Here is a 114650-nt window from a genome sequence, read left to right as displayed (position 1 = left end):
CGCCTCGTCGGGGGCTTCGTCGCCCGCGACGCGCGTCGTCCCGGTCGCGTCCACGGCGTCACTGTAGTGACCGCGGCCACCGGAACCGCCCCTCCGCATCACCCCCGGCCCGCCACCCCGGTAGGGGATGGGCGCGGCGGCCCGGGACGGCAATCTCGACGACACGGACCGGCCGCGCCGTGGGTGCACAACGCCCGCCAGCGGCCACCGGTCGCCCGTCGGGCCCCGGTCCGGGTCCGGCATCACCTGTTCTTGTTCGTCTCAGTCTCTGTTCGACTCGGCTGCGGGGAGAAACGCACACATGCTCGCCGACCGTACGACGCTCGCCCGGTTCCTCAACGACGAGCGTCGCCGCCACCCCGACGCGGTGGGCGACCTCAACTCGCTGATCCTCGACGTCGCGATCGCCTGCAAGGCCATCGCGGGCCGCGTCGCCTACGGCGCGCTCGAGGGCGTGCTCGGTGCCCAGGGCACCGTCAACGTGCAGGGTGAGACCCAGCAGAAGCTCGACGTCATGTCCAACGACATCTTCATCCGCGCCACCGAGTGGGGCGGACAGGTCGCGGGCATGGCGTCGGAGGAGCTCGACGACCCCTACGAGATCCCCGCCGAGTTCCCGCGGGGCAAGTACCTGCTGGTCTTCGACCCGCTGGACGGTTCGTCGAACATCGACGTGAACGTGTCCGTCGGCAGCATCTTCTCGGTGCTGCGCTCGCCGGACAGCGCGGGCGGCAACCCCACCGCCGACGACTTCCTGCAGCCCGGCACCACCCAGGTCGCCGCCGGCTACGCCATCTACGGGCCGTCGACGATCCTGGTCCTCACGGTCGGCCGTGGCACGCACGCCTTCACCCTCGACCCGCGCCTGGGCGAGTTCATCCTCACCCGTGAGAACATCCGCATCCCGGACACGGCGTCGGAGTTCGCGATCAACGCGTCCAACCGCCGCTTCTGGGAGCCCGCGGTGCGCCGCTACGTCGACGAGTGCCTCGCCGGCAAGTCGGGCCCCCGCGGCAAGGACTTCAACATGCGCTGGGTGGCGTCGCTGGTCGCCGAGACCCACCGCATCCTCAGCCGCGGCGGCGTGTTCCTCTATCCGCGCGACACCAAGGACCCGGCCAAGCCGGGCCGGCTGCGCCTGCTCTACGAGGCCAACCCCGTCGCGTTCATCATCGAGCAGGCCGGTGGCGCCGCGAACACGGGCCACGAGCGCATCCTCGACGTCCAGCCCACCGAGCTGCACCAGCGCATCGCGCTGATCTTCGGTGCGGTCGAGGAGGTCGAGAGGATCTCGAAGTACCACGTCGAGAACGTCGACACCGGGGTGGACACGCCCTTCTACGGCACCCGCGGCCTGTTCCGCACCACGACCTGACCGCGTCAGCGAACGGAGACACGATGTCGAGCAAGCACCCCATCATCGCGGTCACCGGTGCGTCGGGCGCCGGGACGACCTCGGTCATGCGCGCCTTCCAGCAGATCTTCCGCCGGGAGCACATCAACGCGGCCGCGGTCGAGGGCGACAGCTTCCACCGCTTCGACCGCGCCGAGATGAAGGTCGCGATGACCGAGGCGCACGCCCGCGGCGACCACAGCTTCAGCCACTTCGGCCCCGAGTCGAACCTCTTCGAGGAGCTCGAGGAGCTGTTCCGCACCTACGCCGAGACAGGCAGCGGCAAGGTCCGCCGTTACCTCCACGACGACGAGGAGGCCGCGCCCTACAACCAGTCGCCCGGCACCTTCACGCCGTGGGCCGACCTGCCCGCCGACTCCGACCTGCTGTTCTACGAGGGCCTGCACGGCGCGGTCGTCACCGAGAAGGTCGACGTCGCGCAGCACCCCGACCTGCTCATCGGTGTCGTCCCGGTGATCAACCTCGAGTGGATCCAGAAGCTGCAGCGCGACAAGACGCAGCGGGGCTACTCCACCGAGGCCGTCACCGACACGATCCTGCGCCGCATGCCGGACTACGTGAACCACATCTGCCCGCAGTTCTCGCGCACGCACGTGAACTTCCAGCGGGTCCCGATGGTCGACACGTCCAACCCGTTCATCGCGCGCGCGATCCCGACGGCCGACGAGTCGATGCTGATCATCCGCTTCGCGGACCCGAAGGGCATCGACTTCTCCTACCTGCTGTCGATGCTGCACGACTCGTTCATGTCCCGGGCCAACACGATCGTCTGCCCCGGCGGCAAGTTCGACCTCGCGATGCAGCTGATCTTCACGCCGATGATCTGGCGCCTCATGGAACGTCGCCGACAGGGCGCCAACGCCTGACCGCCTCTCCGTTCCGCGGACGGCCCCGCCCGGCACTCCCGGGCGGGGCCGTCCTGCGTCCGGGGATCTCCGGGCGCAGCCTCACCGTCGTCCGCGCGCCCGAACCCGACCGTCGGGGTTGCGCGCGACGTCGCTGCCGACGGCCGTCGGTCGCACGCGTCGTCCGGATCTGCTGCGCCCTCGTCATTGTTGACCATCTCCGTGCGCGGATATGCTCACCGCCGGTTCCGGGACGACGCGCCGCACCCCCTCGGCAGCGCGCCGGCACCACGCAGTTCCTCTCGGCATGGGCACGTCGCGCGCCTCCGCACGCCGTGCTGCCTCTGTCGGTGACCTCCTGCGACGCGTGCCGCCCAAGCGGCCTCGCCGCCTCAGGTCGTGCCAGTACACCGCCGTATGGGCAGTTCGAGAGAGGTGTGTCCGTCATGCGCTCTGTTCGAGGACGCCACGTTCCAGGACACCGCCGGCGATCACGGATGGCCGCCGCGGTCGCCGCGCTCGCGGCTGTCGTGCTCGTCGCGACGGGGTGCGGGTCGAACGGCGGCGCCACGTCCGCCGCGACCAACCCCGACAAGCTGGACTCGTCCAAGCCGTTCGGCGGCAACCCCGCCGACGAGGGCACTCCGAAGTCCGGCGGCACGCTGATCGTCGGCATGTACACCGAGGCCCGCTCGTTCGACCCGGTCGTCGGGTCCAACCTGATGGCCTCGGCGGTGTACGACTCGCTTCTCAAGATGGACGACAAGGGCGTCGCAAAGCCCTACCTCGCGCAGTCGATGGACACCCCCGACGGCGGCACCACCTGGGTCATGAAGCTGCGGCCCGGCGTCACGTTCCAGGACGGCACCCCGTTCAACGCCGACGCCGTGCTCTTCAACGTCAAGCGGCAGATGGACACCCCGACCGCGCTCGGCAAGCTCTACACCGAGCCGATCGCCTCGATGACCGCGACCGACGACCTCACGATCACCTTCGCGCTGAAGCGCCCGACCGCGACGTTCCCGACGTCGTTCGCCCTGCCCTTCTCCTCCGGCAACCTCGGCACCATCGCCTCGCCGACCGCCGTGCAGAAGGAAGGCGCGGACTACGGCCGCAACCCCGTCGGTGCAGGGCCCTTCTCCTTCGTCCAGTGGATTCCGAACAACAAGATCGTCGTCAAGAAGTTCGACAACTACTGGGACAAGGGAAAGCCCTATCTCGACGGCATCGAGTTCCGGCCGATCTCCGACACCGACGCACGCTACGCCTCCGTCGCGAACGGTGACATCGACCTCGACATCGGCGGTTTCTTCTCCGAGCTGCGCCGGGCGTCGCTGGACAAGAACCTGAACACGTACTACGGCCCCGGCGGCGACGGCCAGTACCTCTACTACAACCTCACCAAGAAGCCGTTCGACGACAAGTCCGTGCGCCGGGCCCTGATCATGGCCATCGACCCGAAGGCATTGAACGCGACGCAGTACAACAACGTCGGGCAGCTGGCGACGACACCGTTCGCCGAGGGCGACCAGTACTTCAGCCAGGCCGCCGCCGACGCCTATCCGAAGTTCGACCAGGCCGGCGCCAAGAAGCTGATCGACGCCTACAAGGCGGGCGGCGGGAACCCGGACTTCACCTACAACACCGGCAACTCCCCCGACGACCACCAGATGGGCCAGTTCCTGCAGGCCCAGTGGGCGGCCATCGGCGTGAACGTCGAACTGCAGTTCGACGACATCTCCACGTTCATCGGCCCGATCATCCAGGGCACCCAGTTCGGCACGGCGACCTGGATCAGCGGGCCGTACGAGAACCCGTTCCCGTTCATGACCAACCAGTTCCACACGGGCGGCATCAACAACTACGGGAAGTACTCGAACCCGGAGGTCGATGCCGCGCTCGACCAGGCCGCCGCGACGACCGACCCCGCCGCGCAGATCGCCGCGTACAAGAAGGCGCAGGAGCTGGTCGCCGCCGACCTGCCGGTGATCTGGCTGTCGCGGGCCGCCAAGGCCGCGATCGCGCGCCCGAACGTCAAGGGCGTCTCGCGGTACCTGTCCAGCGAGCTGTTCTTCGCCGGCACCTGGAAGTCCTGACCCCCTGCCCCTGTGAGCGGCGCGGCCGCGTCCCGGCCGAGCAGGGGCCCTGCACGTCCGGGCGCTCCGTTCTGCAGGAACGGCACTTTCCCGCAACTGGGCTGCGGGAAAGTGCCGTTCCTGCATCCCCGGGGCAGGTTCCCGGGGACCGCCCTCAGAGCGGGCGGGCCGCGCGTTCGACGATCCGGCGGAACCAGCGGTGGGCCGGGTCCGAGGTGAGCCGCTCGTGCCACCACAGCCGCTCGACGAAGGGTTCCAGTGGCGCGGGCGGATCGAGCACCCGCAGGCCGAGCCGGTCCTGCAGCGTCCGGGCCAGCGTCTCCTGCATGAGCGCGACGTGCCCGGAGGAGGCGACGAGGAACGGGACGGCGGTGTAGCTGTCGACGCGCACCGCGACCGAAGGCCGGATGCCCAGGGCGGCGAGCTGCCCGCTGACGGGCACGACCGACGGGAACTCGGTGTCGCGGTGGTAGGGCACGACCCAGTCGGCGTCGCGCAGCTCGTCGACGGTCAGCGTGTCGCCGAAGGGGGCGTCGCCGCCCACGACGCACACCCAGCGGTCGCGGAACAGCAGCGCCGACCGGATCTCGGGCAGCCGGAACCGGGCCGTCGCGGAGGAGACGACGGCGTCGACGGCCCGGATGGTGCGGTCGATTCCGGCTGCGAGGGCCTCGCGGACCAGGACGATGTTGAGCCGGACATGGGGTGCGTGCGCGCGGGTCTCGGCGGCGAGCCGCTCCCCCATGACGGCGATGGCGTAGTCGGACATGACGACCGTGAACTCGTGGTGCGAGGTGGCGGGGTCGAAGTCGGCGCCGGTGGACAGCAGCCGGTCGATGCCCTCGCAGACCGTCTCGACCTGGTCGACGAGCTGGTGGGCGAGCGCCGACAGCTCGTAGCCCGCGCCCTTGCGGACGAGCAGCTCGTCGTCGAAGTGGCGGCGCAGGCGGGCGAGCGCGGCACTGGCGGCGGGCTGGGAGACGCCGACGCGGGCGGCCGCGCGGGTGACGTTGCGTTCGCGCAGCAGCTCGCGCAGCACCACGAGCAGGTTGAGATCGAGACGGGCGAGCCTCGTCGACGAGGACGTCACGTCCCCATCTCATCACGGCCGGAAAGACAGGACAGCCTACCTTAATTCGCTGTGATGGTATTCACCACGCTGATGGCGCGATAGACGAATTCGTTGTTTCCGCCGTGTGAAATGCCTGCGTTAACGTCGAGGACGCGATCCGGCGGAATCCCGCCGACATCACGAATTCGCCCCGGGAACGGCACGACCGCGCCCGGGACACAGCCGTGCCGGAATGACAGGCGTGCCCGGACGCACGCCACGAGGAGGGCCGACGATGCTGTCGCACACGGACAACGAGACCCTGTGCCGGGTCGGGCCGGGGACTCCGATGGGCGACGTGCTGCGCCGCTACTGGACCCCCGCCCTGCTCAGCGAGGAACTGCCCGAGCCCGACGGCACCCCGCTGCGGGTGACGCTGCTCGGCGAGAAGCTCGTCGCGTTCCGCGACACCACCGGCAAGGTCGGCCTGATCCAGGAGAACTGCCCGCACCGCGGCGCCTCCCTGTTCTTCGGGCGCAACGAGGAGTGCGGGCTGCGCTGCCCGTACCACGGCTGGAAGTTCGACACCGAGGGCAACTGCGTCGACATGCCGAGCGAGCCGGCGGAGAGCTCGTTCAAGGACCGGGTCAAGGCCAAGTCGTACCCGGTGCACGAGTCGGGCGGGATCGCCTGGACCTACATGGGTCCCGCCGACACGATGACGCCCTTCCGCGACTTCGGCACCGAGACGCTGCCGGCCGAGAAGACGCTGGCCTCCAAGCTCTACGCCGACTGCAACTGGATCCAGACGATGGAGGGCAACCTCGACACCGCCCACATCTCCTGGCTGCACGGCTTCTTCGCCGCGGGCGAGTTCGAGGACGACGGCACCGACAAGCCCGGCTACCCGTCGAACAAGGCGACGTGGCGGTTCTGGACCCACGACCAGGCGCCGCGCATCGAGGTGGAGAACACCTGGTACGGCTACCGCTACGCCGGCCTGCGGACCACTCCCAACGGGCACACGAACGTCCGCATCACCGAGTACATCGCCCCGTACTCGACGATCATCGCCGCGATCCCCTACAACACCCGCCACCTCATGGTCGTCCCCATCGACGACCACAGCTGCTGGCGCTACAACTTCGACGCCCAGGTCGACGCCAACCCGCAGGGCCACGGCGGTGCCCCGCTGCACAGCGTCAGCCCGTTCGAGACGCCGTTCACCCGCAGGGTCGGTGGCATCACCCCGCGCGAGTACACCGCCGACAACGGCTACAAGCTCGACCGCGACGTCCAGCGCACCGAGACCTTCAGCGGCGTCGCCGACTTCGTCAGCCAGGACCTGATGGTCACCGAGTCGATGGGCCCGATCTACGACCGCAGCACCGAGCAGCTCGGCCAGCTCGACAAGGCCGTCATCCGGATGCGACGCATCCTGCTCGGCGCGGCGAAGGCGTTGCAGACCGACGGCACCGCACCGCCCGCGCTGGCCGGCGACGGCCGCGACTTCACCGCGATCCGAGCCGCCGACAAGGTGCTCGAGGAGGGCGAGGACTGGCGCTACCTGGGCACCGACGACGACCCTGCCGTGCGCGAGGCCCTCGACTCGGTCGGGCGCCATCTCCCGATCGCCGGCGACTGACGCCGTCGTGGGGATCAGCCGGCTCAACCACGCCGTCCTCTATGTCCGTGACGTCGACCGCAGCGTGGCGTTCTACCGGGACCTGCTCGGTTTCCGGGTCGTGATGGACCGGCCCGGCCGGGCGGCGTTCATGCAGGCCCCGGACTCGACGAACGACCACGACGTCGGCCTGTTCGCGATCGGCGACGGCGCGCACGACTCGTCGGCGGGCACCACCACGGTGGGGCTGTACCACCTGGGCTGGGAGCTGCGGACACTGCGCGAGCTCGGGGAGCTCGCGGAGGTGCTCGGAGGTGCGGGCGCGCTCGTCGGCGCCACCGACCACGGCACCACGAAGAGCATCTACGCGCGCGACCCTGACGGCATCGAGTTCGAGGTGGCCTGGCTCGTCCCCGCCGACCGGCTCGACGACGCCACCTACGAGGCGCGCACGCGTCGTGGGGTGCCGCTGGACCTGCCGGCGGAGATCGCGCGCTACGGCGCGGACACGCGCGGCGGTGTCGGTGTGTCGGCACCGGCGCCGGCGGGGACGACGCAGGCCTGACGTGCGGGGCCGCCCCCGCGGCCCCGCACGCGGAACTCCGGGTGATCACTGCCGGACTCGACGAGGAGTGGGTGGGCGAATGCAGGTGCGTGCAGGCGGACGGTGGCGACAGGCACGCTGGGCCGGGGTGGTGGCCGCGGCCGTCACGATGCTGCTGGTCGTGACGGGCTGCGGGTCGGCGGGAGGGTCCTCGGGCGCGCAGACCGGGCCGATCACGGCGGTCGACCCCTACGGCGGTGACCTCGCCAAGGAGGGCACGCCCAAGAAGGGCGGCACGTTGATCCTCGGCGCCGACCGCGAGTCCGTCACCTTCGACCCGACGGTGCAGAACACCAACATGGCGCAGAACGCCGTCTTCGACTCGCTGCTCAAGCTCTCCGCCGACGGCAAGGTGGAGCCGTTCATCGCGACGGGCATGGCGACGTCGGACAACGGCACGACGTGGACGATGACCCTCACCCCGAACGTGAGGTTCTCCGACGGCACGGCCTACGACGCGAACGCCGTCATCGTCAACACCCAGCGCCACATCGACAAGGCGACCTCGCCCGCCCACACCTACGCTGCGATGATCGCCTCGATGCAGGCCGTGGACCCGCTGACCGTGAGGTTCACGCTGAAGTCGCCGCTCGCGTCGTTCCCGATCGTGTTCGCCCAGAGCGGCTTCAACGGCACCCTCGGCATGATCATCTCGCCGGCGGCGCTGCAGCAGTGGGGCAAGGACATCGGCACCCACCCCGTCGGCGCCGGCCCGTTCACCCTCACCAGCTGGGTCCGCGACTCGAAGATGACGTTGGCGCGCAACCCGGACTACTGGCAGCAGGGCATGCCCTACCTCGACGGGCTGGAGTTCCGCCCGCTGCCCGACACCGAGACCCGCACGTCGTCGACGCAGAACGGCGACATCGACCTGGCCTTCGCCGCCTACAACCAGGAGCTCGTCCGCGGCCTGAACAACTCGAACCTGCAGGTCTACTACGGCCCCGGCAACTCCGGTGAGTACCTGTTCTTCAACTTCACCAAGGCGCCGTTCGACGACCGCTCCATGCGCGAGGCGATCATCCGCGCACTGGACATGAACGCCCTGTCGGCCAGCCAGTACAACAACCGGCTGACGACGGCCACCAGCCTCTTCGACCGGTCCAGCCCGTACCACGACCAGGCTGCCTCCGACCTGTGGCCGACGTTCGACCAGGCCAAGGCCAAGGAGCTCGTCGCCGCCTACCGGGCCAAGGGCGGGAACCCCGACTTCACGTTCAAGACCACGACGAGCCGCCAGCCGTTCGCCGAGTTCGTGCAGGCGCAGATGGCGGCCATCGGGATCAAGGTCGACGTCAAGACCTACGACCTCGCGCAGTACTCGTCGGCCGTCGTGCAGAGCGGGGACTTCCAGCTGAGCACGACCGTCGCGCCGCTGGACAACCCGTTCCCGGGGGCGCAGCGGCTCGTCGGCACCGGCGGCAGCGGGAACTTCGGGAAGTACTCGAACCCCGACGTCGACAAGTGGCTGGCCGACGCGGCGGTCACCAGCGACGACGCCCAGCGCACGAAGGACTACCAGCAGGTCGAGGACCAGGTGAACAAGGACCTGGCCGTCGTCTGGATCAGCCGGGCCTACCTGGCCACGATCACGAAGAAGGACGTCAAGGGCATCGACCGCTACCTGTCCAGGGACATGTTCTACGGGACGACCTGGCTCGACCGCTGACCCACTGAGAAGACCCGGCACCGGGCGGGGCGCGGCCTCACGGCTGCCCGGGCGCTCACCGACAGGTCGTGAGTGGCAATCGTCAGAAGTTGCCGCGGCGGGCCTGTTCGCGCTCGATGGCCTCGAACAGCGCCTTGAAGTTACCCTTCCCGAAGCCCAGCGAGCCGTGTCGCTCGATGAACTCGAAGAACACCGTCGGGCGGTCGCCGATGGGGGCGGTGAAGATCTGCAACAGGTAGCCGTCCTCGTCGCGGTCCACCAGGATGCCGCGGGCGGCGAGCTCGTCGATCTCGACGCGGACGTCGCCGATCCGGGCCCGCAGCGCCGGATCGGAGTAGTAGGACGGCGGGGTCGGCAGGAACTCGATGCCCCGGGCGCGCAGGGCGTCGACCGTTGCGAGGATGTCGTCGGTGGCCAGGGCGAGGTGCTGGACACCGGGGCCTGCGTGGAAGTCGAGGTACTCGTCGATCTGCGAGCGCTTGCGCCCCTGCGCGGGCTCGTTGAGCGGGAACTTCACCCGCCGGTTCCCGCTGGCGACGACCTTGCTCATCAGCGCCGAGTAGTCCGTGGCGATGTCGGCACCGACGAACTCGGCCATGTTCGTGAACCCCATGACCCGGGTGTAGAACGCGACCCACTCGTCCATCCGCCCGAGCTCGACGTTGCCGACGACGTGGTCGAGCGCCCGGAACGCGGGCGAGCCGAGCGCCGGGGCGTGCTGTGCGACGTATCCGGGCAGGTAGGCGCCGGTGTAGCGGGACCGGTCGACGAGGGTGTGGCGGGTGTCGCCGTAGGTCGCGATCGCGGCGGTGCGGACGGTGCCGTGCTCGTCGGTGACGTCGCGCGGCTCGTCGAGGACCGTCGCGCCGGCGGACCGGGCGTGGGCGACGGCGCGGTCGACGTTGGGGACCTCGAGGGCGACGTCGGAGACGCCGTCGCCGTGGCGGCGGTGCCGGTCGTGCAGGGGGCTGCCCGGGTCGACGCCGCCGGTGACGACGAACCGCACCTCCCCGGCCTGCAGCACGTAGGCGTGATGGTCGGGGTTGCCGGTCTCGGGCCCGGAGTAGGCGACGAGCTCCATGCCCAGTACGAGGCGGTACAGCAGCGCGGTCTGCGCGGCGTTGCCGACGACCCAGACGACCGCGTCCCATCCGGTGACGGGGAACGGGTCGGAGCCGGTGTCGTGGTCGACGAGCCCCAGCAGGCGGTGCAGCTGTCCGGGATCGAGGTCGTGGTCGATGCTCATGGCGTCTCCCCTGTCCGCTGTGTACGGAGAGGACAGCGCGGCTGCGTCCTCTACGCAAGCGAGGCCGGCCTGGCTGACTCTGCTGTACAGATCGGGGAGTCGGGACGCCGGGCAGCTGTACAGTCCGCCTACATGACCGACCTCGACGCACTCGACGTCGACCTGCTCGCCGCGCTGCGCGAGCACCCGCGGGCGGGGGCGCTGGAGCTGTCGCGGTTGCTGCAGGTCGCACGGGGAACGGTGCAGGCGCGGATCGACCGGCTCGAGCGCGAGGGCGTGATCACCGGGTACGGCCCGGACGTCGACCTCGTCGCGGCCGGCTTCGGTGTGCACGCGTTCGTGACGCTGGAGATCACCCAGGGCGCCCTCGACGACGTCGCCGCCGAGCTCACCGCGCACCCGGCGGTGCTGGAGGCCTACGCGACGACGGGTTCGTCGGACGTGCTGTGCCGGCTGGCGGCGTCGTCGCACGAGGACCTGCAGCGCACCCTGCTGGAGCTCAACCGGTCCGGGGTGGTGGCGCGGTCGACGAGTGTCGTCGTGCTCTCGGAGGTGGTGGCGCCGCGGACGTTGCCCTTGCTGCGCAGCCGGCCCCGCGACACCCCGCGACGGGCGCCGGCCTACCGCGACGGCGGCTGACTCCCGGCCGGGCCGAACGCGGTCAGGAAGCGGTCGCGGAAGGCGTCCATCCCCCACACCGGCGCCTGCGCCCCCGGCCGCAACCCGGGGTCCCAGCCCCAGCCCGCGATACGGTCGAGGACGGCCGGGTCCTTCGCGACGACCGTGACCGGCACGTCGCGGTTCGGGTCGTTGCCGGTGGCGACGGGTGCGGGCTGGTGGTCGCCGAGGAACACCATGACGAGGTCGTCGTCGCCGTAGTTCTGCAGGTAGGAGATCAGCGTGGCGAGCGAGTAGCGGATCGACGCGAGGTAGTCGGCGCGCACGACGGCGGGGTCGGTGGTGAGGATGGCCTGCGGCGGCAGGCTCGGCCCGGACATCGTGGCGTAGACGGAGCCGTCGCCGACCCGGTCCCACGGCAGGAGGGTGGGCAGCGGCGTCCACGGCGCGTGGCTGGAGACCAGCGTGATCCCGGCCATCAGCGGCGCGTGGCCCGGTGCGCGCAGGCGCTGCTGGAAGGTCGCGAGCGTGTACTGGTCGGGCATCGTCGCGAAGCTGAAGGCGGGGCCCTCGTAGCCGAGGAGCTGGGCGTCGAGGACCTGGTCGTAGCCGTAGAAGTCGGCGTCGGGGAAGCCGGACGTGGTGCCGGGCTGCACCGCGGCGGTGTCCCAGCCGGCGCGGCGGAAGGCGGCGGCGAGGGTGAGCCGGCCGGTGGCGTCGAGGTCGTCGAAGCGGGTCTGGTCGTCGATCCGGACCCCGCTCTCGAGCGTCGAGTGGGCGAGCCAGCTGCCGCCACCGAACGTCGGTGAGGTCAGCCAGGCGCTGCGGGCGGGGAGACCCGCACCGTCGAGCCGGGCAGCCACGGAGGGGTCGGTGAGGGCGGACCGCCCGTAGCTCTCGACGTAGGTCAGCACGACGTCCTTGCCACGCAACGCGGTCAGCAGGTCGGCGGGCGGCGTGGTGCGGAACTCGTCGCGCGCGGCGGCCGCCTCGAACTCGCGGCGGTCGGCGACGGCGGCCCCGATCTGGCCGACGTGGGCGGCCGCGAGGGTCGCCGCGTCCCGGGACGCGACGGGCAGCCCGGCCGTCTGGGCGCCCAGCCCGGCGAGGACGGTCCACGCCACGGTGAGCACGGCGACGACCCGCCTGGACGGCGCCGGACGGCTCGTGACGAGGTGCGCCGTGCGCAGCACCGCCGCCGTCACGCCCGCGACGACGAGCAGCCCCAGCACGACCGCGCCGACGACCGCCCCGACAGCCGCGGCGCCGCCCGACGACGAGCGCACGAAGTCGACGCCGCCCTTCACCAGGCCCGCGTCGGTGAGCGGGTCGAAGGGCCGGTCGAGGACGGCGGAGAAGCCGAGGTCGAACAACCGGAGCACGGTGAGCAGGCCGAGCAGCACGCCGAACGCGACGGCGGCGATCCGCCGCGCCCCGCCGCGCAGGACGAGCAGCACCGCGACCGCGACGAGCCCCTCCAGCGGGATGCGGGCGAACGCCGCCGGGGTGAGGTCGGTGAACGCGGCGGGCGCGACGAGCGCCGCGACCACGAGCACGACCGCGACGACGCTCCCGACCGTCCTCATCGGACCGCGCGGCCCCGACGGGACAGCAGGACCACGGCACCGGGGACCGTGGACGCGAACGTCAGCAGGCCGTAGACGATCGACGCGGACGCGCCGTCGGCAGCCGGGAGGCCCGCGGCGCAGAAGCCCAGTGCCGCGGCGGCCTCGCGCGGGCCGAAGCCACCGATGCCGATGGGCAGGCCCGTCGCGAACAGGGCCGCGAGGATCACGGGCAGCAGCTGCACGACGGGCGCGTCCGACCCGATGGCGCGGGCGGCGACGACGAACAGGGTCGCGTTCCCGGCGAGCGCGACGGCCGACAGCCCGAACACCCCCGGCCAGACGCGGGCGGCGAGCAGGCCGGTGCGGGCGTCGACGAGCAGCGTCGCGACGGCCGCGCGCAGCCGCGGCACGCACACCGCCACGACGACCCCGGCGGCCACGACCATCGCGGCTGCGGCGAGCGCCACCGGACCCGGCAGCAGCACCGAGAAGGCATCGGGCCTGCTCAGCAGCACCGTCAGACCGACGGCGACGAGCACCACCTGGCCCGCGAACCGTTCGAGGACGACGGCCCGTGCCGACCGGGCGAGCGCGCCGACCGCACGACCGTGCCCGACGGCCCGCCCGACGTCGCCGAGCACACCGGTGGGCAGCACGGTGTTGAGGAACGTCGACTGGTAGGAGTCGGCGAGCGCGGGCCGGAACCGCAGCGGCAGCCCGAGCCCGCCCGCGACGAGCCGCCAGCGCGCGGCGTTGCAGGCCGTCGTGAGCAGTCCGACGGCGAGCGCGACGAGCACGACGGGCGGGTCGATCCCCCGCAGGCCGTCGAGGAGCGGGCCCCCACCGAGCTGCCATGCCACGACCGCCAGCACCACGACCCCGCCGACCGCACTGCCGTGACGACGCAGCAGCACGAGCGTGCGGGGATGCTCGTGGGCGGGCGCGACGAGGGTGTCGGTCATCGGACCAGCGCCGGCGCGGGGGTGAGCGCATCGAGGACCGCGGCGACCCGGGCGGCGGTGACGTCCCAGCCCGGGACGAGGAAACGCCCGGCCATCGCGTTGCGGCGCAACGCCTGCCGCAGCCCGGGGTCGTCGAGCCAGCGGCGCAGTCCGCGGGCCAGCGCCCCGGCGCTCCCCGGCTCGACGAGCAGGCCGCCCTCGCCGAGAGCTTCGCCGACACCACCGGCGTCGGTGGCGAGGACCGGGATCGCGCGGGCCGCGGCCTCCCGCACGACCATCCCGAACGCCTCGGTCCGCGACGGCAGCACGAGCAGGTCGGCGCGGTCGAACGCGGTGTGCAGCGCGCGACCTGCGAGCGGGCCGTCGAAGCTGACCCGGCCGGCGAGCCCGTGCACGCGGGCGCGGTCCCGGACCCGGTGGGCGAATGCGGGAGCGCGGTCGAGCGGGCCGCCGACGCGGCACGTCCATTCCCGGTCGGCCACCGCCGCCAACGCCTCGACCAGCACGTCCTGCCCCTTCGTCGGGGTGACCGCGCCCAGGCAGAGCAGGCTGTGGCCGTCGCCGGACCCCGCGGCGAGCGGCGCCGGGTCGGCACCTGGCTCGGCGACGTGCACCCGCGCGGCCGGGACGCCGTGCTCCTCGACGACGCGGCGGGCGGTCCACAGGCTCGTCGTGACGACGGCGGCCGCGGCGTGCAGCACCCGGCGTTCGGCGGCGGCGAGGCCCGGCGCGGCGCCCGCTTCGTCACCGAGCGGGAGGTGGACGAGCACGACCAGCCGCAGCCGCGCCGCGTGCGGCACCACGACCTCCGGCACCCCGCAGGCCACCAGCCCGTCGAGCAGCACGACAGTGCCGGCCGGGATCGCGGCGAGCGCTTGTGCGAGAGCCGTCCGGGCCGCGGGCTCCGGGCGCGGCCAGGTGCCGCCGACCTCGATCTCGCACACCGGCCGGTTCGCCGCCAGCGTCGTGCAGAGCCGCCGGTCGTAGACGTTGCCGCCGGATGGCCGGGCAGGGTCGTCGATGCCGGCGGGCATGACGACGACGGTCACGCTCTTCACAGCGCCCGCTCGTAGGACGCCGACGCCACGTGCGACTCGTTGAGCGTCACCGCGATCCCCGTCAGGCCGCGCGCGCCCTCCCCGAGAGCGCCGGCGTGCACGCGGTCGGCCAGCCGGTCGGCGACCACCCTGGCCAGGAACTCCGTCGACGTGTTCACACCCGCGAACGCGGGCTCGTCGTCGAGGTTGCGGTAGTTGAGCTCGCCGAGCACCTCGTGCAGCTGGGCGGTGGCGAGCCCGATGTCGACGACGATGCCGTCGGCGTCGAGGTCGGGGCGGCGGAACGCGGCGTCGACGACGTAGGTCGCCCCGTGCAGGGCCTGCGCCGGGCCGAACACCTCGCCGCGGAAGCTGTGGGCGACCATGAAGTGGTCGCGGACGGTGATGGTGAACAACGTCAGCTCCTTCCCCCGTACCCGACACGGTGCAGGAGCCCGGGTGGTTCACCGGTGAGGACCCGCGGGAGTGTGACGGGAAGCTCGTCGAACGTTCCCGTACTGGTCACGAGGGCGTCGAACCGGTCGTCGGCGAGCAGCCGGAACGCGACGGCCAGCCGCCCCGCGAACCCCTTCCGGGCCCGGCGCGGCGACACGGTGCCGACCTGGCTGCTGCGGATCGTCAGCCGCCGCGGATGGAAGCCCTCGCCCAGCGGCAGGGTGACGGGCCGGTCGCCGTACCAGCTGAGGTCGACGACCTCGCCCTCGTCGGCGAGCAGCTCCAGCGACCGCGACAGCCCCTCGCTCGTCGCGCTGGTGTGCAGGACGAGGTCGCAGTCGCCGTCGGCGTCATCGGGGGTGGCGAAGCCGACACCCAGCGCGTCGGCGACGGCCGACCGGGACCGCAGCGGGTCGACCAGCTGCACCCGCGCACCGGGCAGGCCCGCCAGCACCGCCGCGACCACGCACCCGACCATCCCACCGCCGACGACCGCGATCCGGTCCCCCACCAGCGGCGCGGCATCCCAGAGCGCGTTGACCGCGGTCTCGACCGTCCCGGCCAGCACCGCCCGTTCCGGCGGCACGTCCGGCGGGACGACCGTCACCGCCGACGCGGGGACGACGTAGCGCGTCTGGTGCGGGTAGAGGCAGAAGACGGTGCGCCCCAGGAGGTCCGCAGGTCCGTCCTCGACCACGCCGACGTTGAGGTAGCCGTACTTGACCGGCCCGGGGAAGTCGCCCTCCTGGAACGGCGCCCGCATCGTCTCCCGCTGGCCCGGCGGCACCCCGCCGCGGAACACCAGTGCCTCGGTCCCGCGGCTGACACCGGAGTACGAGGTGCGGACCAGCACCTCGCCCGGCCCCGGTGCCGCCGGCGGGACGTCCCGGATCTCCGGCTCCCCCGGGGCGCGCAGCCAGAGCGCTCGTGCGGCGGGCGCGTGGTCGGGCATGGCCCCAGTCCACCAGGAGCGGGTGAACGCCGCGCAGCAGGCCGGTCACGAACTCCCCGCAACCTCACGGCGGGGCTGAACCGGCGGGCGGGTTCGTCCGTCGGGGAACATGACCGCAACGGACAGGGAGCCATGATCGCGACGACGGTGCTCGGCGGGGAGCTCGCGCTGCTCGGTGTGCTCGCCGCGACGACAGGCCTCGGCCCCGCTGGGTGGGCGGTCGGCGTGGCGCATGCCGTCGTGCTCACGGTGCTGCTCGCGCGCCGCACCGTCGAGGTCGGGCCCCGGCCTGCCGACCGGGTCACGGCGATCCGTGCGGTGCTGGGCGGTGGGGTGACGGCACTGGTCGCCGACGGCGTCGCCGGGAACCTGGCGCCCGTCGCCCTGCTGGTGGCGCCGGCGTCGGTGGCCCTGGCCCTCGACGCCGTCGACGGGCGGGTCGCCCGGCGGACCGGGACGGCGTCGGTGTTCGGGGCCCGGTTCGACATGGAGACCGACGCGTGGCTGATCGCCGTGCTGTCGGTGCACGTCGCGACCCTGTCCGGGGCGTGGGTGCTCGCGATCGGCGCGATGCGCTACGCGTTCGTCGGGGTCACCGCCCTGGTCCCGTGGATGCGTGGCACCGTCCCGCCCACGGTGGGCGCCAAGGTCGTCGCCGCGGCCCAGGGGGTCGTGCTCGTCGTCGCGTCGTCGACGCTGCTCCCCGGCGCGGTCGCGACCGGACTCGTCGCCGCCGCGCTCGCGGCCCTGGCATGGTCGTTCGGGCGCGACGTCAGGCACCTGGACAGGGCACGTACCGCAGCAGCACCACATCGCCGATGGGGCGGGTCTCCACCAGCCGCATCCGGTTCCCCGGGCCCTGGGGGAACGCGGCGGCGTTGACGAACCGCGGCGCGCCCGGCTGCCCGACGAGGAAGGGCGCGAACACGACGTGCAGCTCGTCGACCAGGCCCGACGCCAGGAACAGGGTGTGCACCTGGGACCCGCCCTCGACCATCAGCCGGCGGACGCCGCGGCGGCGCAGGTCGGCGAGCAGGGTCGCGACGTCGAGCGGGTCCCCCGCGCCGACGACGGTCGCGCCCGCCCGGAGCCGGTCGCGCACCTCCGCGGCCGCGGACGTCGGCGCGTAGACGATCCGCTCCCCCTCCCCGGCGGTGAGGAACCTCGACTCGGGGGCGATCTTGCCGGTGCCGGTCAACGTCACCTTCACCGGCGACGGCGGCCTGCCGAGCGCGACCCGCGCGGCGCGGCGGGCGCCGGAACGGACGAGCAGCCGCGGGTCGTCGCACCGGATCGTGTTGGCGCCCACAAGGATCGCGTCGACCGAGGCGCGGACCTCGTCGACCCGGTCGAGGTCGGCCTCGTTGGACAGGATCAGCCGCTCGCGGCCGACGTCGTCGATGCAGCCGTCGAGGGACACCGCCACCGACAGCAGCACGTGCGGACGTCCCGTCATCGGCTCAGGAGAGCACAGGAACCGGTCGAAACCCACCTCTCCCCGACGCGCCGCGGGCCCGTCCGGTTCACCGGAGCTGCGGGCGGGGCCGGTCAGAGCCAGCGCGGCAGCGCGGGTGTCCCGTCGAGTGCGGACCGCCCGGTGAGCCACCCCGCGATCGCCGCGGCGGGGGCGTCGATCGTCGGGGCGGCGCCGGCCGCGGGGCCCAGCGTCCAGGTGCCGGAGCGGTCCGTGGGTGCGAGCACCGCTGACGGGCAGCCGTCCTTGCCCGAGAGGACCCCGGCGACGTCGGCGATCAGCAGGTCGACGACGCCGGCGGGGATGTCGTCGACGGACGCGCCCGCGTCGAGGTCGACCGCGTGCAGCCAGACCTCCCGGTTGCGCATCCAGGGAACCTCGGCGGCCGGGATGTCGCGCCCCTGCGCGCTGCGGACCTGCGCCGTCCACGCCCCGGCGGCACCGACCGCGCCGAGTGCCACGTCGAGCGCCGTGGCCGTCGCCGTCACGTCGGCGCGCAGTCGCGCGGGCGGGTGGCCGGCGGAGGCCTCGATGTCGTCGTTGCGCTGGTCGGGACCGGAGTACATCGGGGTCTCGACGCCCGTCCGCGCCCACGTCGCGAGCCGGGTGAGGGCCTCGGCGTTGCGCGCCATGTGCCCGACGAGGTGGGCACGGGTCCAGCCCGGGAGCGCGCACGGCTCGGCCAGGGCGGCATCGGGGACGGCGGCGAGGAGGGCACCGAAGCGGGCCTCTCCGTCGCGCATCCACCTCAGCGTGGCGGCGACGTCGTGGCGGTCGGTCATGCGGGGCTCCCAGTCGTTCGGCGCACGTTGCCCGCCCATCGCATCACGGATCCCGTCAACGGTCATCGTCGTCGTGGGCGCGCCGCCCCGATCCGTGCCACATCGTTGACGGCCGCCACGCAGAGCCAGCACGATGACGCGGCCGCCACGCCGGCGGTCGGATCGTTCGACGCCCACGGAGGCAACGATGTCGGAGACGTTCGTGCTGATCACCGGGGCCTGGCACGGTGGCTGGGCCTGGCGACCGGTGGCCGAGCACCTGCGCTCCGCCGGCCACCGCGTGTTCACCCCGACCCTGCCGGGCCTCCACGACGGCGACGACCCGACCGCGTACCAGCTCTCCGACGTCGCGGACGCGATCGTCGCACTGGTCGAGGAGCAGGACCTGAACGACGTCACGCTCGTCGCGCACAGCTGGGGTGGCTACCCGATGACGGCTGCGGCGCCGCGGCTGGCTGGGCGGCTGCGCAAGGTCGTGTACTGGAGCGCGTTCGTCCCGGCCGCCGGCCGCACCCTCTACGACGAGGTGCCGCCCGCCTACCAGGAGCTGTTCGACGGCCTGTCCGGCGCGTCGGGGAACAACTCCGTCGCGATGCCGCTGGAGGTGTGGCAGTCCGCCTTCATGAACGACGCATCGGAGGACGTGCAGCGCACCGTCCACGCACTGATGGTCCCGCACCCGATGCAGTACTTCACGACGACCGTCGAACCCCTCGACGCCGCCGCGCTGGGGGTGCCGGTGTCCTATGTGCTCAGCGTCGGCGACATCGCACTGCCGCCGGGCGAGTACGGCTGGGACCGGTTCGCCGAGCGCCTCGGCGTCACCCCGATCGAGGCGCCGGGCAGCCACGAGGCGTGCTTCACCGAGCCGGCCGGGCTCGCGGCGGCACTGCTCGAGGCATGATCGTCAGAGCCCGACCCCGACCATGAGCAGCCCGTGACCGCGTTCGGTGTTCGTGCACACCTCGGCGGACCCGTGCCGGGCGGGCTCACCGGACCGGCGGCCGCGCTCGGCCCGCGGCCGACGAGTGCGGCGTCGACCTCCGGCTCCCGCCGCTGTGGACGCGGGAGCCGGTGGTCGGGCCCGGTGGATGACCGCGCGGGTCACTCCTCCGGGGTGGACGCCCCGCTGTCCTCGCGCCACTGGTCGACGAGGGTTCGCTTGAAACGGTTGTTCGCCGGGACCTCGATACCGTTCGCCTCCGCCCAGTCGCGCAGCCGGGCGCGCTCCTCGACGGTCAGCCCCGTGCTCGTGTGGACGGCGCGGCGGCCGCCGTAGCCCGGGACCGACGCCTCGATGGTCCCCGCCTCGAGGTAGGGACCGAGCAGGTCGAGCAGCTTGCGGTACTCGGGTCCCGCGAGATCGATGCGGACGTGCATCTGGTCGATGTTGAGCTCGTGGGTCTCCACTTCGTCCTCGGTACCGCTGATGTCGCAGTATCGGATCTCCCGGATGCCCATGGATCAGCCGGTTCCCTTCGCGCTGCGGACGCGGGTCGACCTCGGCTTGGCGGCCGCCTTCGCAGCGGGCTTGGCAGCGGTCTTCGCAGCAGCGGGCTTCGCAGCAGCGGGCTTCGCGGTGGCGGGCTTCGCGGTGGCGGGCTCGGCAACGGGCTTCGCCGCGGCCTTCTCCGCCGCCGCCTTGTCGGCCGCCGCCTTCTCGGCCGCGGCCTCGGCCGCCGCCTTGGTGGCCGCCTTGCGCAGCGCGGTGACCGACTGTCCGGCCAGCGCCTTCGAGGCCACCGAGTCGCCGATCTGGCGCGGCGTCATGTGCCCACGGCCGCTCGGCGCGAGGTACACCTCGCCGTCGTTGCCGGTGCGGTACTCGAGGTTCGATGCAACCCGGCGGAACCGGGTGCGGCTGCCCGCGCGGACGCCTTCCCACTTCTCGACCTTGACCGCCAGGAGGCAGCAGGTGCAGACCAGCCGGCGCAGGAGCATTCCCTCGCGGTCCACACCGTGGAAGTGGATCCCCGCCTGCCTGATCGTCGGGAACAGGTGGCGCCCGCGCTCGCGGCACGCCAGCACCTCGTCCGAGACCCCGTCGACGTAGAGGTCGACGTCCTCGTCGGACGCGCGGACCCGTCCGGTTTCCTGCTGTGCCTCACCCTGGATCGACAGGGCGGTGGACGATCCGGTCGCGTCGTCGGCCACTGGTGTCCTCCTCCGATGTGTGTGCCGGGAATGGTCCTGGCGACCACCCCTCCGTGTCGCACAGCAGATCACACCACGACCCGCCGCATCCGCCCACCCGACGCATCTCACGTCCGGACCACCGGTTGAGCCCGAGATCGGATCGGCGCGGACCGGACGATCCGGGACCGGCTGGGCGCGACCGACCCGAACCATGCCATCCCGACGAGCGACACACCGAGCCGCAACGCCGGGGAGGACGACGCGCGTCGTCCCCGGCCCGGACGGTACTGCCCCGGGCCGGAGACGACGGCGGGACTCAGCTGGTGGCAGCCGTGCAGCGGACGTCGGCCGCCGGCAGCGTCAGGTTCACCAGGTAGAGGCCCACGATCCCGTCGACGCACGCGTTGCCCTGCAGCGCGACGGTGTGCTGGGTGCCCTCGAACGTCAGCAGCCGGGCGTCCAGCGCCTTCGCCAGGGTGACGCCCGCCTGGTAGGGCGTGGACGGGTCACCGGTGGTGGAGACGACGAGCGTCCGCGGCAAGCCGTCGACCTCCGGCAGGTGCGGGGTCGTCGGCGCCACCGGCAGGTAGGAGCACGTGCTGTGGACGGCGGTCACCTCGATGCCGGAGTCCTGGAACGGCGCCACCTCGTTGGCCCGGCGCGCGGTCTCGGCGTTGGCCTGCGGGTCGTCGGTGCTGCCCCCGTCGGCGCAGTTGACCACCATGAGCGCCTCCTGGGAGTTGCCGTAGGCGCCGGCCGTGGTGCGCGCGAAGTAGGCGTCGGCCAGTCCCATCAGGGTCGTTCCGTCGCCGGCCTTCAGCTCGGTGAGCCCGGTCGAGAGCACCGGCCACGACGCCGGGTTGTAGAGCGCGGCGATGACCGCGGTGACGGCGTCGCTGAAGGACAGGGTCCGGCTGCTGTCACGCACCGGCGCCGGGTGTTCCATCAGCGGCCGGGCCAGCGCCTGGAACGCGGCCGTCGCGGCGGCCGGGTCGTTGCCGAGCGGGCAGCCGGCCTTGGTCGCGCAGTCCGCGGCGTAGGCCTCGAACGCCTTCTGGAAGCCCTCCATCTGGGCCACGGCACTGTCCGCCGACGACTGGGTCGGGTCGATCGCGCCGTCGAGGACCATCGCGCGGACGTTGCGCGGGAACAGTTCCGCGTAGGTCGAGCCGATCCGGGTGCCGTAGGAGTAGCCGAGGAAGGTCAGCTTCTGCTCGCCGAGGGCGGCGCGCAGCACGTCCATGTCGCGGGCGACGTCGCGGGTGCCGGAGTGGGCGATGACGTCGGCACCGCCGGAACGTTCGACGCACTGCGCGGCGACGCGCCGGTTCTCCTCCTCGATGTGGGCCACGCCTGCCGGTGAGGTGTCGATGTCGGAGTCGGCGCGCTGCTCGTCGATCTCGCGGTCGCTGACGCAGTCGATCGCCGGCGTGCTCGCGCCGACGCCGCGCGGGTCGAACCCGACGACGTCGAACGGTCCGTCGGCCTGCGCGGCACCGAACTGGGCGGCCAGCGAGATCCCCGACCCGCCGGGCCCGCCCGGGTTCACGACGAGTGAGCCGACCTTCTCGGCGGCGGTGGTGCGGTGACGCAGTACCGCGATCTCCGCGACGCGACCGTCGGGCGCCGAGTAGTCGAGCGGAACGGTCATGGTCGCGCAGTCGAGGCCGGGCGCCGCGAACGCGGTGCGCTGGGCGTCGTCACCGGCGAACGGCGTGCACGGCCCCCAGTCGAACTGCTGGGTGTAGTAGCGGTCGAGGCCCGTCGGGCCGGTGCCGGACGTCGCGGCCATGGCGACCCCGGCCACCGGGACCGTGCACGACGCGAGCACGACACTCGCCGCAGCTGCCAGTACGGCCAGAGCCGTCCGGCGTGGTGACACCTTCATGCTGGTCATTCCTCCCCCGTCGGCCGCTTCGGCGACGGCTCCCGCCGGTGGGCGGGCCGGCGAGCGGCGCACCGTACCGAGGATGGGCAGGACGTCGGCCCCGCACGAGGGAGGACGCACCCGGACCGGCGGGGTCAACCCGACCGGTCGGGGTAGGGCTCACCCCGCGGTGGCCTGCGCGAGCGGCCCGTCGACGGCATCGCCGTCGTGGTGCTGCTGTGGCGGCCGGTTCGCGCCACGTGAGCGCGCCGGGCGGTGCGCGCCTAGGGTTGTGACCGGCGCGCACCACCCGTCCCCGCCGCCGTCCCGCCACCGGAGGTCATCAGATGTCGACGACCTCCGACGACGTGGTCGAGGCCCTGCGCCGCACCGGCGTCCCCACCGCCGCCGACGCCGGCACCCGCGCCTGGTACTCCTCCGACGCCTCGCTCTACCGGATCCCGCCGCTCGCGGCCGTCCACCCACGCGACGACGCCGACGTCGAGGCCGTCCTCGCCGTATGTCGCGCCTCCGCCACCCCGCTGACCGCGCGCGGCGCGGGGACGTCCGTGGCGGGCAACGCGATAGGGCCCGGCGTCGTCGTCGACTTCTCCCGGCACATGAACCGCGTCCTGGCCCTCGACGCCGACGCCCGCACCGCGACCGTCCAGCCCGGCACCGTGCACGCCACCCTGCAACGGGCCGCGACCGCCGCCGGGCTGCGGTTCGGGCCCGATCCGTCGACGCACACCCGCTGCACGATCGGCGGGATGATCGGCAACAACGCCTGCGGCGCGCGCAGCCTCGCCTACGGCCGCACCTCGGACAACGTCGTCGGTCTCGACGCGCTCACCGCCGACGGCACCCGGTTCCGCACCGGGCCCGGCGCCTCGGGCACCGACGCGCTCACTGCCCGCCTGCACGCCGTCATGGCCGACCATCTCGCAGTGGCGCGCACCGAGTTCGGCCGGTTCGGACGCCAGGTCTCGGGTTACGCCGTCCAGCACCTCCTCCCGGAGCGGTTCGACCTCACCCAGGCCCTCGTCGGCTCCGAGGGCACACTCGCCGTCGTCACCGGGGCGACGGTGCGGCTCGTCGCCGACCGGGCGCACCGGGTACTCGTCGTCCTCGGGTTCGACGACATCGTCGCCGCCGGCACCGCCGGGCCGGCCGTCGTCGCCCACGGGCCGAGCTCGTGCGAGGGCCTGGACTCGCGGATCGTCGCCGTCGTCCGCGAACATCAAGGCCCACAACGGGTTCCCGACCTACCGCGGGGCGGGGCGTGGCTGTTCGTCGAGTTCGCGGGCGACGACCGCGCCGAGGTCCTCGACCGGGCCGCCGCGCTCGGCGCCGCCGGCCTCGGCCTCGACGCGCGGGTCGTCGAGGACACGACCGTCGCCGCCCGGCTGTGGCGCATCCGCGAGGACGGCGCGGGCCTGGCCGGCGTCGCGCCGTCGGGTCGGCCCGGCTGGGCCGGGTGGGAGGACGCCGCCGTCCCGCCCGCGTCGCTCGGCGCCTATCTGGGCAGGTTCGACGAGCTGGTCGCGTCGCATGGTCTGACCTGCGCTCCGTACGGCCACTTCGGCGAGGGTTGCGTGCACGTACGGCTCGACTTCCCGTTCGACCGTCCCGGCGGGACCGACCGGTTCCGGGCGTTCCTCTCCGACGCCGCTGAGCTCGTCGCCGCCCACGGCGGGACCCTGTCGGGCGAGCACGGCGACGGTCGCGCCCGCAGCGCGCTGCTGCCCGCGATGTACACGGCCTCGGCGCTGACGCTGTTTGCGCAGGTCAAGGCGGCGTTCGACCCCGAAGGGCTGCTCAACCCCGGCGTCCTCGTCGACCCCGACCCCGTCGACGCCGCCGTCCGCGTCGCCGGGACCTTCCCCGTCGCCCGGCCCGGCGGCTTCGCCCTGCCGCACGACAACGGCGACCTCGCCTCCGCCGTGCACCGCTGCACGGGCGTCGGGAAGTGCCGCGCCGACAACGCCCCGACCGGCGGCGTCATGTGCCCGTCCTACCTGGCCACCCGCGACGAGCGCGACTCCACCCGCGGCCGCGCCCGGGTCCTGCAGGAACTCGTCCGGGGCGAGCGGACCGACTGGCGCGCGCCGGAGGTGCACGACGCGCTCGACCTGTGCCTGTCCTGCAAGGGCTGCACGTCCGAGTGCCCGACCGGCATCGACATGCCGACCTACAAGGCCGAGGTCCTCCACCACGCCTACCGCCGGCGGCTGCGCCCGCTCACGCACTACACGCTCGGCCGGCTGCCCCGCTGGGCCCGGCTCGCGGGCCGGGTCGCGGGGCCGGCCAACCGGCTCGCGGGCACCGGACTCGCCGCGCGCCTCGCCGGCGTGGACCCGCGCCGGTCGGTGCCCCCGTTCGCGTCGACACCGTTCCGCCGCAGGTCACGGCCCGCCCCGACCGGTGGCGCACCTGCAGTGCTCTTCGTCGACAGCTTCACCGACGCCTTCGCCCCCGCAGTCGCCGAGTCCGCCGTCGCGGTGCTCGCCCGCGCCGGGGTCGAGGCCCGGCCCACCGGCGCCGGCGTCTGCTGCGGCCTCACCTGGATCACCACGGGCCAGCTCGACGCCGCCCGCCGCATCCTCGGCCGCACCGTCACCACGCTGCGCCGCGCCGTCGACGACGGCCTCCCGATCATCGGCCTCGAACCGTCCTGTACCGCCGTCCTGCGCCGCGACGCCGTCGACCTCCTCGACACCGACGACGCCCACACCGTCGCCGCGCACACCGTCACCCTCGCCGAGTTCCTCGCCGGCCGTCCGGACTGGGCCCCACCCGACCTGAGCGGCACCGAGATCGTCGCGCAGCCCCACTGCCACCACCGGGCGATCATGGGCTGGTCGGCCGACCAGGCGCTGCTGGAACGGGCCGGCGCGACCGTGCACACCGTCGCCGGGTGCTGCGGGCTGGCCGGGGACTTCGGGATGACGCCCGGGCACTACGACGTCTCCGTCGCCGTCGCGGAGCAGAACCTCCTGCCCGCCGTCGACGAGCACCCCGGCGCGGTCGTCCTGGCCGACGGCTTCTCCTGCCGCACCCAGCTCGACGACCTCCGCGGCCGCTCGTCGCTGCACCTGGCCCAGCTCCTCGACCGCCCGTGAGTGGCGTCGTCGGCGTTGACGGCCATCGGGCGGGTCCGGCTGCCGTCGGTGACGTCCCACGGATGGACGGTGTCGACGACCGCGGTCCGCCCGGTCAGCTCCCGGTCGGTCACCGGCCCGTCACCCGCGTGACGGCCGCGAGGATGTCGTCCACCCCGGGCACCCGGGCCTCGATCAGGTCCTGCGGCGTCGGGACGTTGACGAAGTCGGCGCACAGCCGGACCGGAGCGGCGCGGAGCCGGTCGAAGCACTCCTCGGCAGCCAGCGCGCACACCTCGGCGGCGAGGCTGAACGGCGCCGACGCCTCCTGGACGACGACGAGCCTGCCGGTACGCGACACCGACTCCACGATCGCGGTCCGGTCGAGCGGCGCGATCGTCCGCGGGTCGATCACCTCGACGGAGACGCCGCCGGCAGCGGCCCGCTCGGCGGCCTCGAGCGATCGGTCGACCATCCGGCCGGTGGCGACGACCGTGACGTCGTCACCGCTGCGGCGCGTCTCGGCGACGCCGAGCGGGACGAGGAAGTCCTCGTCGACGGGGGTGTCGCGGCGCGCGGTGAGCAGGCCGAACGTCTCGATCACGAGCGTGGGGTCGTCGCTGCGGATCGCGCTCTTGAGCAGCCCCTTGGCGTCGCGCGCGTTCGACGGCATCACGACGGTCAGCCCGGGGACCGCGGCGAACCAGGCCTCGAAGCTCTGGCAGTGCTGCGCCCCGTAGGAGCCGCCGGAGCCGCTCATCGTGCGGATCGTCAGCGGCAGCGAACGGCCGGTGAAGTACCGGTACTTCGCAGCCTGGTTGACGATCTGGTCCATCGCCAGCATGCAGAAGTCGAAGAACATCAGCTCGACGACCGGCCGCAGCCCGACCGCGGCCGCGCCGATCCCGAGCCCGGCGATGGTGGACTCGCTGATCGGGGTGTCGCGCACCCTGTTCGGCCCGAACGTCGCACGCAGGTTGCGGGTCACGCCGTAGGGCCCGCCCGGTCCGCCCACGTCCTCGCCGACGAGCACGACCCGCTCGTCCCGATCCATCTCCTGGTGCAGCGCCTGGTTGACGCCCTGCCAGTACTTCAGGGAGCGGACACCGTCCACCGTGGTCGTCATCCGAGCTCCTCGGGGTCTGCGGTCGGGGCGGCGAGGGCGCGGTCGACGGCGGTGGCGAGCAGCTCCTCGATCTCGTCGTCGACCGCGGCGGCCTCGGTCCCGGTGAGGGCGGCGCGAGCACGGGCGACGGCGTCGCGGTCACGCCAGGCCTGCGCCTCGGCCTCGTCGCGGTACGTCGCGGGGTCGCCGACGTAGTGGCCGGACAACCGGTAGGTCATGACCTCGACGAGCGTCGGCCCGTCGCCCGCCCGGGCCCGCGCCACCGCGTCGTGGGTCGCGTCGGCGACGGCGTGCACGTCGCTCCCGTCGACCCGCACCCCGGGGAAGCCGTAGGCCTCGGCGCGCTGCCACACCTCCCCAGCGACGTGCGTGGACGAGGGGGTGAGCTCGGCGAACCGGTTGTTCTCGCACACGAACACGATGGGCAGCGCCCACAGCGCCGCGATGTTGAGGGCCTCGCCGAAATTGCCGGTGGCGGTGGCGCCCTCGCCGAAGAAGCAGACGGCGACGTCGTCGCGGCCCTGCACCTGCAGCCCGAACGCGGCGCCCGTGGCGATCGGCAGCCCGCCCCCGACGATGCCGTTGGTGCCCAGCAGACCGACGTCCGGATCGGCGATGTGCATCGACCCGTTGCGACCGCCCGAGTAACCGGTCCGCCGGCCCAGCAGCTCGGCCATCATGCGGTCGACGTCGGCACCCTTGGCGAGGCAGTGGTGGTGCCCGCGGTGGGTCGAGGTGATGACGTCGGTGCGGCGCAGCGCGGCGCAGACCCCGACGGCGGTGGCCTCCTGGCCGAGCGCGAGGTGCAGCGGGCCGGGGACGCGCCCCTCCCGGTACTGCTCGGCCACGACCTCCTCGAAGCGCCGGCACAGCAGGAGCTGCCGGTAGAGGTCCGCGGGCGGTGGGGTCCGGTCGTCGTCGGGCATCGTCGCTCTCTCGCTGCGGTCCTCGGTGGGCGGACAAGGGCTGCGGACCGGGGTCGTGGACGGCGGTCCTCGCACCGTCGCGCGAGCCCGACCGACCAGTCGGTCGGAAGTACGCTAGCGTGAACCGACTTCCGACGGCAACGGCGACAGGAGCCAGCCCGTGACCGCCGCGCAGGCCCCCGACCCGGCCGGTGTCCCGCTCGTCGAACGCACCGTGCCGCGGATGCTCGCGCGGTCCGCGGCGCTCGACCCGGACCGACCGTTCGTCGTCACCCGGGAACGGACCTGGTCCCACACCGACGCGCACCGGATCGTCGCCACCCTCGCCGCCGCGTTCACCGACCGCGGCATCGGGCAGGGCTCGCGCGTCGCCGTCATGATGCCGACGTCGCCGCGGCACGTCTGGCTCCTGCTGGCCCTCGCCCATCTCCGGGCCGTGCCGGTCGCGCTGAACCCCGACGCCTCGGGCGAGGTGCTGCGCTACTTCGTCGCCGACTCCGAGTGCGTCCTCGGCGTGGTCGACCAGGAGCGCGCGGCCGCCTTCGCCACCGCCGCGGGGCCCGACGGCCCACCCGCGATCGTGCTGCCCCCGGGCGCCGACGACCTCGGCGAACTCGGCTCCGCCGGACCCGGGCCGCTCGACCCCGGCGCGGCGTCGTTCTCCGACACGTTCGTCGTGCTCTACACCTCCGGCAGCACCGGGATGCCCAAGGCCACCGCCGTGACGCACGCCCAGGTGATCACCTGCGGCGCCGTCTTCACCGACCGCCTCGGCCTCGGCCCCGCCGACCGTCTCTACACGTGCCTGCCGCTCTTCCACATCAACGCGACGGCCTACTCGCTGTCCGGGGCGCTGGTCAGCGGGGCGTCGCTCGCCCTCGGCCCGCACTTCTCCGCGACGACGTTCTGGGACGACGTCGCCGACCTCGGCGCCACCGAGGTCAACGCGATGGGCAGCATGGTCCGCATCCTGCAGTCCCGGCCGCCGCGGCCCGCCGAGCGCGCGCACCGCGTGCGCACCATGTTCGTCGCGCCGCTGCCGCCCGACGCCGTCGAGCTCTCCGAGCGGTTCGGCCTCGACTTCGCCACCTGCTACGCCCAGACCGAGTGGCTCCCGTCGTCGATGACCCGGCCCGGCGAGGGCTACGGCCGCCCCGGCGCCACCGGCCCCGTCCTCCCCTGGACGGAGGTGCGGATCGTCGGCGACGACGACCGGCCCCTGCCCGCCGGGCAGACCGGCGAGATCATCCTGCGTCCCCGCGACCCCTACACCACGTTCCAGGGCTACCTCGGCAAGCCGCAGGAGACCGTCGACGCCTGGCGCAACCTGTGGTTCCACACCGGCGACCTCGGTGACATCGGCCCCGACGGCTGGCTCCACTACCGGGGCCGGCGCAAGGACGTCATCCGCCGCCGCGGCGAGAACATCCCTGCGACGGTCGTCGAGGACCTGCTGGCCGGTCACCCCGACATCGCCGAGGTCGCCGCCGTGTCGGTCCCGGCGCACATCTCCGAGGAGGAGATCTTCGCCTTCGTGGTGCCCGGAGCCGGTGCCGCGCTGACGACCGCCGACGTCGAGGCCCACGCCCACGCCGTCCTCCCCCGCTACATGGTCCCGTCGTACCTGGCGCTGGTCCCCGACCTGCCCCGCACCGCGACGAACAAGATCGCGAAGGTCGAGCTCACCGAGCGTGCCCGCGCCGCCGTCGAGGGCACCGGCGACCCCGCCGACGCCCCCACCCGCACCTCCGCAGCCGACCGCGTCGTCGTGCCGGCGGCGGAGTGACCGGCCACGCTCCGCGCCGGGCCGACGCCCCGGGCGACTAGCGTCGACACATGACCGAGGCGAGCGATGTCTGGCCCGAACCCGTCGACGGCGCGCCGCTCACCGCACGTGCCGCCGCCGAGCTCGCGTTCGCGGCCGCGGCGCGTGAGGTCTCCGACGTCGCCCGCTCGCTGCTCCCGACCGGGTCCGTCCGCACCTCCTACGCCGGCACGCTCGTGGCCGACGCCCGTCGGCTCCACGCGCTCGCCGGCCGCGCGCTCGCCGCGGCGGTCGTCGTCGAACGTGCCGACGGGACCCCTTGGCCGGACGTCGCCGAGGCGACCGGCGAGGACCCCGACGGGGTCCGGGCCCACTGGGAGCCCCTCGTGGTGCGGTGGGACGCCGCGATGGAGCAGGCCGCCGTCCCCCACGCCCCGGACGACCCCGACGACCCACCCGCACCCGTCGAGGCGGCGGTCGCCGAGCTCGACGGCTGGGTCGTCCGCCACCGGGAGGACGACGACCCCGGGTCCGGCGACCACCCGGTCTCCGACGCCCTCGGACGGATGGACCCGCACCACGAGCTCCTGCACCTCGCGGCGGTCCGCCGACGGCTCGCCGCCCTGCACGACGGGTCGTCCCCGCCCGCGCAGCTCCTTCGCCTCGTCGAACGCGAGGCGCTGCTCGAGGAGCATCTCTCGACCGTGACGGACGCGGCCGACCGGGCCGACCACGAGCAGTCGGCGACGAGGGCCCGCACCGTCGCCGCCCACCTGCGCACCCGCACCGAGGACTGATCCGCCGCACCCGGAGGCCCGGCCGGCGTACCGCCTGCTCCCGGACGACGGTCAGCGGCGCGGGCGAGCATCGACCGCGACGTCCTCGCGTGCGTGTGGTGGCGGTAGGCCCTCACAGGGGCAACGGCCGGTTCTCCACGACACTCTTCATGACGAGGGTGGAGGCGAGACGCAGCACTCCGGGCAGGGCCGAGAGCTGCTCGTCGTAGAGCTCCTGAAATGCGGGGAGGTCGCGCGCCACCACGCGCATCACGTAGTCGGGGTCACCGAAGAGCCGCTGCGCCTGGATGACGTTGGGGACCTCCACGACGGCGTCCTCGAACCCCCGGACCGTGTCCCGGTCGGAGCCACGCAGGGTCACGAAGACGACGGCGTCGAAGCCCAGCCCCAGCGACGGCGCGTCGAGCTGGGCCCGGTACCCACTGATCGCCCCGGACGCCTCCAGGGCGCGCAGCCGGCGATGGCAGGGCGAGACGCTGAGCCGGACCCGCTCGGCCAGCTCGGTGACCGTCAGCCGTCCGTCGTTCTGCAGCTCGGCAAGAATCTTTCGGTCCACGGCGTCCACGCGACAGATTCTTCCCCAGAACAGGGCTGCACCGGGCAGGATTCGGGAACACCTTCCGTGGCTTCCGCCCTAACGTTCCTCGCGAGCATCACGACCTGGCGAGGAGGAGAGATGGCCGTCGGCACCGTCGTCGCGTTCTGGGCGGTCTCGTTGCTGTTCGTGCTGGTCCCCGGGGCGGACTGGGCATACGTGATCGCCGCGGGCCTGCGGCACCGCAGCGTCTTCCCGGCGATCGGCGGCCTGCTGGCCGGGCACGTGCTGGCCACCTGCGCGGTCGCCGCGGGCGTCGCCGCGCTGCTCTCCCGGACCCCGGCCGTCATGGCTGCCATGACCGTCGCGGGTGCGGTCTACCTCGTCTGGCTGGGCGCGGTCACGCTCGTGCACTCATCGGCCGCGCAGCTCGCGACCCCCGAGGGTGAGCCGGTGCCGGGGTCGTGGCTGCGCCAGGCGGGAACGGGTCTGAGTGTCAGTGGCCTGAACCCGAAGGTCCTGCTGCTCGTCCTCGCCCTGCTCCCCCAGTTCACCGACCCGGCCGGGTCCTGGCCCGTCGGCGCGCAGATCCTGTTCCTCGGCGTCGTCCACGTCGCCAACTGCGCGCTGGTCTACACGGGCGTCGGGACCGGGGCGCGGGCCGTCCTGCGCGCCCGCCCCGCCGCAGCGCGGATCGTCACCCGGGTCTCGGGCGTGGTGATGGCCGGGCTCGGCGTGGTGCTGGTCGTGGAGCAGGTCCTGCAGCGCGTCTGAGCCCGCACACCGCGGTCGGCGCGGCGAGCACCGCGGCGCAGTACCCCTTCACCGAACGCGCCGCGCAGGCCGCCGCCCGCGCGACATCGCCGAGCCGGCCGACGTCGTGTCGCCCTGCCGGCCCATCCCCGGCTGCGCCGCCAGCAGGTTCGTCGGGGACACACCCGGACGGGCCAGGTTGCTGCTGATGCCCAGCCGGCCGCCGTGCTGCGGGCGTCGAGGAGGTCCGGCAGGATGGGCACTGTGAGTGATGACATCGGAGCTGGTGAGTCCACGCAAGCGTGACCAGGAGCCGGCGCAGCGGTCGCCGCACCATCGCCGCCGCGGCGGCGATGGTGGCCGAGGCCAAGGCCCGGGGCTGGCGCTGACCGGCCCGGACAGGCTGTTGTAACTGTTCACTAAGAACGTGTTGGAAACCGCGCTGCACGAGGAGATGACCGAGCACCTCGGGCGCGTCAAGAACCAGGCCGATCCGGGCCGGGAATCGTCGAATGTGCGGAACGGCACCCGGGCGGAGACGGTGATCCCGGACGCCGTCGGTGAGGTCTCGGTCGAGGTGCCGCGGGACCGGGAGAGCACGTTCGAACCGCAGATCGTGCGCCAGCGGCAGCGGCGCCTGTCGGGCGTGGACGAGATCGTGCTGTCGTTGTATGCGAAGGGGATGACCGCCGGGGAGATCTAGGCGCATTTCGCCGACATTTGCGGGGCGTCGGTGTCGAAGGAGACGATCTCGCGGATCACCGACCAGGTGGTGCGCGAGATGACCGACTGGGCCGCGCTCAAGTGTCTGTACCGGGAGCCGAGACCTACTGATCAACAACGCCGGAAACACCGACCACGGTATGGACCCCGGTCGCGATGCCGGCCAACCGGGACCCCATCGAGGGACGGGAGGCCATCTGCGGGTTCCTGTCGGCGCTGCGCGAGGAGCACGGCCTGCGCTTCGAGCTGGGCCTGATCGAGACCGTCGCGGGTACGGACAGCGCCCACCTCATCGGCACGTACGTCGCGACGGCGGGGGACGGGACGCGTGCGGAGGGTGTCACCCACGAGGCCTGGACGCTCCAGGCGGACGGAACATGGTGGTGCAGCGTCGACATGTGGCACGACCGAGCCTGAGACGGCCGACGGCGTCCCCCGGCCTCCGGGAGGGCCCGGGGAGGTCGCGGGACACCGACCGACGGCCCGTCGTTGCCCACACCGCCCACTGAGCGGAGACTGCTGCCATGCGCTCGCGGACAGTGGTGATCTTCCTGTTCGACGGGGCGCAGCCACTCGACTTCGTCGGCCCGTACGACGCGTTCACCGGCGTCGCCCGCTACCACCCGTCCACGGAGGGACCGCCCTACCTCGTGCACACCGCGTCGGTCGGCGGGCACCCGGTCCGGCTCGCGGGCGGGCTCACGGTCACCCCTGATCTGGACATCGACGACGTCAGCCGGCCGGACATCCTCCTCGTCCCCGGCGGACCGGGCGCCGAGGTCCCGAACCCCGCGGTCGCCTCGCGGCTGCGCACACTGGGCCCGGACGCGGAGTGTCTGGCGTCGGTCTGCACCGGCTCGCTCCTCCTCGCCGAGGCCGGCCTGCTGGACGGTCGACGGGCCACCACCCACTGGTCGTTCTGTGGCCGGTTCGCGCGGGACTACCCCAAGGTCCAGGTGCAGCGTTATCCGATCTTCGTCGAGGACGACGGGATCTTCACCTCCGCCGGGGTTACCGCGGGGATCGACCTGGCGCTCGCGCTGATCGAGCGGGACTACGGCCGTGAGCTGGCGCTGCGCGTCGCCCGGCTCCTCGTGGTCTTCGTCCGCCGCCCGGGCCACCAGGCACAGGTCAGCACCCAGCTGGCGGTCCAGTCGACCCGCCAGACCCGGCTGGGCGACATCCGGGCGTGGATCGCCGACCACCTCGACGAGGACCTGTCCGTCCCCGCGCTCGCCGAGCGGGCCAAGATGTCCCCGCGGCATTTCGCCCGGCAGTTCCACACCGAGACCGGCACCTCACCGGGCAAGTACGTGGAGCAGGCCAGGGTGGAGACCGCCCAGCGGATGCTGACCGACACCGTCGACAACGTCGACCGGATCGCCCGCCTCTGCGGCTGGGGCACCTCCGAGGCGATGCGCCGGGCGTTCCTCCGCGTCCTGGACGAGTCGCCGGGCAGCTACCGCGCCCGGCACGCCGCTTCGACGCAGCCCTCGCTCAGGTCCCCGGCCTGACGACGAGGTACTACGTCAGTGCCGCGCGGGCGCTCTCGACCACCGACGCAGGGGCCACCTCGATCGAACCGGCCTGGTACGGCGGCTCGGGGGCGTACTCGATGATGAGCTGGACCATCTGCGCGGTCTCGTCGCCGGCGATCCTGCCCGCAAGGGTGAGGGACATGTCGATTCCTGCCGAGACCCCGGCGCCGCTGACGTAGTGGCCGTCGAACACGACGCGTTCGTGCGCAGGGATCGCGCCGAACCGCTCCAGCTCGTCCATCGCCGACCAGTGGGTCGTCGCCCTCCGGCCCTCGAGCAGTCCGGCCGCCGCCAGGATGGGCGCGCCCGTGCACACGGACGTGGTCCAGGTACTGGTGCGGTCGACGGCCCGCAGCCACTCGTGCAGCTTCCCGTCACCCAGCTGGCCGGCGAACCCCGGACCACCGCCGATCAGGACGATGTCCGGGTTCGTCACCTCGTCCAACGTGGCTCCGGGGCTGACCGAGAGGCTGTGCTGGTCGTTGCGCACGAGGCCGGGGTTCTCCGCCACGAACACGACCTCGGCACCGGGCAGGCGACCCAGGACCTCGTACGGTCCGATGACGTCCAGCGCGGTGAAGTCGGGGTAGAGAACGATGGCGATCTGCACAGGGTGGCTCCCTCGAGGCGATGGGTCCGAGCTCCACCAGGCTGGCATTCCGCGCCTCTGACCCCCAATGACAAGGTTCGCACCTTTTCGGCCACCGGCCCGCGCAACCTACGTCGTGTCCGAGATGGACAGAGGTACGGGACGGACCCGACCACGCACGACGCGGCTGCACGGCCGAACAGGCAGGGCCTCCACGAGGAGGCTGTGATGGTGGCGGTGCCGGCGGCCTGGACGAGCGAGTTCCGACCGAGAACGGTGGCGACCCCCATATCGGGACACTGCGCGGGACTTGCCCCCGTCGCAGCGAGGGCCCCATCCTGAGCGAGTGAGCGAGAAGCCTTTCTCCCTGGACCTCGACGACTCCGGACTGGCCCATGCCCTGCCGCGGCCACCTCATGGCTACGACGCGATCCAGGATGTGCCGTATCGACCGGTCGGTTTCCGCGACGACGAGCTGCCCTCGGCGTTGGAACGTTCCGCCCGTTGGCTTCGCGACGTGCAGAACTGGCTCGGCGAACCGGTGGATGTCATCGGAGTCCACCTCGACTACGACGACAGCCCCGACGGCATCTACTACGAAGTGAAACTGCTGTGCAACGACGAGGATCTCGCCGGGGTACCGCTCGCGTTACGCGCTCGACAAGGCAAGGAGCAACCGGGCACCGGAAACGGAACTCCGTCTGCCGCCGGCTGATCGGCCTCTGCCCACCAGCGACCGTTCGACGGCAGGTCCGCCGTCGCCGGCAAGACTTGACTCATCAGGCGCGGAGAGGGACTATCTCCGCCTCGAACAGCGGCTACGCGAACGCCACAGGGACGGCGGCAGATCGGGACAGTTGGGAGGGTGACCGTCAGAGAAGCCTCCAATCATCTGAATCGCTAACGTCAGACTCTGAAGGAGCGGGGCCCAGCCCGAGTGGCTGGGCCCCGCACTGTATCCGGGGAAACTGCTCGCCGACGCGCCTACGAGCTGATGGACCTCGCTGGCGTGCGCCGGGTCAGGCTCACGGCACAGCTGCCTGACGTTCCTGTCGACCACCGCGTGCCCGACGTCATTGTGTGCGCGTGGGCCGGCTGCGCTGATCCGTGCTTCACGAAGCGGACCCACGCCCATCCCTCCGCCGGCGACCGCGATGCAGCTCGCGACGCCTCGCGGAGCTCCCGGGATGAGCAAGCCGAGCGGAGTGACCACGTGAGCTGATCCACCGCCGCCGCTGCCGGCCACGACAGCTGAACGGCGTGTGGAGAATGTGAGGCGGTCCGCCCCGAACATGAAACAGGGCCCCGACTCAGACAACTGAATCAAGGCCCTGACCTTGGGGTTTCCACCCTCATCGTGGGTGGAGCTGAGGGGATTCGAACCCCTGACCCCTTGACTGCCAGTCAAGTGCGCTACCAGCTGCGCCACAGCCCCTTGCGATGTGGAAACCGTACATGGCCTCGAATACGCCTCTGCAACCGGGTCACCCCTCGCCTACCGTTCCCCAGGTGCAGCCCGCCGACATCACCAGGATCGCGCACGTCACCGACCCCCGGGTGTCGCCCGACGGCAGGCTCGTCGCCTTCGTCGTCACGCACGTCGATCTCGACGCCAACGTCTACCGCAGCGCGGTGTGGGTCGCGGCGTCCGACGGGTCCTCCCCGCCGCGGCCGTTCTCGTCGGGTGAGCACGGTGACGGGCAGCCGGCGTGGTCGCCGGACGGGCGGTGGCTGGCGTTCACGAGCAGGCGTGGCGACGACAAACGCTCGACCCTGCACGTGGCCCCGGTGCACAGCGGCGGTGAGGTGCGGACGTTGTGCACCCGGTCCGAGGCGGTCGAGGAGCCGGCGTGGTCGCCGGACGGGTCACGCATCGCGTTCGCGTCGCGGGAGCCGACGTCGCGCCACGACGAGCCGGACGAGCGGGCGCGCCCGCCGCGGCGGATCGAGCGGCTGTTCACCCGGCTCGACGGCGAGGGCTGGACGGTGGACCGGCCGCGCAGCGTGTTCGTCGTCGCGGTGGACGGGTCCGGGCCGCCACGGCTGGTGGCGGGCGGGCCGTTCGAGCACGGCGGGCCCGCGTGGTCGCCCGACGGCGCGACGATCGCGGTGACCACTGCCCGGTACGACGACTGGGACCTCTCCCCGATCCTGACCGACGTCGTCCTCGTCGACCCGGACGGTGTCGAGGAGCCGCGCGCGTTGACCCGGCGGACGTTCGCGCACCAGCTTCCGTCGTGGTCTCCGGACGGGACGCGGATCGCGGCGCTGGCCGACGACAGCCGGGTGGTGCACTCGCACAGCCAGGTCGTGGTGATCGACGTGGCAACGGGCGAGGAGACGGTCCTGACCGCGGGGCTGGACCGCCAGTGCGTGCCGATGCCCGGGGCGCGGGCGCCGCTCTGGGACGAGGACGGGCTGTTGTTCTCGTGCGAGGACCACGGCAGCGTGCACGTGCGCCGGGTGCCGGTGGCGGGTGGGCCGAGCGCGCCGGTCGTCGACGGGCCGCGCTGGGTCACGGGCTACGACGCGGCGGGCGGCACGCTGGCGTTCACGGCGACGACGGCGACGTCGTTGCCCGATCTGTTCGTGCTCGACCCCGACGGCACGCAGCGGCGCCTGACGGCGGCCGGGGACACCTTCCACGCCGCGGTGCCGCCGCGGGCGCCGCAACGGTTCACGGTGGCCTCGCCGGCGGGCGACGGCGAGGTCGACGCGTGGCTCCTGCGGCCCGCGGAGCCGGCGGGCGAGCGGGCGCCGGTGCTGCTGTCGATCCACGGCGGCCCGATGACGCAGTACGGGGAGACGTGGTTCGACGAGTTCCAGATGTGGACGGGCGCGGGGTACGCGGTCGTGTACTGCAACCCGCACGGGTCGACCGGGGGCACGCAGGCGTGGGCGCGCGCGATCCGAGCTCCGGAGGCGGAGATCGACCCGGGCACGGGCTGGGGCGGGATCGATGCCGACGACGTCCTCGCGGTGCTGGACGCAGCGCTGGCCGCGAACCCGGACCTCGACCCGGACCGGGTGGGGGTGCTGGGCGGCTCGTACGGCGGCTACCTGACGAGCTGGCTGATCGGGCACACCGACAGGTTCGTCGCGGCCTGCAGCGAGCGCGCGGTGAACAACCTGGAGTCGCTGGAGTGGGCGTCGGATGTGGCGGGGTTCTTCCGCTTCGAGATCGGCGTGGACCACGTGCGGCGCCCCGACGTCTACCGCCGGATGTCGCCGATCACCTATGTGCAGGACATGCGGACGCCGGTGCTGATCCTGCACTCCGAGGACGACCTGCGATGCCCGATCGACCAGGCCGACCAGCTGTTCGTGGCGCTGCGGATGCTGGGCCGGCCGGTGGAGTACCACCGCTTCGAGAAGGAGAGCCACGGGCTGAGCCGCACCGGCTCGCCGCGGCACCGGGTCCAGCGCGCGGAGATCATCCTCGACTGGTTCGCCCGGCACCTGGGCGGTCGCGCTCCGGATCCCCTCACCTGAGCGAGTCGCCGCTCACAGGGCTACTTGCCGGCGATGGCGTTCTCGAGCCACTTGCTGTCGTTGAGGTCGATCTTGGCGTCGTTGACGAGGATCGTCGGGGTGCCGAACCGGCCGTTGGTCTGAAGCGCGGTGTTGCCGATGGCGGCCTTGGTGGCCTCGGTGATGGCGGCGGCGTTGCTGTTTCCGGTGACGCACGTCGACCAGTCGGCGTTCTTGGCCCCGAGGTCGACACCCTTCTGGACGAGCTGCGCCGCAGTGAGCCCGGCACTCTTCTCCGCGGGCTGGTCGGCGTAGAGCGCCTTGTGGTACGCGGGCCAGATGCCGGCGGGCACCGCGCAGAGGGCGGCGTTGGCGGCGAGCGTCGAGTAGCCGGCCGGGGTGGTGAGGGGGTCGAGGATCGCGGTCGAGTGGTAGTTGACCTTGATCTTGCCGTCGTTGAGGGCGGTGGTGACGTCGTCGCTGTAGCGGGACTCGAACCGCTCGCAGACGGGACAGAGGTAGTCCTCGTACACGTCGACGGTCACGGGGGCGTCGGCCTTGCCCGCGGTGACGACGGTGCCGCTGGCGGCCACTGCGTAGTTCGGCGTCGTCGACTGCCGGTTGTGGATCACGAAGTAGCCGATGACGCCGGCGACGACGACCACCGCGGCGACGACGATCAGCGCGATCCGGGTGCCGCCGGACGGTCCGCTCTGCTTCGGGGTGATCCCGGCCGCGGCGAGCCGGTGGTTGGCCGCCTGCTTCCGGTTCTTCTCGCTGCGCGAGGCTCCGCCCACGTCAGTTCCTCTCCCCCGACCGAACCGGCCGGCTCTCCAGGCGCCCGTCGAGCGCGAACAGGGTGTGTGGGCGGACGATCAGCCATCCGGCGAGCAGCAGGAACCCGACGTCGCGCAGGACCTCCGTACCGTAGGCCGTCGCGTCGGGCGCGACCTGCCCGCCGCCGCCGAAGCAGCCGCAGTCGATCGACAGTCCGCGTGCCCAGGCCTGCACGACGCCCGCGATGAAGACGACGAGCACGACCGCCGCGAGCGCCGCGGCCGCGCGCGTGCCGAGCCCGATCAGCAGCAGGACCCCGAGGGCCAGCTCCAGGAAGGGCAGCACGGTGGCGACGACCGAGACGACGCCGGTGGGCAGCACGTCGTAGGCGCGGACGGCGATGTAGGTCTGGTCGGGGTCGACGGCCTTGATGGTGCCGGACACGAGCCACACCGCGGCGAGGCCCAGCCGCGCGAGGGTCCCGATGACGTCGAGAATGCGCCCTCGCTCCACCCGATCAGAGTATCGGCGGTTCCTGAGAGACCGTTCAGGGGACCGGGTCCCGATCGGGTCGGAACGTCTCGCGCGCGCCTTCCTGTTCGAGCACGGCGTCGACGTCGTCGGCGCATGGAGGCGACGGCGCGGGCGGTGCGGTGACGGAGCCGGCATCGAGGTCGGCGAGTGCGCCATCGCCCAGTCGTCGCCGAGCATGGCGTCCTCGTAGGGGCCGAACGCGGTGAGTGCCTTCCGGGCCCCGGCGTGGTGACGGCGAACAGCCGTGGGCCGTCGTTGCCGACCGTAGGACACCCGGCGGTGTCGAGGTCGGCACGGACCTTGCTCGTCGATGTCGTCCCCGGTGGGCGTCCACGACCCCGGACGTCGAGCGTGCGGGCGCCATTCGGTGACCATTCGGTGGCGGCTCGCGGTTGTCGTGGTCGTGGTTCCAGCGCCCGCCCACAGCCTGGTCGCCGTCCATGAGGACGTCGGAGCGCGTGCGTCGCGACCGGTGGAAGTCCTCCCAGCCGGAACGTCTCGCGGTCACCCGCCCAGTCGGCGAAGTCCGTGCGGGACAGGGCGAAGACGGACGCCGGGAGGATGTCGGCGACGAGGCAGGTGCAGCTTCTGCCGGCGGTAGCGGTGCCGGCCCAGCGCGCGACGACTCGACGAGGACCACCTCGCGGTCGCGGTGCTCGGCCGTCGGGTGCACGTGCCGGCCGAGCTGGTCGGCGACGAAGGTGTGCCTCGCACGACCTGAGGACAGGCTCACTCGGGTCCAACATGGACGGACGATCCGGGGTACCGTACGGCCATGTCCGTGCCTGCCGACGAGGCCGCCGCACACGACCGCGACCACCACCACGCCGACGTGTCCGGGGGCTGGCTGCGCGCCGCGGTGTTCGGCGCGATGGACGGGCTCGTCACCAACATCGCGCTGGTCGCGGGCGTCGGCGGCGGCGGGGTCGACCGCGAGGGCATCATCCTCACCGGCATGGCCGGGCTCGTCGCGGGCGCGTTCTCGATGGCGCTCGGTGAGTTCGCGTCGGTCAGCGCGCAGAACGACGCGGTGCAGGCCGAGGTCGCCATCGAACGCGAGGAGCTGCAGCGCCATCCGAACGCCGAGCGCGCGGAGCTCGTCACCCGCTACCGCGAGATGGGCCTGTCGGAGGCGACCGCCGAGGCCGTCGCGACGGAGCTGCACGCCGACCCCGAGCTCGAGCTGAAGCTGCACGTCACCCAGGAGGTCGGAATCGACCCCGACGAGTCGCCGTCGCCGTGGGTGGCGGCCGGGTCGTCGTTCCTGTGCTTCGCCGTCGGCGGGGTGATCCCGCTGCTGTCGTTCCTGTTCGGGTCGTCGTCGCTGAGGCTGGGACTGGCGGTCGGCGCGGTGGGACTGTTCGTGGCGGGCGCGCTGACCTCGCGGTTCACCGCCCGCTCCTGGTGGGGCGCCGGGCTGCGGCAGCTCATGTTCGGGGCGATCGCGGCGGGCGCGACCTACCTCGTCGGCTCCCTGATCGGTGTCGCGACGAGCTGAGCCACCCTCCGGCCGCCGGCCCGGGGCCGCGCGCACCCCTCACGGTCGCGATCCGGACCGCCGACGACCGTGAGGTTGCGCCGGGCGGGTCGAGCTACCTGTTCTTCCGGGGTGTGGACGGGGCGGCGGGCACGACGACCGGGGCGAGCTCGGGCGACGTCGCCAGCGACGTCGGGCCGGCCTCGGCGGCCACGCAGTCCGGGATCGAGTCGTCGGCGGCGACCCCGCCTCCCGCCGGGAGGGTCTCGGGTGCCCGCACCCAGAACAGCAGCGCGAGCGCCGAGATCACCCCGGTGACGCCGAAGGCCCAGCCGAAGCCAGCGTGCTCGGCCACGAAGCCTGCGACCAGCGGGCCGGCGATGGCGCCGAGGTCGCCCGCCATCTGGAACCCGGCCAGAACGGTGCCGCCACGCGCCTTCGCGCCGATGACGTCGGCGACCGCGGCGGTCATCGCCGGGTTGACCAGCCCGCTGCCGACGCCGCAGATCAGCGACAGCGCCAGGAACACCGGCAGCGACTCGACGAGGCCCAGCACCCCCGTCGCAACGGCCGCGACGGCGAGCCCGGCGATCACCGGCGGCTTGCGGCCCGAGCGGTCCGACCAGCGGCCCGAGATCATCAGCGTGGCGGCGTTGCCGACGGCGAACACCCCCAGCGCGTAGCCGGACCAGGCGTCGGCCTCGCGCAGCACCATGACGACGAACAGCGGCACCATCGCGACGCGGACGCCGAAGACGACCCAGCCGTTGGCGAAGCTCGCCGCCAGCGCGGCACGGTAGGTGGGGTGCTCGAACGCGGTGCGGAACGTCGCGGGGGACGCGGCGGTGGGGTCCGCCGACACGGGAAGGCCGGTGCGCCCGCGCAGCATGACGCCGGTGAGCACGAGCGCGACGACGACCGCACCCGCGTAGGCGAGGAACGGCACCCGGAGACCGAACCCGATGAGCAGCCCGCCGAGCAGCGGACCGGCGACGTTGCCGAGCAGGAAGCCGGTGGCCCAGCTCCCCGAGGCCCGGCCGCGCGCCTCGGGCGGGGCGAGCCGCACGAGCAGCGAGACCGCCGAGACGGTGAACATCGTCGAGCCGATGCCGCCGAACGCGCGGAAGAACAGCAGCTGCCAGTAGGTGGTCGCGAAGGCGCACAGGGCGCTCGACGTGGCCGAGATCCCGAGGCCCACGACGTAGACGCGCAGCTCGCCGAACCGGCTGACGAGCCGTCCGCTGACGGGCGCGAACCCGAGCCGGAACACGGCGAACAGGCTGATGACCAGCGACGCCGCGGTGACGCCGACGTCGAAGCTCCGCGCGAACGTCGGCAGCGCGGGCGCGACCACCCCGAACCCGACCGCGATCACGAAGGCGGCGCCCACCAGGACCCAGATCTCCCGGGGCAGCGCCACCGCCGCCGAGCCCTTGTTGCCGGACCTGCCCCGCATGCGCACCTGATCCCTCTCGTCCACTTCGTGAGCAAGGCTAATCGACGCCCGACCCGCGTGACACCGAGGTGTGTCCGGAAACGACACCGGGGCCGCCCCGCTCGGTGAGCGGTGCGGCCCCGGTGTTCAGGGGTGTGGAGGTGCCGGGAATCGAACCCGGGTCCTCCGTTGCTTCTCGAGGGCTTCTCCGTGCGCAGTCCGCTATGCCTCTACTCGGACCCTCCGGTCACGCGAACAAGCCGGAGTGACGATCCCAGTCGCTGTTTGGTGTCCCGTGCGAGCCCGCGACCGGCTCGCACGGTGATCCCTCTGAATGATGCCGGGATCCGGGGCGAGGGAGCCCCCGGTCCGACAGCGACGCTCCTCGCTCAGGCGGCGAGGGCGTACGCGCGCTGACTCTTGTCGGCGCTTGATTTTTTGCGACGGGTGGTTTGCGAGATCATCGTCGCCTTCCTCGGCACGCTTCACCTCGATCTACAGCCGAAGTCGAAACCGTTCACCCCCTGGCTGCCCGCCCCGTTCCGGGCGGACACAACATCCTAACGCGCCGGCGCCGTCGGATCATCCCGGTTTCGCCGGACGGCCCGACGGCGCGTCGCGTCAGCGCAGCACGTCGTCGAACTCCGGGGTGATGGTCGAGGCAGGGACGAGCTGCCAGCCCTCCAGTGCCTTGCGGATCTGCTCGGCCGCGTCGATGTTGAGCGGGCCCGACGTCCACAGCGCGTAGGGCAGGTTCAGGAACCGGCCCTGCTGGACGGCGGGCAGGTCACGGACGCCGTCGCGGTTGCGCAGGGTCGCGATCTTCTGCTGGATCGTCTCCGGCGGGTAGTCGACGAACACGAACGCCGCGGGGTTGCTCGCCGCGACCCGCTCCCAGGAGACCTCGGTCCAGGTGTCCTCGACGTCGGTGAGCGCGTTGCGGGCGCCGGCGGCGGTGATGATGCCCTCGGGCGCGCCGAAGCGGCCGCTGGAGAAGACGGCGTCGGTACCGCTGTCGAAGAGGAAGACCGTCGGCGGGGTGGCGGCCTGCGGCGCGGAGCGCAGGGCGGCGAGCCGGGCCCCGATGTCGGCGTTCACGGTGGCGGCCTGCTCGGTCCGGCCGGTGATGGCGCCGAGGTTGGCGAGGTCGTCGCGCAGCGCCGTCCACGGGTCGACGATGCCGCGCGCCTTCTGTCCCTGCTCCTGCCGGCAGCTCTCGGTGAGCACGTAGGGCGCGATCCCCTTCTCGCGCAGCCCGGCGGGGGTGACGTTCTTCGCCTCGCTGTAGCCGTAGTTCCAGCCGGCGACCATGACGTCGGGGCTCTGGGCGAGCACGGTCTCCAGCGACGGGTACTCCGGCGCGACCTGCTTGAGCCCGTCGACGGGACCGGTGCCGTAGTGGCGGCGCAGGGTGTCGGCGTCGCGCTGCATGCTCGACACCGCGGTGACGCTGCCCTGGGCGCCCAGGGCCAGCATCATCGAGATCAGGTTGCCGTCGTTGACGAACACCTTGTTCGCGGGTACTGGGAACTGCGCCGGGGTGCCGCAGTTGGTGACGGTGACGGTCGTCGACGACGGCGCGGCGGGTGCCGGCGTCGAACATCCTGCGAGGAGCGCAGCCGCGGCGAGCGCGGCCGGAAGCAGGTGGCGGGGGCGGGGGCGGGGGCGGATCACGGAACCTCCGGGTGTCGGTCGAACAGCAGGTGGGTCTCGCCCGTCACGGGGTGGCGCACAGGGGTGGCGGCCACGCCGAACACGGCACCCAGCACGTCGGGGTCGGGTGCGGCACTGCGCGCGCTTCCGTCGTGGACGAGGACGAGCCGGTCGCAGAAGCGGACGGCCAGATCGAGGTCGTGCAGGGCCATCACGACGGTGCGGCCCAGCCCGCGCACCAGTTCGAGGAGGTCGAGCCGGTGCCGGACGTCGAGGTGGTTGGTGGGTTCGTCGAGGATCAGCAGTTCGGTGTCCTGGACGAGCCCGCGCGCGAGCAGGGCGCGGCGACGTTCGCCGCCGGAGAGCTGGTCGAGCGGGCGGTCGGCCGCGCCGGCCATGTCGACGGCGGCGAGCGCGGCCGCGACGGCGCGGTGCCCGGTCCTGCCCCCGCCCGCCCAGGGCGGACGCCGCGGCAGCAGGCCCAGTGCCACCAGCTCGCCGACCCGCAGTTCGGCGGGCAGGTCCTCCTCCTGGGCGACGAGGGCGATGCGCCGGGCCCGCGCGCGGCGCGACAGCGAGCCGAGCGGGACGCCGTCGAGCTCGACCACCCCGGCCGCGGCGGGCCGGATGCCGGCGAGGACCCGCAGCAACGTCGACTTCCCGGAGCCGTTGGGGCCCACGACGCCGACGGTCTCGCCCTCGGCGACGTGGATGTCGACGTCGCGCAGCACGGTGTGCTGCCCGATCGCGCAGGTCACGCCGGTGACCCGCAACAGGGGCGCGTCCGTCACGACGCCGCGCCGAAGCTGTAACGGCGCCTGCCCATCAGCACGAGGAACACGGGCGCCCCGACGATCCCGGTGACGACCGACAGAGGCACCTCGGTCGGTCGCACGGCGATCCGGGCGACGACGTCGACCGCGAGCAGGAACAGTCCCCCGGACAGGGCCGCTGCGGGCAGCACGAGCCGGTGCCGGGCGCCGACGAGCAGGCGTGCGACGTGCGGCAGCACCAGCCCCACGAACGCGACCGCCCCGGCGACCGCGACGAGGACCCCGACCAGCAGGGCGAGCAGGGTGAACAGACCGGCCCGGACGGCGGGGACCGACACCCCCAGTGCGGCCGCCGTGTCCGGCCCGACCGCCATGGCGTCGAGCCATCCGCTCGCCGCCCAGAGCAGCACGAACGACGCGGCGACGACGGCCGCCGGCAGCCACAGCCGGTCCCACTCCCCGCCCGCGAGGCTCCCCAGCAGCCAGAACAGCACCGACTGGGCGGCGGCGGGGTCGCCGCTGCGGAAGACGAGGTAGCTCGCGATCGCCGAGAGCGCCGACCCGAGGACGGTCCCGCTGAGGATCAGCCGCAGTGGCGTCAGCCCGCCCTGGGACAGGGTCACGACGGCGACGAGCACCCCGGCGGCCAGCGCCCCGATGAACGCCCCGACCGACAGCGACCACACTCCGAACGCGGCCAGCGCACCGGTGGTGATGACCGCGGTCGCACCCACGCTCGCACCCGAGGTGACCCCGAGCAGGTAGGGGTCGGCGAGCGGGTTGCGGACCAGCGTCTGCACCGCGACGCCCGCGATCGCGAGACCGGCGCCGACGACGATCGCGAGCAGCGACCGCGGCAGCCGCAGGTCGAGCACGATGGTGCGGGTGGCGAGGTCACCGCCGCCGCGGAGCGCGTCGACGACGCGACCGACGGGGAGGGCCTCGGCGCCGAAGGCCATCGCGACGGGGAGCGCCACGGCGAGGAGCACCAGCAGGAAGGCGCACACGACGACCGGGCGCCACGGTTGCCCGGACATCTGTACATCTCATCAGACGGGCTCCGGTTTCCGGAAGACGGACCTATCGGACGCCGAGCAGCCGGGCCGGCGCGTCGTGCAGCACCGACCGCAGGAAGCCCGCACCGAGCCGGTCGTCCGCGGCCGCCCAGCCGGCGATCGCGGCGATCTGCTCGTGGTAGGCGTACGGGATGTTCGGGAAGTCCGTGCCCAGCACCACCCGGTCGGCCACCCCGGCCAGCCGCGCGGCCCAGTCGGCGGGCAGCGGCGCGATGGCCTCGGCGAACCCGGTACCGACGACCGTCGTGTCGATCATGACGCCCGGGTGGCGGTCGACGAGCGCGAGCGCATCGGCGAAGTCCGGCATCCCCGCGTGGGCGAGCACGACCCGCAGCCGCGGATGTGCGGCGAGGACCTCGCCGAACACGTCGAGACCCGTGTGCGCGCCGGGGACCGGACCGTGCCCGCAGTGCACCATCGCCGGAATCCCGGCCTCCGCGAGCAGCCCCCATGCGGGCGCGAGCAGCGGGTCGCGCGGGTCGTACGCGCCGACCTGCACGTGCGCCTTCACCAGCCGCGCACCCGCGTCGACGGCCTTGCCGAGGTACTCGGCGACGTCGGGTTCGGGGTACATCGTCGCCGTCGGGACGGCGCCGGGCGTGCGGGCGGCGAAGTCGAGCACCCAGTCGGTCAGCCAGGCGGCCATGTCCGGCTTGTGCGGGTACACCAGCGGCGCGAACCGCAGCACACCGATGCCGCGCAGGATCGCGAGCCGCTCGTCCTCGGGCACCTGGTAGTGGATCGGCCACGGCCGCCCGTAGTACTCCTCGCCCTTGGCGAAATGCGCCCACACCTTGGCCATGACCCGGTCGGGCATGAAGTGCGTGTGCGTGTCGACGAGCCCGGGCAGGCCGAGATCGGCCACGAACCGGGCGACGCCCTCGTCGTCGGCAGGGGGCTGTGGCACGGTCACCGCAGCTCCCGGGCGCGCCCCTTCGCCGCGCGGCCGAACGCCCGCTGCACCTCGCGGTCGGCGTCACGCTTGGCCAGGTCCTGCCGCTTGTCGTAGGACTTCTTGCCCTTGGCCAGCGCGACCTCGCACTTGACCTTGCCCTCGCTGAAGTACAGGGCCAGGGGCACGAGCGTCAGACCGCCCTCGCGCGTCTTGCCGATGAGCCCCTCGATCTCGCGACGGTGCAGCAGCAGCTTGCGGGTGCGGCGCGGCTCGTGATTCGTCCAGCTGCCGTGCGTGTACTCGGGGATGTGCAGGCCTCGCAGCCACACCTCGCCGTCGTCGATCGTGGCGAAGGCGTCGGACAGCGAGGCACGACCCAGCCGCAGGCTCTTCACCTCGGTGCCCATCAGCGCGACACCCGCCTCGTAGGTGTCGAGGATGGCGTAGTCGTGTCGCGCCTTGCGGTTCTGCGCGATCACCTTGCGGCCTTTCTCCTTCACCTGTCCAGAGTACGCGGACGGGGAAGTGATTTCAGACCGCGCATCAGACCTTCACGTACAGCCGGAGCGTCACGTAGCCCGTGACGCCCGCGATCGCCGCGCCGATCGGCACCAGCCAGATCGACGTCTCCAGCACGTCGTAGATCGTGACCGGCGGGATGACACCGTTCTGCGCGATCCCGGCCAGCAGGTCGTCGATGAACGCGAACTTGGCGACGACGAGACCCACCCCCGCGAGCACCGCGCCGGCGACACCGGTGATAACGGCCTCGATGAGGAACGGCAGCTGCGTGTACCACCGCGTCGCCCCGACCAGGCGCATGACGCCGACCTCGACGCGGCGCGTGTACGCCGACACCTGCACGGTGTTGGAGATCAGCAGCAGCGCCGCGATCGCCTGCACCAGCGCCAGCGCGAACGTCACGTTCCGTACACCGCCGAGGAAGTCGAACAGCTTGCCGACGACGTCGCGCTGGTCGATCACCGTCCGCACGCCGACCTGGCCGACCATGGCCTGCCGGACGGCCTCGGCGCCGTTGTCCTGGTCGGCGAGCTTGACCCGAAGGGTGGCGGGCAGCGACTGCGGGCGGGCGACGTCGGCGATCGACTGGCCCGCGAACAGCTCCTGGAAGCGCTGGTAGGCCTCCTGCTGACTCTCGTAGGTGACCGACTCGACGAGCGGCGAGTTCTGCAGCGTCTCGCGGATCCCCGAGCAGATGGGCCGGCTGCAGTCGGTGTCGGCCGACGACACGTCCTGTGTGAGCGCGACCTGCACCTCGAGCCGGTCGGCGTAGATCGCCTCCGTCGAGTCGATCGTGCGCACCGCCAGCAACCCGGTGCCGACGAGGGCGAGCGAGATCGCCGTCGTCAGGACCATGGCGATGGTCATCGTGACGTTGCGGCGCAGGCCGGTGGTGACCTCCCGGCGGACGAAGTCTGACCTCATGCCGCCTCCGCGGGAAGGAGTACGTCGACAGTCCTCACTGTGAGCGACCCACCCCGTACACGCCGTGCGACTCGTCCCGCACGACCTGCCCGAGGTCGAGCTCGACGACGCGGCGGCGCATCGAGTCGACGATCGAGTGGTCGTGGGTGGCCATGACGACCGTCGTCCCCGTGCGGTTGATCCGCTCCAGCAGCAGCATGATGTCCTGGCTGGTGTCGGGGTCGAGGTTGCCGGTGGGCTCGTCGGCCAGCAGCACGAGCGGGCGGTTCACGAAGGCCCTGGCGATCGCGACGCGCTGCTGCTCGCCGCCGGAGAGCTCGTGCGGCATGCGGTCGGCCTTGCCCTCCAGCCCGACGAGCTCGAGCACCTCGGGGACGACCCGCGCGATCGTGGCCTGCGGCTTGCCGATCACCTCGAGGGCGAACGCGACGTTGCCGCCGACGGTCTTGTTGGGCAGCAGCCGGAAGTCCTGGAAGACGACCCCGATCCGCTGCCGCAGCCGCGGCACCCGCCTGCGCGGGAGCTTCGCGACGTCGAGGTCGGCGACGGTGATGGTGCCGCGGGTGGGCACGTCCTCGCGCAGCAGCAGCCTCAGGAACGTCGACTTCCCGGAGCCCGAGGGCCCGATGAGGAAGACGAACTCGCCCTTCTCGACCGACACCGAGACCCGGTCGAGCGCGGGTCGCGTCGACGTCTTGTACATCTTGGTGACGCGTTCCAGGCGGATCACGGCTGGGACGGTACCGGTCGCGACGCCCGCAACCGGTGTTCGACCCGCCCCCTCGGCGCGGCGTGCCGACCGCTCGCGGATCGCTCCCGGGCCGTCACGGACGGTGAGGACCGGTGCCGGCGATCGGCCGGTGTCAGTTCTCGTCGGTCTGCTGCTGGCGGCGCCAGCGGATGCCGGCCTCGATGAAGCCGTCGAGGTCGCCGTCGAGCACCGCACCCGGGGTGCCGACCTCGTAGTCGGTCCGCAGGTCCTTGACCATCTGGTACGGGTGCAGGACGTAGGAGCGCATCTGGTTGCCCCACGACGAGCCGGTGTCCTTCAGCGAGTCCATGAGGGCCCGCTCCTCCTGGCGCTTGCGCTCCAGCAGCTTGGCCTGCAGGACGACCATCGCGGTGGCCTTGTTCTGGATCTGGCTGCGCTCGTTCTGGCACGACACGACGATCCCGGTGGGGATGTGGGTCAGCCGGACCGCGGAGTCGGTCGTGTTGACGCCCTGGCCACCCGGCCCGGACGAGCGGTAGACGTCGACGCGCAGTTCCTTCTCGTCGATGTCGATGTGGTCGGTGGACTCGACGACCGGGGTGACCTCGACGCCCGCGAACGACGTCTGGCGGCGGCCCTGGTTGTCGAACGGCGAGATGCGTACCAGCCGGTGCGTGCCCTGCTCCACCGACAGCGTCCCGTACGCGTAGGGGGCGTGGACCTGGAAGGTCGCGGACTTGATGCCCGCCTCCTCCGCGTAGGAGGTGTCGTAGACGTCGACGCCGTAGCCGTGGCGCTCGGCCCAGCGCAGGTACATGCGCATGAGCATCTCGGCGAAGTCGGCCGCGTCTACCCCGCCCGCCTCGGAGCGGATCGTCACGAGTGCCTCGCGCTCGTCGTACTCGCCCGCGAGCAGGGTCCGGACCTCGAGGGACTCGATGTCGCCGCGCAGCGACGCACGCTCGCTGTCGGCGTCGGCGATGGCCGACTCGTCGCTCTCGTCCTCGGCGAGCTCGTAGAGCACCGGGAGGTCCTCGAGGCGCCGGCGCAGGTCCTCGACGCGGCGCAGGTCGCCGCCCGCGTGGGCGAGGCGGCTGGTGACCTTCTGCGCGGCCTCGGTGTCGTTCCACAGGTCGGGCTGGCCCGCCTGCTCCTCGAGGTCGGCGATCTCGACGCGCAGCGCGGGCAGGTCGACGACCGCCTCGATGTTGTCGAGGATGCCGGACAGGTCCTTGAGGTCGGCTGCGACGTCGGGGTTCACAACCGACCAGCCTACGCAACGCCGCTACTCGACCGGGATGGCGTCCAGGAGCTTCACCATGGCGCGGGTGTGGGCGACGGCGAAGTCGGCGACGGCCTTGTCGTACGGGTCCGTCTCCGAACGTGCGGCCGAGCGGGCACCGTCGAGGCGCACCGCGTAGGCGACCCGGGCGGTGCGCACCAGGTCGGCGCGCTGCCGGACGGTGAGCGAACGCGAGTGCAGCAGCCGCAGCACCAGCGGGCTGCGCAGCGAGTCCGCGCCGCCGCCCGCCATGAGCCACGTCTTGAAGGCGCGGCGGCCGGGCTGCGTGATCACGTACTGCTGCGAGGCACGGGGTCCCTGCTTGCCGAGCTTGAGCAGCCCGGCGTCGGTGAGGGCGGGCAGCTCGCGGTAGACCTGGCTGCGCGTCACGGAGAAGAAGGCGCCGAAGCGGTCGGCCGCCGCGGCGACGAGCTGACCGCCGGTCATCGGGCCGCTGTGGAGCAGTCCGAGCAGCGCGGCGGCGGTCGCGTTCACGGCAGGGGACCCGGGCATGGCCCTTACGGTGCCACGACCGGGCGGGGTCCGCATCCACAGCGGACGGACACCGCCCGGTCGACCCGGGACAGCGGCCGTCAGCCGATCGTCAGCGTGGCGATCCGCTCACGCTGTGCGTCCGCGTCTCCGTACTGCCCGGCGAGCCGCTTGGCCCGCTTGTAGAACAGGTGCGCCTCGTGCTCCCAGGTGTACCCGATACCGCCGTGGTACTGGATCATCGCCGCGGTCGCGGCCGCTGCGGCGTCGGATGCCTTGGCCTTCGCGACGGCCACGGCGAGGTCTGCGTCCTCGGCCCCGGTGCCGGCCGCGTGCGCGGCGTACAGGACCGCGTGCTCGGCCATCGTGACGCCGACGTGCAGATCGGCCAGGGCGTGCTTGATCGCCTGGAACGACCCGACGGGCACGCCGAACTGCTCGCGCTCGCGGTCGTAGGCGACGGTCCGGGTGATCGCCTCGCGGGCCACACCGGCCAGATCGGACGCGACGAGGACGGTCGCGCGGGCGGTGAGATCGGCGATCGCCGCGGCGTCGGCACCGGGGAGGGGCTCCCCCGCACCGTCGACGGTGACGGTCGCGAGCCGCGTCGTCCCGTCGTAGGAGCCGGCGGCCTGCGCGGTGAACCCGCCCCGCTCGACGAGGGCCAGGCCGTCACCGGAGCGGACCACGACGACGTCGGCGATCCCGGCGTACTCGACGGCCGCCCCCGGCGCCCGCAGGGAGAGGGCCCCCACGGCCTCGCCGGCCGCGAGCCGTGGCAGCCACGCCGCCTGCTGCTCCGCGGAGCCCGCGAGGCGGATCGCCTCGGCGGCGAGCACGGTGCCGCGCCACGGCCCGGGTGCGACGCCCGCGCCGAGCGCACGAGCGATGACCTGCGCCTCGACGAGCCCCAGGCCGAGACCGTCGTGCTCCTCGGGGACGGTGACGGCGAGCCAGCCCTGCTCCCCCGCCGCCTTCCACAAGGCCACCGGATGGCCGTCGCCCGCCGTGTCCTCGACGACGCCGCGCACGGCGTCGAGGTCGAAGCGCTCGGCGAGGTAGGTCGTGACCGCGGTGCCGAACTCGCGCTGGTCGTCGGTGAGTGCGAAGAACACGGCGCGCCCCTATCTCGGCAGGCCGAGCACGCGCTCGGCGGTGATCGTGCGCTGGACCTGTGAGGACCCGCCCCAGATCGTGACCGACCGGGACCACATCGCCTGGGCGTGCAGCGGACGGAGATCGAGATCGCCCAGCGAGTCCAGCGTGGCGTCCTCGCCCAGGATGTCGTCGTAGACCTCCCAGAGGTCCTGGAACGTCTCCGACCACTGAAGCTTGGTCATCGATGCCTCGAACCCGAGGTCACGACCCTGCTCGACCTGGGTGAGGACGTGCATCGCGTGCAGCCGCAGGCACTCCAGCTCGGTGAGCACGCGCGCGAGCCGGCCGCGGACCACCGGGTCGGTGTCGCGGCCCAGCTTCCTGGCGACCTCGACGATCTCGTCGTACTGGCGTCGGAACTCGGTGTACTGCCCGATGCCCGACGCGCCGCGCTCGAACGAGAGCAGCAGCATCGCGGTGCGCCAGCCGTCGCCGATCTCGCCGAGGACCTCGGTGGCAGGGACGCGGGCGTCGTCGAAGAACACCTCGCCGAACTCGCTGGCACCGCTCATCTGCTTGAGCGGGCGGGCGTCGACGCCGTCCTGGTGCATGTCGATGAGCAGCATCGAGATGCCGCGGTGGCGCTGCGACCCGGCCTCGGTGCGGACCATCGTGAAGACCTTGTCGCCGTGCACGGCGTTGGTGGTCCACACCTTCTGGCCGTTGACGACGAAGTCGTCGCCGTCGCGGACGCCCTTGGTGGCCAGGGCCGCGAGGTCGGATCCGGCACCGGGCTCGGAGAAGCCCTGGCACCAGATGACCTCGTTGCGCAGCATCGGACCGATGATGTCCTTCTTCTGCGCGTCGGTGCCGATGGCCATCACCGTGGGCGCGAGGAACGCCAGGCCCAGCGGGTTGACGGTGCGCGGCGCGTGGGCCGCGACGGTCTCGACGTCGTAGATCGCCTTCATCCCGGGCGTGCCGCCGCGGCCGCCGTACTCGGTGGACCACTCGATGCCCGCGAACCCGGCGAGGGCCTTGTCGCGCTCCCAGTCGCGGCGCAGCCGGAAGCTCTCGTCGTCGCCGAGGGCCTCCCAGAAGCCGGGACGGGTCCACTCGTCGGGGATGTTCGCGGCGAGCCAGGACTTCAGCTCGCGGCGGAAGTCCTCCTCCGCTGCGGTGTACGTCAGGTCCATGCGGCCTCCTCGCGCGCCGGTCCGGTCGGTCGCCAGCCTTCCATACCCGCCGGTAACTTGCGCCGCGGGCGCTGCGCACGATGGACCCGGAGCGTGGCGATCGAGGAGCACGCCGCACCGTGGGGGCCGGCCGACCTCGTGAGCGGCGACAGTCGCTCCGGCGACCATCGCCGCTCACAGGGTCATGCGGTGAGCCTCTCCTGGAGGCGGGCGATCTCGTCGTCACCGAGGCCGTTGGCGCGCAACCAGCCCGCGGCGCCGGAGTGGTCGCGGTCGAGGGTGGCGAGCACCTGGGCCATGGCCTCGGCGCGGGGCAGGTGCGGGGTCAGGTCGGCGGGCATCTCGCTGCCCTCCGCCGCGGTCCAGCGCCGGAACATGTCCTCGACCTTCGTCGCCGACAACGCGTAGTCGTCGACGACCGCGTCGCGCTCCACGCCGACCGTGTCGAGCACCAGCGCGACGAGGACGCCGGTGCGGTCCTTGCCGGCCGCGCAGTGCACGAGTGCGGGCCCGGCCTGCGGGGCGGCGAGCCTGCGCACCGCTTCGACGACGTTGGCGGGCCGGTCGGCGAGGTAGCCGAGGTAGTTGCGCGCCAGCGGGTCGGCGTCCTCGTCGGTCTCCGGAAGGGCCCGGCCCTCCTCCGGGATGAAGCTCAGCGCGACCGTCTCGACGCCCGCCTCCGCGACCTGCGTCGGCCCGTCCCGGTCGATCTCGCGCGCGGTGCGCAGGTCGAGCACGAGCGAGAGCCCGAACGTCTCGACGAGGTGCTGCACGTCGGCGCGGGTGACGTAGTGCAGGGAAGCGCTGCGCAGGAGCACACCGGGGCGGGTCCTCCCGCCCCCCGCGATCGGCAGGCCGCCGACGTCGCGGACGTTGTCGAGTCCTTCGAGCTGCAGCCAGCGATCGACGACGGTCACCCCGGCACCGTATCCCGGCTCACCCGACGAGCTTGCCGACGGCGCTTCTCGTCACGGCGAGCGGATCGGGAAGTCCTGGTGAACCGCCCTCCGGCGTCAGCCAGGTGAAGGTCATGACGACCTCGTCGCTGTGCACGGTGATCAGCAGGACGTCGAAGCCCTCGCCACCGACGCGCCAGCCCGTGGCCTGTGCACCGCCGACCTCGATACGCAGGTCCTCACCCGGGGTGACGACGACGGGCTTGCCCCCGACACTGCCCTGCCCGCAGTCGAGCCCGGCGACGGAGTGGTCGTAGGCCGCCTGCGCCGTCGCCTTGTCCGGGTAGACCGACACGGCTTCCTGGACGCGGGCGGACCCGCCCTCGAACGCGACGCCGACGCGGACCGCGTCGGGGAAGCGGGCGACGACACCCTGGCCGCCACAGACCGAGGGGGCGGCCGGGTCGGGCTTCGGTTCGGCGATCGAGACGAAACCCGGTCCGACCTCGGCGTCTGTGAGCAGGAAGGGCCGCAGCCCGTCGGCGGCGGCCACGAGGTTCTTCTCGCCCGGCCGGCCGGTGGACGCGGGGGGCGCCTCCTTCTCGGCCTCGGCGGCCGGTGGGCCGCCGGGGGTCGCGATCACGGGGCGGGCGACGGGCGCGGCCGTCCCCGAGGTGGTCTGCGCGCAGCCCGCGACCGCGACCAGCGCCACGGCCGCCGCTGCCAGCGCGGCGAGCGTTCTCATGACTGCGAGTGTTCGCCGCGGGGGCCCTGCCGGTCATGGGTGCCAGTACCCCAGTGCAGGCCCCTGCCGGTACGCGCCGGCCGTGCGCCCTGCCCGTGCGCCTGTCCGTGAGCCTTGCGGTCAGCCCTCGAACGGAGCCGGGTTGAGCACGCGCCGGTGCAACTTCGCGACGATCGGCCCGTCGACCTCGCTGGCGGCCCGCGCCTCGACCCACTCCGGGTCGGCCAGGAACGCCGACCACTTCGCGTCCATGTCGGCCAGCGAGTCGAACTTCATCACGTAGACGAGCTCGTTGTTGGTGTTGTCGCCGACGGTGGTCAGCGACAGGAATACGCACTCCATGCCGTGCTTGGCGAACTGGGCCTTCGTGACGTCGTTGAACCGCTTCACCAGCGTGGGCATCCGGCCCGGGACGGTCGTGTACTCGCGGATCTCGTAGATCATCGGCACTCCTCGTGGGCGGCGTCGTCGCGTTCCGGGGCTGATCGTATGGACGTCACGGCGACCGGGCCCGCGACGCAGATCACACTCGTCCCCGCGCGGCGCCGGTGGCTCAGCCGTTCTCGCACGGCGCCGATGGCTCAGCCGACCGGCGGGCGGCGCAGCGCGGGTGGCAGCAGCCGGGCGCCGTCGCCCTGGGCACCGATCCGGTCGTCGGGGTTCCACAGCCGGCAGCGGGCCAGCGACAGGCAGCCGCAGCCGATGCAGGAGTCGAGCCCGTCGCGCAGCGCGACCAGTGCCTCGATCTGCTCGTCGAGACGGCCGCGCCACGACCGTGACAGCCGTGTCCAGTCGGACTTGGTGGGGGTGCGGCCCGCCGGCAGCCGGTCGAGCGCCTCGCGCACCTCGTCGAGACCGATGCCGATCGCGCGCGCGGCACGGATGAACGCGAGCTTGCGCAGCACCCCGCGCTCGTAGCGGCGCTGTCCGCCCGACGTCCGCGTCGCCGTCACCAGACCCTCGCGCTCGTAGTAGCGCAGCGCGGAGTGCGGGAACCCGCTGCGGTCGACGACCTCGCCGATCGTGAGCAGGTCGTGGGTGTCCATCGACGCTCCCTTGACCTCAAGCTGACTTCAGCTCTCACCCTAGCGGCATGACAACGACAGCGCTCGTCACCGGAGCCGCCCGCGGCTTCGGCCTCGCCCTCACCGCAGGCCTCGTCGCCCGCGGCGCCACCGTGATCGTCGACGGTCGCGACGCGACCACCCTCACCTCCGCGACGACCGGCCTGCCCGGGCCGGGCCGGGTCGTCGCCGTCCCCGGCGACCTCACCGACGCCACCCACCGCGGCGCCCTCCGGGCCGCCGTCCACCGCGCCGGCGCGCTCGACCTGCTCGTGCACAACGCCGGCGCGCTCGGCCCCAGCCCGCTGCCCCGGCTGGCCGACCTCCCGCCACACGCCTTCGCGAACCTCTGGGAGACCAACGTCGCCGCGCCGCTCGCCCTGACCCGGCTGCTGCTGCCGTTCCTGCGCACGTCGCCCGACGCCGCGGTCGTCACGCTCAGCTCCGACGCCGCCGTCGAGGCCTACGAGGGCTGGGGCGGCTACGGGGCGACGAAGGCCGCGCTCGACCAGCTCGCCGCCGTCCTCGGCGTCGAGGAGCCCGGGCTGCGGGTCTACGCGTTCGACCCCGGCGACATGCGCACCGACATGCATCAGCGCGCGTTCCCCGGCGAGGACGTCTCCGACCGTCCGCACCCGTCGACCGTCGTCCCTGCGCTGCTGGCCCTGCTCGACAGTCGCCCGTCCAGCGGCCGCCACCGGGCCGCCGACCTCCTGGAGGCCGTGTGATGACCGCGCCCCTCTCGTTCGTCCTGCCCGACCGGCTGTCGGCCACCGAGCCGCCGGAGGCGCGCGGTGTGCCCCGCGACGGGGTGCGGCTGCTCGTCGCCCGCCCCGGCGTACCCGTCCGGCACCGCCGGTTCCGCGACCTGCCGTCGGCCCTGGCGCCGGGCGACGTGCTCGTCGTCAACACCTCTACGACCGCACCCGCCGCCGTCGACGGCACCCGCGCCGACGGCCGGCCCGTCACCGTCCACGTCAGCGGGCCGGTACCCGACGACCCCGGTCGCTGGGTCGTCGAGCTGCGCACCCCGGATCGCGAGCGGGTGCACGACGGCAGCCCCGGCGAGGTGCTGACGCTGCCGTGCGGCGCGGCCGCCGTGCTCGTGGCCGCGTACCCGGACCCGAGGGCTGCGACGAGCAGGCTGTGGTGTGCGACGATCGGCGCGGGCGGGTCGCTACCGGCCTGGCTCGAACGCATCGGCCGCCCGATCACCTACTCCCACCTGCGGACGGCCCCGTCGATCGCCGACTTCCGCACAGTGGTCTCGCGGCCGGACAGGGACTTCGCCGGCACCGGGTTCCCCAGCGCCGAGATGCCCAGCGCCGGCCGCCCACTCACCCGCGACGTGCTGCGCAGGCTTGCCGCGCGGGGCGTCGGGGTGGCCGAGGTCGTCCTGCACACGGGCGTCTCGTCGCTCGAGGCCGGCGAGACACCGCTGCCCGAGCGCTACCGCGTCCCGGCCCGCACCGCCGACGCCGTCAACGCGGCGCGCGCCGCGCGCAGGCGGGTCGTCGCGGTCGGGACGACCGTCACCCGCGCTCTGGAGACGGTCGCCGCCGAGGACGGGTCGGTCCGCGCGGGCAGCGGCTGGACCGACCTGGTCCTGGGCCCGGGGCGGCCGGCGCGAACCGTCGACGGGCTGGTGACGGGCTGGCACGAGCCGCAGGCCTCGCACCTGCTGCTGCTGGAGGCCGTCGCCGGGCGGGACACGGTCGCCGCGGCCTACGAGGCCGCGCTCGCGGAGGGATACCTGTGGCACGAGTTCGGCGACAGCTGCCTGCTGCTCGCGTGATCGGCGGCGGCGCCGCCCGGGTGATCGGCGGTGGGGCCGTCCAGGTGATCGGCGGTGGGACGGCCCCGGGCCTCCGGCCACACTGGACCGGTGGCGGCGAACGGCGCGACGGGTGATCATCGACGACGCGACGGTTGCAGCGGAAACGACCGCCGGCCGCGCTCGGTGACCGTTCGTCGCGGATCATGGGCGACCGACCGTCGTGCGGCGGTCCGGGCGAGCGGCAGGTGACGAGCGCCGACAGGCAGCCCTGTGCCTTGTCTCCTCTCGCTCACCTTCCGTAATGTCCCCGGAGCAGTCACGATCCGATCACGAGCGGACACCGAGCCGGACTCCCCACCGGCTCCCCGGGCCCCCGAACCGGACGTCCGTCCCGATGACCGGCTGATCGCGGAAGGACACGACTTGCCCAGCCACCGCTCCCCAGGCGGCAGGCAGGTGCCAGTGGTCCCGGCCCCGAACCGGACCTCCACGCGGCACCAGACTGCCCGGCGGCCACTCGTCACAGAGTCGGCCAGGCGCACTGCCGCGCACACGACCGCTGCCCTCGGCGCGGCCGTCGGCGTCATCAGCACAGGCGCCTTCGCTCTCGTCATGCCCACGACGACCGGCGCACTGCAGCCCAGCGCCGACGCGGCCGAGATCCCGACGTCGCTGGCCTCGAACTCGATGACGCTCCCGGTCGACACGGCACCGGTCCGCAGCTCGTCGAACATCGGCACGCTGTCCCCGGTCGCGTTCGTGATCAACACCGACGACACCGGGGTCGGCACCCCCGCCGACCCCGACATCGCCGCGCTCGACAAGGGTGGCAAGCTCGCCGACCAGCTCGCCGAACTGCACGCGCAGGCGGCTCGCGACGCGGCGGAGAACGCCCGGATCGACGAGATCGTCGCCAAGGGCGGGCTCGACGGCTGGATCGCCGAGGCGCTGCGGATCATGGAGCTGCCGCAGTCGTACGCCCCGGGCGTCAAGAAGATCATCATGGCGGAGTCGGGCGGCAACCCGCGCGCGATCAACAACTGGGACGCCAACGCGGCCCGGGGGACGCCCTCCGAAGGCCTCATGCAGACGATCCCGTCGACCTTCCGCAAGTTCGTGCACCCGAGCGTGGCCAACCGGTCGATCACCGACCCGGTCGCCAACATCACCGCGGGTGTCCGCTACATGATCGCCACGTACGGCGTCGACACGCTGACGTCCGGCGGCCGCAGCAACCACCTCGGCCAGTACATCGGTTATTGATCGCCCCTGCCCGCTGATCATGGGCGCACGCTGCCGGCTCGGGTGACGCAACCTCTCCGTCACACCTCCGAGACGCGCAGTGATCCCCCGGATGCGAGAATCGGCGGCGATGACCGCCATGCCCGCCCCGCCCGTCGGCACGACGGACGTCCGGAGCGAGCGACGCTACCGGCCGGAGCTGCAGGGCCTGCGCGCCTTGGCCGTCGGCCTCGTCGTCGTCTACCACGTGTGGTTCGACCGGATCTCCGGCGGCGTCGACGTCTTCTTCCTCGTCTCCGGGTTCCTGATCACCGGCCAGCTGTACCGGTCCGCGCAGCGCGGCAGCGTGCCGATCACCCGCAACTGGGGTCGCCAGATCGCCCGGCTGGTCCCCGCCGTGGCCGTCGTCCTTGTCGCGACGGTCGTCGCCGGCCTGGCGATCCTGCCCGAGGCCCGCTGGGTCCAGACGGTCCGCGAGGTCGTCGCCTCGGCCTTCTTCCTGGAGAACTGGCGGCTCGCGGCCGACTCCGTCGACTACTCGGCGCAGCACAACACGGCCAGCGTCGTGCAGCACTTCTGGTCGCTGTCGATCCAGGTGCAGTTCTACGTCGTGTGGCCGCTGCTGATCGCCGGGGTCGTGCTCGTCGCCGGCCGCGACCGGCTCGACCGGACGCTGACCCGCGTCCTCGCCGCCCTGTTCGGCGTGTCGCTGGCCTACTCCGTCGTCCTCACCACGCTCGACCAGCCGCTCGCCTACTTCCACTCGCTGACCCGCGTGTGGGAGTTCGCGCTCGGCGGCCTGCTCGCGCTGTGGATCGACCGCGTCGACCTGCCCGCGCGGGTCCGGGTGCTGCTGGGCTGGCTCGGCGTGCTCGGACTGGTGGCGTGCGGGGCGGTGCTGCAGGTCGGCAGCGTATTCCCCGGCTACGCCGCCCTGTGGCCGACGGGCGCGGCCGCCCTCGTGCTGCTGGCCGGGGCCACCGGGAGCCCCCGCGGCGCCGACCGGCTGCTGTCGACGGCACCGCTGCGCTACCTCGGCAACATCAGCTACTCGCTCTACCTGTGGCACTGGCCGGTGCTGCTGTTCTTCCTCGCCCTGACCGGCGAGCCGTCGGCGGGGCTGGAGGGCGGCACATTCGTCATCGTGCTGTCGCTTCTGCTCGCGATGATCACCTACCACGTGGTCGAGGAACCGATGCGCCTGCGGCACGAGAGCCGCCGCGCGCAGTACCGCCTCGGCGCGGTCGCGGTGGTCCTCGTCCTGCTCGCCACCGGGGCATGGCAGGGCGTCGCGATGGTGCGGGCGGACCACGGCGCCGTGATCGGCGACGCCACGCATCCGGGCGCGATGGCCCTGGTCCCGGGTTACACCGCGGTCGCGGCGTCCGACGAGCCCGTCGAACCGTTGCCGCCCATGGTCTCCCTCGGTGAGGACTGGGGCCGCACCGACAGCCCGTGGACGTGCGGAGCCGATCCTCTCCACCCGCCGCTGGAGTCGTGCACGCTCCCCGCCGACGGCCCCCCGCAGCGACGCGTCGTCGTGGTCGGCGACTCGCACTCCCAGCAGTACCTCGGTGCGCTGCAGCCGATCGCGCGGCAGAACCGCTGGGAGATCACGACGTTCCTCAAGGGCGCGTGCCCGTTCTCGACGGCCTCGGAGACCGACCCGGGCTCCGCCGAGTGCCTGGCCTGGAACACCGCCCTGGTCCCGGCAGTCGTCGAGCTGCACCCCGACGTCGTCTTCACCATGGGCAGCCGGGAGGTCCGCACCGGGCTCACCGAGGCCACCCCGCCCGGCTACGTCGAGGCGTGGAGCCGGCTCGCCGGCGCCGGCATCCCCGTCCTCGCGGTGCGCGACAACCCACGCTTCGACTTCCGCCCGGCCGACTGCGTCGCGGAGAACGGCCGCGGCGCCCCGCAGTGCGGTGCCGAGCGCAACGCCTGGTACCCGGAGGTCCCGAGCTGGGCCGGAGCCCCCGGGGTGCCCGCCGACGTACGGTTCCTCGACTTCAGCGACCTCATGTGCGCGCCGGACGGGCAGTGCCCCGCCGAGATCGGCAACGTGTGGGTCTACATGGACGACAACCACCTGAGCGCGACGTTCACGGCGTCGATGGCACCCGTCGTGGAGCAGCGGATCGTCGCCGCGATGGGCTGGTAACCCGTCAGCTCTCCTCGACGACCGGCCGGGCCCGCTCGTCGCCGACCGCGACGACGTCGCCCGCCCGCAGCTGCGCGCCGCGCCGGGTCTCCAAGCGGCCGTTGACCTGCACCTCCTCGGCCTCCACCAGCTCCCGGGCGTGCACACCGTCCTCGGCGAGGCCCGCGAGCTTGAGGAACTGGCCGAGCCGGATCGGCTCCTCGCGGATGGGGACGGCACGGATCGGGGACCTGCTGGACATGAGGTCCATCCTTCCCTGCCTGCCCGGGCCCGTCGGCGTCGGTACGAGCAACCGCCCAGGCCGACCTCGTGGGTGCCGGAGGCGGGCCGTTCCGCCGCAGCGGCGCAGGTTGTCACTGCTCCGCGGCTGGCCGGGTGTCAGGCGACATAGGGCAGCGTGAGCGGGCCCTCCGGGAGCACGCAGACACGGGCCCCGGGGCCCGCGGCGGCGAGCGCCTCGTCGACCGCCTCCCCCACGTCCGGGCAGGGCAGCAGGTGTGCGGAGCGGAGGTCGTCGGCATCGAGGAACCCGGTGTGGACGGCCACCTGTGCGCGGTCGAGCACCCGGGCGAGCACCTGCACCTGCCACTGGTCGGGCACCGTCCTCTCCCGCGCGGCGATGGAGTCCAGCAGCGCCCGCGGCGAGTCGGCCGAGGCCAGCACCTCGCGGAACGAGCCGTGGTCGGGGAACCCGTCGCGGCACTCCGCCGCGCAGACGATCCGCCCGCCCGGCCGCACGACCGTCGCAGCCGCGGACATGCCCTTCACCGCCTGGTAGAGGTTCTGGTCGAGCGGGTGCCCGGCGTTGGTGGTGACGACGACGTCGAACAGCCCGTCGACGGGCACCATCGCGACCCGGCGGGCCTCCTCGCGGGCGACGGCGTGCATCGCGAGCACCTCACCGCCGAACGCGGCGACGACGCGCTGGTCGCGGTCGAGGATGACGTCGCAGGCGAAGTCGACGCCGGTGGCCGCGGCGATGGCACGCACGTCGTCGTGGACCGGGTTGCCCTCGCAGATCCCCCAGATCGCCTTCGGGTCCCCGATGCGGCGTGCGTCGTGCAGGGTCAGGACGGTCTCCAGCGCCGCGAGCCCGGGCGCGACGAGCTTCGGACCACCGCTGAACCCGGCGAAGAAGTGCGGCTCGACGAACCCCGTCGTGATCCGGACGTCGGCCTCCACCCAGTCCCGCGCCAGCCACACGGGCACGTCGGCGCCGTGGCGGCCTCGCCACACCAGGGTGGAGTCGTCGCGGGCGTCGTGGTTGAGGACGCGGTAGGTCCCGAGGATCTCCTCGCCCAGCATGGCGCGGAGCTCGTCGTCGGTGTTGCCGCGGTGGGTGCCGGTGGCGATCATGATCGTGACGTCGTCGGGCCGCAGGACGCCTTCGAGCTCGGCGAAGATCTCGGTGAGCATCAGCTCCCGCGGCTGCGGACGGGTGCCGTCGCAGATCGAGATGGCGACACTCTGCCCCGGCCGCACGACCTCCCGCAGCGGCGGCCCCGCCACCGGTGCGCGCAGCGCGTCGCGGACGAGACGCTCCGGGGGCGTCGTCACGGTGAGGTGCCGGGGTTCGACGACGGTCGTGCGCGCCGCGGGCAGGTCCACCTCCAGACCGTCGTGTCCGTACGCGAGCCGAACCCGCCGCTGCATCACCGTTGCTCCCCCTTCGGCACCGTCCGTCGACGACAGGCTGCCTCATTCGTTCCGACACGGCGTCGATGCCGCCGTTCGTCGCCAGCAGGATTCCGCCGATCGGACCTGGCGGCCGACCCTCGCGGAATGGATAACGTAGCGACGCGAACCGTCGACATCCCAGGCGGAACCGGGCGTTCCGGTTCCGCGCCGCTCCCCCGGCAGCCCACCCGACGACGGGCAGGTCAGCCCGTCGCAGGATCCGTACGTCCGCCGTGCGAGGTGCCGGACACCCCGCCGCCCAGGAGGAACACCTCTGTGACCGGACCGATCCCCACGACCGAGAACGTGCCCCCGTTTCCGACCGCCATGCGCGGGTACGAGCGGCGGCAGGTGGACGAGTACGTCACGGAGCTGGTGGAGAAGTTGAACCGGCTGCACACCGACGTGGCCGAGGGGCAGCGGAAGCTGCGGCTGGCGACCGAGCACGCCGAGGCCACCGAGCGCGAGCTGCGTGATGCCCGCAGCCGGCCCGCCCCAGAGGCCGCGCCGCCTGCCGAGGAGGGCTTCGGGTTCCGCGCCGAGAAGCTGCTGCGCCTGGCCGAGCAGGAGGCGACGGAGCTGCGCGCCAACGCGTCCCGGGAGGCGTCGGCCATCGTCGAGAAGGCGCGCACCGAGGCCGAGCACCACCGTCACGAGGTCGAGCAGAGCCTGATCAGCCGGGCGTCGCTGATGGAGCAGCAGGCCGCGCAGCGGGCGAGCGAGCTGCAGGACCGGGAGCAGCAGATCGCCGACCAGCTGGCCGCGGCCCGCGAGCAGGCGGACGAGCTGCACTCCACCGCGACCCGCGCCGCCGAGCGGCTGCGCAAGGAGTCCGAGGCCGCGGCCGAGGAGACCTGTAAGCGCGCCGAGCAGGTCGCGCTGCGTCGTGAGGAGAAGGCGACGCAGGAGGTGGCGCGCCTGGCCTCGCTGCAGGACGACGTCCGTGGCGAGCTGAGCCGCCTCGCCGGCGTGCTGGGCAAGGAGCTCGGGCAGACCGCACCGGCGCCGCGCGACGGCGACGACCCGGCCCCGACCCCCGGCCATCGCGGCGCGCACGCCTCCCGGACCGCCGCCGCCACGAGCTGACATCCGACCCGCGGCGCCGGTCCCGACGAGGGCCGGCGCCACGGCGGTGCGTCAGCCCAGTGCCATCCCGCGTTCCGCCAGTGCCTCGGTCAGCACCCGGATCGCCTTGGGCCCCACGCCGTGCAGCGCAAGCAGGTCCGTGGCGGGCACCTCGTCGAGCTGCGCCAGCCGCGTGTAGCCGGCCAGCACCAGCGCGCGCGTCGCCGGCCGCCCGATGCCGCGTGGCAGGTCGGTGCTGTCTGTACCGTCGGTGCTGCCCGTCTCGTCCACGAAAGCCCCCTGCTCGTCCGCGACACGCCCTGTGAGTGGCGATGGTCGCCCTGACGACTATCGCCACTCACGACCTGGGCGTCGCACCCGGGGGGACGACTCGCGGGCCGGTCCCGGCCTCACCCGAAGGCGCGCGCTCGACGTCATCACGCAGGAACGACGGCCGGGCGACGCCACCGGCTCGTGCTCGATCTCCCGGACCTCGACGGACCGCCACGGGCCGGGCAGGCTGTGGACATGGGACCCGGACTGCTCCTCGCGCTGACGATCCCCGGGCTCGTCTGCCTGCTGGTGCTGCTCGTCGCACTGGAGCGGTTCGGCCTGTGGGCCCGCCGGAGCAGCCTGCTGCCGTGGCGGCGGTCCGCCGGGTCCGCCCCGACGCAGTCGCTCCCGTTGTCGGGCATCGGGTTCGAGGAGGTCGACGCCTTCTTCACCGGCGCCAAGCGCGCCGAGCTCGACGAGCGCCACTCCCGCTCGATGCTCCGCGACGACGGGGCCGACGGCGCGCCACCCGGCACGCATGTCGACCTCGACCGCGGCGTCGTGACCGTCCACCGCGCCTGACTCACCAGGGGACGACGCCGTCGTCCTCGAAGAACCCTCCGGTCGGGCCGCCGTCGGGAAGGGTGGCGAGCCGGATCGCGGTGGCCGCGCCCTGCTCCGGGGTCCGGTGGCCGCGGTGGCCGTTGAGATCCGTCGCGACGTAGCCCGGACAGGCCGCGTTGATCAGGATGTTTGTGTCGCGCAGCTCCTTCGCGTACTGGATCGTCAGCGCGTTGAGGAAGCTCTTCGACGGCGAGTAGGCCGCCGAGATCGGGCCGGTCTCGCCCCCCTGGGTCTGCCGGGTCAGCGAGCCGACGCCGCTCGACATGTTCACGATCCGCGGCGACGGGGACCGCCGCAGCAATGGCAGCAGCGCGTTGGTGACCCGGATGACCCCGAGCACGTTGGTGTCGACGACCGTGGCCACCGTCGCGGGGTCGACCAGCGTCGGCTCCTGCGGCATCCCGCCGGTGATCGCGGCGTTGTTGACCAGCACGTCGAGCCGGCCCTCCTGCTCCTCGACGAGCCGGGCTGCCGCGGCGACACTCGCGTCGTCGGTGACGTCGAGGGGCACCCCGAACACGTCCACCCCCGCCGCCTGCAGCTTCTCGACGGCGGCCTCGCGGCGACCGTCGTCCCGCGCCCCGACGCCGACCCGCAGGCCGAGTGCCCCCAGGCCCGCCGCGATCTCGTGACCGATCCCCTTGTTCGCGCCGGTGACCAGCGCAACCGTCTTCTCGCTCATGGCTCCACCCTGCGCCCCGACCCCGACCGAGCTCCAGGACCGACCAGGTCCGAGGCGATACTGTCACGGTATCGACGCTGGTGGCGGGTAGTGTGGAGAGCATGGAGACCCGGGAGCTGCGGTACTTCGTGGCCGTCGCCGAGGAGCTGCACTTCGGCCGGGCGGCACTGCGGCTCGGCATCGCACAGCCGCCGCTGTCACGGGCGGTGCAGCAGCTCGAACGCCGGCTCGGAGTGACGTTGCTGGAACGCGGCAGCCGCGGCGTCGCACTGACCGGCGCCGGCGCGGTGCTGCTGCGTGAGGGCCGGGCCGCCCTCGACGCGGTGGCGGCCGCCGAACGCCGGACCCGCCGCGCCGCCGCACCCGCGGGCTCCCCCGGTCTCGTGCTCGTCACGAAGGCGGGCGCGTCCACCGAGCTGCTGTCCAAGCTGCTCGACGCCTACGCCGCGGAACCCGGTGCCGTCGATGTCGACGTCGTGCTGTGCGGCATCGGGGAGCAGGAGCGCTACCTGCGCGACGGGCGCGCCGACGTCGCCCTCCTGCACCGCCCCTTCGACTCGACCGCGGGTCTCGACACCGAGGAGCTGCTCACCGAGGGCCAGCTCGCCCTGCTGCCCGCCGGGCATCCGCTCACCGGCCGGCCGGACCTGCGCCTCGACGACCTGGGGCTCTCCGGGCTCCCGCTGCCGCGCTGGCCCCGCGATGACGGGAGCTACCCCGACGGGCCGGGCCCCGAGGTCCACGACAACACCCAGTTGCTGCAGCTCATCGCGCTGGGCCGGACGGTCGCGGTGCTGCCCGAGTCGGTGCGGGCGCACCTGCACGACGACATCGCCGCCGTGCCGCTGCTCGACGCGCCGCCTGTCACGACGGTGATCGCGTGGCCGCCGCACAGCCGCTCCCTTGCGCTGGCCCAGCTGGTCCGGACGGCGACCCGCCTCTGACACCGCCGGTCAGGGTCCGACGCGCTGCTGCTCGCCGTCGGCGCCCGGCCTGCCCGACCTGCGGTTCGTCGACGCCATCACCGTCGCCGACGAGAGCCACGCGCTCCCCTACGTCGTCCACACCGGAACCCATGCACCGCGCGGCCGAGGTGCCGGCGCTACGTCATCGTCACCAGCTGGATGAGGTTGCCGCACGTGTCGTCGAGCACCGCGGTGACGACTGGCCCGAAGTCCGTGGGCGCCTGGGTGAACACGACGCCCAGCCCGGTCAGCCGCTCGTGCTCGGCATACACGTCGTCCACAGCGAACTGGGTGAACGGGATTCCGTCGGCCACCAGGGCCTCCTTGAGCTGCTTCGACGCCGGGTGCCCGTCGGGCTCCAGCAGCAGCTCGACGCCGTCGGGCACCGCGGGCGACACGACGGTGAGCCACCGCGCGTCGCCGGTCGGAACGTCGGTCTTCTTGATGAAGCCCAGCTTGCCGGTGTAGAAGTCGAGCGCCCTGGCCTGGTCGTCGACCCACACGCTGGCGACGTTGATCCGGATCACGAGTCGGGCTCCTCCGTGTCGATGGGCCACCGCGCGACGATCGCCCGCAGCGGGCCGGTGTCGACGTGGTGGAACTTGTAGCGGCCCTGCCGCCGCGTGTGCACCAGGCCGGCCTCCTCGAGGACGGCGAGGTGCTGCGAGATCGCCTGCCGCGACGACGTGAGCCCGTGCTTCATCGTCAAACGCCCGCACAGCTCGAACAGGGTCTGCCCGTCCCGCTCGACCAGCTCGTCCAGGATCGTCCTGCGCGTCGCGTCGCCGAGTGCCTTGAACAGCTCGGCGTCCACACCGGATTTATACGCAAGTGACGACTTGCCTGTCAATCCGTCGCCCGCCCGGGCCGCGATCCCGGACGTCCTCGGCCGCGGCGGTAACCTCAGCGCCGGCGCAGTGTGACCGGGCGCAGTGTGACCGGGCCCGGTGTGACCGGGCGCGGTGTGATCGAAGGGAGCCGGACGTGAGCAGCAACGGACAGCAGGAGCGGATCGCGTTCGTCCAGTCGCTGTGGCATCGGGAGATCGTCGACCGGTGCCGCGACTCCTTCCTCGCCGAGATGGCCGAGCTCGGCGTGCCCGCCGAGCGGATCGACCTCTACGAGGTGACCGGGGCCTTCGAGATCCCGCTGCACGCCAAGCGGCTCGCCGAGAGCGGCCGCTACCGGGCGGTCGTCGCCTCCGGCCTCGTCGTCGACGGCGGCATCTACCGTCACGAGTTCGTCGCCGAGGCGGTCATCGACGGCCTCATGCGTGTCCAGCTCGACAGCGGGGTGCCGGTGTTCTCCGCCGTCCTCACCCCGCACCACTTCCACGAGCACCCCGAGCACCAGCAGTTCTTCCACGATCACTTCGTGGTCAAGGGCCGCGAGGTCGCGAAGGCGTGCACCGACACGATCGCCGCGCTGGACCGCCTACCGGCCGCCGTCTGACGCCCTGTCCTGCTCGCCCTTGCCAGCCGGCTACCGGGCCGATCAGCCCGCCGCCGCGCCGAGGAAGTCGAGCACGGACGCGGCGAACAGCGGTGAGTCCGTGACGTCATCGAGGGCGCGCGGTACTGGCGCGCCACATTCGCCCGGGCAGCGGCGACGGCGCTGCCGGCGGGGTCTGCCACGGGTTCCTCGTCGACCTCCCCCGGATCGGCGGGATCACCTGGGCGGTCATGAGCACAATGGCCGTCGTGGTCACGTCGTTCATGCTGTGCGAGAGCCTCACGACGGCCTGCGTCATCGGCCTCGGGTGTGGGCCTGGCGACGCAGGCAACCGACGGCCGGGGCGATGCTGGTGGCGATCGGAGCGGGCCTCGCCCGGGCTCGTGGACTCACCGTGACCGCCGACGCCACAACCAACGCGAAAGGCCCCCGGAGTTGTCTCCGGGGGCCTTTCGACCTAGTAGCGGGGGTAGGATTCGAACCTACGACCTCTGGGTTATGAGCCCAGCGAGCTACCGAGCTGCTCCACCCCGCGCCGCTGCATCGTCACCGACGCTGTCTTGCTGTTCTTTTGTCGTGCTGCGTTGCTCTTGTAGGTAGAACAGTACACCCGCCGGAAACGTTCCCGCACCCGGGGTGCAACCCGTACTGACCTGCGGCGATGCGCGTCCGCAGCCCGTTCCCGCCGGTGAACGCGCTCCGACGGCTTCCCGTGTCTCCGGTCACACATCTTGATCTTGGTCCCGAGGTCCGCGCCGCACCGTCTCCGACACGACGACGCCCCGCCCGGAAGCATCCGGACGGGGCGTCGTGGATCGTGCGGATCAGCCGCCCTGGGCGGCCTGGAACTTCTTGACTGCGGCGTCGAGCGCGGCGAGCGCCTGGCCCTGGGCCGCGAAGTCACCGGACTGCTGAGCCGACTTGAGCTGGTTCAGCGCGGAGGAGATCTCGGCGGCAGCGGCGGAGGCCGCGGGGTTGGTGCCTCCACCCCCACCCGTGTTGGGCGGTGCCGTCGTCGACGTGTCGGGCGGTGGCTGCCCCTGACCGCCCTGCGTCACTCCGGCCCCCGCACCGGCGCCGAACACCTGGTCGAGCGCTGTCGCGAGGTTGGCGTCGTAGCCGACCCGGCCGCCGTAGCTCACCAGCACTCTGGCGAGCTGCGGATAGGACGAGTCCTGCCCAGCTCTCTCGATGTAGACCGGTTCGACGTAGAGCAGGCCGCCGGCGACGGGCAACGTCAGCAGGTTGCCGTAGTCGATCGTGGTCTGGTTCTGTCTCAACAGGTTGAGCTCCTGCGACACCGTGGGTGAGCCGAGGAACTGCGCCTGTACCTGTTGCGGGCCGAGCGTCTGGGTGTCCGCGGGTAGCTGCAGGACCGTGATCTTCCCGTAGGTCTCGGGATCGGAGCTCGCCGTCATGTAGGCAGCGAGGAACTGCCTCTGCAGGCTCACCAGCGCGCTGGTGAGCTGGAACGTCGCCCCGTTCTGGTTGGGCAGGCCCGCGAGCAGGTAGTACGGCGGCTGCGGCTCCTGCCCGGAGCCGGTGTTGCCCTGCACCGTCGGGTCGGACGGGACGTCCCAGAACGACACCGTCGAGAAGAACTCGCCCGGGTTGGTGACGTGGTAGCGGGTCAGCAGCTGACGCTGGACCTTGAACTGGTCCTCGGGGTACCGGAAGTGCTCGCGCAGGGCCGGGCTGATGGCCGAGCTGGGCTGCACGGTGCCGGGGAAGACCTTCTCCCACGTCTTGAGCACCGGGTCGGTGTCGTCGAAGGAATAGAGCGTGACGGTGCCGTCGTAGGCGTCGACCGTGGCCTTCACCGAGTTGCGCAGGTAGCTGACGTCGGTGTCGGGCAGGCGCTGGACACCGGCCTGCAGGCTGTCGCGCGTCGCGTCGCCCAGCGGGACCTGCTGCGCGTAGGGGTACTGCTTGAGCGTCGTGTAGCCGTCGACGATCCACTGGATCTTCCCGTCGACGACCGCGGGGTACGGGTCCCCGTCGAGCGTCAGGTAGGGCGCGACGGCCTTCACGCGCTCCAACGGGTCCCGGTTGAAGATGATCTTTGAGGCGTCGTTGATCGAGTCGTTGAACAGGATCCGGATCTCGCCGTTGTCGACAGCGAAGACGAGCCGGTTGAAGAAGTTCCCCAGCGAGACCCCGCCCTTGCCCGTGTACGTGTACTGCTGGCTGTCGGAGTCGTACTCACGGGCGGCGGCACCGGGCTCGGCGCCGACGATCGAGTAGTCCTTGATCAGCTCGCCGTAGTAGATGCGGGGCTGGGTGACGTCGATGGCACCCTTGGTCGTCGTGTCGCTGACGGTGAACTCCGGCAGACCACCACGGCCGCCGGTGTCCTCCAGCGCGGCGTTGACCTTGTTGGCCGGTGCGGCGACGAAACCGTTGCCGTGGGTGTAGACGAGGTGGCGGTTGATCCAGTCGGTCTGGTTGCCGACGAGCGCGGTGCTGTCGAGCTCGCGCGCCGCGACCACGTAGTCCTGCGTCTGGTTGTCGACGTCGTACCGGTCGATGTCGAGCTTGTCCGGGAAGCCGTAGAAGTTGCGTCGCTGCTGGAGCTGCGTGAACGTCTTGGTCAGCTTCGCGGGGTCGAGCAGCCGGATGTTCGGGATCGTCGAGGTGTCGGAGCGCACCGCCGCCGAGGTGGCGGTCGACGTGCCGGAGTAGGGCTCGACGGTCACCTTGTCGTCGGTGAGCCCGAACGCCTGTCTCGTCGCCTCGATGTTGCGGCTGATCGACGGAGCCTCACGCTCGTTGGCGTTGGGGCCGACCACGAACTGCTGCAGGATCGCGGGCCACGCCGCGCCGACGAGGATGCTCGAGAGCACCAGCAGCACCAGCGCGATGGCGGGCAGCTGCAGGTTGCGCCGGAAGATCGACACGAAGAACGCGATGGCGCAGATGAGCGAGATGAACAGCAGGATCAGCTTGGCCGGCATCACCGCGTTGAGGTCGGTGTAGGTGGCGCCGTTGAACTGCTGGTTGCGGTCGGAGAACAGCAGCTCGTAGCGGTCGAAGAAGTAGGCGAGCGCCTTGAGCAGTACGAACACGCCGGCCAGCGAGGCGAGGTGGGCACGTGCGGCCGAGGAGATCTGGCCGGAGCGGCCCGCGAGGCGGATGCCGCCGAACAGGTAGTGCGTGATCAGCGCGGCGACGAACGAGATGGCGACACCGACCATCACCCAGTCGAGCAGCAGCCGGTAGAACGGCAGTTCGAACGTGTAGAAGCTGACGTCCTTGCCGAACTGCGGGTCCGTGACCCCGAACGACGTGCTGTGCAGGAACATCTGCACGGTCTGCCAGTCGCCCTGCGCCGCCAGGCCCGCGATGAGGCCGACGACCACGGGGATGCCGATCGCGAAGATCCGCAGCCGCTGGATGATCACCGTGCGGTAGCGGGCGATCGGGTCCTCGGGGCCGGACACGGGCACGAACACGGGCCGGAAGCGGTAGGCCAGCCACATCGACAGCCAGACCAGCCCACCGATCAGCAGGCCACCCAGCACGAACTGGACGGTGCGGGTGAACAGCACCGTCGAGAACACCGAGCGGAAGCCGACCTCGCCGTACCACAGCCAGTTGACGTAGAAGTCGATCAGCCGGGAGCCGCCCAGGAAGAGCACGACCACGATCGCGGCGATGATGAGCAGGATCCGGGGGCGGCGAGGTATCGAGGGCACCGCCGCTGGGGGCCGTGTGGCCACGGGTCACGCTCCTGACGTCGAAAGGCGAACTGCCACAGGCGCGCACCGCCACGCATGGCCGCGACAACGCGAGAGTCGCCGGCAGCCGTACGCACGGCGCGCCCTGACGTGGCAACTCTACGGAAGGGGCGTGTGGTTCCCGTTGCGCGGGGCGCGTTGGCGAATCGTGACAATTCGGATATCGGCCCGGGCGGGGCGGATCGGGACCCACGCTCTGCGCGAACGGCGACGTTCCACGTCACCGCGGTTGTCCGGTCCGCGTACCGTGGTGTCATGAGTGATGTCCCGTTCGGCTTCGGCCCCTCAGACCGAGACAAGGACCGCGACCGGCCCGACGGTGAGGGTTCCGAGCCCACGGGTCCCAACGACCCCTTCGGTCTCGGCAACCTGCCGGGCATGCCACCAGGCGGTTTCCCGGGGATGCCGGGCGGCTTCCCGGGGATGCCCGGTGCCGGGGGTCCCGGCGGCTTCGACATGAGCCAGCTCGGGCAGATGCTCACCCAGCTGGGGCAGATGCTCAGCCACGCCCAGACCGGTGGCGCTGGCGACGGCCCGGTCAACTACGACCTCGCGGCCCAGATCGCGACGCAGGCGCTGGCGCAGAAGACGTCCTCGCTCACCGACGCCCAGCGGGCCGCGGTCCGCGACGCGGTGGCGCTGGCACAGCTGTGGCTCGACGAGGCCACGGAGTTCCCGGCCGCGTCGTCCGAGGCCCTCGCCTGGACGCCCACCGACTGGGTGAAGTCGAGCATGCCGACGTGGAAGCGCATGTGCGATCCCGTCGCGCGGCGGGTGTCGAGCGCGTGGGTGGAGGGACTGCCGGAGCAGGCCAAGCAGGCCGCCGGCCCGATGCTCGCGATGGTCGGGCAGATGGGCGGTCTCGCGTTCGGCAGCCAGCTCGGCAACGGCCTGGGCGAGCTCGCCGCGGAGGTCCTCACCTCCACCGACACCGGGTTCCCCGCCGGCCCGGCGGGCGCGGCCGTGCTGCTGCCCGAGGCCATCGAGAAGTTCACCGCGGGCCTCGACCGCCCCGCCAACGAGGTCATGATCTTCCTCGCCGCCCGCGAAGCCGCGCACCAGCGCCTGTTCACGCACGTGCCGTGGCTGCGGGAGCGGCTGCTCGGCGCGGTCGAGCAGTACGCGCAGGGCATCTCCGTCGACACCTCGCGGATCGAGGAGCTGGCGGCCTCGATCGACCCGTCGAACCCGGAGTCGATCCAGGAGGCCATGCAGGGCGGCATGTTCGAGCCGCAGACGACGCCGGAGCAGAAGGCCGCGCTCGCGCGGCTGGAGACACTCCTCGCCCTCGTCGAGGGCTGGGTCGACGCCGTCGTCGCACAGGCCGTCGGTGACCGGCTGCCGGGTGCGGAGGCGCTGCGGGAGACGCTGCGCAGGCGGCGCGCGTCGGGCGGCCCGGCCGAGCAGGCGTTCGCCACGATCGTCGGCCTGGAGCTGCGGCCGCGGCGGCTGCGCGCGGCCGCCGAGCTGTGGAAGCTGCTCGGCGAGCAGCGGGGCACCTCGGGCCGCGACGCGCTGTGGGCGCACCCGGACCTGGTCCCGACGGCCGACGACCTCGACGACCCGGCTGCTTTCGTCGCGGGCTCCGACGACTCGGACCCGATCGCGGAGATCGAGCTCCAGTTCCAGCGCGACCGCGAGAACGACGCGGCGATGGACGCGGCCAAGGAGGCCGCGGAGCGGCGCGAGGCGGCGCAGCGGGAGCAGGCCGCGGGCGGCGCGACCGACACCGCCGACCCGGCCCGCGAGCCCGGCGACGACGAGAACCCGAAGAAGGACTGACCGCGGGCGCCGCGGCGGTCAGCCCGCCGCGGTCTCCCCGTCGATCTCGGGGTCCGCGATCTGGGGGTCCTCCATCGCGGCGATGCCGTCGATGCCCTCGGGCTCGTCGTCCGTAGCGTCGTCTGCGCGGTCGCCGTCGATGCCGACGAACCCGAGCCCCGCCGCGGCCGACAGCCCCTCCAGGTAGCCGATCGCGCGTTCGGCGCGCGGGTAGCGGCGCACCAGCTCCCAGAACTGGTCGTCGTGCCCGGGCACCAGCAGGTGCGCGAGCTCGTGGACCAGCACGTAGTCGACGACCCAGCCCGGCACGTCACGCAGCCGCTCGCTGACCCGGATCGTGCCGTCGACAGGCGTGCACGACGCCCACCGGGTGCGCATCGGCGCGACCCAGCGCACCGACGTCGGCACCGCGTCCGGCCCGAGATACCGGCGGGACAGCTCGAGGCTGCGTTGCAGCAGTGCGTCGTTGCCGGTGCGCGCCGGCGAGCGGCGTTTCGCCTCGCTGCGTTCGAGACGGCGGACCATCTCGTCGACCCAGCGACGCTCCTCGGACTCGCTCATCCACCCAGGGATGAAGACGATGACCGTGTCGCCCTCTCGCCGTGCACTCACCATCCGCCGCCGCCGGTCGCTCCTACGGACCTCGACGACTGAGGGTCCCGCCATGTCGGGAGTCTATGCCCGTTGCGGCCCGGTGGCCGCACATCGGCCGACCGGCTCGCGGTCGCACCCGCAACGAGTCGCCTGGATCCACCCGGACGGGCGGCGCCGCACGACGACGATCGGCGCCATGACCACCACCGGGAGCCGGGCCGCGTTGCCCGCCGTGCTCGTCGTCGATCCCCACCGGCCGCTGCTCGAACGAGGGCCCGGCACCCGCGTCGTGGGGCTCTCGCCGGGCACGGCGGTCGTCGTCGACGAGCTGACCCCGCCCCTGGCCGCGCTGCTCGACGAGCTGACCAGGCCCGCCCGCCGCGACCGTGTGCTGGCCCGGGCGGTCGCGGCCGGCGCCGACCCGGCCGAGGCCGTCGCGATGGTCGTCGACCTGCTGGCCTGCGGCGCGGTCGTCGACGCCGACGAGGCCATGCGGACGGCCCGGCGGCGCGTGGGTGCGGCGGTACGGGTCCACGGCGACGGCGCGATCGCGGTCGGGGTGGCGTGCGGGCTGGCGGCGGCCGGGGTCGGCACGGTCGAGGTCGTGGCCGGGGGTGTCGTGGAGCGCGGCGACGTCGGCACCGGATACCTGGACGAGGACCGCGGCCGCTCACGGGCTGCGGCCGCGGCGGCGGCGCTGCGCCGGGTCGCACCCGGCATCCGGACGCGGCTGCCCGCACGCACCGTCCCGGACCTCGTGGTGCTCGCCGACGTCGCCGCATCGGACCCCGTCACCGTCCGTGGCCTGGTGGCGATGGGTGTCGCCCACCTGCAGGCCCGCACCCGCGACGGCCGCGGCGTCGTCGGGCCACTGGTGCTCCCGGGGCGCAGCGCGTGCCTGGAGTGCCTCGACCGGCACCGCGCCGACCGCGACCCGGAGTGGGGACGGCTCGCGCCGCGCCTCGCCCGGCTGCGGGCGGCCGCCGACGCACCGACCGTCGTCGCGACCATCGGGATGGCCACGGCGCAGGTGCTCGCCGTGACGGACGGCACCGTCGACCCACCTGCGGCGCTCGGCGCAACCGTCGAGATCGACGTCGCGGCCGCCGTCACGGCACGTCGTCGCTGGTCACGGCATTCCGGATGTCCGTGCGCCGGCGCGGGCGCCCAGCGCGCGGGCGACGCGGCTCCCCAGGCGCGCCGTGGCGCGGAATGCACGGCGGGGCCTCGTCGGGGGACAATCGAGGCGTGACCGACATCCCCCGACGGACCGTGTCCCGGACCGCCAAGCTCGCCGGACTGCCGCTGGGCGTCGCCGGGCGGGCGGCGGCGGGTTGGGGGCGCCGGCTCGTGGGCGGCGACGCCGACCAGATCTCCGCCCAGCTCATGGCCAAGAGCGCCGAACAGCTGTTCGTCGTCCTCGGCGAGCTCAAGGGCGGCGCGATGAAGTTCGGGCAGGCACTGAGTGTGTTCGAGGCCGCCGTCCCGGAGGAGTTCGCCGAGCCCTACCGCGAGGCGCTGACGAAGCTGCAGTCCGCGGCGCCGCCGATGCCCTTCGCCGAGGTGCAGCGGATGCTCGCCGAGCAGTTCGGGCGCAACTGGCCGAGCCGCTTCCAGGAGTTCGACGAGACGCCCGCCGCCGCGGCCAGCATCGGCCAGGTGCACCGTGCGGTGTGGCACGACGGCCGCGACGTCGCCGTCAAGGTGCAGTACCCGGGGGCCGAGGAGGCCGTGCTGTCGGACCTGCGGCAGCTGTCGCGGATGAGCCGTCTGCTGCAGCCGCTCGCGCCCGGCATGGAGATCAAGCCGCTCATCGAGGAGATGCGCGAGCGGATGGTCGAGGAGCTCGACTACCGCGACGAGGCCGACAACCAGCGGAGGTTCGCGGCCGAGTTCGACGGCGACGACAAGGTCCGGGTGCCCAAGGTGGTCGCGTCGGCACCGCGGGCGATGGTCACCGAGTGGGTCACCGGCACACCGATGTCGTCGATCATCCGCGGCGGGACGCAGGAACGTCGCGACGAGGCAGGCGCGCTCCTGGCGGAGTTCCACTACTCCGCGCCCGCGCGGCTGGGCCTGCTGCACGCCGACCCGCACCCGGGCAACTTCCAGCTCGTCGACGACGGACGGCTGCTCGTCCTCGACTTCGGTGCCGTCGCGCGGCTGCCCGAGGGGCTGCCCCGGCCCTTGACGATCATGACGCGATACGCGCTGCAGCGCAGGCACGTCGACCTCATGGCGCTGATGGTCGCGGAGGGGTTCGTCAAGCCCGACACGAAGGTCACGGCCGAGGAGGCGATGGCCTACCTGTCGCCGTTCACCGACCCTCTGGGCACGCCGACGTTCCGGTTCAGCCGGGAGTGGCTGCGCAGCCAGGCCGAACGAGTCGGCGACCTGCGCAGCCCGGAGTTCGACACGGGCCGGTTGCTGAACCTGCCGCCGCAGTACCTGCTGGTGCACCGGGTCACGCTCGGCACCCTGGGCGTGCTCTGCCAGCTCGGCGCGGAGGTGCCGCTGCGCGGGATCGTCGGGCACTGGCAGCCGGAGCTGTTCACCGACGACGACGCGCCGGCCGCGGGAAGCTGACGGCTCTTCTGCAGGAACGCCCCCGGACGTGTCGACGCCCGCCCCCGACCTGTGGTCCGGGGGCGGGCGTCATCGCATCACGGCGCCGGTAGCAGGTGCGCCGTGGGCCCGCGGGTCAGCAGGCGGAGGCGCGGGCGCGTTCTGCGCTGCGCTTGGCGCGCTGGTCGGCGTATCGAGCCAGCCGCGCCCAGCGTCGGCCCGCGGCCACGGAACGCACCAGCCGGTAGCGGCGGGCTTGTTCCTCTGCCTCCTGCCTTCGCGATCGAGCCAGGGCTTCATGGATCAGCATCGTGGTTCCCTCTGTGGTCCCGGCCGGTCGCCGGCCGTCGGTCACGGTCTGGTGGGGGGACACGGCGGCTGCCGGCGTGAGGTCGTTCATCTCGGCTTCTCCTCTGCGTTCGGGGCGTTCGGGGCGTTCGGGTTCGGGTGTACGGGTCGTGCGGGGGTGTCCGGTCAGGCGCCGACGGCCGCGTAGTACGCGCGGTCGCGCTCCAGGTCGGTCTTGCGGGGGCGGCCCCTCGGGCGCTTGCGCGGGATCACCGCACCACGCTCGAAGATCTCCCCGCCCCAGACCCCCCAGGGCTCCTCACGGCTCTTGGCACCCGCCAGGCACTCGGCCCGGATCGGGCAGCCGCCGCACAGCGCCTTCGCCTGCTCCAGCTGCATCGGCGACTCGGCGAACCACAGGTCCGCGTCACCGGAACGACAGGGCAGGTCCAGACCCGCGGCCGGAGCCGCGTCCAACAACAGCCCGACACCCGAGGCGGTGTCGCCGCCTGCCAGGTCGGGGGTGAGTGCTCCGGCGTCCAACGGAGCTGATCCCAGTAGCACCACTGACTCCTGGTGAGAGATGTGATCGGTGGAAAATTTTCTTTGCGACACAACGAAAAGGGCCGCGGAGCCCAGGTGTGTGGGGTTCCGCGGCCCTTGTCGACGAGACTCGGCCTTAGGGGTCGATACCTACGTTCGGAGACGACGCCCGGATGCGGACACACCTGTGCTGTTATCGACGAGCTTCGGCAGCGCGACGCGAGACACGACCGGCAGCTGGTGCTGCGGGTACGCTCGCGCGACGACGCCCTGCTCCGCGACACGCAGACGGGCACCACTGATGCGGGTGCCGGTGCAGGCGGAGGTGCCGAAGCCGCCGATCGTCATGATCGTGTTCATGTGGCACCTCCCCTTCGCGTCCAGGCGGTCCGACGGGGACTGCTCCCGACCGGTGCCATCGACTTTAGAAGTGCGCCGCGGGGCCGCACAACCTATTTAAAAAGTTGCATCGAGAATCATCGCTTGTCGGCGACGAGGGCCAGGACCTCGTAGCCGTAGCGGTCGAGCTTGCGGGCCCCGATCCCCGGAATGCCGACGAGCGCGGCCCGGTCGGTCGGGCGGTGCTCGGCGATCGCGGCGAGCGTCGCGTCGGTGAACACGACGTAGGCCGGTACCTGCTGTTCCTTGGCCGCCGCCGCCCGCCAGGTGCGCAGCCGGTCGAGCAGCTCGACGTCCACATCGGACGGACAGTCGCCGCAACGGCGCATCTTCATCGCCTCCGCGCCGAGCAACGGCGAGCCGCAGACGCGGCAGCGCGGTTTGTGTCCGCCGGACCGGTCGGCCGCGATCCGCGAGGCCGGGTGGTGGTCGGGGATGAGGCCGTGCAGGAACCGGCTGCGGCGGCGCTGACGCCCCTTACCGGCCGCGCGGGTGAGCGCCCACGACATCGACAGCACCCGCCGCGCCCGCGTGATACCGACGTAGAGCAGCCGCCGCTCCTCCTCGATCGCCTCGTCGTCGCCCTCGGCGTGCTGGATCGGCAGCGTCCCGTCGACGAGCCCGACGAGGAACACGACGTCCCACTCCAGGCCCTTGGCCGCGTGCAGCGAGGCGAGCGTGACGCCCTGGACCGTCGGCGGGTGGGAGGCGTCGGCGCGAGCCTCGAGCTCGGCGACGAAGCCCTGGATGTCGATGCCCTCGCGCACGGCGACGAGCTCCTCGGCCAGCCCGACCAGCGCGAGCAGCGACTCCCACTGGGTGCGGGCGGCGGCGCCTGCGGGCGGCTCGTCGGTCAGGCCGACCGGTGCCAGCAGCGTCCGGACGTCGGCCACGAGGTCGTCGCCGCCCCGGGCCCCCGCCATGCGCAGCATGCTGACGGCGCGCCGGATCTCGGGACGGTTGAAGAAGCGCTCCCCGCCGCGGACCTGGAACGGGATACCCGCGTCGCCCAGCGCCTGCTCGTAGACCTCGGACTGGGCGTTGATCCGGAACAGGACGGCGATCTCCGCGGCCGGGGTGCCGTCGGCGATCAGCCGCGTGATCCGGCGGGCCGCGGCGACGGCCTCGGCGGGCTCGTCGGCGTGCTCGGTGAAGTCCGGGTCGGGGCCGGGCGGCAGCTGGCCCTCCAGCCGCAGGCGGGACCCGGCGACGCGCCCGCGCGCCGCCGAGATCAGCGTGTTCGCCGCGGCGACGACCTGCGGCGTCGAGCGGTAGTCGCGCTGCAGCCGGACCACGACGGCCTCCGGGTAGCGGCGCGGGAACTCCAGCAGGTGCTTCGGCGTCGCGCCCGCGAACGTGTAGATCGTCTGGTTCGCGTCGCCGACGACGGTGAGGTCGTCGCGGTCGCCGAGCCACGCGTCGAGCACCCGCTGCTGCAGGGCCGTGACGTCCTGGTACTCGTCGACGACGAAGCAGCGGTACCGGTCGTGGAACTCCTCCGCGACCGCCGTGTGCTCCTCCAGCGCGGCCGCGGTGTGCAGCAGCAGGTCGTCGAAGTCGAGCATCTCGGCCCGGTTCTTCAGCTCCTCGTACTGCGCGTAGACCGCCGCGACCTGCTCGGCCGGGCCCGGGGTGTCGCGGCGCAGCCGCGCGACGGCCGCCGGGTACTCCGCGGGGGTGATCAGGCTCGACTTGGCCCACTCGATCTCGGTGGTGAGGTCGCGCACCGAGTCCTGGTCGGTGCCCGCCTTGGCCCGCACCGCGGCCTGTCCGACCGCGCGCAGCTTGTGCTCGATCAGCTGCCACTGCCGGTCGCCCACCACCTGCGGCCAGAAGTAGCGCAGCTGCCGCAGGGCCGCGGCGTGGAACGTCCGCGCCTGCACCCCGCCCGCGCCCAGCGCGCGCAGCCGGGTGCGCAGCTCACCGGCCGCGCGCGCGGTGAACGTGACGGCGAGAACCTGGCCGGGCGCGACGTGGCCGGTGCCGACGAGGTGCGCGATCCGGCGGGTGATCGTCCGGGTCTTGCCCGTGCCCGCGCCCGCGAGCACGCACACGGGGCCGCGCGGCGCCGTGACCGCCGCCAGCTGCTCCTCGTCGAGTGCGTCCAAGGGGTCGGCGGTCACGTCGGCCATCCTCGCAAAGACCCCCGACAGCTGCGCGCACCTCCCACCTGCAGGTGAGGGGCAGCACACGACGGTGCTGGAAGCAAAGTGCGCGTCCGGCCGTTGACCAGGTCATGGCCCAGCTGACGATGTACTCCACCCAGTGGTGCGGCTACTGCCGCCGCCTCAAGCTCCAGCTCGACGAGGCGGGGATCGAGTACCGGGAGATCGACATCGAACGTGACGCCGACGCGGCGCGCTTCGTCGAGGGTGTCAACGGCGGCAACCAGACCGTGCCGACGGTGGTGTTCCCCGACGACACCACCGCGACCAACCCCTCGTTCGCGCAGGTCAAGGCCAAGCTGGACGTGCCGGTCGTCTGACCGGCCCCGGGTCGTGGGTGGCGGCACGGTCCGCGGCTCCGTGCCGCTCAGTCCCGCGCCGCCCACGACTCCAGCATCGACCGGGCGATCGACACCTTGCCCGGCAGCAGGACGACCTTGCGGTCCGCCTCGTCCGGCGTGCCCGCCCAGTCGCCCCGGGACAGCCCCTCGCGCAGCTCGTCGCGGGTGATCCAGAGCGCGTCCTCGATCTCGCCGTCCGCGGGCACGAGCGGCTGGTCCGGGTCGGCGACGGCCTGGAACCCCACCATCAGCGACCGCGGGAACGGCCACGCCTGGCTGCCCAGGTAGCCGATGTCGGTGACGTCGATGCCCACCTCCTCGGCGATCTCGCGGGCGACGCACGCCTCCAGCGACTCCCCCGCCTCGACGAAGCCCGCGAGCACCGAGAAGCGCCCCGGCGGCCAGACCGGCTGGCGGGCCAGCAGCACCCGGTCGGCGCCGTCGTGCACCAGGCAGATCACCGCCGGGTCGGTGCGCGGGTACTCCTCGTGACCGTTGGCCTCGCAGCGACGCACCCAGCCACCGTTGCGGGTGTGCGTGGGCGAGCCGTCGCGCGCGCAGAACCGCGCGTTGTCGTGCCAGCTCAGTGAGGCGACAGCCGTGGTCATGAGGCCGGCGCCGAGCGCGTCGAGCTCCGCGCCCACGGCACGCAGGTCGGCCCACTCGGCCGGATCGTCGCCCGCGACCAGGTCCGGCTGCCCGCGCACAGCCCAATAGGCGACGCCGTCGGCCTCCCCCAGCAGGACCGCGCCCTCGGGCGGGCTGTCCCCCGCCGACGGCCGGGTCCGCAGCGTGACCCCGGAGCCGGCCGCGGCGTCCCACGCCGCGGCGTCGCCCTCACGGAACACGGCCTCCGGCGCGGCGTCCCAGCCGACCGGGGTGCGGCCCTTGTCGTCGACGACCACGATGCGCGCCGACGCCCAGCCCGCCAGCTGGCGTGCGGTGTCGGTGCGCAGGGGCTCGTCGCGCAGGGCGGCGGCCCGGGACAGGACGGGGGGCTGCACGAGCTCGAACGCGGCGCTCACGGTCCGGTGATCCCGCCGAGCGCGCGGACGCCGGCACCGATGACATCGGCGTCGCCCACCACCACACCGGTGAACGTCGACGGTGCGAAGAACTCCAGTGCCGCGGCGGCCACCTCGTCCACGGTCACGGCCGAGAGCCTGCCGGGATGGGCGCGCAGCCAGTCGACGTCGAGCCCGTCGGCCGCGAGTGAGGTGAGCATCCCCGCGAGGCCGCCCTGGCTGTCGAGCGAGATCAGCAGCGAGCCGATCGCGTACGCGCGGGCCGCCTCGACCTCGGCGGGCGTCGGCGGCACCGCCACGATCCGGCCCAGCTCGTAGCGGGTCTCCAGCAGCGCGGCGGCCGTCACGTCGCTGGCGACGTCGGTCTCCACCCCGAGCAGCGAGCCACCCGGGACGAACTCCATCCCGGAGTGCGCGCCGTAGGTGTAGCCCTTGTCCTCGCGGATGTTCTCCATCCAGCGCGAGGAGAAGTACCCGCCGAAGACGAGGTTGGCCAGCTGCAGGGCCGCGTAGCCGTCGTCGCCGCGGCGCAGCGCCCGGCCCGAGAGCCGCAGCTGCGACTGCACCGACCCCGGCCGGTGCACCAGCAGCAGGTCACCCGGCTCGGGCAGCGGCGGCGCCTCCAGCTCGTGGGCGAGGTGGTCGGCCGTCCAGCCGGCGAGCGCGCCGGCGACCTCGTCGATCGCGGCGTCGGGGTCGATGTCGCCGACGAGGGTGAGGATCGCCCCGCCCGGCACCAGCGACGCGGCCTGCAGCGCGCGCACCTGCTCGGCGGTGACGGCGGCGACCTCGTCGGCCCCCGGCATCTCCCTGGTGATCGGGTGGTCGCCGAACCGCTTGCGCTGCAACGCCTCTCGCGCGATCGTCCGCGGCTGGGCGCGGGCGACGGCGATCCGCTCGGCGAGCCGCTCCCGTTCGCGGGCCACCTCGGTGTCGGGGTGCGTGGCGGCGGTGAGGACGTCGCCGAGGACGCCCAGGATCCGCGGCAGCCCCTCGGCCAGGCCGGACCCGCCGATCGAGAGCCGCTCCGGGTCGATGCTCACCCCGAGGTCGGCGCCGACGGCGGCCAGCTCGTCGTCGATCTCCACGCGGTCACGCGACGCGGTGCCGGTGAGCAGCGTCGACGACAGCAGCTCGCCGACCGCCGGGTGCTCCGGCGTGCGTGCTGCGAACGGCACCCGCATCCGCACCTCGACCATCGGCACGCCCGGCCGGTGCGCGGCCAGCACCCGCAGGCCCGACGGCAGCGTCCGCTCCACGACGTCGGGCAGCGGCACCTCGCGCGTCTCGCCCAGCGGCGGCAGCTCCCGCGGCCCCGCGGTGGTGCGGCCGATCTCCTCGGCGGTGCGGTGCGTCGTCACGGCGGTCACGCGTCGTCCTCCTGAGTGTCCTGCGCACCGGGCTCGACGAGCAGCACCCCGCGGCCGGCGCCGCGCAGCGCACCCGCCGCGGCGGCCACCTGTGCCGGGGTCAGCACGGCGAGCCGGTCGGTGAGCTCCAGGGTGATCTCGGCGCGGCCGTAGAGCAGCTCGCGCGCACCCAGGCCGAGCATCCGGTACATCACGCGGTCGTTCTCCTGGTGCAGCGACGCCGACCAGCGCGCCACCTGGCGGGCCAGCTCGTCGGTGCTCGGCGGCGTGGCCGCGAGCTTCTCCAGCTCCTCGTCGACCGCACCGACGACCTTGTCGGGCTCGACCGCGGCCGGGTGCACCGCGGTGACGGTGAAGGTGTCGGGGTCGCGTGCGTCGAGCGAGCCCATCAGCCCGGCGCTGGCCGACACGTCGGTGACCAGCCCGTCGGCGTGCACGAGCCGGCGCTGCAGCCGCGCCGCCTCGCCGTCGCCCAGCACCGACGCCAGCAGCACGTGCGCGAGGTAGCCGTCGAGATCGGTGGCGGGGTCGGGCATCCGGAACCCCATCGCCAGCGCGGGCAGCGGCGCGTGCGCGTCCGGCACCGCCTGGCGGCGCTCCGCCCCCGGGACCGGCTCGAAGAAGCTCGGCCGCGCGGGCGTCGGGCGTGCCGGGATGTCGCCGAAATGCTTCTCCACCAACGCCATCGTGGTGTCGACGTCGATCGGCCCGGCCACCGTCAGCTGCGCGTTGCCCGGGGCGTAGTAGGTGTCGAAGAAGGCCGCCGCGTCGTCGAGGCCCGCCTGCTCAAGCTCCGAGAAGTCGCCATAACCGTTGTGCGCGTTGGGGAACGTGTCGTACAGGACCGGCGGCAGCAGGATCCAGGGGAACCCGCCGTAGGGCCTGTTCAGCACGTTGAGCCGGATCTCCTCCTTCACCACGTCGATCTGGTTGGCGAGGTTCTCCTGCGTCAGCTTCGGGGCGCGCAGCCGGTCGGCCTCCAGGAACAGCGCCCGCTCCAGCGCCGCGGCCGGGAGGACCTCGAAGTAGTCGGTGTAGTCCTGGTGGGTCGAGCCGTTGAACACCCCGCCCGAACCCTGGACGTGGCGGAAGTGCGCCAGTTTCTCGAGGCTCTCGCTGCCCTGGAACATCAGGTGCTCGAACAGGTGCGCGAACCCGGTGCGCCCCTCCGGTTCCGAGCGGAACCCGACGTCGACGTGCACGGCGACCCCGACGACCGGTGTGGCGGGGTCGGGTACGAGCAGGACACGCAGGCCGTTCGCGAGCGTCGCGCGGTGGAGTTCGATCGACACAGGACTGACACTAACCCTCGGCCCCGACACCCGCCCCGCACTGTCCACAGCCTCCGCCGGCCCCGCCGGGATCGGGCGGTCCGCCCGGTGCCCCATCGCGCCGAGTTCCACGTGGGACTGGTTCGGGGCGACCGAACCAGCCTGGTGTCGAGCTCGGCGGATGTTCTACGCGGGCGGCAGGACGACGAACTGGCGCAGGGCCAGGTCCGGGTAGGTGACCGGGCCGCGGGGACCCGGGGTGCGGTCGACGTTGATCCCGGTCTCCGGCAGGCCGAGCAGCTTGTATCCGTCGAGCAGCCGCGTCGTCGTGTTCCAGAAGACGCCGGTGCCGGTGTAGGCGTCGATGAACGCCGTGGCCGCGGCCTGGTCGCGCGCGCACACCGTCGCAGCGAGCCCGCTGGTCTCACGGGCGGCGGTGTGCGCGGCGTCGACGGCCCCGTCGACGGGCTGGACCGTCACGTGCGCCTCGCTGCCCGGGTCGAGCGCCCACTCATGGCCGAGGCGGTGCGCGTGCGGGGGCAGGCTCAGCGCGATCCCGTTGTCCGTCAGCACCTTCTCCGCGACGGGCAGCAGCGCGTCGTAGACCGGGCGGTCGATCAGCAGGAGGTTGAGCCGGTTGCAGACGCCGAGCCGGTCGGTGCCGTCGGCCACGAGCCGGGCGACGTCGCCGGGCTCGGCGCTGGCGTCGAGGTACAGCACGCCGCCGCCGTCGGCGTGGGCCAGCACGCGGGTGCCGGCCGTCGCCCCCAGCGCTGAGAGCCGCCGCGTCACCTCGCCGCTGCCGCGCACCACGACCAGCGGCACGAGATCGGGGAGGCCGACGAGCGCGTCGGCGCCGGCGTGACCAGGTGTCGGGACCAGCTGGACCGCCGCCGCCGGGACGCCGTTGGCCTCCAGCGCGGGCGCGATCACCTGCTCAACCAGCGCCGTCGCACTGCCCAGCGCCGCGGCACCGGTGCGCAGGACGGCGGCGCTGCGCGCCTTGAGCACCTGGGAGGCGACGTCGACGGTCACGTTGGGGCGGGCCTCGAACACCGCGCCGATGACGCCGACGGGGATCCGGCGCTCCAGCACGCGCTCGCCCGACGGGAGCGTGCGGACCTCGCGCTCGGTGGGCGGCTCGGGGGTGTCGGCGAGGACCTCCAGCTGGACGGCCATGTCCGCCAGCCGTTCCGGGGTGAGGGTGAGCCGGTCGAGCAGTCCCGCGGCCATGCCGTTGTGGCGGGCGGCCTCGACGTCGGTTCCGTTGGCGGCCAAAAGGACCCCGGCGCGGTCGCGCAGGAGCGCGGCAGCCTCGCGCAGGGCGGCGTCGATGGCCGGGCCGCCGGCCGCGCGGACCCCTGGTGCAGCCGCCGCGGCGCGCTCGGCGGCGGCGCGGACGGCGGCGAACTCAGGGGCCTGCTGATCGGTGCTCACGGTCGAAGACCGTACCCGGCACGGGCGGACGCCCGGGCACTCACCGGGGGGTCGCGTAGACCACCACGTTGTCGTCGTAGCTGCGGGTGGCCGGGTCGAAGCGACCGCCGCAGGTGATGAGGACGAGCCGTGCCGCGCGGCCGCGGTCGAACACGTCCGACGGCAGCTCGGCCTTGCGGTACTCCCGGCGTGCGACGACCTCGTAGCCGACGTCGCGACCGTCGGCGCCGCGGACGGTGACCCGCTCCCCGACCTCGAGCTCGCGCAACACGGCGAAGGCGCCGAGGCCCGCGACCCGGGAGTCGACGTGCCCGGCCAGCACGACCGAGCCCGCCGCCGAGCCGGGCAGCGCGCCCGGCGACCACCAGCCGACGGTCGTGGGCTGCTCGGGCAGCGTGAGCGAGCCGTCGGGCGCGGTGGCGACCGGCACGACCGGGGTGTCGACGCCGCGGATCGTCACCGTCGCCGGGACGACGCCCGGCGCCGTCTGCGCGGCCGCGGCGGGCGGGGCCATCGGGACGACCCCTACGTCGTGCGCGGGTCGCACGAGCAGCAGCGCCACCCCGGCGGCGACGCACACCGCCCCGACCGCGGCGACCCACATCCGTGCACCCCGCCGAGCCCGACGTGACGGCGGTTCCGGATCAGCCGTGGTGCCGGGCTCGGTGGGGGAGGTCATCAGGCGCGGCTGCGGCGCCGGTAGAGGCCCGCGCCGGCGAGCAGCGCTGCGCCGCCGCCGATCAGGGCGATGGGCAGCACGTCGTCGCCCTCGGCGGCCTGGCCGCCGGTGCCCGCGTTCACCGAGCCGGGGTCGGCCGCACCCGACGAGGTCGATGCCGACGTGAGTCGGGTCTTCAGCGCGTCGAGCCCGGCGAGGGCGTCCTGGGCGGCCTTCTTGGCCTCCGGGGAGGCGTTGGGGTCGTTGAGGATCGCGTTGGCGGCGTCGCGGGCCTGCTGCTCCATGTCGAGCGCGGCGCGGAGCCAGGCCTGGTCGAACGGCTGGCCGTTCCGGGCCTGCAGGTCGTTGATCACCTGCTGCTGTGCCGAGCTGAGCCCATCGGTCAGCGCGACGCCCTGGGCGGTGGCCTGGTCGCGGATCGCCTGGTCGAGGGCCTGGCCGTTCGACGTCACGTCAGGGGCGAGGCCCTTGACCTGGTCGCCGTCGCCCTGGTTGGTGCCGAGGCCACCGAGCGCGATGAGCGCCAGCGCGCCCTGGTGGGCCTGGCCGAACGCGGCGCGCTGGGCCTCGGTGGCCTGGCCGCCCGCGCCGGGCTGGGCCGACGCCGAGGCGGTGGGCAGCGGGGTGGCGCCGGGGGCGGGTGCGTCGGCATCGGTACCCGCGGAACAGGCCGACGCGCCCAGGAGGGCGAACGATCCGATCAGGGTTGCTGCGGCGATGCGGCCGCGTCGGTAGCTCATGGGGGACTCCACGTCTGGGTCGGCGATCATCGTCGCGGGCAATACTCCATCCGGATTAACGATCGTGCGCACCGAACCGCTCCGAAACAGCTCGATCGGGTCGACTTCAGCCGAGGTGCGGGAGCTTCGCCGGGGTCGTCGGCGGCGGCACGACGGGACCGATGTCGCCGTCGGGCGCCTCGTCGAGGTCGACCATCACCGGGGCGTGGTCACTGGGGCCGGATCCCTTGCGCGCCTGGCGGTCGATCCACGCGGCCTGCACCCTGTCGACGGCGTCGCCGCCGACGAGGACCAGGTCGATGCGCATGCCCTTGTCCTGGTGGAAGCGACCCGCGCGGTAGTCCCAGTAGGAGAAGACGCGCTCGCCCGGCCAGCGGTCACGCACGACGTCGTGCAGGCCCAGACCGGTCAGCCCGTCGAGTGCCCTGCGCTCGGCGGGGGTCACGTGGGTGGCGTCGACGAACAGGGACGGGTCCCACACATCGGCGTCGGTGGGGGCGATGTTCATGTCCCCGGCGACGACGCTCGTGGCGGTCGGGCCGTCGGCGACCATGGCCTGCAACGCGTCGAGCCAGCGGAGCTTGTAGGCGTAGTGCGGGTCGTCGGGGGTGCGGCCGTTGGGCACGTAGACCGACGTCACCCGCAGCCCGCCGCACGTCGCGGTCAGGGCGCGGGCCTCGGGGGAGGAGTCGTCGTCGGGGAACCGGGGCTCGTCGGGCAGGCCGCGCTCGACGTCGTCGAGGCCCACGCGAGACAGGATCGCGACGCCGTTCCAGCGCCCCTGCCCGTGGTGGGCGACCTCGTAGCCGCGCTCGCGCAGCTCCGCGTCGTAGGTCTCGGCCCACTCGGCGTCGGACGCCTTCGTCTCCTGCAGGCAGACGACGTCGGGCTTGCGTTGGTCGAGCCACGGCAGCAGCCGCGGGAGCCGGATCTTGGCGGAGTTCACGTTCCATGTGGCCAGACGCACGGACGGCACGCTACCGTTCCCCTATTAGTTCGGACGTCGAACAAAAGGAGCGGCAATGGCGACGCAGCCGACGCGCGAGGACCGGTTCAGCTTCGGGCTCTGGACCGTGGGCTGGCCCGCCCGCGACCCGTTCGGCGACGCCACACGTCCCGCGCTCGACCCCGTCGAGTCCGTCCACCGGCTCTCGGACCTGGGCGCATGGGGCGTCACGTTCCACGACGACGACCTCGTCCCCTTCGGCACCGACACGGGAGAGCGCGACCGGCTGATCGCCCGCTTCCGCGGCGCGCTCGACGAGACCGGCCTCGTCGTCCCGATGATGACGACGAACCTGTTCACCCACCCCGTCTTCAAGGACGGGGCGTTCACCAGCAACGACCGCGGCGTCCGCCGGTTCGCGCTGCGCAAGGTGCTGCGCCACCTCGACCTCGCCGCCGAGCTCGGCGCGTCGACGTATGTGTTCTGGGGTGGCCGCGAGGGCGCCGAGGTCGACCAGGGCAAGGACATCCGGGCCGCGCTCGACCGCTACCGCGAGGGCATCGACATGCTCGCCGCATACGTCAAGGAGCAGGGCTACGGCATCCGGTTCGCCATCGAGCCCAAGCCCAACGAGCCCCGCGGCGACATCCTGCTGCCGACGCTCGGGCACGCGCTGGCGTTCATCGCCGAGCTGGAGCACGGCGACATCGTCGGGGTGAACCCCGAGGTCGGGCACGAACAGATGGCCGGGCTCAACTACTCCGCCGGGATCGCACAGGCGCTGTGGGCGGGCAAGCTCTTCCACCTCGACCTCAACGGCCAGCGCGGCATCAAGTACGACCAGGACCTGATCTTCGGCCACGGCGACCTGCTCAACGCCTTCTCCCTCGTCGACCTGATCGAGAACGGCGCCCCCGGCGGCGGTCCGGCCTACGAGGGCCCGCGGCACTTCGACTACAAGCCGCTGCGCACCGAGGACATCGTCGGCGTCTGGGACTCCGCCGCCGCCAACATGCGCACCTACCTGTTGCTGCGCGAGCGCGCCGCGGCCTTCCGCGCCGACCCCGAGGTGGTCGAGGCGCTCGCGGTGTCAGGCGTCGCGGACCTGGGGAAACCGACCCTCAACGAGGGCGAGACGGTGGCCGACCTGCTCGCCGACCGCAGCGCCTTCGAGGACTACGACGCCGACAAGGAGGCCGAGCGCGGCTACGGCTACGCGAAGCTCGCCCAGCTGGCGCTGGAGCACGTGCTGGGGGCGAGGTGACCCCTGTGAGTGGCGGGACCTGGGCTTCGACATGACGGCCACACTTGTCGCCGGGGTCGACTCGTCGACGCAGTCGTGCACCGTCGTCGTGCGCGACGCCGCCTCCGGCGCGCTCGTCCGGCGCGGGGTCGCGCCACATCCGGCCGGCACCTCCGTCGACCCGGACGCGTGGTGGTCCGCCCTGCAGGACGCCCTCACCGCGGCGGGCGGGCTCGACGACGTCTCCGCGATCTCGATCGGCGCCCAGCAGCACGGGATGGTGTGCCTCGACGCGTCCGGGTCGGTGGTCCGGCCCGCCCTGCTGTGGAACGACACCCGCTCCGCCGCCGCGGCCGACGAGCTCGTCGCCGAGCTCGGGGCACAGACCTGGGCGGACGCGGTGGGCAGCGTGCCGGTGGCGTCGTTCACCGTCACGAAGCTGCGGTGGCTCGCGTCGCACGAGCCCGACAACGCCGCCGCGACGGCCGCGGTCGCCCTCCCCCACGACTGGCTCACGTGGCGGCTGCGCGGGACGGACGACATCACCGACCTCACCACCGACCGCAGCGACGCCTCCGGGACCGGCTACTTCTCGCCGACGACCGGCGAGTACCGCCTCGACCTGCTCGAACGGGCCCTCGGGCGGCGCGACGTGGCGCTTCCGCGGGTACTGGGACCAGCCGAGTCCCCCGGCGGGATGCTCGGGCCGGGCGCCGGGGACAACGCCGCCGCCGCACTCGGGCTGGGCGCGCGGCCCGGCGACGTCGTGGTCTCGCTCGGGACCTCGGGCGTCGTCAGCGCGATCAGCCCGGTCGCGACCGCCGATCCGACCGGGATCATCGCGGGGTTCGCGTCGGCGACCGGCGAACACCTGCCGCTGGTCTGCACCCTCAACGCCGCCCGCGTCCTCGACGCCGCCGCGACCCTGCTGCGCGTCGACCACGACGAGCTCTCCCGGCTCGCCCTTCGCTGTCCCACCGGCGCCGGTGGTCTGGTGCTCGTGCCGTACCTGGAGGGGGAACGCACCCCCAACCGGCCCGATGCGACCGGGTCGCTGCACGGCCTCACCCTGACGACGGCCGCACCGGAGTACCTCGCACGCGCCGCCGTCGAGGGGCTGCTGTGCGGGCTCGCCGACGCCCTCGACGCACTGGTCGCGGCCGAGGTGCCCGTCGAGCGGATCCTGCTGGTCGGCGGGGCGGCCCGCTCGGAGGCCGTCGCCCGGATCGCACCGGCGGTGTTCGGCCGGCCCGTCGTCGTCCCCACGCCCGGCGACCACGTGGCCGACGGCGCCGCCCGGCAGGCCGCGTGGGTGCTCACCGGCGATCTTCCGGAGTGGGAGGCCGCGGGCACCGTCGTCCACGAGGCCGACCCGACCCCGGCCGTCCGCGAGCGCTACGCCGCCGTCCGCGACATGACCGCACCACGGCTCACGTGACACCGCTCCCGTCCGAGGCGCATCCGGCGGGTCCGGCAACAGTGCGCCGGCACAACCGTGGGCTCGTGCTCACCGCGGTGGCGGGCGCGCCGGCGTCGCGGGCGGCCGTCGCCGCACACACCGGCCTCACCCGCGGGACGGTCTCCTCGCTCGTCGACGACCTGCTCGCCGACGGCATGCTCGTCGAACGGGAGGCACCGCGCGGTGGTCGCGGCAGGCCCGCGAACCCGTTGCAGCTCAACCCGTCGGGGCCCTGCGGGGTCGGCGTCGAGATCGGCGTCGACGACGTCGGCGCCTGCGTCGCGGACCTCACCGGCACCGTCCGGGCCGTCCGCCGCGTCCCGTCCGACCATCGGCGCCACGACCCCGCCCACGGGCTGCGCCGGGCCGCCGACATCGTCCGCGACGTCGTGGCCGAGGCCGGGCTGCCCGTCGCCGGGGTGCGGGTGGCGCTGCCCGGCGTCGTCACCCCCGACGGGGTGCTGCAGCGCGCCCCCAACCTGCCGCGCTGGCAGGACGTCGGCGTCGCCGAGCTGTTCGGCAGCCTCGTCGAGGCCCCGGTGAGCGCGACGAACGAGGCCGACCTCGCCGCGCTCGCCGAGCTGTGGGACGGGCAGGCCCTGCGCGACATGCTGTTCGTGTCCGGGGGTGTGGGTGTCGGCGCCGGCATCGTCCTCGACGGGCGACTGTTCCACGGTGCCGGTGGGCGGGCCGGCGAGCTGGGGCACGTCGTCGTCGACCCCGGTGGGCGCGCCTGCACCTGCGGCGGGACCGGCTGCCTGGAGACCGTCGCCGGGGTCACCGCGCTGTTGCGCGCCGCGGGGGCGGCCGACGTCGACGAGCTGGTCCGGGAGCCGGGGGCCGCGCTCGACGTCGCCGCCGACGCGCTGGGCGTCGCGCTCGCGGGAGCGGTCAACCTGCTCGACCTGCCCGCCGTCGTCCTCGGCGGGGTCTACGCCCGGCTCGGGGACGCGCTGGTCGAACGGGTCGGTGCCGCGCTGCGGGCCCGGGTGCTCGCCCGGCCGCCGGTGCGGGTGCTGCGCGCGGCCGTCGCCCGGGACGCGGCGCTGCGGGGCGCGGCGATCGGCGTCGTCAGGGAGCTGGTCGGGGCACCATGACGCAGACCGGCACGGGGACGGAACGGCACGCGTTCCGCGCTCGTGAGTGGCAGCAGTCGCTGCGGCGACCCTCGCCGCTCACGGGATCAGTCGTCCTCGTCGGCCGGGGACGCCTTGCGCACGTAGAGGAGACGGTCGCCGCGCTCCAGCGCGTCGACCGCCGCCGAGTCGACCCGGACGAGCACGTTGTTGCGCACCACGCCCAGCACGATGTCGGGCAGGTGCCGCGGCGAACCGCCGATCTCGGTCTCCTCGACGGGCCGCTCGCTGATCGCGAAGCCCGCGTCGGGGGTGAGCAGGTCCTCGATGACCTCGACGACGCTCGGGGTCGTGGTCGCCACACCGAGGAGCCGGCCCGCCGTCTCCGCCGAGACGATGACCGAGTTCGCGCCGGACTGCCGCAGCAGGTGCACGTTCTCCGACTCCCGGACGGCCGCGACGATCGTGACCTTCGGTGCCAGCTCGCGCGCGGTCAACGTGACCAGCACCGCGGTGTCGTCGCGGTTCGTCGCGATCACGATCGCCGACGCGTACGGCACTCCCGCGACGCGCAGCACGCTCGACCGGGTCGCGTTGCCGTTCACGGTGATCAGTCCGAGCGCGGACGCCGCGTCGAGCTGCGTGCGGTCGGTGTCGACGACGACGATCTCCGACGGGTCCGCACCGTCCCCGAGCAGCGTGTCGACCGCGGCGCGGCCCTTGGTGCCGTAGCCGACGACGATCGTGTGGTCGCGCACGCGTGACCTCCAGCGGGAGATGCGGTACGCCTGGCGCGAGCGTTCCGTGAGCAGTTCCACGGTGGTGCCGACCAGGACGATGAGGAAGAGCAGCCGCAACGGTGTGATGACCACCGTCGTGACCAGCCGCGTCGCGTTCGTGACCGGCACGATGTCGCCGTAGCCGGTCGTCGAGAGCGAGACGGTCGCGTAGTAGAGGGCGTCGAGGAACGAGATGCCGCTGCCGTCGTCGTTGTTGTCGACGTAGCCCTCACGCGACAGCCAGACGATCAGGGCGGTGGCGAACAGCGCCCCCAGGGCGACGGCCAGCCGGCGCACCAGGGACAGGACCGGCCCGAGGGTCGGGTCGGGCATCCGCAGGGCGCCGGCGGTCTCCCTGTCGAGGACCCTGCGCTGCAACCGCTCGTTCATCGTCGCGGAGAGTAGCGCGCCGCCAGGACGGCGCTGATGTGACGTCGACGATCACTCGCCGGGCTGAACTGCGACGATGCCCGCCTCGGCGGCACCGGCGACGAGCGCGTCGAGCCCGAACGCCCCCACCGCGTCGAGCGCACCGACGCCGTCGACGCCGTGCTCGGCCGCCCGGCCCGCCCCCCACGCCAGCAGGTCGGCGGTGATCGCGTACCCGTCGGGCGAGGTCAGGTGCGTGCGGGCCAGCAGCGTGCCGGTGCCGTCGAAGACCTCGGCGACGAAGTGCGACGTCGTCCGCCCCAGGGTCGCCGCGTTCGGCGCGGCAGGCATCCTGGCGACGACCTTCTGCAGCAACGCCGTGCTCCCCGGGATCCTGCCCAGCAGCGGCGTCACGCGGCTCGCGGCGTGCATCGCCCCGCTCGCCGCGCCGAACCAGCCGAGGTAGACGTCGACCGTCCGCAGGCCCGGCGCCAGCCGCGGCAGCGCGAACTGCTCGGACGCGCCGATCGTCACGCCGGGCTTCGGGCGGCCGTCGACGACGAACGTCCGCATCCGGGAGGCGCCCGGTTCCTCGCGCAGCCCACCCTCGCGGAATGCGTAGGCGGGCCGGTTCATCACGCCGACGACGGAGTCGACGGTGCCGCGGGAGAACGCCCGGCCACGGCCGCCGCCGCTGAGGAAGTAGCCGACATCGACGCGCCGTGCCTCCTCCCCCGCGTCCCGCAGCGCCAGCGCACCCGCGAGCACGCCCGGGACGTAGTCGTTGCCGAACGCGGTGAGCAGCGCCGCGCCCGTGCGTGCCGCCTCGGGTCCGTGCGTCTCGTGGACCGCACGGATGAACGGCGGCTCGCCCGTCGAGTCCAGGTAGACCGCGCCCGCGTCGATCGCCGCCTCGACCGCGGGGCCGCCGAGACGCAGGAACGGCCCGACCGTCGAGACCAGGACGTCGCCGGGTTCGACGAGGGCGCGGATCGAGGCGGGGTCGGTGACGTCGGCGTGGGCGGTGAGCAGCCCGCCCAGCCGCTGCGCGAGCCCGGCCAGCCGGTCGGGGTCGCGGCCGGCGAGCACGGGGCCGAGGCCTCGGTCGACCATTGCCTGCGCGGTGCGCCCGCCGGTGTACCCGGTGGCGCCGAGGAGCACGATCCTGCCCGTCATGGCCGCAAACTAGCCGCCGCAGCAGCGGTGTGCAGGCTCTTCGGTCGTGCGGTCAGGACCCACCGCACGTCCCCGCGTCGGTCCGGCGCGGGATCGCCGGGTAGCCCGGGCCCGTCGTGACGTCGAGGATCCGGCGCGAGGCCTCCCCCAGCTCGGCGAACAGGTCCGGCCCGAGCGGGTCGGTGACCAGCCGCCGCACCGCCGCCACGTGCCCCGGCGCCGCAGCGGCCAGCTTCTCCACGCCGGCGCCGGTGAGCGTCGCGATCGTGACGCGGCCGTTGGTCGGGCAGGGGCGGCGCACGACCCAGCCGTGGCGCTCCAGCTTCGCGACGGCGTGGGACAGCCGCGACAGCGACCCCTGGGTGAGGACGGCCAGCTCGCTCATCCGGAGTGTGCGCTCGGGCGCGTCGGACAGACCGGCCATCACGAGGTAGCCGAACAGCGACAGGTCCTGGTCGCGCTGGAGCTGGGCGTCGAGGAACCCCGGCAGCGTCAGCAGCATTCCGCTGAACGAGAGCCAGCTCTGCAGCTCGGCGCCGTCGAGCCAGCGGGTCTCGGGCCCGGCGGCCGGATCGGGGTCCACAGGCGTGCTCACCCGGTCAGCGTAACCGAGGCGTGACTTGACTTGAAGCTTCAATTCCAAGAGGTCGTCACCTCGATCGAACGCTCGACTCAGGAGGTGTGTCGTGGGAGTCGCGGCGTGGATCGTCCAGATTCTGCCGGCTCTGGCGATGCTCGGCGCCGGTGGCACGAAGCTCACCCGCAGTCGCAAGGACCTCGTCTCGGGCAACGTGGCGTGGCCGGAGGACTTCAGCGACAACGCCGTCACACTCATCGGGCTCGTCGAGGTGCTCGGCGCGATCGGCCTGGTCCTGCCCTGGGCACTCGGGATCGTGCCCGACCTCACCCCGATCGCCGGTGCCGCGCTCGCCCTGGTGCTGATCGGTGCGGCCGTGGTGCACGTCCGCCGCAAAGAGTTCGGTGGCATCACCCCGCCCTGGTCCTCGCCGCGCTGGGCGTCTTCGTCGCCGTGGTCCGGTTCGCCGACCTGGCGGCCTGACTCCCGTCCCCGGGGTTCCGTACTGCGACGGGCCGCGCCGCGCGGCGGTCGAGCCCGGCTGCGGCGGTCAGGCCGGGGCCGGGACCGCGTCGAGGAGGGCGCGCAGGCCGTCGGCGTCGAGGAGGTCGGCGGGGCGCAGGGTGCGGCCCGACCGGACGTAGTGGAACACCGCCCGCACCCGCTCCGGCTCCACCCCGGCCAACGCGGCCCAGGCCAGCCGGTAGGCGGCGAGCTGCACCGCCAGCGGCCCGAGCCGCGCCTCCTCGGGCGGCGGGCCCGTCTTCCAGTCGACGACGGTGAACCCGCCGTCGGGGTCGGGGAACACGGCGTCCATCCGCCCCCGCACGGCGATCCCCGCGATCACGGTCTCGAACGGCACCTCGACCTCGACGGGCCGCCGGTCGGCCCACTCCGAGGCGAGGAACGCGGCCTGCAGATCCTCGAGTGCGTCGTCGGAGGCGGCGCCGTCGTCGGCGGCGCCGGGCAGGTCGTCGAGATCCATGAGCCCGGCGGCGCCGAAGCGCTGCTCCAGCCAGGCGTGGAAGGCGGTGCCGCGACGGGCGTGCGGGTTGGGGGGCAACGGCAGCGGGCGGCGCAGGCGGGCGGCGAGGGCGTCCGGGTCCGCGGCGAGCTCGACGAGCTGGCTCACCGAGAAGTGCGCGGGGAGCTCGACGGTCGGCCGGGCGCGGGCGGCGGCGCGTTCGGCGAGCAGGACGTCGACGTCGGCGGCCCAGCCCTCGGGGTCGCCGTCGTTGTCCGGCTCGGGCCCGGGCTCGTCCTCCGGCGGCGGCAGCAGGTCGAGCTGGGCGCCCGCGTCGGCGGCGGCCGCGCGGTCCTCGGCCTCGCGTTCCCGCGCGGCCGCGAGGTCGCGCAGCGCGGAGCGGACGAGATCGGCCCCGGCGTGGACGTCGGGCGAGCGGGCGCCGAGCGGGTCGGCCGGCCACTCGGCCGTGACGAGGCGGTCGTTCGCGGGGTTGGTCTCGCCCTCGGCGGGCTCCGGCGCCCACGCCTCGACGCGTCCGCCCGCGGCGGGCATCTCCCCGGCTACCTGCAGCAGGAACTCCGAGGGCTCGCGCGGCCGGTCGCCGAGGGTTCCCCAGCGGTGCCCCGACAGCAGCAGGACGCGTTCCGCGCGGGTGAGGGCGACGTAGAACAGCCGGCGTTCCTCGACGAGCCGCCGGGCGTCGAGCGCCTCCTGGTGACCGGTGACGGCGTCGGTGAGCTGCTTGCGGTCGCCCGCCGGGGGCAGCGTGAAGGCGGGCAGGTCGGCGGCGTCGCCGCGCAGCGGGACGGGCAGGTCGGCCGGTGAGGTGAGCCAGTCGCCGCCGATCTTGCGGCCCGGGAACACCTGCGCGACCAGGTGCGGGACGGCGACGACCTCCCACTCCAGGCCCTTGGCGGCGTGCACGGTGAGGACCTGGACGCGGTCGGGCGTCACCTCGATCTCGCCGGGGGTGAGGCCGTCCTCGGCCTGTTCGGCGGTCTCGAGGTAGTCGAGCAACGCGGTCAGGGACGCGACCTGGGCGCCGGCGGAGAACTCGGCGACGGTGTCGGCGAAGGCGTCGAGATGCGCGCGGCCCACGGGGCCGGGCCGGGAGGCGGCCTCGGTGTCGAGCAGGAGGAGACGTTCGGCGTCGGCGACCAGGTCGGTGAGCGGGGCCGAGAGCCGGGAGCGCAGCCACAGCAGGTCGCGCCCGAGACGGCGGATGCGGTCGAACCCGGCGGGCGAGTACTGCTCGGGCGGGCCGGGGTCGTCGAGGGCGTCGACGATGCCGGCCTGCTCCGCCTGCTCCCCCGGCAACGCGCCGAGGGCCAGGTCGGCGGGGCTGAGCGGGCCGGGACCGCGCCCGCCCATCGGTGGGGCGAGCTCGCGGGCGCGGGCCCACAGCGCGGCGAGGTCGGCGACGCCGAGCCGGAACCGGGCGCCGGTGAGCAGCCGCATCGCCGCGGGCCCGGCCAGCGGGTCGGCGACCAGGCGCAGGGCGCTGACCAGGTCGCGCACCTCGGGGGTGTCGAGCAGCCCCCCGAGACCGACGACCTCGACCGGCAGCCCGCGGGCCCGCAGCGCGGCGGCGATCGCGTCCATGTCGGCGCGGCGCCGGACGAGCACCGCCGATGTCGGCGCGTCGCGGCCCTCGGCCGCGGCCGCGCTCCACTGTCCGGCGACCGCGTCGGCCATCCACGCGACCTCGGCGTCGATGTCGGGCAGCAGCGCGGCGCGGACGTGGCCGTCGGCGGCAGTGGGACCGGCCCGCAGCTCCCCCACCCCGACGGCGCCGGGCCCGGTCCGCAGCGGCTCGGAGACGGCGTTGGCCAGCGCGAGGACCTCCGGCGGGTTGCGGAAGCTGGTGAGCAGGCCGTACTCGTCGGCGGGGTCGTCACCCGCGGGGAAGTCGGTGCGGAACCGGGCGAGGTTCCCGGCGCTGGCGCCGCGCCAGCCGTAGATCGACTGGCAGGGGTCACCGACGGCCGTGACCGACAGGTCGTCGTCGCGGGCCGGGGCGCCGGGGATGCGCCCGAACAGAGCGCGGAGCAGGACGCGCTGGGCGTGCCCGGTGTCCTGGTACTCGTCGAGCAGGACGGCCCGGTACGTGCCGCGTTCGGCCTCCCCGACCTCGGGATGGTCGGCCGCGACGCGGGCGGCGACGGCCATCTGGTCGGCGAAGTCGATCGTGCGTTCGGCCCGCTTGCGCGCGGAGAACGCCTCCACCAGCGGGAGCAGCTCGACCCGCATCCGCTGGGCGGCGATCCAGCGCTTGTAGGTCTGCGACGGTTCGGCGCGCTGTCCCTTGGCGCGCGGCGCGTTCTCCAGCGCGTCGGCCATCGCCGCGGCGAGCGTGCGCACGTCGGCCGGGTCGGCGAGGTGCTCGCCGATCTCCCCGGCGAGCGCGAGGAGGTAGCCCGTGACCGTGGCCGGGACGCGGTCGATCTCCAGGTCGTCGGCCCAGGTGGAGACGACGCGGTGCGCCAGCTGCCACGACGCCGTCTCGGTGAGCAGCCGTGCGGCCGGTTCGGCGGGCAGCCGCAGCGCGTGTTCGGCGACGAGCCGCCCGGCGTAGGCGTGGTAGGTCGAGACGGTGGGCTCCCCGGCGGCCACGGCGTTGCGCCGGACGCCGGTGGGGTCGAGCTCGTCGAGCAGCGGCGACCCGGCGAGGCGGCGCAGCCGGGCCCGGACGCGCTGCCCGAGCTGCTGGGCCGCCTTGCGGGTGAACGTGAGGCCGAGGACCTGCTCGGGCAGGACCTGACCGGTGGCGACCAGCCAGACCACCCGGGCGGCCATCGTCTCCGTCTTGCCCGCCCCGGCCCCGGCGACCACCAGCGCGGGCCGCGCCGGCGCGGCGATGACGGCGGCCTGCTCGTCGGTGGGCGGGGGCAGGCCGAGCGCCGCAGCCAGCGAGGTGGGGGTGAGGGTCACGGCGCCGTCACCGGCCGTCCGGCCTCGCGCGCGGGGCAGCTGGTGCGGACCGGGCAGCGGTCGCAGTCGGCGCTGACCCGGGCGACGAACGCCGAGCCCGACGTCTCCTGCGCGCAGGTGGCGACGACGCCGCGCCAGCGGGCCAGCTCGGCCGCGTCGAGCGGGGGCTGCGACGGTTCCTTGGCCTGGCCGCTCGCCTTGCGGTCGGCCAGGTACACCAGCCGGGCGCCGCCGGGGGTGACGCCCTTCTCGAGGAGCCGGCCGAACGCGCCGAGCGCGGCTGCGAGCTGGTAGACGGCCAGCTGCGGGTGCTCGGCGGCGGCCCGGGCACTGACCGCGGTCTTGCCCGTCTTGACGTCGACGACGACGGGACGGCCTTCGCCGTCGACCTCCAGGCGGTCGACCCGGCCGCGCAGCTGCAGCCACGGGCCCTGGGCGCGACCGACCTCCGGCTGCTGCCCCGGCACGTCGCCCTCGACGGGCAGGTCGAGCCGGACCGCCTCCTCGACGGCGACGAGCCGCAGCCCGTCGGCGCGGCTGGTGCGGACCCAGTCGTCGAACGCCGCGAGCATCGCGCGGACGCGGTCGAGCTCCCGGCGCCCGTACCAGGGGGCGCCGGCGTCGAGACGTGACCAGGCCGACCGCAGCGCGTGCTCCAGCTCCGCCGGGTCGGCGCCCGCCGACGCCGACTGCACGAGTGCGTGCACCAGCGACCCGGTGACAGCCGCGAGCGCACCGATCTCGCCGCCGCCGTGGCGTTCGAGGACCCAGCGCAGCGGGCAGCCCATGATCCGTTCGACGTCGGACGGCGACACCGGGACGATCTCGCCGGGCACCCGCAGCGGCGCCTCGGTGGAGACGGGCGCGAGGCCGTACCAGTCGTCGGGGTGCGCGCCCGGCACGTTCTCGGCGGCGAGGCGGGCGAGCTGCACGGCCGCGCGCTCCCGGCGATCGGGGTCCCCCGGTGTGGACACGGCGCGGCGCAGCTCACCCACCAGCTCGGCCAGCACGAGGGAGCGGCTCGGTCGGTGCACCGTGCGCGCCTCACCCGGCCCGGCGGGCAGCGGGTCGAGCTCGTCGAGGAACCGCGACGGCTGCTCGTCCTCCCCCTGCACCGCGCTGACCAGCAGCGTGTGCGCGGCGCGGGTGCACGCGACGTAGAACAGCCGGCGTTCCTCGGCGAGCAGCGGCGCGACCCCCGAGACCCGGGCGTCGGGTTCGGCGATCCCGGCGAGCAGGTCGACGAGGCGTTCGGTGCCCAGCAGGCTGCCGCGCAGCCGCAGGTCGGGCCACGCACCCTCCTGCACGCCGGGGACGGCGACGACCTGCCACTGCCTGCCGCGGGCGCCGTGCGCGGTGAGCAGCGAGACAGCGTCGCCCGTCGGTGCGCGGGCGGCCATCGAGTCGCCCGGGAGCTGCTGGTCGGCGAGGTGGTCGGCGAACCCGCCGACGTCGGCTCCCGGCAGCAGGTCGCTGTAACGGGCGGCGGCGTCGAACAGGGCGAGCACGGCGTCGAGGTCGCGGTCGGCCGCCGCACCGACCGGCCCGGCGCGGCCGCTCGACTCCGCCCATCGGTCGCCCAGGCCGGACTGCTGCCAGACCCGCCAGAGCACCTCCTCCACGCTGTTGCCCTCCCGCGCCGCCGCGCCCGCCGTGGCCAGCAGCGCACCGACCCGGCGCAGCGGCGCGGTCTCCGACGGCGGCAACGTGGCCAACGGGTCGACGTCGCCGGCGACGGCTGCCCGCAACGCCGCGACCAGCAACGGGTCGCTGCTCACGACGTCGGCCCCGACGTCGGCGAAGCCCGCCGTGCCCTCGTCCGGCGACGGACCGGCAGCGGCGTGCAGCCGCAGCAGCCCGCGACGCAGCCGACGCATCCGCATCGGGTCGCCCGAGCCGAGCGGCGAGGTGAGCAGGGCCGCTGCGGCATCGGCGTCGAGCTCCTCGGGGCGGGTGGCCGCCCGCAGCACCATCAGCAGCGGCACGACCGCGGGCTGGCGGCCCAGCGGCAGCTCGTCGGGCGGCGCCGCGATGGGCACGCCCGAGGCGACCAGTGCCCGGCGCAACGCGGGCAGCGACCGTCGCGTCGACCGGGACAGCACCGCCATCTCCGACCACGGCACCCCGTCGACCAGGTGTGCCCGGCGCAGCCGGTCGGCGATCCACGCCGCCTCGGCGGCGACCGACCCGAACACCCGCACGAGGACCTCACCGGCCTCCGCGTCCTCACCCGCGGGACCCCGGCGCGAGCGCCCGTCCCCCGCGCCGGGCAGCCGGGCCGCCAGCCGTTCCCCCGCCGCGCGGACCACGGGCGCGCTGCGATGGTCGACGTCGAGCACCACCGTCTCCGCCTCGACGGCCCGCAACCCCTGCGGATCGGCCCCGCGGAACATCAGGACGGCCTGGTCGGCGTCGCCGGCCAGCAGCGTCGTCGACGCCGTCGACCCCAGGGCGCCGACGAGCTCCATCTGCTGCGGATCGAGGTCCTGCGCGTCGTCGACGAACAGGTGCCGCACCCGGTCCTGCTCCGCGTGCCGCAGCTCCGGATCGGCGGCGAGGGTGTCGAGCGCGGCGGCGACGAGCTCCGCCGAGTCGAGCGCCGGGGCCGTGGCCTGCGGAGCGCCCCGTCCCGCCGCGCCACGCAGCAGCACGACCTGCTCGTACACCCGGAAGAACCGGCCCGCGGCCCGCCACTCGTCGATGTCGTGCCGCTCGCCGACGGCCATCAGCTCGGCGGGGCCCAGGCCGCGCTCGGCGGCCCGCAACAGCAGCTCACGCAGCTCCGCGGCGAAACCTGGCAGGCCCATCGCCGGGCGCAGCCGGTCGGGCCAGCCCGAGTCGGGTGCGACGCCCTCGATCTCCCCCGCCAGCAGCTCCCGGACCACGACGTCCTGCTCCGCCCCCGCGAGCAGTCGCGGTGGCGGATCGCCGTGCCGGGCGGCGTGCAGCCGCAGGACCCCGAACGCGTACGAGTGCACCGTGCGGACGAGCAGCTCCCGCGTCGTCGACTCGGGGTCCCCGCCGTCGGGATGCAGCAGCGGCGTCAGCTTCTCCCGCATGTCGACGGCCGCGCGCCTGCTCCCGACGAGCACCAGCATGTTCTCCGGCGCGACACCCTCCCGGATGCGCTCGGCCAGCGAGGCGAGCAGCAGCGTCGTCTTCCCCGTGCCCGGCCCGCCGACGACCCGCAGCGGCCCCGCGGCGTGCGCGAGGACCCGCCGGGCCGCGTCGTCCCAGGTCGGCGCCCCTGCGGGCGCGACGGCGCCACGCACGAGCAGCGGCGCCCGGCCGCGGCGGGGCGCGGCGGCCGTGCGGGGGGACGGGGAGCGGGCCACACGAGGATTCGACCACGCCCCACCGACGATCTCCGCGGGGCCGCCCCCACCTGCCGTTCGCCACCGACCGTGCTGGCACCATGACGGGAGTGTCCGAGAACGCCCGGCGCCTGCACGTGCACACCTTCGGCAACCCCGTCGGCGTGCCGATGCTCGCGCTCCACGGGGTGACCGGACACGGCGCGCGCTGGGCATCGCTCGCCGAAGCGGTCCCCGAGCTCCGCTGGATCGGCGTCGACCTGCGCGGACACGGCCGTTCCCCGTGGGCGCCGCCGTGGAACATCGAGCAGCACGTCGCCGACGCCGTCGCCGTGCTCGACCGGCTCGAGGTCGACGACGTCGCCGTCGTCGGGCACTCCTTCGGCGGTGCGATCGCCGTGCACCTGGCCCGCGCGGTGCCCGACCGCATCGAGCGGCTCGTCCTGCTCGACCCGGCGCTGGGCCTCGACCCCGACGACATGCTCGAGACCGCCGAGGACACCCGCCCCGACGAGACCTACCCCGACCTCGAGGCGGCCCGCGCCGACCGCGCCGACCGCTGGAAGGGCATCGACGCCGCACTCGTCGACGCCGAGGTCGCCGCCCACCTCGCCTACTTCGAGGACCGCTGGGAGTGGCGCTACCTGCGCTCGGCCGCGCTCGTCGCCTGGAACGAGATGGCCCGGCCCGCCGTGGTCCCGCCACCCGGGATGCCGACGCTCGTCGTGCCCGCGACGCGGGGCGACTTCGTCGAGCAGTCCTGGCTCGACCGCTGCGCCGACGCGCTGGGGTCCGACCTGACGGTGCGGCCCGTCGAGGCGGGGCACATGCTGTTCCTGGAGCGCACCGACGAGGTGGCCGCCCACATCCGCGAGTTCGTCCTCGGCTGAGAGTCCGGGAGGCCCGGTGAACGAGGAGACGGTCGAGGCCGTGCGCGAGGCGGTCCGCGCCATCCCGCCAGGCGAGACGTCGACCTACGGCGAGATCGCTCGGCAGCTCGGGCTGAGCTCGCCGCGGATCGTCGGACGGATCCTCTCCGACGACGGCCACGACATCCCGTGGCACCGCGTCCTGCGTGCCGACGGGACCGCCGCCCCGCACATCGCCGTCGAGCAGGCCGCCCGGCTGCGCGCCGAAGGCATCCTCCTGGTCGACGGCCGCCTCCCGCGCGAGCACCGCCGCCGCTGACCGGCCTCCCCCGCTGCCGGAAGGGCACTTTCCCGCAGCCCGGTTGCGGGAGAGTGCAGTTCCGGCACAACGCCGGGCATCACGCCGCCCTCGCCACAGCCGCCTCGTAGCGCGCCAGGATCGTGTCGACGACGGCCGGGTGCGTGCCCAGCGGTGCGGCGACGACGTCGGCGCCGCAGCCGGCGACGCGGTCGGCGAACATCCCCGGCGAGAGCAGCCAGGTGGCGACGCTGATCCGCCGCTCCCCGGTGGCGCGCAGCCCGGCGACCAGTGCGTCGACCCGCGGTGCGGCGGAGGCGGCGAACCCGACACGGACCCGGCGCCCGATGGCGCCCTGCAGCAGCCGCGCGGCCTGTCGCACCTGCCCGAGGGCGACGGCGTCGGCGGACCCGGCGGCGGCGAGGACGACGGGGTCGCCGTGGCGCCACCCGGCCTCGCCGAGCCGGTCGAGCGCCGCGGCGGCGAGCACGGGGTCGGGGCCGATCGCGGGCGTCATCGGGAACGCGCCGGCCCCGGCGGCGGCGAGCTGCGCGGGGAGGTCTCGCCGGACGTGGTGGCCGGCGGCCAGGAAGGCCGGGACGACGACGGCGTGCGGCAGCCCCGCGACGACCTCGGCGATCGCCGGCCCGCGGACGTCGGCGTAGGCGAGGCGCACGTCGAGCCCGGAGCGGGCGGCGACCGCATCGGCGAGGGGCCGGGCGACGTCGCCGGACCGGGTGCCGTGGGCGACCAGCAGCAGCGGCGTCATCGGACACCGCCGTCGCCGCAGTGCCCGCCGAGGGGCACGGGGCCCGCGGCGGGGTCGAGGGCGAGCCGGTACCCCCGTTTGACGACGGTCTGCAGCAGCTTCGGCTCGCCGAGCGCGGCGCGGAGCCGGGCGACGGCGGTCTCCACGGCGTGCTCGTCGTCGCCACCTCCGGGCAGGCTGCGCAGCAGCTCGGCGCGGGCGACGACCCGGCCCGGGCGGCGGGCGAGCACCCGCAGCAGCGCCATCCCGGTGGGCGGCACCGTCCGCAGGTTCCCGTCGACGAGCACGGCGTGCCCGCGCAGCTCCAGCACGTGCCCGGCGACCGGGAGCCACCGAGCCCGGGTGGGTGCGACGGCCTCCAGCTCGCGGACCATGGCGCCGAGGCGGGAGCGGTGGGGCTGGACGGTGGGGACGTCGACGTCCTGCAGCGGCGCTGCGGTGACGGGCCCGACGCACATGCAGACGACGGGCCCGCGCAACGCCGTGATCAGCTCGTCGCGGATGCCGCGTTCACCGGCCCGGGCGAGCAGGCTGGCGGCGGCCGGGGCGCTGGTGAAGGTGAGGATGTCGATCCCCGCGGACAGGGCTGCGTCGGTGAGCCGGTCGAGCGGGCCGATGTCGGCGGGCGGGAGCCACCGGTAGACCGGTACCTCGACGACCTCGGCCCCGGCCATGACCAGCGCCTCGACCATGTCGGGCAACGGTTCCCCGTGCAGCTGGACGGCGATCCGCATACCGTCCACCCCGGACCCCAGGAGGTGGTCGAGCACCTCGGCGGAGGACTCCGAGGCCGGTGACCACGTGTCGGTCAGCCCCGACGCCCGGATCGCGCCGCGCGCCTTGGGGCCGCGGGCGAGGACGGTTCCCTTGCCCAGCACCGTGATCAGCTCGGCGCCGAGCCCCCAGCCCTCCGCGGCCTCGATCCAGCCGCGGAACCCGATGCCGGTCGTCGCGACGGTGACGTCGGGCGGTCGGGCGATGAGCGCGCGGGTGCTCTCGTGCAGCTGGGCGTCGTCGGCGAGCGGGACGATCCGCAGTGCCGCACCGTGCTGGACCACGGCGCCGCGGCGTTCCAGCATCGTCGCGAGCTCCTCGGCTCGGCGGGCCGCGGTGACGCCGACGGTGAAGCCCGCCAACGGGGGCACTGCCCCGGCGTAGCGTCCCTGCCCGGCGACGGCCATGATCATCGCCCCGCCCACGGCGTCGCGATCTCGACGATCCCGTCGCGGATCCGGACCTCGTGCACGTCGACGCGCACCTCCGGCTCGTCGAGGCACGTCCCGTCGAGCAGCGAGAACACCTGCTTGTAGACGGGCGAGGCCACGGTGGGGACGCCGCCGCGGTCGCCGACGATCCCGCGCGAGAGCACTGCGGCCCCGGAGCAGGGGTCGAGGTTGTCGATGGCGTGCACCGTGCCTTCGTGGGTGCGGAACAGTGCGACCTGCCGGCCGTCGAGCAGGGCGGCGGCCCCGCGTTCGGGTTCCAGCTGGTCGACGCGGCACACGAGCGTCCAGACCGTGACGACGACTGCGGTCACGAGCCCACCTCCGGGATTCCGATCAACACGGGCGTGCGGGGCGCGGGGACGGGCTGCCCGCGTTCGGTCACGAAGGAGATCGTCGGGTCGGGGGTACCGGGCGCGTTGACGAAGGACACGAAGCGGAGGAGCTTCTCGTCGTCGGCGAGGACCCCGGCCCACTCGTCGGTGTAGGAGGCCACGTGGGCCGCCATCGCCGCCTCGAGGTCGGCGCAGATGCCCAGCGAGTCGTCGACGATCACGGCGCGCAGGTGGTCGAGCCCGCCCTCCATGGCCTCGATCCAGGGTGCGGTGCGTTGCAGCCGGTCCGCGGTCCGGACGTAGAACATCAGGAACCTGTCGACGAGCCGCACCAGGGTTTCGGTGTCCACATCGGACACCAGCAGGTCGGCGTGTCGAGGGGTGAAGCCACCGTTGCCGCCGACGTAGAGGTTCCAGCCGGTCTCGGTCGCGATGATGCCGAAGTCCTTGGAGCGGGCCTCCGCACACTCCCGCGCGCACCCCGAGACCCCCGACTTGATCTTGTGCGGGCTGCGCAGGCCGCGGTAGCGCAGCTCCAGCTCGACGGCCAGCCCGACGGAGTCCTGCTGCCCGAACCGGCACCACGTGGTGCCCACGCACGACTTCACCGTCCGCAGCGCCTTGCCGTAGGCGTGGCCGGACTCGAAACCGGCGTCGACGAGGCGTCGCCAGATCGCCGGGAGCTGCTCGACGCGGGCGCCGAACATGTCGATCCGCTGCCCGCCGGTGATCTTGGTGTAGAGCCCGAAGTCGCGGGCGACCTCGCCGATCACGATGAGTCCGTCGGGCGTGATCTCGCCGCCCGGCACCCGCGGCACGACGCTGTAGGTGCCGTCGCGCTGCATGTTGGCGAGGAAGCGGTCGTTGGTGTCCTGCAGGCCCGCCTGCTCCCCGGCCAGGATGTGCCCCCCGCCGAGGGACGCCAGGATCGACGCGACGACCGGCTTGCAGACGTCGCAGCCCCGCCCGGTGCCGTGCCGCGCGACGAGCTCGCTGAACGTCGTGATGCCCGCGCCGGCGACGATCTCGAACAGCTCCGCGCGGGAGTGCGCGAAGTGCTCGCAGAGCGCCGTCGAGAGCTCGACACCCTCCCGCACGAGGATCGACTTCAGCAGCGGGACGCAGGAGCCGCAGCTGGTCCCGGCCCGGGTGCAGGCCTTCAGCGCTCCGACGGTGTGCGCACCCTCGGCCACGGCGGAACGTAAGGCTCCCTTGGTCACCGCGTTGCACGAGCAGACCTGCGCGGAGTCCGGGAGCGCGTCGGCACCCAGCTCGACGCCGTTCGGGGCGATCAGCGCGACCGGGTCGGCGGGCAGGGCGGCCCCGACCAGCGGCCGCAGCGCCGCGTACCGGGACGCGTCACCGACGAGCACCCCGCCCAGCAGCGTCGCCGCGTCGTCGGACACGACGAGCTTGGCGTACGTGCCCGCGACCGGGTCGTTGATCACGACCGGCAGCGCGCCCTCGGTGGTCGCGTGCGCGTCACCGAAGCTGGCGACGTCCACCCCCAGGAGCTTGAGCTGCGTCGACATGTCCAGCTCGGCGGGGGTCATCCGGGCGTCGCCACCCAGGAGCCGGTCGGCGACGACCTCGGCCATCGCGTACCCCGGCGCCACCAGACCGTAGGTACGGCCCTCCAGCGCCGCACACTCCCCCACCGCCCAGACGTGCTCGTCGGCGGTGCGGCAGCGGTCGTCGACCAGCACCCCGCCGCGCTCGCCGACCGCCAGCCCCGTGGCCCGGGCGAGCCCGTCCGCGGCCCGGATGCCCGCCGAGAAGACGACCAGGTCGGCGTCCAGCTCGACCCCGTCGGACAGCTGTGCGACGAGCCGGCCCCGGTCGTCGGCGATCCCGGTGACCGAGACCCCGCAGCGCACCGCGATGTCCTGACGCTCGACCAGGCTGCGCAGCAACGCCCCGCCACCCTCGTCGACCTGCACCGGCATCAGCCGCGGCGCGATCTCGACCACGTGGGGCGAGAGCCCCAGCAACCGCATCGCCCGCGCCGCCTCCAGCCCCAGCAGCCCGCCGCCGACGACGACGGCCGAACGCCGGCCCGGCCCGGGGCGGGCCATCGCCGCCTCCGCTGCGGCCGTGATCGCGTCGAGGTCGTCGAGGGTGCGGTAGACGAAGCATCCGAGCAGGTCACGGCCCGGGACGGGCGGCACGAACGGCACCGAGCCCGTCGCCAGCACGAGCGCGTCGTAGCCGATCGTCTCGCCGGTCGCGATGCGGACCTCGCAGGCCTCACGGTCGATCCCGACGACCGAGGTCGCGCGCCGGACGTCGACCAGCGGGTCGTCGTGGGTGCCGAGCGAGAGATCATCCTCGGTCCGACCATCCACATAGGAGGAGAGGGCGACCCGGTCGTAGGCCGGCCGGTCCTCCTCGCCCAGCACGGTGACGTGCCAGGTCCCGTCGGTGTCACGGTCGCGCAGCGCGGCGACGAGCCGGTGCCCGACCATCCCGTGCCCGACGACGACCAGCTCCCGGGTCATGCCGCTCCCTCCGTGTACGCGTCCTCTGTGCCGAGCCGCCCCGTCCGTTCTGCAGGAAGGGCACTTTCGTGCAACTGGGCTGCAGGAAAGTGCCGTTCCTGCAGGTCGTCGGGGACCTCCCCCGGCCGGGCCGGTGCGTCGGCGCCGGCGAGCCATGCGCAGATGCCCTCGACCGTCCCCGCGCAGCTGCCACAGCCGGTCGCGGCGCGGGTGGCGGTGCGCAGGGCGGCGAGGTCCGTCGCCCCCGCACGCCAGGCGGTGACCAGCGATCCCTTGGTGACGGTGTTGCACCGGCACACCACGGCGGTGGCGGGCAGCCGCCCGGGGTCGGCTGTCGGGGTGGCCTCGCCCGGCAGTGCGCGGCCGAGCAGCAGCGCGAGCCGGTCGGACGGTGCGGGCGACCCGCTGTCGTGCAGCTGGATCATCGACGCCGCGGCGTCCGGGAAGCCGATCATGATCCCGCCGACGACGCGGTCGTCGCGCAGCGCGAGCTTCGCGTACCGCCCGCGCCGGGAGTCGGTGAGCCGCAGCAGCTCCACGGAGTCGTCCTCGGTGTGCACGTCGCCGACCGCGGTGAGGTCGACGCCGCGGGCCTTGAGCCGGGTGACGGCGCGGGTACCGCGGTAGCGCGCGGCAGGGTCGGCCCCGGCGAGCAGGTCGGCGAGGACGGCGGCCTGCTCCCAGCCCGGCTGCACGAGCCCGGGCGGCGCGCCGTCGTGCTGGGCGCAGTCACCGATCGCGTACACGTCGGGCAGCGAGGTGGCGAGCCGGTCGTCGACGACGATCGCCCGGTCGGTGTGCGCCCCCGCGGCGGCGGCGAGCCCGGTCTCGGCCCGTACCCCGGCGGCGACGACGAGCCCGTCGGCGGCGACGTGCGTCCCGTCGTCACAGCTCAGGCCTTCCCCGGACGTCCAGGAGACGGCGCCGACGCCGAGCAGCAGCCGCACCCCGAGCCGGTCGACGACGTCGGCGAGCACCGCGCCCGCACCCGGGTCGAGCTGGCGTTCCATGAGGTGCCCGGCCGGGTGGACGACGGTGACGTCGACACCTCGGGCCGCGAGCCCGCGGGCGGCCTCCAGCCCGAGCAGCCCGCCGCCGAGGACGGCCAGCGTCGCGCCGGGGCGGGCCATGTCGAGGATGGCGAGGCAGTCGTCGAGGTCGCGGAACGCGACGACACCGGGCCCGGGGACCCCGGGCAGGGGCGGCAACCAGGCCCGCGCCCCGGTGGCGAGAACGAGATCGTCGTAGGTCACGGCTGAGCCGTCGGACAGCGCAACGGTGTGCGCCACCGGGTCGAAGGAGACGGCCGTGGTGCCCGACCGCAGGTCGATGCCGTGCGTCGTGTGCCAGCCGGGGTCGTGGAGCGCGATGACCGAGGTGTCGAGACCGCCGGCGAGGACGGTCGAGAGCAGCACCCGGTTGTAGGCCGGATGGTCCTCGGTCCCGACCACCGTCAGCCGTGCCCCGCCGCGGCGGCGCATCTCGTCGGCGAAGCGGGAGCCGACCATCCCGTTGCCCACCACCACGATCCGCCTCATGCCGGCACCGCCGCACCGAGAACCGCCCCGGCCTCCCGGTCACCCACAGGGGTGGTCACAGGGGCAGGGATCAGGCGGACCGCGGCGACCTTGAACTCCGGCATCCGGCTCACCGGGTCGAGTGCGGGGTTGGTGATCAGGTTCGCGGCCTGGTCGCCGCCGAAGTGGAACGGCAGGAACACGGTGTCCGGGCGCAGGGAGGCGACGCAGCGGACCCGGGCGAGGACGCTCCCCCTCCGGGACTCCACGCGGGCCCAGGAGCCGTCGGCGACACCTGCGCGGGCCGCCGTGTCGGGGTGGACCTCCACGAAACCCTCCGGCGCTACGGCGGCGAGCTCGCCGACCCGGCGCGTCTGCGCGCCCGACTGGTAGTGCACCAGCACCCGGCCCGTGGTGGCGCGCAACGGGTAGGGGTCGTCGGGGAGCTCGGCGGCGGGCACGTGGTCGACGGGCACCAGGTGGGCGCGGCCGTCGGGATGGGCGAACCGGTCGAGGAAGAGCCGCGGGGTGCCGGGGTGGTCGGTCGACGGGCAGGGCCAGTGCAGGGCCTCGCCGTCGTCGAGCCGGTCGTAGGTGATCCCGGAGTAGTCGGCGGGACCGCCCGCCGACGCCGCGCGCAGCTCGTCGAACACCGCGCGCGGCGTCGTGGGGAAGCCGCCGAACCCCAGTAGGGCGGCCAGTCCGGTGATGACGTCGAGGTCGGTGCGGACGCCGTCCGGCGGGTCGAGCGCGCGGCGGCGGCGCAGCACGCGGCCCTCGAGGTTGGTGAGCGTGCCCTCCTCCTCGGCCCACTGGGTGACGGGCAGCACGACGTCGGCGCGCCGGGCGGTCTCGCCGGGAAGGAAGTCGGCGACGACGAGCAGGTCGAGCGCGTCCAGCTTCGACGCGACGCGCGCGGCGTCCGGCGCCGACACCCGCAGGTTCGAGCCGAACACCAGCAGCGCCCGCGGCCCACCAGGCGTGCCGATCGCATCGATCAGCTCGACCGCGGAACGCCCCGGGCCGGGGATCGAGGAAGGGTCGACACCCCACACCCCGGCGACGTGCGCACGAGCACGAGGATCGTCGATCCGGCGGTAGCCGGGCAGCTGGTCGGCCTTCTGGCCGTGCTCGCGCCCGCCCTGACCGTTGCCCTGCCCGGTGATCGTCCCGAAGCCGGAGCCGGGGGTGCCGGGGAGCCCGAGGGCGAGCGAGAGGTTGATCCACGCCGTCACGGTGTCGACGCCGTGCGCGTGCTGCTCGGCGCCGCGCGCGGTGAGCACGTAGCGTCGCGACGACCCGGCCAGCCAGGACACGACCGTCCGCATGTCCGCGGCCGCGACGCCGCAGACGCGTTCGGCCCGCTCGGGCCACCACTGGGCGGCGAGCTGCCAGGCGTCGTCGAAACCTGTTGTGCGCGAGGACAGGTACGCGTGGTCGACCAGGCCTTCGGTCACGGCCGCGTGCAGGAGACCCAGCGCCAGCACGAGGTCCGTCCCGGGCACCGGCTGCAGGTGCAGCCCACCGGAGACGACGGCGCGCTCCGCCGTCGGCGTCCGCCGCGGGTCGACGACGACCAGCCGCGCCCCGGTGAGGTGCCCCATCAGCGGCGGCATCGTCTCGGCGACGTTCGCGCCCGCCAGGACGACGACGTCGGCGTCGTCGAGGTCGGTCACCGGGAACGGCAGCCCGCGGTCCAGCCCGAACGCACGGTTGCCCGCAGCGGCGGCCGACGACATGCAGAACCGGCCGTTGTAGTCGATCTGCGACGTCCGCAGCGCGACCCGGGCGAAGCGCCCCAACAAGTAGGCCTTCTCGTTGGTCAGCCCGCCCCCGCCGAAGACGGCGACCGAGTCGGGGCCGTGCTCCTCCTGCAGCGCGCGCACCGACGACGCGACGTGCCCCAGTGCGGACTCCCACGTCACCGGGCGGCCGCCGACGAGAGGCGAGGTCAGCCGGTCCGGGTGCGACAGCAGCGACCCCGCCGTCCAGCCCTTCTGGCACAGCCCGCCCCGGTTCGTCGGGAACTCCCGCGGCGCGACCTCGCCCGCGGTGCCGACGCTCATGCCGCACTGCAACGCGCAGTACGGGCAGTGGGTGTCGACGGGCATGTCGGCCATCGTCGGACGGCCCGGTACCAGTCGTGGTTCGACCAGGTTTCCGACGCGTGACACCGGCAAGCTCACACCGTCACCGGCTGCCCGGCGCCCACCCGCGACGGCGACCGCAGGTACACCACCACGGTCACCGCGGTGCAGACCAGGTAGAACGCGAAGAACACCCAGAACGCCGGCACCCCCGACCTCGTCGCGGCGAACGACTGCCGGAACGCGAGGTTGATGAGCAGCCCGCCCAGCGCGCCGACGGCGGCGATGAGCCCGATCGCCGCCCCCGACACACGTCGGGCGTGGAGCAGGGCGGCGTCGCGGTCCGTGATCCGCGCCAACGCCTTCCGCCGGAAGATCGCCGGGATCATCTTGTAGGTCGAGCCGTTGCCCACGCCCGAGAACACGAACAGCGCGATGAACCCGGCGACGAACAGCCGCAGCGACGCCATCTCCGACGCCACGATGCACACCACCGACGCGGCGGCCATCGCGACGAAGTCGACCGCCGTGACCCGGGCGCCGCCGAAGCGGTCGGCCAGCCAGCCCCCGACCGGCCGGATCAGCGAGCCGAGCAGCGGGCCGATGAACGTGACCGCCGCGGCCTGCAGCGGGGTCCGGCCGAACTGGGTCTGCAGCACGAGACCGAACGCGAAGCTGTAGCCGATGAATGAGCCGAACGTCCCGATGTAGAGGAACGACATGATCGACGTGTCCCGGTCCGCCACCGCCAGCCGGAACGCGCCGGTGTCGTTGCGGACCGTCGACAGGTTGTCCATGAACAGCGCCGCGCACAGCGAGCAGATCACGACCAGCGGGATGTAGACGGCCAGCAGCAGTCTCGGCTGCGCGGCGCCCGCGGTCGCGATCACCAGGAGCGCGATCAGCTGGATGACGGCCACCCCCAGGTTGCCGCCGCCCGCGTTGAGCCCGAGCGCGGTGCCCTTACGGCCCTCCGGGAAGAACGTGTTGATGTTCGTCATCGACGACGCGAAGTTGCCGCCACCGAAGCCCGCCAGCGCTGCCATCAGCACGAACACCGGGTACGGGGTCCCGGGCTGCAGCACGAACGCGGCCGCGACCGTCGGCACCAGCAGCAACAGGCCGGACACGATCGTCCAGTTCCGGCCGCCGAACCGGGCCACCGCGAACGTGTACGGCACCCGCAGCACCGCCCCGACCAGGGTCGCCGTCGCGCCCAGGAAGAACTTCCCAGCGGCGTCGACGCCGTACTCCGGGCCCATGAACAGCACGAACACCGACCACAGCGTCCACACCGAGAACCCGACGTGCTCGACGAAGATCGACGCCCACAGGTTGCGGTTCGCGACCGCGCGGCCCGTGCGCTCCCAGAAGCCCGTGTCCTCCGGGTCCCACTCGTCGATCCAGCGCCCGCCCGGCCGTCGCCGACCGCCCGCCTGCTCGTCCGTGACATCCGTGAGGGTCACGTCTGGCCTCCCGCCGCTCGCCGATCAGTTCGGTGGCAGACGCTAGGAAGCGCGGATTACCTCGTCGTGGCCCCGCGTGTCATCGACGCAACGGTGCCCTCAACGTGACGCGATCGGCACTGTGAGGGCGCGGCGGTCCAGCTCGACAGGTCTCAGAGCCGGGCGCTGATCAGGCCCGCGGCCCGCTCCAGACCGCCGAGCGAGCGCACGGTCCCCTCGGGGTGCTGGGCGTGCAGGGCGAGCCGGTAGAGCAGGGCCCGCAGCAGCGCCTGCGGCCACTCGGCCAGGTGGGACCAGCGCTCCAGGATGCCCGCGTCGGCATTGCCCCAGGACAGCGCATCGACGACGACCACCGCCGCCGCCCACTCCGCCGGCCGCCAGAACGGGACGAGGTCCAGCACCGCAGGGCTGCCGTCGGCGTCGAACAGGACGGCGCCGAACAGCTCGCCGTGCACGACCTGCGGGACCAGCTTCACCGGCCGCCGGTAGGCGCCGAGCTCGGAGAACAGGTCACCGCCCGTCGCGGGGTCCAGCGTCAGCCTGCGCTCGCCGAAGGCGGCGGACACCGACCGGGACAGCACGTCGTCGCGGTCGTCGAGCAGCCGCGGGCGCAGAACGTCGGCCGTCGCGGCGTGCAGGCGCATCGCGGCGGCGACGACGTCGTCGTGGCGCGGCTCGGCGCTGCCCGGCAGGAACCGGCACGCCGCCCAGCCGGCGACGACCCAACGCCCGTCCGACGACCGCAGCGGCCGGGCCAGGCGCACACCCTCGACCGTGAGATTCTCGAGCACACCTGCCGACCACGCGGCCACGGCGTTGTCGGACACCGGCCGGATCAGGGCCTCGCCGCACTGCCAGGCCCGCTGACCGGCCCAGGCGACGGGACGGGGCGGCGCGTCGGCGACACCGAACGCGGTCCGGACGTGCTGGGGCAACGCCTCCCCTGCCCCGGGCGCGCGCGGCCCCGGATCAGCGGCGGCTGTGTGAGCTGCGGTCACGCCACGCACGCTACCTGCGACGGTCGTCCGCTGCGTGCCGCCACGCGGGGCGCGACGACGGTGAACGGACTCAGCCGACGACCCGTTCGGCGTCGTCAGGGCCGGTCCCGGGCCCGCCGGACGGTCCCGGGGGCGGCTCGGCGGGCGGCGGATCGGCAGGCGGCGGGGCCTTCCGGGCGGCCCCATCGCGGGCCTGCTGCTCCTCCGCGGCCCGCACCGCCCCCTCGGTGAGGCCGGGCGCCATCCAGTCCACGGACGGCGCGACCATGCCCGCGGCGCCTGCTGCGGACCCGGTGGTCGTGGTCGGGGGTGCCTCGCCGGAGCGCACACCCGGCGCGGTGGCGCCGTAGCCGGGTGCGGTTCCGGACCCCGCTCCCGGCGGGACGGGGGCGGGCGGGACGGCCGGAGGTTCGGGCAGGGGCGCGTCGGCCGGCGGCGGGTCGGCCGGCGGCGGTTGCGCCCGCGACGTCTCGGCAGGCGCGGACCCCTGCGACGCGTCGGGCTCCTCCGGCGCGGCGTCCGGCACCGACTCGACGTGCGCGACCGGTACGACCGGCAGCTCGCCGCCCGCGGCGAGCCGCTCCAGGTCGACCGGTCCGCTGCCGGGATCGGGCGGCGCACCCGTCCCGACCTCCACCGACGGCGTCCCGTCCCGCTGTGCCGGGCGGCCGGGGACGGCGTCGGGCCGCCGGTCGTCGGAGGCGTCGTGGGGCGCGGGGGCTGTCGGGTCGGCGACGATGCGCCGCACCTCCGCCGTCGCCCGGCGGGTCGCCACGGGATCGTCGACCAGCGGGACGCGGGCCGCGGTCCGCACGTCCGAGGTCAGGCCCCGCATCTCGGCCTGCTTCGCGTCGCGGCGACGTTCCAGTGTCCGCCGGTTCTCCTCCAGCGCCACGACCAGCGCGGCCTGCGCAGCGGTGCGCCGCGCCGGGTCGGTGGCGATCGTCAGCTCGCGCTCGATGTAGGCGAGCTGCTGCTGGGCCTGGCGCAGCTCGTCGCCCGCCCGGGCCAGTGACCGGTAGGTGCCCAGCTGGGTCTGCAACAGCGTCTTCTGCGTCTCCAGGTAGGCCTTGCGCCGCAACAACGTCGCGTACGTGGCGGCACGGCGCTCACGGACATGCTCGGGCAGGGCGTTCCACTCGGCCTCGGCGTCGGCGACGTCGTCGAGCTGCGCGCCCACCGACGCCAGCACCACCTCGGCCTGGTCGGCCCAGCCGCGCTCGTCGGCGAGCTCGGGGACGGCGAGGACCGACGGGTGCGTCGCCGCAACGTCGGGTCCCGACGCGGTGATGCAGTAGCCCGCGACGAGCGCGCCCGCCGCGCCGAGCACGGCGATCGCGCGGCGGTGCCGTCGGTCCCGCCGTGGCGGGACCTCGACGGACGGACGTGGCGGGACCTCGACGGACGGACGCGGCCGGGCTGCGGAGCGCGGCACCAGGACCCGTCGTTCGGTGCCCGGGCGCCCCGCGCGGCCACCGGCCCGCGCAGCACTCACACCCGAGGCGCCGGAGCCGCCGTCGGGAACGCGGTCGGCCCCGTCCGACGACGAACCGGGATCGGCGGCGTCGGGGGCCGCGGCGGGCCCGGCGGCCGGGCACCCGCCCCGATCGGCGCCCGCGGCCC

The 114650-nt window shown here is 73.5% G+C and carries 101 protein-coding genes, 2 tRNA genes, 1 other RNA gene and 3 pseudogenes; 37 read left to right on the top strand and 70 right to left on the bottom strand.

Annotation, left to right across the window (positions count from 1 at the left end; translation table 11 throughout):
• Positions 1-301: 301 nt before the first annotated feature.
• From TOK_RS00545 to TOK_RS00535, 3 genes are all read left to right on the top strand, one after another.
• Positions 302-1375, top strand: a complete 1074-nt coding sequence (locus TOK_RS00545; protein ID WP_098955748.1) for a class 1 fructose-bisphosphatase — start codon at positions 302-304, stop codon at positions 1373-1375.
• Positions 1376-1398: 23 nt separating this feature from the next.
• Positions 1399-2280, top strand: a complete 882-nt coding sequence (locus tag TOK_RS00540; protein WP_098955747.1) for a phosphoribulokinase — start codon at positions 1399-1401, stop codon at positions 2278-2280.
• A 476-nt stretch (positions 2281-2756) separates the two neighbouring features.
• Positions 2757-4355, top strand: coding sequence for an ABC transporter substrate-binding protein (locus TOK_RS00535; protein ID WP_172457329.1), 1599 nt, complete (start codon positions 2757-2759; stop codon positions 4353-4355).
• Positions 4356-4509: 154 nt separating this feature from the next.
• On the opposite strand, the gene TOK_RS00530 is transcribed toward TOK_RS00535, so the two are convergent.
• Complete coding sequence (locus TOK_RS00530) at positions 4510-5445, bottom strand: LysR substrate-binding domain-containing protein (RefSeq protein WP_098955746.1); 936 nt, start codon at positions 5443-5445, stop codon at positions 4510-4512.
• A 256-nt stretch (positions 5446-5701) separates the two neighbouring features.
• Here TOK_RS00530 and TOK_RS00525 point away from each other — a divergent pair, with 256 nt between their 5' ends.
• From TOK_RS00525 to TOK_RS00515, 3 genes are all read left to right on the top strand, one after another.
• Positions 5702-7051: a Rieske 2Fe-2S domain-containing protein gene (locus TOK_RS00525; RefSeq protein WP_098955745.1), complete on the top strand. Its 1350-nt coding sequence runs from the start codon at positions 5702-5704 to the stop codon at positions 7049-7051.
• 7 nt (positions 7052-7058) lie between these two features.
• Positions 7059-7595, top strand: a complete 537-nt coding sequence (locus TOK_RS00520; protein ID WP_098955744.1) for a VOC family protein — start codon at positions 7059-7061, stop codon at positions 7593-7595.
• A gap of 79 nt (positions 7596-7674) precedes the next feature.
• On the top strand, positions 7675-9303 hold the full coding sequence (locus TOK_RS00515; protein WP_098955743.1) for an ABC transporter substrate-binding protein: 1629 nt from the start codon (positions 7675-7677) through the stop codon (positions 9301-9303).
• 82 nt (positions 9304-9385) lie between these two features.
• On the opposite strand, the gene hppD is transcribed toward TOK_RS00515, so the two are convergent.
• Entirely contained in the window at positions 9386-10549 is a 1164-nt protein-coding gene (gene hppD, locus TOK_RS00510) for a 4-hydroxyphenylpyruvate dioxygenase (RefSeq protein WP_098955742.1), read from the bottom strand.
• 132 nt (positions 10550-10681) lie between these two features.
• Between hppD and TOK_RS00505 the strand changes: the two genes are divergently transcribed.
• Positions 10682-11188: an Lrp/AsnC family transcriptional regulator gene (locus TOK_RS00505; RefSeq protein WP_098955741.1), complete on the top strand. Its 507-nt coding sequence runs from the start codon at positions 10682-10684 to the stop codon at positions 11186-11188.
• Here the strand turns inward: TOK_RS00505 and TOK_RS00500 are convergent.
• From TOK_RS00500 to TOK_RS00480, 5 genes are read right to left on the bottom strand one after another with little or no spacing between them, the layout of a single operon-like run.
• Positions 11170-12753, bottom strand: a complete 1584-nt coding sequence (locus TOK_RS00500; protein WP_098955740.1) for a sulfatase-like hydrolase/transferase — start codon at positions 12751-12753, stop codon at positions 11170-11172. The genes TOK_RS00505 and TOK_RS00500 overlap by 19 nt on opposite strands.
• Positions 12750-13697 carry a lysylphosphatidylglycerol synthase transmembrane domain-containing protein gene (locus TOK_RS00495; RefSeq protein ID WP_098955739.1) on the bottom strand — a complete coding sequence of 316 codons (948 nt, stop codon included), beginning with the start codon at positions 13695-13697 and terminating at the stop codon, positions 12750-12752. Before TOK_RS00495 ends, TOK_RS00500 begins: the two co-directional genes overlap by 4 nt.
• Positions 13694-14731 carry a glycosyltransferase family 4 protein gene (locus TOK_RS00490; RefSeq protein ID WP_098955808.1) on the bottom strand — a complete coding sequence of 346 codons (1038 nt, stop codon included), beginning with the start codon at positions 14729-14731 and terminating at the stop codon, positions 13694-13696. Before TOK_RS00490 ends, TOK_RS00495 begins: the two co-directional genes overlap by 4 nt.
• Positions 14732-14751: 20 nt before the next feature.
• The gene (locus TOK_RS00485; protein ID WP_098955738.1) at positions 14752-15150 is read right to left on the bottom strand and encodes a 6-carboxytetrahydropterin synthase; all 399 of its coding nucleotides are present in this window, start codon (positions 15148-15150) and stop codon (positions 14752-14754) included.
• Positions 15151-15152: 2 nt separating this feature from the next.
• Positions 15153-16142, bottom strand: coding sequence for a zinc-binding alcohol dehydrogenase (locus tag TOK_RS00480; protein ID WP_098955737.1), 990 nt, complete (start codon positions 16140-16142; stop codon positions 15153-15155).
• 132 nt (positions 16143-16274) lie between these two features.
• On the opposite strand from TOK_RS00480, the gene TOK_RS00475 reads away from it, so the two are divergent.
• Positions 16275-17024 (top strand): CDP-alcohol phosphatidyltransferase family protein, encoded by a 750-nt coding sequence (locus tag TOK_RS00475; RefSeq protein WP_098955736.1) that lies wholly within the window; start codon positions 16275-16277, stop codon positions 17022-17024.
• Here the strand turns inward: TOK_RS00475 and TOK_RS00470 are convergent.
• Both TOK_RS00470 and TOK_RS00465 read right to left on the bottom strand, forming a co-directional pair.
• On the bottom strand, positions 16915-17598 hold the full coding sequence (locus TOK_RS00470; protein ID WP_098955735.1) for a dihydrofolate reductase family protein: 684 nt from the start codon (positions 17596-17598) through the stop codon (positions 16915-16917). The two genes, TOK_RS00475 and TOK_RS00470, sit on opposite strands and share 110 nt — an antisense overlap.
• A gap of 92 nt (positions 17599-17690) precedes the next feature.
• Positions 17691-18398: a maleylpyruvate isomerase family mycothiol-dependent enzyme gene (locus TOK_RS00465; RefSeq protein WP_098955807.1), complete on the bottom strand. Its 708-nt coding sequence runs from the start codon at positions 18396-18398 to the stop codon at positions 17691-17693.
• Positions 18399-18585: 187 nt separating this feature from the next.
• Between TOK_RS00465 and TOK_RS00460 the strand changes: the two genes are divergently transcribed.
• A complete protein-coding gene (locus tag TOK_RS00460; protein ID WP_098955734.1) occupies positions 18586-19302 on the top strand; it encodes an alpha/beta fold hydrolase in 717 nt (238 codons plus the stop codon).
• 200 nt (positions 19303-19502) lie between these two features.
• On the opposite strand, the gene TOK_RS00455 is transcribed toward TOK_RS00460, so the two are convergent.
• The 3 genes from TOK_RS00455 to TOK_RS00445 form a co-directional block, all read right to left on the bottom strand.
• Positions 19503-19859, bottom strand: coding sequence for a histone-like nucleoid-structuring protein Lsr2 (locus TOK_RS00455; protein ID WP_098955733.1), 357 nt, complete (start codon positions 19857-19859; stop codon positions 19503-19505).
• Positions 19860-19862: 3 nt separating this feature from the next.
• On the bottom strand, positions 19863-20552 hold the full coding sequence (locus TOK_RS33155; RefSeq protein ID WP_216361798.1) for a hypothetical protein: 690 nt from the start codon (positions 20550-20552) through the stop codon (positions 19863-19865).
• A gap of 298 nt (positions 20553-20850) precedes the next feature.
• Positions 20851-22422 (bottom strand): alpha/beta hydrolase, encoded by a 1572-nt coding sequence (locus TOK_RS00445; protein WP_098955806.1) that lies wholly within the window; start codon positions 22420-22422, stop codon positions 20851-20853.
• A gap of 326 nt (positions 22423-22748) precedes the next feature.
• On the opposite strand from TOK_RS00445, the gene TOK_RS00440 reads away from it, so the two are divergent.
• Positions 22749-25523, top strand: coding sequence for an FAD-binding and (Fe-S)-binding domain-containing protein (locus TOK_RS00440; RefSeq protein ID WP_098955732.1), 2775 nt, complete (start codon positions 22749-22751; stop codon positions 25521-25523).
• A 109-nt stretch (positions 25524-25632) separates the two neighbouring features.
• On the opposite strand, the gene TOK_RS00435 is transcribed toward TOK_RS00440, so the two are convergent.
• Both TOK_RS00435 and TOK_RS00430 read right to left on the bottom strand, forming a co-directional pair.
• The gene (locus TOK_RS00435; RefSeq protein ID WP_098955731.1) at positions 25633-26628 is read right to left on the bottom strand and encodes an alpha-ketoacid dehydrogenase subunit beta; all 996 of its coding nucleotides are present in this window, start codon (positions 26626-26628) and stop codon (positions 25633-25635) included.
• Positions 26625-27554 (bottom strand): thiamine pyrophosphate-dependent dehydrogenase E1 component subunit alpha, encoded by a 930-nt coding sequence (locus TOK_RS00430; protein WP_098955730.1) that lies wholly within the window; start codon positions 27552-27554, stop codon positions 26625-26627. Before TOK_RS00430 ends, TOK_RS00435 begins: the two co-directional genes overlap by 4 nt.
• 160 nt (positions 27555-27714) lie before the next feature.
• Here TOK_RS00430 and TOK_RS00425 point away from each other — a divergent pair, with 160 nt between their 5' ends.
• A complete protein-coding gene (locus tag TOK_RS00425; RefSeq protein WP_098955729.1) occupies positions 27715-29340 on the top strand; it encodes an AMP-binding protein in 1626 nt (541 codons plus the stop codon).
• Positions 29341-29390: 50 nt separating this feature from the next.
• The gene (locus tag TOK_RS00420) at positions 29391-30116 is read left to right on the top strand and encodes a hypothetical protein (RefSeq protein WP_098955728.1); all 726 of its coding nucleotides are present in this window, start codon (positions 29391-29393) and stop codon (positions 30114-30116) included.
• 112 nt (positions 30117-30228) lie between these two features.
• Here the strand turns inward: TOK_RS00420 and TOK_RS00415 are convergent, their stop codons facing one another.
• Positions 30229-30681, bottom strand: a complete 453-nt coding sequence (locus TOK_RS00415; RefSeq protein WP_098955727.1) for an Lrp/AsnC family transcriptional regulator — start codon at positions 30679-30681, stop codon at positions 30229-30231.
• 111 nt (positions 30682-30792) lie between these two features.
• On the opposite strand from TOK_RS00415, the gene TOK_RS00410 reads away from it, so the two are divergent.
• The 4 genes and pseudogenes from TOK_RS00410 to TOK_RS00390 all read left to right on the top strand — a co-directional run bounded on the left by TOK_RS00410 (position 30793) and on the right by TOK_RS00390 (position 33641).
• Positions 30793-31425 carry a LysE family translocator gene (locus TOK_RS00410; protein WP_098955726.1) on the top strand — a complete coding sequence of 211 codons (633 nt, stop codon included), beginning with the start codon at positions 30793-30795 and terminating at the stop codon, positions 31423-31425.
• A 355-nt stretch (positions 31426-31780) separates the two neighbouring features.
• Positions 31781-32197, top strand: a pseudogene (locus TOK_RS33690) (transposase); the annotation flags it as partial.
• Positions 32198-32283: 86 nt separating this feature from the next.
• Positions 32284-32544: a hypothetical protein gene (locus tag TOK_RS00395; protein ID WP_098955725.1), complete on the top strand. Its 261-nt coding sequence runs from the start codon at positions 32284-32286 to the stop codon at positions 32542-32544.
• 107 nt (positions 32545-32651) lie between these two features.
• Positions 32652-33641, top strand: a complete 990-nt coding sequence (locus TOK_RS00390) for a GlxA family transcriptional regulator (RefSeq protein ID WP_098955724.1) — start codon at positions 32652-32654, stop codon at positions 33639-33641.
• 10 nt (positions 33642-33651) lie between these two features.
• On the opposite strand, the gene TOK_RS00385 is transcribed toward TOK_RS00390, so the two are convergent.
• On the bottom strand, positions 33652-34275 hold the full coding sequence (locus TOK_RS00385; protein ID WP_098955723.1) for a DJ-1/PfpI family protein: 624 nt from the start codon (positions 34273-34275) through the stop codon (positions 33652-33654).
• 325 nt (positions 34276-34600) lie between these two features.
• On the opposite strand from TOK_RS00385, the gene TOK_RS00380 reads away from it, so the two are divergent.
• Positions 34601-34969, top strand: a complete 369-nt coding sequence (locus tag TOK_RS00380) for a hypothetical protein (protein ID WP_098955722.1) — start codon at positions 34601-34603, stop codon at positions 34967-34969.
• 647 nt (positions 34970-35616) lie between these two features.
• Here TOK_RS00380 and TOK_RS00370 read toward each other — a convergent pair.
• Positions 35617-35689 (bottom strand) — tRNA-Ala (locus TOK_RS00370).
• A 74-nt stretch (positions 35690-35763) separates the two neighbouring features.
• On the opposite strand from TOK_RS00370, the gene TOK_RS00365 reads away from it, so the two are divergent.
• Positions 35764-37746, top strand: a complete 1983-nt coding sequence (locus TOK_RS00365) for a S9 family peptidase (RefSeq protein WP_098955720.1) — start codon at positions 35764-35766, stop codon at positions 37744-37746.
• Between the two features lie 20 nt (positions 37747-37766).
• Here TOK_RS00365 and TOK_RS00360 read toward each other — a convergent pair whose 3' ends face one another.
• From TOK_RS00360 to TOK_RS35190, 3 genes are read right to left on the bottom strand one after another with little or no spacing between them, the layout of a single operon-like run.
• On the bottom strand, positions 37767-38522 hold the full coding sequence (locus TOK_RS00360) for a thioredoxin domain-containing protein (protein ID WP_098955719.1): 756 nt from the start codon (positions 38520-38522) through the stop codon (positions 37767-37769).
• 1 nt (position 38523) lies between these two features.
• Entirely contained in the window at positions 38524-39015 is a 492-nt protein-coding gene (locus tag TOK_RS00355) for a MauE/DoxX family redox-associated membrane protein (RefSeq protein WP_172457322.1), read from the bottom strand.
• A gap of 34 nt (positions 39016-39049) precedes the next feature.
• Positions 39050-39478, bottom strand: coding sequence for a cryptochrome/photolyase family protein (locus TOK_RS35190; protein WP_374754838.1), 429 nt, complete (start codon positions 39476-39478; stop codon positions 39050-39052).
• 333 nt (positions 39479-39811) lie between these two features.
• Between TOK_RS35190 and TOK_RS00350 the strand changes: the two genes are divergently transcribed.
• Positions 39812-40534, top strand: coding sequence for a VIT1/CCC1 transporter family protein (locus TOK_RS00350; RefSeq protein WP_098955718.1), 723 nt, complete (start codon positions 39812-39814; stop codon positions 40532-40534).
• A 94-nt stretch (positions 40535-40628) separates the two neighbouring features.
• Here the strand turns inward: TOK_RS00350 and TOK_RS00345 are convergent, their stop codons facing one another.
• From TOK_RS00345 to soxR, 17 genes are all read right to left on the bottom strand, one after another.
• Complete coding sequence (locus TOK_RS00345) at positions 40629-41969, bottom strand: MFS transporter (RefSeq protein ID WP_098955804.1); 1341 nt, start codon at positions 41967-41969, stop codon at positions 40629-40631.
• A gap of 132 nt (positions 41970-42101) precedes the next feature.
• Positions 42102-42473, bottom strand: a transfer-messenger RNA (tmRNA) gene (gene ssrA, locus TOK_RS00340).
• Positions 42474-42569: 96 nt separating this feature from the next.
• Positions 42570-43622 carry an ABC transporter substrate-binding protein gene (locus TOK_RS00335; RefSeq protein ID WP_253258094.1) on the bottom strand — a complete coding sequence of 351 codons (1053 nt, stop codon included), beginning with the start codon at positions 43620-43622 and terminating at the stop codon, positions 42570-42572.
• Entirely contained in the window at positions 43619-44392 is a 774-nt protein-coding gene (locus TOK_RS00330; protein WP_098955717.1) for an ABC transporter ATP-binding protein, read from the bottom strand. Before TOK_RS00330 ends, TOK_RS00335 begins: the two co-directional genes overlap by 4 nt.
• Positions 44389-45411 carry an iron ABC transporter permease gene (locus TOK_RS00325; protein WP_098955716.1) on the bottom strand — a complete coding sequence of 341 codons (1023 nt, stop codon included), beginning with the start codon at positions 45409-45411 and terminating at the stop codon, positions 44389-44391. Before TOK_RS00325 ends, TOK_RS00330 begins: the two co-directional genes overlap by 4 nt.
• A gap of 43 nt (positions 45412-45454) precedes the next feature.
• The gene (locus TOK_RS00320) at positions 45455-46363 is read right to left on the bottom strand and encodes an amidohydrolase family protein (RefSeq protein WP_098955715.1); all 909 of its coding nucleotides are present in this window, start codon (positions 46361-46363) and stop codon (positions 45455-45457) included.
• Positions 46360-46845 carry an SsrA-binding protein SmpB gene (gene smpB / locus TOK_RS00315; RefSeq protein ID WP_098955714.1) on the bottom strand — a complete coding sequence of 162 codons (486 nt, stop codon included), beginning with the start codon at positions 46843-46845 and terminating at the stop codon, positions 46360-46362. Before smpB ends, TOK_RS00320 begins: the two co-directional genes overlap by 4 nt.
• Positions 46846-46888: 43 nt before the next feature.
• The gene (gene ftsX, locus TOK_RS00310) at positions 46889-47791 is read right to left on the bottom strand and encodes a permease-like cell division protein FtsX (protein ID WP_098955713.1); all 903 of its coding nucleotides are present in this window, start codon (positions 47789-47791) and stop codon (positions 46889-46891) included.
• 34 nt (positions 47792-47825) lie between these two features.
• Positions 47826-48521: a cell division ATP-binding protein FtsE gene (ftsE, locus tag TOK_RS00305; RefSeq protein WP_098955712.1), complete on the bottom strand. Its 696-nt coding sequence runs from the start codon at positions 48519-48521 to the stop codon at positions 47826-47828.
• Positions 48522-48654: 133 nt separating this feature from the next.
• On the bottom strand, positions 48655-49764 hold the full coding sequence (gene prfB, locus TOK_RS00300; RefSeq protein ID WP_098955711.1) for a peptide chain release factor 2: 1110 nt from the start codon (positions 49762-49764) through the stop codon (positions 48655-48657).
• A gap of 24 nt (positions 49765-49788) precedes the next feature.
• Positions 49789-50298, bottom strand: coding sequence for a PadR family transcriptional regulator (locus TOK_RS00295; protein WP_098955710.1), 510 nt, complete (start codon positions 50296-50298; stop codon positions 49789-49791).
• Between the two features lie 80 nt (positions 50299-50378).
• Positions 50379-51392 carry an acyl-CoA dehydrogenase family protein gene (locus TOK_RS00290; protein WP_098955709.1) on the bottom strand — a complete coding sequence of 338 codons (1014 nt, stop codon included), beginning with the start codon at positions 51390-51392 and terminating at the stop codon, positions 50379-50381.
• Positions 51393-51401: 9 nt separating this feature from the next.
• Complete coding sequence (locus TOK_RS00285) at positions 51402-52571, bottom strand: acyl-CoA dehydrogenase family protein (RefSeq protein ID WP_098955708.1); 1170 nt, start codon at positions 52569-52571, stop codon at positions 51402-51404.
• A gap of 182 nt (positions 52572-52753) precedes the next feature.
• A complete protein-coding gene (locus tag TOK_RS00280) occupies positions 52754-53488 on the bottom strand; it encodes a tyrosine-protein phosphatase (protein ID WP_098955707.1) in 735 nt (244 codons plus the stop codon).
• 19 nt (positions 53489-53507) lie between these two features.
• On the bottom strand, positions 53508-54212 hold the full coding sequence (locus tag TOK_RS00275; protein WP_098955706.1) for a hypothetical protein: 705 nt from the start codon (positions 54210-54212) through the stop codon (positions 53508-53510).
• Between the two features lie 120 nt (positions 54213-54332).
• On the bottom strand, positions 54333-54656 hold the full coding sequence (locus TOK_RS00270; protein ID WP_098955802.1) for an NIPSNAP family protein: 324 nt from the start codon (positions 54654-54656) through the stop codon (positions 54333-54335).
• Positions 54657-54793: 137 nt separating this feature from the next.
• The gene (gene soxR, locus TOK_RS00265; RefSeq protein WP_098955705.1) at positions 54794-55258 is read right to left on the bottom strand and encodes a redox-sensitive transcriptional activator SoxR; all 465 of its coding nucleotides are present in this window, start codon (positions 55256-55258) and stop codon (positions 54794-54796) included.
• 47 nt (positions 55259-55305) lie between these two features.
• Between soxR and TOK_RS00260 the strand changes: the two genes are divergently transcribed.
• From TOK_RS00260 to TOK_RS00245, 4 genes are all read left to right on the top strand, one after another.
• The gene (locus TOK_RS00260; protein WP_098955704.1) at positions 55306-56004 is read left to right on the top strand and encodes an SDR family oxidoreductase; all 699 of its coding nucleotides are present in this window, start codon (positions 55306-55308) and stop codon (positions 56002-56004) included.
• Positions 56004-57071 carry an S-adenosylmethionine:tRNA ribosyltransferase-isomerase gene (locus TOK_RS00255; RefSeq protein ID WP_098955703.1) on the top strand — a complete coding sequence of 356 codons (1068 nt, stop codon included), beginning with the start codon at positions 56004-56006 and terminating at the stop codon, positions 57069-57071. The genes TOK_RS00260 and TOK_RS00255 overlap by 1 nt, the downstream gene beginning before the upstream one ends.
• 594 nt (positions 57072-57665) lie before the next feature.
• Entirely contained in the window at positions 57666-58316 is a 651-nt protein-coding gene (locus tag TOK_RS00250; RefSeq protein WP_098955801.1) for a transglycosylase SLT domain-containing protein, read from the top strand.
• A 109-nt stretch (positions 58317-58425) separates the two neighbouring features.
• A complete protein-coding gene (locus TOK_RS00245; protein ID WP_253258093.1) occupies positions 58426-60456 on the top strand; it encodes an acyltransferase family protein in 2031 nt (676 codons plus the stop codon).
• Between the two features lie 4 nt (positions 60457-60460).
• On the opposite strand, the gene TOK_RS00240 is transcribed toward TOK_RS00245, so the two are convergent.
• Together TOK_RS00240 and larA are read right to left on the bottom strand one after the other, a co-directional pair.
• Positions 60461-60697: an RNA-binding S4 domain-containing protein gene (locus tag TOK_RS00240; protein WP_098955799.1), complete on the bottom strand. Its 237-nt coding sequence runs from the start codon at positions 60695-60697 to the stop codon at positions 60461-60463.
• A 137-nt stretch (positions 60698-60834) separates the two neighbouring features.
• Complete coding sequence (larA, locus tag TOK_RS00235; RefSeq protein ID WP_253258092.1) at positions 60835-62109, bottom strand: nickel-dependent lactate racemase; 1275 nt, start codon at positions 62107-62109, stop codon at positions 60835-60837.
• A gap of 330 nt (positions 62110-62439) precedes the next feature.
• Between larA and TOK_RS00230 the strand changes: the two genes are divergently transcribed.
• Positions 62440-63219 carry a hypothetical protein gene (locus tag TOK_RS00230; protein ID WP_216361796.1) on the top strand — a complete coding sequence of 260 codons (780 nt, stop codon included), beginning with the start codon at positions 62440-62442 and terminating at the stop codon, positions 63217-63219.
• Between the two features lie 51 nt (positions 63220-63270).
• Here TOK_RS00230 and TOK_RS00225 read toward each other — a convergent pair whose 3' ends face one another.
• Positions 63271-63489, bottom strand: coding sequence for a DNA-binding protein (locus TOK_RS00225; protein WP_098955700.1), 219 nt, complete (start codon positions 63487-63489; stop codon positions 63271-63273).
• A gap of 237 nt (positions 63490-63726) precedes the next feature.
• On the opposite strand from TOK_RS00225, the gene TOK_RS00220 reads away from it, so the two are divergent.
• Positions 63727-64053, top strand: coding sequence for a DUF6191 domain-containing protein (locus TOK_RS00220; RefSeq protein WP_098955798.1), 327 nt, complete (start codon positions 63727-63729; stop codon positions 64051-64053).
• A gap of 1 nt (position 64054) precedes the next feature.
• Here the strand turns inward: TOK_RS00220 and TOK_RS00215 are convergent, their stop codons facing one another.
• Entirely contained in the window at positions 64055-64777 is a 723-nt protein-coding gene (locus TOK_RS00215; protein ID WP_098955699.1) for an SDR family oxidoreductase, read from the bottom strand.
• Between the two features lie 101 nt (positions 64778-64878).
• Here TOK_RS00215 and TOK_RS00210 point away from each other — a divergent pair, with 101 nt between their 5' ends.
• Positions 64879-65721, top strand: coding sequence for a LysR family transcriptional regulator (locus tag TOK_RS00210; protein WP_098955698.1), 843 nt, complete (start codon positions 64879-64881; stop codon positions 65719-65721).
• Between the two features lie 158 nt (positions 65722-65879).
• Here the strand turns inward: TOK_RS00210 and TOK_RS00205 are convergent, their stop codons facing one another.
• Both TOK_RS00205 and TOK_RS00200 read right to left on the bottom strand, forming a co-directional pair.
• Entirely contained in the window at positions 65880-66269 is a 390-nt protein-coding gene (locus TOK_RS00205; protein WP_098955697.1) for a VOC family protein, read from the bottom strand.
• The gene (locus TOK_RS00200; protein WP_098955696.1) at positions 66266-66556 is read right to left on the bottom strand and encodes a helix-turn-helix transcriptional regulator; all 291 of its coding nucleotides are present in this window, start codon (positions 66554-66556) and stop codon (positions 66266-66268) included. Before TOK_RS00200 ends, TOK_RS00205 begins: the two co-directional genes overlap by 4 nt.
• A gap of 170 nt (positions 66557-66726) precedes the next feature.
• On the opposite strand from TOK_RS00200, the gene TOK_RS00195 reads away from it, so the two are divergent.
• Positions 66727-67194, top strand: a complete 468-nt coding sequence (locus TOK_RS00195) for a 6,7-dimethyl-8-ribityllumazine synthase (protein ID WP_098955695.1) — start codon at positions 66727-66729, stop codon at positions 67192-67194.
• A 461-nt stretch (positions 67195-67655) separates the two neighbouring features.
• Here TOK_RS00195 and TOK_RS00185 read toward each other — a convergent pair.
• A tRNA-Met gene (locus tag TOK_RS00185) sits at positions 67656-67729 on the bottom strand.
• 289 nt (positions 67730-68018) lie between these two features.
• On the bottom strand, positions 68019-70913 hold the full coding sequence (locus TOK_RS00180) for a UPF0182 family protein (protein ID WP_098955693.1): 2895 nt from the start codon (positions 70911-70913) through the stop codon (positions 68019-68021).
• A gap of 273 nt (positions 70914-71186) precedes the next feature.
• Here TOK_RS00180 and TOK_RS00175 point away from each other — a divergent pair, with 273 nt between their 5' ends.
• Positions 71187-72713: a zinc-dependent metalloprotease gene (locus tag TOK_RS00175; protein ID WP_098955692.1), complete on the top strand. Its 1527-nt coding sequence runs from the start codon at positions 71187-71189 to the stop codon at positions 72711-72713.
• An 18-nt stretch (positions 72714-72731) separates the two neighbouring features.
• Here the strand turns inward: TOK_RS00175 and TOK_RS00170 are convergent, their stop codons facing one another.
• Positions 72732-73379 carry a M48 family metallopeptidase gene (locus TOK_RS00170; RefSeq protein WP_098955797.1) on the bottom strand — a complete coding sequence of 216 codons (648 nt, stop codon included), beginning with the start codon at positions 73377-73379 and terminating at the stop codon, positions 72732-72734.
• A gap of 124 nt (positions 73380-73503) precedes the next feature.
• On the opposite strand from TOK_RS00170, the gene TOK_RS00165 reads away from it, so the two are divergent.
• A complete protein-coding gene (locus TOK_RS00165) occupies positions 73504-74559 on the top strand; it encodes a ThiF family adenylyltransferase (protein ID WP_172457328.1) in 1056 nt (351 codons plus the stop codon).
• Positions 74520-75893 carry an AarF/ABC1/UbiB kinase family protein gene (locus tag TOK_RS00160; protein WP_098955690.1) on the top strand — a complete coding sequence of 458 codons (1374 nt, stop codon included), beginning with the start codon at positions 74520-74522 and terminating at the stop codon, positions 75891-75893. The genes TOK_RS00165 and TOK_RS00160 overlap by 40 nt, the downstream gene beginning before the upstream one ends.
• Before the next feature lie 115 nt (positions 75894-76008).
• On the opposite strand, the gene TOK_RS31450 is transcribed toward TOK_RS00160, so the two are convergent.
• The 3 genes from TOK_RS31450 to TOK_RS00145 form a co-directional block, all read right to left on the bottom strand.
• Positions 76009-76272: a hypothetical protein gene (locus TOK_RS31450; protein WP_141566223.1), complete on the bottom strand. Its 264-nt coding sequence runs from the start codon at positions 76270-76272 to the stop codon at positions 76009-76011.
• Positions 76273-76346: 74 nt separating this feature from the next.
• Positions 76347-76703 carry a WhiB family transcriptional regulator gene (locus TOK_RS00155; protein WP_098955689.1) on the bottom strand — a complete coding sequence of 119 codons (357 nt, stop codon included), beginning with the start codon at positions 76701-76703 and terminating at the stop codon, positions 76347-76349.
• A gap of 476 nt (positions 76704-77179) precedes the next feature.
• Positions 77180-79234 carry an ATP-dependent DNA helicase UvrD2 gene (locus tag TOK_RS00145; RefSeq protein ID WP_098955687.1) on the bottom strand — a complete coding sequence of 685 codons (2055 nt, stop codon included), beginning with the start codon at positions 79232-79234 and terminating at the stop codon, positions 77180-77182.
• A gap of 104 nt (positions 79235-79338) precedes the next feature.
• Between TOK_RS00145 and TOK_RS00140 the strand changes: the two genes are divergently transcribed.
• Entirely contained in the window at positions 79339-79587 is a 249-nt protein-coding gene (locus TOK_RS00140) for a mycoredoxin (protein WP_098955686.1), read from the top strand.
• A 47-nt stretch (positions 79588-79634) separates the two neighbouring features.
• On the opposite strand, the gene nudC is transcribed toward TOK_RS00140, so the two are convergent.
• The 7 genes from nudC to TOK_RS00105 form a co-directional block, all read right to left on the bottom strand.
• The gene (nudC, locus tag TOK_RS00135; protein WP_098955685.1) at positions 79635-80633 is read right to left on the bottom strand and encodes an NAD(+) diphosphatase; all 999 of its coding nucleotides are present in this window, start codon (positions 80631-80633) and stop codon (positions 79635-79637) included.
• A complete protein-coding gene (locus TOK_RS00130) occupies positions 80630-82003 on the bottom strand; it encodes a pitrilysin family protein (protein WP_098955684.1) in 1374 nt (457 codons plus the stop codon). The genes nudC and TOK_RS00130 overlap by 4 nt, the downstream gene beginning before the upstream one ends.
• Positions 82000-83295: a pitrilysin family protein gene (locus tag TOK_RS00125; protein ID WP_172457326.1), complete on the bottom strand. Its 1296-nt coding sequence runs from the start codon at positions 83293-83295 to the stop codon at positions 82000-82002. The genes TOK_RS00130 and TOK_RS00125 overlap by 4 nt, the downstream gene beginning before the upstream one ends.
• A gap of 165 nt (positions 83296-83460) precedes the next feature.
• Entirely contained in the window at positions 83461-84711 is a 1251-nt protein-coding gene (locus TOK_RS00120) for an aldehyde dehydrogenase family protein (RefSeq protein WP_098955683.1), read from the bottom strand.
• A 40-nt stretch (positions 84712-84751) separates the two neighbouring features.
• Positions 84752-85315 (bottom strand): class F sortase, encoded by a 564-nt coding sequence (locus TOK_RS00115; protein ID WP_172457325.1) that lies wholly within the window; start codon positions 85313-85315, stop codon positions 84752-84754.
• A 74-nt stretch (positions 85316-85389) separates the two neighbouring features.
• Positions 85390-86130, bottom strand: a complete 741-nt coding sequence (locus TOK_RS00110) for a DUF4142 domain-containing protein (protein ID WP_172457324.1) — start codon at positions 86128-86130, stop codon at positions 85390-85392.
• 106 nt (positions 86131-86236) lie between these two features.
• Positions 86237-87106 carry an exodeoxyribonuclease III gene (locus TOK_RS00105; protein WP_098955680.1) on the bottom strand — a complete coding sequence of 290 codons (870 nt, stop codon included), beginning with the start codon at positions 87104-87106 and terminating at the stop codon, positions 86237-86239.
• Between the two features lie 46 nt (positions 87107-87152).
• Between TOK_RS00105 and xylA the strand changes: the two genes are divergently transcribed.
• The 3 genes from xylA (at position 87153) to TOK_RS00090 (ending at position 90875) form a co-directional block, all read left to right on the top strand.
• Positions 87153-88340, top strand: coding sequence for a xylose isomerase (gene xylA / locus TOK_RS00100; RefSeq protein WP_098955679.1), 1188 nt, complete (start codon positions 87153-87155; stop codon positions 88338-88340).
• 31 nt (positions 88341-88371) lie between these two features.
• Complete coding sequence (locus TOK_RS00095; RefSeq protein WP_098955678.1) at positions 88372-89757, top strand: xylulokinase; 1386 nt, start codon at positions 88372-88374, stop codon at positions 89755-89757.
• 65 nt (positions 89758-89822) lie between these two features.
• Positions 89823-90875, top strand: coding sequence for an ROK family protein (locus tag TOK_RS00090; protein WP_253258091.1), 1053 nt, complete (start codon positions 89823-89825; stop codon positions 90873-90875).
• An 86-nt stretch (positions 90876-90961) separates the two neighbouring features.
• On the opposite strand, the gene TOK_RS00085 is transcribed toward TOK_RS00090, so the two are convergent.
• The 3 genes from TOK_RS00085 to TOK_RS00075 are packed head-to-tail and all read right to left on the bottom strand — an operon-like array spanning position 90962 to position 93773.
• A complete protein-coding gene (locus TOK_RS00085; protein WP_098955676.1) occupies positions 90962-92023 on the bottom strand; it encodes a TrkA family potassium uptake protein in 1062 nt (353 codons plus the stop codon).
• A 51-nt stretch (positions 92024-92074) separates the two neighbouring features.
• Positions 92075-93178, bottom strand: a complete 1104-nt coding sequence (locus TOK_RS00080; protein WP_098955675.1) for a trans-acting enoyl reductase family protein — start codon at positions 93176-93178, stop codon at positions 92075-92077.
• A gap of 52 nt (positions 93179-93230) precedes the next feature.
• Positions 93231-93773, bottom strand: a complete 543-nt coding sequence (locus tag TOK_RS00075; protein ID WP_098955674.1) for a MarR family winged helix-turn-helix transcriptional regulator — start codon at positions 93771-93773, stop codon at positions 93231-93233.
• Positions 93774-93909: 136 nt separating this feature from the next.
• On the opposite strand from TOK_RS00075, the pseudogene TOK_RS33685 reads away from it, so the two are divergent.
• Positions 93910-94113 (top strand): annotated as a pseudogene (locus TOK_RS33685) (DoxX family protein); the annotation flags it as partial.
• A gap of 192 nt (positions 94114-94305) precedes the next feature.
• Here the strand turns inward: TOK_RS33685 and TOK_RS00065 are convergent.
• Together TOK_RS00065 and TOK_RS00060 are read right to left on the bottom strand one after the other, a co-directional pair.
• Positions 94306-97653 (bottom strand): ATP-dependent DNA helicase, encoded by a 3348-nt coding sequence (locus tag TOK_RS00065; protein ID WP_098955673.1) that lies wholly within the window; start codon positions 97651-97653, stop codon positions 94306-94308.
• Positions 97650-100988, bottom strand: coding sequence for an ATP-dependent DNA helicase (locus TOK_RS00060; protein WP_253258090.1), 3339 nt, complete (start codon positions 100986-100988; stop codon positions 97650-97652). The genes TOK_RS00065 and TOK_RS00060 overlap by 4 nt, the downstream gene beginning before the upstream one ends.
• A gap of 89 nt (positions 100989-101077) precedes the next feature.
• Here TOK_RS00060 and TOK_RS00055 point away from each other — a divergent pair, with 89 nt between their 5' ends.
• Positions 101078-101857 (top strand): alpha/beta fold hydrolase, encoded by a 780-nt coding sequence (locus tag TOK_RS00055; protein ID WP_098955672.1) that lies wholly within the window; start codon positions 101078-101080, stop codon positions 101855-101857.
• A gap of 16 nt (positions 101858-101873) precedes the next feature.
• Positions 101874-102155, top strand: a complete 282-nt coding sequence (locus tag TOK_RS00050; protein ID WP_098955671.1) for an MGMT family protein — start codon at positions 101874-101876, stop codon at positions 102153-102155.
• Positions 102156-102234: 79 nt separating this feature from the next.
• Here the strand turns inward: TOK_RS00050 and TOK_RS00045 are convergent, their stop codons facing one another.
• The 9 genes and pseudogenes from TOK_RS00045 to TOK_RS32240 all read right to left on the bottom strand — a co-directional run.
• Positions 102235-102903 carry a sirohydrochlorin chelatase gene (locus TOK_RS00045; protein WP_098955670.1) on the bottom strand — a complete coding sequence of 223 codons (669 nt, stop codon included), beginning with the start codon at positions 102901-102903 and terminating at the stop codon, positions 102235-102237.
• Positions 102900-104090 carry a uroporphyrinogen-III synthase gene (locus TOK_RS00040; protein ID WP_098955794.1) on the bottom strand — a complete coding sequence of 397 codons (1191 nt, stop codon included), beginning with the start codon at positions 104088-104090 and terminating at the stop codon, positions 102900-102902. Before TOK_RS00040 ends, TOK_RS00045 begins: the two co-directional genes overlap by 4 nt.
• Complete coding sequence (gene nirD / locus TOK_RS00035) at positions 104087-104440, bottom strand: nitrite reductase small subunit NirD (protein ID WP_098955669.1); 354 nt, start codon at positions 104438-104440, stop codon at positions 104087-104089. The genes TOK_RS00040 and nirD overlap by 4 nt, the downstream gene beginning before the upstream one ends.
• Entirely contained in the window at positions 104437-106959 is a 2523-nt protein-coding gene (gene nirB, locus TOK_RS00030; protein WP_098955668.1) for a nitrite reductase large subunit NirB, read from the bottom strand. The genes nirD and nirB overlap by 4 nt, the downstream gene beginning before the upstream one ends.
• Positions 106956-108497 (bottom strand): FAD-dependent oxidoreductase, encoded by a 1542-nt coding sequence (locus tag TOK_RS00025; protein ID WP_098955667.1) that lies wholly within the window; start codon positions 108495-108497, stop codon positions 106956-106958. Before TOK_RS00025 ends, nirB begins: the two co-directional genes overlap by 4 nt.
• Positions 108494-110587, bottom strand: a complete 2094-nt coding sequence (locus TOK_RS00020; RefSeq protein WP_253258089.1) for a molybdopterin oxidoreductase family protein — start codon at positions 110585-110587, stop codon at positions 108494-108496. Before TOK_RS00020 ends, TOK_RS00025 begins: the two co-directional genes overlap by 4 nt.
• A 71-nt stretch (positions 110588-110658) precedes the next feature.
• Positions 110659-112029 (bottom strand): NarK/NasA family nitrate transporter, encoded by a 1371-nt coding sequence (locus TOK_RS00015; protein WP_098955665.1) that lies wholly within the window; start codon positions 112027-112029, stop codon positions 110659-110661.
• 152 nt (positions 112030-112181) lie between these two features.
• Positions 112182-113027 carry a TIGR02569 family protein gene (locus TOK_RS00010; protein ID WP_253258088.1) on the bottom strand — a complete coding sequence of 282 codons (846 nt, stop codon included), beginning with the start codon at positions 113025-113027 and terminating at the stop codon, positions 112182-112184.
• Between the two features lie 70 nt (positions 113028-113097).
• Positions 113098-114650: pseudogene (locus tag TOK_RS32240) on the bottom strand (hypothetical protein); the annotation flags it as partial.

The sequence above is a fragment of the Pseudonocardia sp. N23 genome (genome assembly GCF_002583555.1).
Lineage (GTDB): Bacteria > Actinomycetota > Actinomycetes > Mycobacteriales > Pseudonocardiaceae > Pseudonocardia.
The sequence above is the reverse complement of the archived record's forward strand: the minus strand, read 5'-3'. Positions and strand labels throughout refer to the sequence as shown.

What these genes read in the sequence shown, in the direction of transcription:
- TOK_RS00545 (WP_098955748.1), top strand. Translation starts at nt 302, where the DNA reads ATGCTCGCCGACCGTACGACGCTCGCCCGGTTCCTCAACGACGAGCGT.
- TOK_RS00540 (WP_098955747.1), top strand. Translation starts at nt 1,399, where the DNA reads ATGTCGAGCAAGCACCCCATCATCGCGGTCACCGGTGCGTCGGGCGCC.
- TOK_RS00535 (WP_172457329.1), top strand. Translation starts at nt 2,757, where the DNA reads ATGGCCGCCGCGGTCGCCGCGCTCGCGGCTGTCGTGCTCGTCGCGACG.
- TOK_RS00525 (WP_098955745.1), top strand. Translation starts at nt 5,702, where the DNA reads ATGCTGTCGCACACGGACAACGAGACCCTGTGCCGGGTCGGGCCGGGG.
- TOK_RS00515 (WP_098955743.1), top strand. Translation starts at nt 7,675, where the DNA reads ATGCAGGTGCGTGCAGGCGGACGGTGGCGACAGGCACGCTGGGCCGGG.
- hppD (WP_098955742.1), bottom strand. Translation starts at nt 10,549, where the DNA reads ATGAGCATCGACCACGACCTCGATCCCGGACAGCTGCACCGCCTGCTG.
- TOK_RS00505 (WP_098955741.1), top strand. Translation starts at nt 10,682, where the DNA reads ATGACCGACCTCGACGCACTCGACGTCGACCTGCTCGCCGCGCTGCGC.
- TOK_RS00500 (WP_098955740.1), bottom strand. Translation starts at nt 12,753, where the DNA reads ATGAGGACGGTCGGGAGCGTCGTCGCGGTCGTGCTCGTGGTCGCGGCG.
- TOK_RS00495 (WP_098955739.1), bottom strand. Translation starts at nt 13,697, where the DNA reads ATGACCGACACCCTCGTCGCGCCCGCCCACGAGCATCCCCGCACGCTC.
- TOK_RS00490 (WP_098955808.1), bottom strand. Translation starts at nt 14,731, where the DNA reads ATGCCCGCCGGCATCGACGACCCTGCCCGGCCATCCGGCGGCAACGTC.
- TOK_RS00480 (WP_098955737.1), bottom strand. Translation starts at nt 16,142, where the DNA reads ATGCCCGACCACGCGCCCGCCGCACGAGCGCTCTGGCTGCGCGCCCCG.
- TOK_RS00475 (WP_098955736.1), top strand. Translation starts at nt 16,275, where the DNA reads ATGATCGCGACGACGGTGCTCGGCGGGGAGCTCGCGCTGCTCGGTGTG.
- TOK_RS00470 (WP_098955735.1), bottom strand. Translation starts at nt 17,598, where the DNA reads ATGACGGGACGTCCGCACGTGCTGCTGTCGGTGGCGGTGTCCCTCGAC.
- TOK_RS00465 (WP_098955807.1), bottom strand. Translation starts at nt 18,398, where the DNA reads ATGACCGACCGCCACGACGTCGCCGCCACGCTGAGGTGGATGCGCGAC.
- TOK_RS00460 (WP_098955734.1), top strand. Translation starts at nt 18,586, where the DNA reads ATGTCGGAGACGTTCGTGCTGATCACCGGGGCCTGGCACGGTGGCTGG.
- TOK_RS00455 (WP_098955733.1), bottom strand. Translation starts at nt 19,859, where the DNA reads ATGGGCATCCGGGAGATCCGATACTGCGACATCAGCGGTACCGAGGAC.
- TOK_RS00445 (WP_098955806.1), bottom strand. Translation starts at nt 22,422, where the DNA reads ATGAAGGTGTCACCACGCCGGACGGCTCTGGCCGTACTGGCAGCTGCG.
- TOK_RS00440 (WP_098955732.1), top strand. Translation starts at nt 22,749, where the DNA reads ATGTCGACGACCTCCGACGACGTGGTCGAGGCCCTGCGCCGCACCGGC.
- TOK_RS00435 (WP_098955731.1), bottom strand. Translation starts at nt 26,628, where the DNA reads ATGACGACCACGGTGGACGGTGTCCGCTCCCTGAAGTACTGGCAGGGC.
- TOK_RS00430 (WP_098955730.1), bottom strand. Translation starts at nt 27,554, where the DNA reads ATGCCCGACGACGACCGGACCCCACCGCCCGCGGACCTCTACCGGCAG.
- TOK_RS00420 (WP_098955728.1), top strand. Translation starts at nt 29,391, where the DNA reads ATGACCGAGGCGAGCGATGTCTGGCCCGAACCCGTCGACGGCGCGCCG.
- TOK_RS00410 (WP_098955726.1), top strand. Translation starts at nt 30,793, where the DNA reads ATGGCCGTCGGCACCGTCGTCGCGTTCTGGGCGGTCTCGTTGCTGTTC.
- TOK_RS00395 (WP_098955725.1), top strand. Translation starts at nt 32,284, where the DNA reads ATGCCGGCCAACCGGGACCCCATCGAGGGACGGGAGGCCATCTGCGGG.
- TOK_RS00390 (WP_098955724.1), top strand. Translation starts at nt 32,652, where the DNA reads ATGCGCTCGCGGACAGTGGTGATCTTCCTGTTCGACGGGGCGCAGCCA.
- TOK_RS35190 (WP_374754838.1), bottom strand. Translation starts at nt 39,478, where the DNA reads ATGGACGGCGACCAGGCTGTGGGCGGGCGCTGGAACCACGACCACGAC.
- TOK_RS00350 (WP_098955718.1), top strand. Translation starts at nt 39,812, where the DNA reads ATGTCCGTGCCTGCCGACGAGGCCGCCGCACACGACCGCGACCACCAC.
- TOK_RS00345 (WP_098955804.1), bottom strand. Translation starts at nt 41,969, where the DNA reads ATGCGGGGCAGGTCCGGCAACAAGGGCTCGGCGGCGGTGGCGCTGCCC.
- TOK_RS00325 (WP_098955716.1), bottom strand. Translation starts at nt 45,411, where the DNA reads ATGTCCGGGCAACCGTGGCGCCCGGTCGTCGTGTGCGCCTTCCTGCTG.
- ftsX (WP_098955713.1), bottom strand. Translation starts at nt 47,791, where the DNA reads ATGAGGTCAGACTTCGTCCGCCGGGAGGTCACCACCGGCCTGCGCCGC.
- TOK_RS00295 (WP_098955710.1), bottom strand. Translation starts at nt 50,298, where the DNA reads ATGCCCGGGTCCCCTGCCGTGAACGCGACCGCCGCCGCGCTGCTCGGA.
- TOK_RS00285 (WP_098955708.1), bottom strand. Translation starts at nt 52,571, where the DNA reads ATGGACCTGACGTACACCGCAGCGGAGGAGGACTTCCGCCGCGAGCTG.
- TOK_RS00275 (WP_098955706.1), bottom strand. Translation starts at nt 54,212, where the DNA reads ATGAGAACGCTCGCCGCGCTGGCAGCGGCGGCCGTGGCGCTGGTCGCG.
- TOK_RS00270 (WP_098955802.1), bottom strand. Translation starts at nt 54,656, where the DNA reads ATGATCTACGAGATCCGCGAGTACACGACCGTCCCGGGCCGGATGCCC.
- soxR (WP_098955705.1), bottom strand. Translation starts at nt 55,258, where the DNA reads ATGGACACCCACGACCTGCTCACGATCGGCGAGGTCGTCGACCGCAGC.
- TOK_RS00260 (WP_098955704.1), top strand. Translation starts at nt 55,306, where the DNA reads ATGACAACGACAGCGCTCGTCACCGGAGCCGCCCGCGGCTTCGGCCTC.
- TOK_RS00255 (WP_098955703.1), top strand. Translation starts at nt 56,004, where the DNA reads ATGACCGCGCCCCTCTCGTTCGTCCTGCCCGACCGGCTGTCGGCCACC.
- TOK_RS00250 (WP_098955801.1), top strand. Translation starts at nt 57,666, where the DNA reads ATGCCCACGACGACCGGCGCACTGCAGCCCAGCGCCGACGCGGCCGAG.
- TOK_RS00245 (WP_253258093.1), top strand. Translation starts at nt 58,426, where the DNA reads ATGACCGCCATGCCCGCCCCGCCCGTCGGCACGACGGACGTCCGGAGC.
- TOK_RS00240 (WP_098955799.1), bottom strand. Translation starts at nt 60,697, where the DNA reads ATGTCCAGCAGGTCCCCGATCCGTGCCGTCCCCATCCGCGAGGAGCCG.
- larA (WP_253258092.1), bottom strand. Translation starts at nt 62,109, where the DNA reads ATGCAGCGGCGGGTTCGGCTCGCGTACGGACACGACGGTCTGGAGGTG.
- TOK_RS00220 (WP_098955798.1), top strand. Translation starts at nt 63,727, where the DNA reads ATGGGACCCGGACTGCTCCTCGCGCTGACGATCCCCGGGCTCGTCTGC.
- TOK_RS00215 (WP_098955699.1), bottom strand. Translation starts at nt 64,777, where the DNA reads ATGAGCGAGAAGACGGTTGCGCTGGTCACCGGCGCGAACAAGGGGATC.
- TOK_RS00210 (WP_098955698.1), top strand. Translation starts at nt 64,879, where the DNA reads ATGGAGACCCGGGAGCTGCGGTACTTCGTGGCCGTCGCCGAGGAGCTG.
- TOK_RS00175 (WP_098955692.1), top strand. Translation starts at nt 71,187, where the DNA reads ATGAGTGATGTCCCGTTCGGCTTCGGCCCCTCAGACCGAGACAAGGAC.
- TOK_RS00170 (WP_098955797.1), bottom strand. Translation starts at nt 73,379, where the DNA reads ATGGCGGGACCCTCAGTCGTCGAGGTCCGTAGGAGCGACCGGCGGCGG.
- TOK_RS00165 (WP_172457328.1), top strand. Translation starts at nt 73,504, where the DNA reads ATGACCACCACCGGGAGCCGGGCCGCGTTGCCCGCCGTGCTCGTCGTC.
- TOK_RS00160 (WP_098955690.1), top strand. Translation starts at nt 74,520, where the DNA reads ATGCACGGCGGGGCCTCGTCGGGGGACAATCGAGGCGTGACCGACATC.
- TOK_RS31450 (WP_141566223.1), bottom strand. Translation starts at nt 76,272, where the DNA reads ATGAACGACCTCACGCCGGCAGCCGCCGTGTCCCCCCACCAGACCGTG.
- TOK_RS00145 (WP_098955687.1), bottom strand. Translation starts at nt 79,234, where the DNA reads ATGGCCGACGTGACCGCCGACCCCTTGGACGCACTCGACGAGGAGCAG.
- TOK_RS00140 (WP_098955686.1), top strand. Translation starts at nt 79,339, where the DNA reads ATGGCCCAGCTGACGATGTACTCCACCCAGTGGTGCGGCTACTGCCGC.
- TOK_RS00115 (WP_172457325.1), bottom strand. Translation starts at nt 85,315, where the DNA reads ATGTGGGTCGCCGCGGTCGGGGCGGTGTGCGTCGCCGCCGGGGTGGCG.
- TOK_RS00110 (WP_172457324.1), bottom strand. Translation starts at nt 86,130, where the DNA reads ATGAGCTACCGACGCGGCCGCATCGCCGCAGCAACCCTGATCGGATCG.
- xylA (WP_098955679.1), top strand. Translation starts at nt 87,153, where the DNA reads ATGGCGACGCAGCCGACGCGCGAGGACCGGTTCAGCTTCGGGCTCTGG.
- TOK_RS00095 (WP_098955678.1), top strand. Translation starts at nt 88,372, where the DNA reads ATGACGGCCACACTTGTCGCCGGGGTCGACTCGTCGACGCAGTCGTGC.
- TOK_RS00085 (WP_098955676.1), bottom strand. Translation starts at nt 92,023, where the DNA reads ATGAACGAGCGGTTGCAGCGCAGGGTCCTCGACAGGGAGACCGCCGGC.
- TOK_RS00080 (WP_098955675.1), bottom strand. Translation starts at nt 93,178, where the DNA reads ATGACGGGCAGGATCGTGCTCCTCGGCGCCACCGGGTACACCGGCGGG.
- TOK_RS00045 (WP_098955670.1), bottom strand. Translation starts at nt 102,903, where the DNA reads ATGACGCCGCTGCTGCTGGTCGCCCACGGCACCCGGTCCGGCGACGTC.
- TOK_RS00040 (WP_098955794.1), bottom strand. Translation starts at nt 104,090, where the DNA reads ATGATCATGGCCGTCGCCGGGCAGGGACGCTACGCCGGGGCAGTGCCC.
- nirB (WP_098955668.1), bottom strand. Translation starts at nt 106,959, where the DNA reads ATGACCCGGGAGCTGGTCGTCGTCGGGCACGGGATGGTCGGGCACCGG.
- TOK_RS00025 (WP_098955667.1), bottom strand. Translation starts at nt 108,497, where the DNA reads ATGAGGCGGATCGTGGTGGTGGGCAACGGGATGGTCGGCTCCCGCTTC.
- TOK_RS00020 (WP_253258089.1), bottom strand. Translation starts at nt 110,587, where the DNA reads ATGCCCGTCGACACCCACTGCCCGTACTGCGCGTTGCAGTGCGGCATG.